Annotated in this window: 104 protein-coding genes and 2 tRNA genes (2 of these 106 running past the window's edge); 31 read left to right on the top strand and 75 right to left on the bottom strand. The window is 59.3% G+C overall.

Going from position 1 to position 115,343, the window contains the following annotated elements:
• The 6 genes from ACRAWE_RS02705 to ttrB all read right to left on the bottom strand — a co-directional run.
• On the bottom strand, positions 1-1,695 hold the 5' portion of the coding sequence (locus tag ACRAWE_RS02705) for a peptidase domain-containing ABC transporter (protein WP_432524693.1). It extends 405 nt beyond the left edge of the window; only the first 1,695 of its 2,100 coding nucleotides appear in the window; its start codon is at positions 1,693-1,695; its stop codon lies beyond the left edge, outside the window.
• The gene (locus ACRAWE_RS02700) at positions 1,688-2,962 is read right to left on the bottom strand and encodes an HlyD family secretion protein (RefSeq protein ID WP_432524691.1); all 1,275 of its coding nucleotides are present in this window, start codon (positions 2,960-2,962) and stop codon (positions 1,688-1,690) included. The genes ACRAWE_RS02705 and ACRAWE_RS02700 overlap by 8 nt, the downstream gene beginning before the upstream one ends.
• Positions 2,963-3,507: 545 nt before the next feature.
• Entirely contained in the window at positions 3,508-3,726 is a 219-nt protein-coding gene (locus ACRAWE_RS02695) for a hypothetical protein (protein ID WP_432524689.1), read from the bottom strand.
• 260 nt (positions 3,727-3,986) lie between these two features.
• Positions 3,987-7,058, bottom strand: coding sequence for a tetrathionate reductase subunit TtrA (gene ttrA, locus ACRAWE_RS02690; protein WP_432524687.1), 3,072 nt, complete (start codon positions 7,056-7,058; stop codon positions 3,987-3,989).
• Positions 7,051-8,076, bottom strand: a complete 1,026-nt coding sequence (ttrC, locus tag ACRAWE_RS02685) for a tetrathionate reductase subunit TtrC (RefSeq protein ID WP_432524685.1) — start codon at positions 8,074-8,076, stop codon at positions 7,051-7,053. The genes ttrA and ttrC overlap by 8 nt, the downstream gene beginning before the upstream one ends.
• On the bottom strand, positions 8,073-8,810 hold the full coding sequence (gene ttrB, locus ACRAWE_RS02680; RefSeq protein WP_432524683.1) for a tetrathionate reductase subunit TtrB: 738 nt from the start codon (positions 8,808-8,810) through the stop codon (positions 8,073-8,075). The genes ttrC and ttrB overlap by 4 nt, the downstream gene beginning before the upstream one ends.
• A gap of 194 nt (positions 8,811-9,004) precedes the next feature.
• On the opposite strand from ttrB, the gene ttrS reads away from it, so the two are divergent.
• From ttrS to ACRAWE_RS02660, 4 genes are all read left to right on the top strand, one after another.
• Positions 9,005-10,756 carry a tetrathionate respiration histidine kinase TtrS gene (gene ttrS / locus ACRAWE_RS02675; RefSeq protein WP_432525557.1) on the top strand — a complete coding sequence of 584 codons (1,752 nt, stop codon included), beginning with the start codon at positions 9,005-9,007 and terminating at the stop codon, positions 10,754-10,756.
• Positions 10,731-11,330: a tetrathionate respiration response regulator TtrR gene (gene ttrR / locus ACRAWE_RS02670; protein ID WP_432524681.1), complete on the top strand. Its 600-nt coding sequence runs from the start codon at positions 10,731-10,733 to the stop codon at positions 11,328-11,330. The genes ttrS and ttrR overlap by 26 nt, the downstream gene beginning before the upstream one ends.
• Positions 11,331-11,667: 337 nt before the next feature.
• Positions 11,668-12,330 (top strand): VUT family protein, encoded by a 663-nt coding sequence (locus ACRAWE_RS02665; RefSeq protein WP_063919755.1) that lies wholly within the window; start codon positions 11,668-11,670, stop codon positions 12,328-12,330.
• 17 nt (positions 12,331-12,347) lie between these two features.
• Entirely contained in the window at positions 12,348-13,079 is a 732-nt protein-coding gene (locus ACRAWE_RS02660) for a metallophosphoesterase family protein (protein ID WP_432524678.1), read from the top strand.
• Here ACRAWE_RS02660 and ACRAWE_RS02655 read toward each other — a convergent pair.
• Positions 13,072-13,560 (bottom strand): hypothetical protein, encoded by a 489-nt coding sequence (locus ACRAWE_RS02655; RefSeq protein ID WP_063919757.1) that lies wholly within the window; start codon positions 13,558-13,560, stop codon positions 13,072-13,074. The two genes, ACRAWE_RS02660 and ACRAWE_RS02655, sit on opposite strands and share 8 nt — an antisense overlap.
• Positions 13,561-14,214: a helix-turn-helix domain-containing protein gene (locus ACRAWE_RS02650; protein ID WP_432524676.1), complete on the bottom strand. Its 654-nt coding sequence runs from the start codon at positions 14,212-14,214 to the stop codon at positions 13,561-13,563.
• A gap of 653 nt (positions 14,215-14,867) precedes the next feature.
• Here ACRAWE_RS02650 and ACRAWE_RS02645 point away from each other — a divergent pair.
• The gene (locus ACRAWE_RS02645) at positions 14,868-15,110 is read left to right on the top strand and encodes a DinI family protein (RefSeq protein ID WP_047574299.1); all 243 of its coding nucleotides are present in this window, start codon (positions 14,868-14,870) and stop codon (positions 15,108-15,110) included.
• Positions 15,111-15,345: 235 nt separating this feature from the next.
• On the opposite strand, the gene ACRAWE_RS02640 is transcribed toward ACRAWE_RS02645, so the two are convergent.
• The 4 genes from ACRAWE_RS02640 to ACRAWE_RS02625 form a co-directional block, all read right to left on the bottom strand.
• Positions 15,346-15,421 (bottom strand) — tRNA-Thr (locus ACRAWE_RS02640).
• Positions 15,422-15,427: 6 nt separating this feature from the next.
• Positions 15,428-15,515 (bottom strand) — tRNA-Ser (locus tag ACRAWE_RS02635).
• A gap of 157 nt (positions 15,516-15,672) precedes the next feature.
• The gene (gene osmE / locus ACRAWE_RS02630; RefSeq protein WP_019453681.1) at positions 15,673-16,002 is read right to left on the bottom strand and encodes an osmotically-inducible lipoprotein OsmE; all 330 of its coding nucleotides are present in this window, start codon (positions 16,000-16,002) and stop codon (positions 15,673-15,675) included.
• 127 nt (positions 16,003-16,129) lie between these two features.
• The gene (locus ACRAWE_RS02625) at positions 16,130-16,597 is read right to left on the bottom strand and encodes a nuclear transport factor 2 family protein (protein WP_309530519.1); all 468 of its coding nucleotides are present in this window, start codon (positions 16,595-16,597) and stop codon (positions 16,130-16,132) included.
• Between the two features lie 107 nt (positions 16,598-16,704).
• Between ACRAWE_RS02625 and ACRAWE_RS02620 the strand changes: the two genes are divergently transcribed.
• Positions 16,705-17,283 carry a TetR/AcrR family transcriptional regulator gene (locus tag ACRAWE_RS02620; protein WP_432525556.1) on the top strand — a complete coding sequence of 193 codons (579 nt, stop codon included), beginning with the start codon at positions 16,705-16,707 and terminating at the stop codon, positions 17,281-17,283.
• Here ACRAWE_RS02620 and ACRAWE_RS02615 read toward each other — a convergent pair.
• Entirely contained in the window at positions 17,277-17,693 is a 417-nt protein-coding gene (locus ACRAWE_RS02615; RefSeq protein WP_432524673.1) for a VOC family protein, read from the bottom strand. The genes ACRAWE_RS02620 and ACRAWE_RS02615 overlap by 7 nt on opposite strands.
• A gap of 153 nt (positions 17,694-17,846) precedes the next feature.
• Positions 17,847-18,977, bottom strand: coding sequence for a porin OmpC (ompC, locus tag ACRAWE_RS02610; RefSeq protein ID WP_025160179.1), 1,131 nt, complete (start codon positions 18,975-18,977; stop codon positions 17,847-17,849).
• A gap of 697 nt (positions 18,978-19,674) precedes the next feature.
• Here ompC and ACRAWE_RS02605 point away from each other — a divergent pair.
• The 4 genes from ACRAWE_RS02605 to rcsB are packed head-to-tail and all read left to right on the top strand — an operon-like array spanning position 19,675 to position 24,657.
• Entirely contained in the window at positions 19,675-20,082 is a 408-nt protein-coding gene (locus ACRAWE_RS02605) for a DUF4186 domain-containing protein (protein WP_432524671.1), read from the top strand.
• Between the two features lie 54 nt (positions 20,083-20,136).
• Complete coding sequence (locus ACRAWE_RS02600; RefSeq protein ID WP_063919770.1) at positions 20,137-21,291, top strand: MFS transporter; 1,155 nt, start codon at positions 20,137-20,139, stop codon at positions 21,289-21,291.
• A 20-nt stretch (positions 21,292-21,311) separates the two neighbouring features.
• Positions 21,312-24,014 carry a phosphotransferase RcsD gene (rcsD, locus tag ACRAWE_RS02595; RefSeq protein ID WP_019453688.1) on the top strand — a complete coding sequence of 901 codons (2,703 nt, stop codon included), beginning with the start codon at positions 21,312-21,314 and terminating at the stop codon, positions 24,012-24,014.
• Entirely contained in the window at positions 24,007-24,657 is a 651-nt protein-coding gene (rcsB, locus tag ACRAWE_RS02590) for a response regulator transcription factor RcsB (RefSeq protein ID WP_019453689.1), read from the top strand. The genes rcsD and rcsB overlap by 8 nt, the downstream gene beginning before the upstream one ends.
• Before the next feature lie 61 nt (positions 24,658-24,718).
• On the opposite strand, the gene rcsC is transcribed toward rcsB, so the two are convergent.
• Both rcsC and gyrA read right to left on the bottom strand, forming a co-directional pair.
• Entirely contained in the window at positions 24,719-27,580 is a 2,862-nt protein-coding gene (gene rcsC / locus ACRAWE_RS02585; RefSeq protein WP_211130443.1) for a two-component system sensor histidine kinase RcsC, read from the bottom strand.
• Positions 27,581-27,745: 165 nt separating this feature from the next.
• Entirely contained in the window at positions 27,746-30,388 is a 2,643-nt protein-coding gene (gyrA, locus tag ACRAWE_RS02580) for a DNA topoisomerase (ATP-hydrolyzing) subunit A (RefSeq protein WP_019453691.1), read from the bottom strand.
• A 212-nt stretch (positions 30,389-30,600) separates the two neighbouring features.
• Between gyrA and ubiG the strand changes: the two genes are divergently transcribed.
• From ubiG to yfaE, 4 genes are all read left to right on the top strand, one after another.
• On the top strand, positions 30,601-31,326 hold the full coding sequence (ubiG, locus tag ACRAWE_RS02575; protein WP_432524667.1) for a bifunctional 2-polyprenyl-6-hydroxyphenol methylase/3-demethylubiquinol 3-O-methyltransferase UbiG: 726 nt from the start codon (positions 30,601-30,603) through the stop codon (positions 31,324-31,326).
• A 438-nt stretch (positions 31,327-31,764) separates the two neighbouring features.
• The gene (gene nrdA, locus ACRAWE_RS02570) at positions 31,765-34,053 is read left to right on the top strand and encodes a class 1a ribonucleoside-diphosphate reductase subunit alpha (protein WP_432524665.1); all 2,289 of its coding nucleotides are present in this window, start codon (positions 31,765-31,767) and stop codon (positions 34,051-34,053) included.
• A 67-nt stretch (positions 34,054-34,120) separates the two neighbouring features.
• The gene (nrdB, locus tag ACRAWE_RS02565; protein ID WP_019453694.1) at positions 34,121-35,251 is read left to right on the top strand and encodes a class Ia ribonucleoside-diphosphate reductase subunit beta; all 1,131 of its coding nucleotides are present in this window, start codon (positions 34,121-34,123) and stop codon (positions 35,249-35,251) included.
• A 3-nt stretch (positions 35,252-35,254) separates the two neighbouring features.
• The gene (gene yfaE, locus ACRAWE_RS02560; protein ID WP_019453695.1) at positions 35,255-35,515 is read left to right on the top strand and encodes a class I ribonucleotide reductase maintenance protein YfaE; all 261 of its coding nucleotides are present in this window, start codon (positions 35,255-35,257) and stop codon (positions 35,513-35,515) included.
• Positions 35,516-35,574: 59 nt separating this feature from the next.
• Here yfaE and ACRAWE_RS02555 read toward each other — a convergent pair whose 3' ends face one another.
• Positions 35,575-35,727: a Hok/Gef family protein gene (locus ACRAWE_RS02555; protein WP_004935921.1), complete on the bottom strand. Its 153-nt coding sequence runs from the start codon at positions 35,725-35,727 to the stop codon at positions 35,575-35,577.
• A gap of 247 nt (positions 35,728-35,974) precedes the next feature.
• On the bottom strand, positions 35,975-36,796 hold the full coding sequence (locus ACRAWE_RS02550; protein ID WP_019453696.1) for an AraC family transcriptional regulator: 822 nt from the start codon (positions 36,794-36,796) through the stop codon (positions 35,975-35,977).
• Positions 36,797-36,915: 119 nt separating this feature from the next.
• Here ACRAWE_RS02550 and ACRAWE_RS02545 point away from each other — a divergent pair, with 119 nt between their 5' ends.
• Positions 36,916-38,118: an FAD-dependent oxidoreductase gene (locus ACRAWE_RS02545; protein WP_432524662.1), complete on the top strand. Its 1,203-nt coding sequence runs from the start codon at positions 36,916-36,918 to the stop codon at positions 38,116-38,118.
• A gap of 3 nt (positions 38,119-38,121) precedes the next feature.
• Here ACRAWE_RS02545 and ACRAWE_RS02540 read toward each other — a convergent pair whose 3' ends face one another.
• On the bottom strand, positions 38,122-39,318 hold the full coding sequence (locus tag ACRAWE_RS02540; RefSeq protein WP_025160177.1) for a nicotinamide mononucleotide deamidase-related protein YfaY: 1,197 nt from the start codon (positions 39,316-39,318) through the stop codon (positions 38,122-38,124).
• A gap of 245 nt (positions 39,319-39,563) precedes the next feature.
• Here ACRAWE_RS02540 and tyrP point away from each other — a divergent pair, with 245 nt between their 5' ends.
• Positions 39,564-40,772 (top strand): tyrosine transporter TyrP, encoded by a 1,209-nt coding sequence (gene tyrP / locus ACRAWE_RS02535; protein ID WP_063919773.1) that lies wholly within the window; start codon positions 39,564-39,566, stop codon positions 40,770-40,772.
• Positions 40,773-40,806: 34 nt separating this feature from the next.
• Here the strand turns inward: tyrP and ACRAWE_RS02530 are convergent, their stop codons facing one another.
• The 3 genes from ACRAWE_RS02530 to ACRAWE_RS02520 all read right to left on the bottom strand — a co-directional run bounded on the left by ACRAWE_RS02530 (position 40,807) and on the right by ACRAWE_RS02520 (position 44,731).
• A complete protein-coding gene (locus ACRAWE_RS02530) occupies positions 40,807-41,802 on the bottom strand; it encodes an ABC transporter substrate-binding protein (RefSeq protein ID WP_177342841.1) in 996 nt (331 codons plus the stop codon).
• A 7-nt stretch (positions 41,803-41,809) separates the two neighbouring features.
• Positions 41,810-43,990, bottom strand: coding sequence for a TonB-dependent receptor (locus ACRAWE_RS02525; RefSeq protein WP_432524659.1), 2,181 nt, complete (start codon positions 43,988-43,990; stop codon positions 41,810-41,812).
• A 201-nt stretch (positions 43,991-44,191) separates the two neighbouring features.
• A complete protein-coding gene (locus ACRAWE_RS02520; protein ID WP_019453702.1) occupies positions 44,192-44,731 on the bottom strand; it encodes a YfaZ family outer membrane protein in 540 nt (179 codons plus the stop codon).
• 338 nt (positions 44,732-45,069) lie between these two features.
• On the opposite strand from ACRAWE_RS02520, the gene katA reads away from it, so the two are divergent.
• Positions 45,070-46,506 (top strand): catalase KatA, encoded by a 1,437-nt coding sequence (gene katA / locus ACRAWE_RS02515; RefSeq protein ID WP_019453703.1) that lies wholly within the window; start codon positions 45,070-45,072, stop codon positions 46,504-46,506.
• Positions 46,507-46,549: 43 nt separating this feature from the next.
• Here katA and menE read toward each other — a convergent pair whose 3' ends face one another.
• From menE to ACRAWE_RS02465, 10 genes are all read right to left on the bottom strand, one after another.
• The gene (menE, locus tag ACRAWE_RS02510) at positions 46,550-47,935 is read right to left on the bottom strand and encodes an o-succinylbenzoate--CoA ligase (RefSeq protein WP_432524656.1); all 1,386 of its coding nucleotides are present in this window, start codon (positions 47,933-47,935) and stop codon (positions 46,550-46,552) included.
• Positions 47,923-48,906 (bottom strand): o-succinylbenzoate synthase, encoded by a 984-nt coding sequence (menC, locus tag ACRAWE_RS02505; protein ID WP_211129979.1) that lies wholly within the window; start codon positions 48,904-48,906, stop codon positions 47,923-47,925. The genes menE and menC overlap by 13 nt, the downstream gene beginning before the upstream one ends.
• Positions 48,906-49,763, bottom strand: coding sequence for a 1,4-dihydroxy-2-naphthoyl-CoA synthase (gene menB, locus ACRAWE_RS02500; RefSeq protein ID WP_019453706.1), 858 nt, complete (start codon positions 49,761-49,763; stop codon positions 48,906-48,908). The genes menC and menB overlap by 1 nt, the downstream gene beginning before the upstream one ends.
• 11 nt (positions 49,764-49,774) lie before the next feature.
• Positions 49,775-50,545, bottom strand: a complete 771-nt coding sequence (gene menH, locus ACRAWE_RS02495) for a 2-succinyl-6-hydroxy-2,4-cyclohexadiene-1-carboxylate synthase (RefSeq protein WP_063919778.1) — start codon at positions 50,543-50,545, stop codon at positions 49,775-49,777.
• Positions 50,542-52,218: a 2-succinyl-5-enolpyruvyl-6-hydroxy-3-cyclohexene-1-carboxylic-acid synthase gene (gene menD / locus ACRAWE_RS02490; RefSeq protein ID WP_025160173.1), complete on the bottom strand. Its 1,677-nt coding sequence runs from the start codon at positions 52,216-52,218 to the stop codon at positions 50,542-50,544. Before menD ends, menH begins: the two co-directional genes overlap by 4 nt.
• A gap of 388 nt (positions 52,219-52,606) precedes the next feature.
• Positions 52,607-52,918: a stress response protein ElaB gene (gene elaB / locus ACRAWE_RS02485; RefSeq protein ID WP_025160172.1), complete on the bottom strand. Its 312-nt coding sequence runs from the start codon at positions 52,916-52,918 to the stop codon at positions 52,607-52,609.
• A gap of 81 nt (positions 52,919-52,999) precedes the next feature.
• On the bottom strand, positions 53,000-54,031 hold the full coding sequence (gene idnD, locus ACRAWE_RS02480; RefSeq protein WP_063919779.1) for an L-idonate 5-dehydrogenase: 1,032 nt from the start codon (positions 54,029-54,031) through the stop codon (positions 53,000-53,002).
• A gap of 22 nt (positions 54,032-54,053) precedes the next feature.
• Complete coding sequence (gene idnO / locus ACRAWE_RS02475; protein ID WP_019453711.1) at positions 54,054-54,818, bottom strand: gluconate 5-dehydrogenase; 765 nt, start codon at positions 54,816-54,818, stop codon at positions 54,054-54,056.
• Positions 54,819-55,057: 239 nt separating this feature from the next.
• Positions 55,058-55,567 (bottom strand): DUF1097 domain-containing protein, encoded by a 510-nt coding sequence (locus ACRAWE_RS02470; protein WP_019453712.1) that lies wholly within the window; start codon positions 55,565-55,567, stop codon positions 55,058-55,060.
• Between the two features lie 130 nt (positions 55,568-55,697).
• Positions 55,698-56,933, bottom strand: coding sequence for an MFS transporter (locus ACRAWE_RS02465; RefSeq protein ID WP_432524652.1), 1,236 nt, complete (start codon positions 56,931-56,933; stop codon positions 55,698-55,700).
• A gap of 271 nt (positions 56,934-57,204) precedes the next feature.
• Between ACRAWE_RS02465 and ACRAWE_RS02460 the strand changes: the two genes are divergently transcribed.
• On the top strand, positions 57,205-58,080 hold the full coding sequence (locus ACRAWE_RS02460) for a LysR family transcriptional regulator (protein ID WP_432524650.1): 876 nt from the start codon (positions 57,205-57,207) through the stop codon (positions 58,078-58,080).
• 59 nt (positions 58,081-58,139) lie between these two features.
• On the opposite strand, the gene nuoN is transcribed toward ACRAWE_RS02460, so the two are convergent.
• The 14 genes from nuoN to lrhA all read right to left on the bottom strand — a co-directional run bounded on the left by nuoN (position 58,140) and on the right by lrhA (position 74,859).
• Positions 58,140-59,597, bottom strand: coding sequence for an NADH-quinone oxidoreductase subunit NuoN (gene nuoN, locus ACRAWE_RS02455; RefSeq protein ID WP_004936000.1), 1,458 nt, complete (start codon positions 59,595-59,597; stop codon positions 58,140-58,142).
• A gap of 6 nt (positions 59,598-59,603) precedes the next feature.
• Complete coding sequence (nuoM, locus tag ACRAWE_RS02450; protein WP_025160171.1) at positions 59,604-61,133, bottom strand: NADH-quinone oxidoreductase subunit M; 1,530 nt, start codon at positions 61,131-61,133, stop codon at positions 59,604-59,606.
• A 95-nt stretch (positions 61,134-61,228) separates the two neighbouring features.
• Positions 61,229-63,076 (bottom strand): NADH-quinone oxidoreductase subunit L, encoded by a 1,848-nt coding sequence (gene nuoL / locus ACRAWE_RS02445; protein ID WP_019453716.1) that lies wholly within the window; start codon positions 63,074-63,076, stop codon positions 61,229-61,231.
• Positions 63,073-63,375 carry an NADH-quinone oxidoreductase subunit NuoK gene (gene nuoK, locus ACRAWE_RS02440; protein ID WP_004936014.1) on the bottom strand — a complete coding sequence of 101 codons (303 nt, stop codon included), beginning with the start codon at positions 63,373-63,375 and terminating at the stop codon, positions 63,073-63,075. Before nuoK ends, nuoL begins: the two co-directional genes overlap by 4 nt.
• Positions 63,372-63,929 (bottom strand): NADH-quinone oxidoreductase subunit J, encoded by a 558-nt coding sequence (nuoJ, locus tag ACRAWE_RS02435; protein ID WP_019453717.1) that lies wholly within the window; start codon positions 63,927-63,929, stop codon positions 63,372-63,374. The genes nuoK and nuoJ overlap by 4 nt, the downstream gene beginning before the upstream one ends.
• 13 nt (positions 63,930-63,942) lie before the next feature.
• Positions 63,943-64,485, bottom strand: a complete 543-nt coding sequence (gene nuoI, locus ACRAWE_RS02430) for an NADH-quinone oxidoreductase subunit NuoI (RefSeq protein ID WP_025160170.1) — start codon at positions 64,483-64,485, stop codon at positions 63,943-63,945.
• Positions 64,486-64,499: 14 nt separating this feature from the next.
• Positions 64,500-65,477, bottom strand: a complete 978-nt coding sequence (gene nuoH, locus ACRAWE_RS02425) for an NADH-quinone oxidoreductase subunit NuoH (RefSeq protein ID WP_004936022.1) — start codon at positions 65,475-65,477, stop codon at positions 64,500-64,502.
• On the bottom strand, positions 65,474-68,212 hold the full coding sequence (nuoG, locus tag ACRAWE_RS02420; RefSeq protein ID WP_025921001.1) for an NADH-quinone oxidoreductase subunit NuoG: 2,739 nt from the start codon (positions 68,210-68,212) through the stop codon (positions 65,474-65,476). Before nuoG ends, nuoH begins: the two co-directional genes overlap by 4 nt.
• A gap of 76 nt (positions 68,213-68,288) precedes the next feature.
• Positions 68,289-69,635, bottom strand: coding sequence for an NADH-quinone oxidoreductase subunit NuoF (gene nuoF / locus ACRAWE_RS02415; protein WP_004936030.1), 1,347 nt, complete (start codon positions 69,633-69,635; stop codon positions 68,289-68,291).
• Positions 69,632-70,183 carry an NADH-quinone oxidoreductase subunit NuoE gene (gene nuoE / locus ACRAWE_RS02410; protein WP_004936034.1) on the bottom strand — a complete coding sequence of 184 codons (552 nt, stop codon included), beginning with the start codon at positions 70,181-70,183 and terminating at the stop codon, positions 69,632-69,634. The genes nuoF and nuoE overlap by 4 nt, the downstream gene beginning before the upstream one ends.
• A gap of 2 nt (positions 70,184-70,185) precedes the next feature.
• The gene (nuoC, locus tag ACRAWE_RS02405; RefSeq protein WP_004936036.1) at positions 70,186-71,982 is read right to left on the bottom strand and encodes an NADH-quinone oxidoreductase subunit C/D; all 1,797 of its coding nucleotides are present in this window, start codon (positions 71,980-71,982) and stop codon (positions 70,186-70,188) included.
• Between the two features lie 96 nt (positions 71,983-72,078).
• A complete protein-coding gene (locus ACRAWE_RS02400; protein ID WP_004936039.1) occupies positions 72,079-72,753 on the bottom strand; it encodes a NuoB/complex I 20 kDa subunit family protein in 675 nt (224 codons plus the stop codon).
• 15 nt (positions 72,754-72,768) lie between these two features.
• On the bottom strand, positions 72,769-73,206 hold the full coding sequence (nuoA, locus tag ACRAWE_RS02395; RefSeq protein WP_004936040.1) for an NADH-quinone oxidoreductase subunit NuoA: 438 nt from the start codon (positions 73,204-73,206) through the stop codon (positions 72,769-72,771).
• Positions 73,207-73,914: 708 nt separating this feature from the next.
• The gene (gene lrhA / locus ACRAWE_RS02390; RefSeq protein ID WP_025160168.1) at positions 73,915-74,859 is read right to left on the bottom strand and encodes a transcriptional regulator LrhA; all 945 of its coding nucleotides are present in this window, start codon (positions 74,857-74,859) and stop codon (positions 73,915-73,917) included.
• 856 nt (positions 74,860-75,715) lie between these two features.
• On the opposite strand from lrhA, the gene ACRAWE_RS02385 reads away from it, so the two are divergent.
• Both ACRAWE_RS02385 and yfbR read left to right on the top strand, forming a co-directional pair.
• The gene (locus ACRAWE_RS02385; protein ID WP_019453720.1) at positions 75,716-76,930 is read left to right on the top strand and encodes a pyridoxal phosphate-dependent aminotransferase; all 1,215 of its coding nucleotides are present in this window, start codon (positions 75,716-75,718) and stop codon (positions 76,928-76,930) included.
• A gap of 107 nt (positions 76,931-77,037) precedes the next feature.
• Positions 77,038-77,637 (top strand): 5'-deoxynucleotidase, encoded by a 600-nt coding sequence (gene yfbR / locus ACRAWE_RS02380; RefSeq protein WP_015378582.1) that lies wholly within the window; start codon positions 77,038-77,040, stop codon positions 77,635-77,637.
• Positions 77,638-77,664: 27 nt separating this feature from the next.
• Here the strand turns inward: yfbR and ACRAWE_RS02375 are convergent, their stop codons facing one another.
• The 4 genes from ACRAWE_RS02375 to yfbV form a co-directional block, all read right to left on the bottom strand.
• Positions 77,665-79,515, bottom strand: coding sequence for an SLC13 family permease (locus ACRAWE_RS02375; protein WP_071532826.1), 1,851 nt, complete (start codon positions 79,513-79,515; stop codon positions 77,665-77,667).
• 79 nt (positions 79,516-79,594) lie between these two features.
• Positions 79,595-80,251: a sugar phosphatase gene (locus tag ACRAWE_RS02370; RefSeq protein WP_063919782.1), complete on the bottom strand. Its 657-nt coding sequence runs from the start codon at positions 80,249-80,251 to the stop codon at positions 79,595-79,597.
• Positions 80,252-80,268: 17 nt separating this feature from the next.
• Positions 80,269-80,763 carry a YfbU family protein gene (locus ACRAWE_RS02365; RefSeq protein ID WP_197668076.1) on the bottom strand — a complete coding sequence of 165 codons (495 nt, stop codon included), beginning with the start codon at positions 80,761-80,763 and terminating at the stop codon, positions 80,269-80,271.
• Positions 80,764-80,906: 143 nt separating this feature from the next.
• Positions 80,907-81,362 (bottom strand): terminus macrodomain insulation protein YfbV, encoded by a 456-nt coding sequence (yfbV, locus tag ACRAWE_RS02360; protein WP_004936061.1) that lies wholly within the window; start codon positions 81,360-81,362, stop codon positions 80,907-80,909.
• Between the two features lie 358 nt (positions 81,363-81,720).
• Between yfbV and ackA the strand changes: the two genes are divergently transcribed.
• From ackA to ACRAWE_RS02345, 3 genes are all read left to right on the top strand, one after another.
• Positions 81,721-82,923, top strand: coding sequence for an acetate kinase (ackA, locus tag ACRAWE_RS02355; protein ID WP_004936063.1), 1,203 nt, complete (start codon positions 81,721-81,723; stop codon positions 82,921-82,923).
• 74 nt (positions 82,924-82,997) lie between these two features.
• Entirely contained in the window at positions 82,998-85,160 is a 2,163-nt protein-coding gene (gene pta / locus ACRAWE_RS02350) for a phosphate acetyltransferase (RefSeq protein ID WP_025160167.1), read from the top strand.
• A gap of 329 nt (positions 85,161-85,489) precedes the next feature.
• Entirely contained in the window at positions 85,490-86,008 is a 519-nt protein-coding gene (locus ACRAWE_RS02345; protein ID WP_019453725.1) for a hypothetical protein, read from the top strand.
• An 80-nt stretch (positions 86,009-86,088) separates the two neighbouring features.
• Here the strand turns inward: ACRAWE_RS02345 and ACRAWE_RS02340 are convergent, their stop codons facing one another.
• From ACRAWE_RS02340 to ACRAWE_RS02320, 5 genes are all read right to left on the bottom strand, one after another.
• On the bottom strand, positions 86,089-87,051 hold the full coding sequence (locus ACRAWE_RS02340; protein WP_432524642.1) for a transketolase family protein: 963 nt from the start codon (positions 87,049-87,051) through the stop codon (positions 86,089-86,091).
• Positions 87,044-87,895, bottom strand: a complete 852-nt coding sequence (locus ACRAWE_RS02335) for a transketolase (protein WP_198636296.1) — start codon at positions 87,893-87,895, stop codon at positions 87,044-87,046. Before ACRAWE_RS02335 ends, ACRAWE_RS02340 begins: the two co-directional genes overlap by 8 nt.
• 13 nt (positions 87,896-87,908) lie before the next feature.
• Positions 87,909-89,288, bottom strand: coding sequence for a PTS ascorbate transporter subunit IIC (locus tag ACRAWE_RS02330; protein WP_019453728.1), 1,380 nt, complete (start codon positions 89,286-89,288; stop codon positions 87,909-87,911).
• A gap of 23 nt (positions 89,289-89,311) precedes the next feature.
• Positions 89,312-89,593, bottom strand: a complete 282-nt coding sequence (locus ACRAWE_RS02325; protein WP_019453729.1) for a PTS sugar transporter subunit IIB — start codon at positions 89,591-89,593, stop codon at positions 89,312-89,314.
• A 92-nt stretch (positions 89,594-89,685) separates the two neighbouring features.
• Positions 89,686-90,129: a PTS sugar transporter subunit IIA gene (locus ACRAWE_RS02320; protein ID WP_019453730.1), complete on the bottom strand. Its 444-nt coding sequence runs from the start codon at positions 90,127-90,129 to the stop codon at positions 89,686-89,688.
• A 310-nt stretch (positions 90,130-90,439) separates the two neighbouring features.
• On the opposite strand from ACRAWE_RS02320, the gene ACRAWE_RS02315 reads away from it, so the two are divergent.
• Complete coding sequence (locus tag ACRAWE_RS02315) at positions 90,440-91,459, top strand: LacI family DNA-binding transcriptional regulator (protein WP_025160165.1); 1,020 nt, start codon at positions 90,440-90,442, stop codon at positions 91,457-91,459.
• 54 nt (positions 91,460-91,513) lie between these two features.
• On the opposite strand, the gene yfcD is transcribed toward ACRAWE_RS02315, so the two are convergent.
• Positions 91,514-92,059, bottom strand: coding sequence for an NUDIX hydrolase YfcD (gene yfcD / locus ACRAWE_RS02310; protein ID WP_019453732.1), 546 nt, complete (start codon positions 92,057-92,059; stop codon positions 91,514-91,516).
• A 99-nt stretch (positions 92,060-92,158) separates the two neighbouring features.
• The gene (gene yfcE / locus ACRAWE_RS02305; RefSeq protein ID WP_154746569.1) at positions 92,159-92,710 is read right to left on the bottom strand and encodes a phosphodiesterase; all 552 of its coding nucleotides are present in this window, start codon (positions 92,708-92,710) and stop codon (positions 92,159-92,161) included.
• A gap of 233 nt (positions 92,711-92,943) precedes the next feature.
• Here yfcE and yfcG point away from each other — a divergent pair, with 233 nt between their 5' ends.
• The 3 genes from yfcG to ACRAWE_RS02290 all read left to right on the top strand — a co-directional run bounded on the left by yfcG (position 92,944) and on the right by ACRAWE_RS02290 (position 94,987).
• Positions 92,944-93,573, top strand: a complete 630-nt coding sequence (gene yfcG, locus ACRAWE_RS02300; RefSeq protein WP_063919785.1) for a GSH-dependent disulfide bond oxidoreductase — start codon at positions 92,944-92,946, stop codon at positions 93,571-93,573.
• Between the two features lie 111 nt (positions 93,574-93,684).
• Positions 93,685-94,056 (top strand): dihydroneopterin triphosphate 2'-epimerase, encoded by a 372-nt coding sequence (folX, locus tag ACRAWE_RS02295; protein ID WP_019453735.1) that lies wholly within the window; start codon positions 93,685-93,687, stop codon positions 94,054-94,056.
• Positions 94,057-94,072: 16 nt separating this feature from the next.
• Complete coding sequence (locus ACRAWE_RS02290) at positions 94,073-94,987, top strand: TIGR01777 family oxidoreductase (protein WP_019453736.1); 915 nt, start codon at positions 94,073-94,075, stop codon at positions 94,985-94,987.
• Between the two features lie 7 nt (positions 94,988-94,994).
• Here ACRAWE_RS02290 and hisP read toward each other — a convergent pair whose 3' ends face one another.
• The 15 genes from hisP to ACRAWE_RS02215 form a co-directional block, all read right to left on the bottom strand.
• A complete protein-coding gene (gene hisP / locus ACRAWE_RS02285) occupies positions 94,995-95,768 on the bottom strand; it encodes a histidine ABC transporter ATP-binding protein HisP (protein ID WP_019453737.1) in 774 nt (257 codons plus the stop codon).
• Between the two features lie 21 nt (positions 95,769-95,789).
• Positions 95,790-96,494 (bottom strand): ABC transporter permease, encoded by a 705-nt coding sequence (locus tag ACRAWE_RS02280; RefSeq protein WP_019453738.1) that lies wholly within the window; start codon positions 96,492-96,494, stop codon positions 95,790-95,792.
• Positions 96,491-97,177 (bottom strand): histidine ABC transporter permease HisQ, encoded by a 687-nt coding sequence (locus ACRAWE_RS02275; protein WP_019453739.1) that lies wholly within the window; start codon positions 97,175-97,177, stop codon positions 96,491-96,493. Before ACRAWE_RS02275 ends, ACRAWE_RS02280 begins: the two co-directional genes overlap by 4 nt.
• An 82-nt stretch (positions 97,178-97,259) precedes the next feature.
• Positions 97,260-98,042, bottom strand: a complete 783-nt coding sequence (hisJ, locus tag ACRAWE_RS02270) for a histidine ABC transporter substrate-binding protein HisJ (RefSeq protein WP_019453740.1) — start codon at positions 98,040-98,042, stop codon at positions 97,260-97,262.
• 303 nt (positions 98,043-98,345) lie between these two features.
• Complete coding sequence (locus ACRAWE_RS02265; RefSeq protein WP_019453741.1) at positions 98,346-98,918, bottom strand: UbiX family flavin prenyltransferase; 573 nt, start codon at positions 98,916-98,918, stop codon at positions 98,346-98,348.
• 131 nt (positions 98,919-99,049) lie between these two features.
• Entirely contained in the window at positions 99,050-100,567 is a 1,518-nt protein-coding gene (gene purF / locus ACRAWE_RS02260; RefSeq protein ID WP_019453742.1) for an amidophosphoribosyltransferase, read from the bottom strand.
• 21 nt (positions 100,568-100,588) lie between these two features.
• Positions 100,589-101,089 carry a colicin V production protein gene (gene cvpA, locus ACRAWE_RS02255; RefSeq protein ID WP_004936119.1) on the bottom strand — a complete coding sequence of 167 codons (501 nt, stop codon included), beginning with the start codon at positions 101,087-101,089 and terminating at the stop codon, positions 100,589-100,591.
• A 234-nt stretch (positions 101,090-101,323) separates the two neighbouring features.
• The gene (gene dedD / locus ACRAWE_RS02250) at positions 101,324-102,067 is read right to left on the bottom strand and encodes a cell division protein DedD (RefSeq protein ID WP_432524635.1); all 744 of its coding nucleotides are present in this window, start codon (positions 102,065-102,067) and stop codon (positions 101,324-101,326) included.
• The gene (gene folC, locus ACRAWE_RS02245; RefSeq protein WP_063919786.1) at positions 102,068-103,333 is read right to left on the bottom strand and encodes a bifunctional tetrahydrofolate synthase/dihydrofolate synthase; all 1,266 of its coding nucleotides are present in this window, start codon (positions 103,331-103,333) and stop codon (positions 102,068-102,070) included.
• Positions 103,334-103,524: 191 nt separating this feature from the next.
• Positions 103,525-104,433: an acetyl-CoA carboxylase, carboxyltransferase subunit beta gene (gene accD, locus ACRAWE_RS02240; protein ID WP_004936126.1), complete on the bottom strand. Its 909-nt coding sequence runs from the start codon at positions 104,431-104,433 to the stop codon at positions 103,525-103,527.
• Positions 104,434-104,665: 232 nt separating this feature from the next.
• Positions 104,666-105,328: a DedA family protein gene (locus ACRAWE_RS02235; protein WP_019453745.1), complete on the bottom strand. Its 663-nt coding sequence runs from the start codon at positions 105,326-105,328 to the stop codon at positions 104,666-104,668.
• Between the two features lie 78 nt (positions 105,329-105,406).
• Positions 105,407-106,228 (bottom strand): tRNA pseudouridine(38-40) synthase TruA, encoded by an 822-nt coding sequence (gene truA, locus ACRAWE_RS02230; RefSeq protein ID WP_432524632.1) that lies wholly within the window; start codon positions 106,226-106,228, stop codon positions 105,407-105,409.
• On the bottom strand, positions 106,228-107,238 hold the full coding sequence (locus ACRAWE_RS02225; RefSeq protein ID WP_063919787.1) for an aspartate-semialdehyde dehydrogenase: 1,011 nt from the start codon (positions 107,236-107,238) through the stop codon (positions 106,228-106,230). Before ACRAWE_RS02225 ends, truA begins: the two co-directional genes overlap by 1 nt.
• 124 nt (positions 107,239-107,362) lie before the next feature.
• The gene (gene pdxB / locus ACRAWE_RS02220) at positions 107,363-108,484 is read right to left on the bottom strand and encodes a 4-phosphoerythronate dehydrogenase PdxB (protein WP_019453748.1); all 1,122 of its coding nucleotides are present in this window, start codon (positions 108,482-108,484) and stop codon (positions 107,363-107,365) included.
• Between the two features lie 53 nt (positions 108,485-108,537).
• Entirely contained in the window at positions 108,538-109,311 is a 774-nt protein-coding gene (locus ACRAWE_RS02215; protein ID WP_019453749.1) for an AraC family transcriptional regulator, read from the bottom strand.
• Positions 109,312-109,428: 117 nt separating this feature from the next.
• On the opposite strand from ACRAWE_RS02215, the gene ACRAWE_RS02210 reads away from it, so the two are divergent.
• On the top strand, positions 109,429-110,349 hold the full coding sequence (locus ACRAWE_RS02210) for a DMT family transporter (protein WP_019453750.1): 921 nt from the start codon (positions 109,429-109,431) through the stop codon (positions 110,347-110,349).
• Here the strand turns inward: ACRAWE_RS02210 and ACRAWE_RS02205 are convergent.
• The 3 genes from ACRAWE_RS02205 to ACRAWE_RS02195 all read right to left on the bottom strand — a co-directional run bounded on the left by ACRAWE_RS02205 (position 110,346) and on the right by ACRAWE_RS02195 (position 112,922).
• Positions 110,346-111,764: a sensor histidine kinase gene (locus ACRAWE_RS02205; RefSeq protein ID WP_198636289.1), complete on the bottom strand. Its 1,419-nt coding sequence runs from the start codon at positions 111,762-111,764 to the stop codon at positions 110,346-110,348. The genes ACRAWE_RS02210 and ACRAWE_RS02205 overlap by 4 nt on opposite strands.
• Positions 111,751-112,425, bottom strand: coding sequence for a transcriptional regulator TctD (tctD, locus tag ACRAWE_RS02200; protein WP_019453752.1), 675 nt, complete (start codon positions 112,423-112,425; stop codon positions 111,751-111,753). Before tctD ends, ACRAWE_RS02205 begins: the two co-directional genes overlap by 14 nt.
• Positions 112,426-112,592: 167 nt before the next feature.
• On the bottom strand, positions 112,593-112,922 hold the full coding sequence (locus tag ACRAWE_RS02195; protein WP_432524628.1) for a hypothetical protein: 330 nt from the start codon (positions 112,920-112,922) through the stop codon (positions 112,593-112,595).
• 275 nt (positions 112,923-113,197) lie between these two features.
• Here ACRAWE_RS02195 and ACRAWE_RS02190 point away from each other — a divergent pair, with 275 nt between their 5' ends.
• The 3 genes in view from ACRAWE_RS02190 to ACRAWE_RS02180 are tightly spaced (at most 15 nt apart) and all read left to right on the top strand, a layout consistent with a single transcriptional unit that may run on beyond the window.
• Positions 113,198-114,178 carry a Bug family tripartite tricarboxylate transporter substrate binding protein gene (locus tag ACRAWE_RS02190; protein WP_025160161.1) on the top strand — a complete coding sequence of 327 codons (981 nt, stop codon included), beginning with the start codon at positions 113,198-113,200 and terminating at the stop codon, positions 114,176-114,178.
• A gap of 15 nt (positions 114,179-114,193) precedes the next feature.
• Positions 114,194-114,625 (top strand): tripartite tricarboxylate transporter TctB family protein, encoded by a 432-nt coding sequence (locus tag ACRAWE_RS02185; RefSeq protein ID WP_019453755.1) that lies wholly within the window; start codon positions 114,194-114,196, stop codon positions 114,623-114,625.
• 11 nt (positions 114,626-114,636) lie between these two features.
• On the top strand, positions 114,637-115,343 hold the 5' portion of the coding sequence (locus ACRAWE_RS02180; RefSeq protein ID WP_432524625.1) for a tripartite tricarboxylate transporter permease. It continues 811 nt past the right edge of the window; only the first 707 of its 1,518 coding nucleotides appear in the window; it begins with the start codon at positions 114,637-114,639; the stop codon falls past the right edge of the window.

The raw sequence follows: 115,343 nt of genomic DNA, 5'->3' as shown, positions 1-115,343 counted from the left end.
GTAGTTGTTGATGCCGAGCTGCCGGATATCGACGCCGTTCACCTCAACCCGCCCTGAATCCGGGGGAAACAGCCCGCACAGCACCTTCATCAGCGTGGTCTTGCCAGCCCCGGACGGGCCCACGATGGCCACGCTTTCTCCCGGTGCAACGTTGATATCCAAGGCATCAAAGACCGCCGGTGACTGGCTGTCGTATCGGTAGCTCAGGGCATGGGTGGATAACCCCATTGGTTGCATTTTCGAGATATATGGGAGGTCGGGCTTGCGATCTTCCCGTGGATGCAGGGCGATATCGGCAATGCGTTCGTTATGCAGGCTCATCATGCGCAGCTGCAGCAAAAATTCCGTCAGAGACTTTATGCGGTCGGAGAACTGCCCCCGAAAGGCGCCGAACGCGACGAACATACCGAGGGTCATCTGATTATCGATCACCAGACGGGTCCCCAGCCACAGTATGACGACCTGGTCACAGGCCGCCACGAAGGTGTTGATCCCGCCAAACAGCATGTCCATTTTGGTGATCCGGATACCGGTATTGATGGTGTCGATTTCAAGATTGAGCCAGTGGGCGATACGGCGCTCCGCCATGCCCTGCATCTTGACGGTGGCGATACCGTATAGCGTCTCCATAAAATAGGAACCGGCGCGGGCATTTCTCACCAGCGCTTCTTCGGACAGCTGGCGATAATACCCGTAGGTCAACAGGCGCATCAGCACATAGAGCGCGGTGAACGCGATCACCACCCAGGTCAACCAGCCCCCATACAGCACCATCATCACCAGCACGCCAATCACCATGATGCCGTCCATGATGGCGCCGACAATACTGGTGGTGAAGGTGCTGCGCAGCGTATCCAGTGAGCCGAAGCGCGACTGAATGTCACCCAGCTTACGCCGTTCAAAGTAGCCGAGCGGCAGGCGCAACAGGTGAGTAAACAGGCCGGATTGCCACTGCACGTTGATGAGCGTCGACATGACCAGTCCGGCCCAGGCGCGCACCATGCCAATGGCGGCCCGCAACAGGATGAACAGCATCAGCCCAACGCAGATGAGCGTCAGCAACCCGCGGTCCCCGGCGGGAATAGCGTGATCCATCACCAGCTGCGTGCCGATGGGCATCACCAGGTTGATGGTTTCGAACACCAGAGACAGGCAAAAGATTTTGCCGAGCGCCCCCTTGAGACCGTGTACGCTGCCAATCAGCGTACGCAGGTGAATGCGGTGGCGAACGCTGTCGGCGGTAAAGGCGCTGCCGGGCCAGGCCTCAAGCGCTACGCCGGTAAAACTGTGCGACAGCTCCGCCAGGCTGACCGCCCGCCGCCCGCGCGCCGGATCGTGCAGCACCGCGCGGTGGCCTTTGACGCTAACCAGCACCACGAAATGGTTGAACTCCCAGTGCAGAATGCAAGGCAGTTTCAGCGCGCCAAGTTCGTCCAGATCCAGCGACAAGGGGCGAGTGCTCAACCCCAGCTGTTCGGCGATACCGGTCATCCCAACCAGCGTTGCACCGCGGGTTGACAGGTTGAACTGCCGGCGCAGCGCGATCAGGTCGATGTTTTTGCCGTAATAACCGCAGATCATCGCCAAACAGGCCAGCCCGCATTCCGACGACTCGGTCTGGTGCACCATCGGAACCCGGTGGCGCAGCCGCAGATCCAGCTGGCTGACCCGTTGTTTGAATGTTGGCTTATTCATTGACCGGCCCCGTTGCGCTGTGTTTCATGTCGTAGAACGGCGACAGCATCCATTGATAAACCGGCCTTTTCTCCAGAAACAGAGTGCTTTGCGCTTTCATGCCGTTTTCCAGGCTCAGACGCTTGCCGTCATAGGCAATGGCCTGTTTTTCCGGAATGACGATCACCTTGTAGTAAGGCACAGCGGCGGTCAGCGCCGCTTTGGGCGCCCCCTGATAGGTCAGCATTTCCTGCGGTGAGGCCGGGGCTTTGGAGATGACGGATACCGTACCGGCAAACTGGCCGAACTTCTCCGCCGGAAAGGCGTCATAACGCACATTGACCCGATCACCGGCAGCAATGTAAGGGATGGCGTCGTTAGGTACCCACAGCACCAGAGCATAGCGATCGATGTCGTGGGGGAGTACCTGCAGCAGACTGTCGCCGACGTTCACCATCTGGCCAACCGTGACGCTCAGCGAATCGATGCGGCCGCCGGCCAGCGCGCGAACGATAATATCGCCAGTGGCATCGATGTTTTGCCGCTCCTTTTGCAGCTCGTAGCGCTGCAGCTCCATCTGGTAGATCTGGTTGTCAAATTCAGCGGCCTGGGTCTGGATCTGGCTTTCCAGCGCGGTGATCTGCAGCGCATTCTGTTCGTTCTGGCCGGAAAGCCCCAGCAGGTTGTTCTGCTGCTGGTAATACAGCGCCACCTGGTTGGTGAGCTGATCCTTGTTGATCAGCCCCTTGGTCTGATAGTGCCGATAGTTCTCCATGTTCTCCTTCATGATGCGTATCCCTTCCTGGGCGCGCTGGAGGATATCGGTGGAGCGGGTAAATGCGGCGGTATATTGCGCCTTCTGTTTTTCCAACATAGTCAGCGTGGCCTGCTTGCTGCTTTCCAGCCGGCTGATGATTTGCGCAATGCGCGCCAGCTGGCCATCGATATCCCGCTGCTGGTTATCGCTGACCACTCCGCTGCGGGTGCTTTTGCTGACGTCAATCTGGTAAATGGGCGCCCCGGCGGCGATCCGTTGCCCTTCGGTGACAAATTGTTTGATCACTACCCCTTGAACCGTGGAGTAAACGTTCGCGGCACGGGGATAGGTGCTGATCTCACCGGTCACGTTGACCCGCCGGGTATAGGTACCGGCGATCACGAAGGTGAGAAAAGCAATGAGAAAAAACAGGCACAACCCCGCAGTGAACCAAACGGGAATACCAGGCAACAGCAATGCCCGGCCGCGCCATTTCAATTTCTGGTTACCGATCGCTTCCTGGCGAAACACCGTTTTTCTTCCTTAAAGAAATAAGGGGCGTTGGCTTTTGCCCTATTATGTCGTTAACAATTCGCTAAATATCAGGCTTGCTGTTAATCAGCGCTCGATACATAGTTGAATGTGATATCGCAAATAACCCCGTCAGTTTACTGAGCGAATTTTGCCCATTTTTATGTACAGGGGCTAACTGTTTTTATTTTTTCCAGATATTTCTTGCTCTTTCTCAAATTGTCTCGACGTCCAAACTCCCGTTACCGTGCCTTCGTGGGCATGCAGTTTCATTCAGTAAAACACATCCTCTGCAAAGGCTTACTCCTATTTTTGATGGCAAATCCCAAAGCAAACCATGGCGCCGGAGAACTAAGATTTCATCGAAAGAGTTAATTCATTGAACAACTTTATACTTAACTGAATAATACTTCGTGATAGTTATTCATCATTATTTTAAACTTGACCCATCCAATAAAAAGCGTTAATCGTAACAAACTCTAAACATGACTGCACAAGATAACATCAACAAGTAAAAGGAGTTATTTATGAAAACCATTGATTCTTCAATGCTGGGTTACATTGCTGGTGGCCGTGGCAATAATGGCGGCGGCCGTGTTGACAACGACAGGTAGAATAGTCATTCTGGCAGTAAAAAACTGCAAGAACTCAATGGGCGGTTCTTGTAAGGTTTGATTCCACCATCGATAAAATAACATTACAAAATCAGACAGGACTAAAACGGTGACAAGGATTATCAGTTCGTTAATTGTCTTTTTATCCATCCTGGCCGGATCTTTTTTTCTGAGTGGCGCCGGGGTAATAGGTTACCAACCGTGGTTTTCTGCACCCGCGAATTTGTCAAAACTTGTGATTATCGCTGTCACCTACTGCTCTTTTGTTTACGCCGCATTAAGTATTTATAGAAAACTTAAAAAATAAACCCCATAAAAAAGCCATAACACAGGCATGACGTTCAGTTTTGGGTTAAAGAATAGAATTAACTATAAATTAACCCTCGCTAATTCAGTTTTTCGCCTGCCGTTTACGCGGGCAGTTTAACGATCGCCGCCGGGATGCCCTGCCGCACCGCCGCACCGGTCACCCAATCCAGCCAGGTGTTCGGCACTTCGCGCGTCGGATCGGCAAACCCCAGATCGTTGAGGTTGATACCGGCGGCGATGCGCTCATCCATCGCCAGCGGTTCACCGTCCAGATAGTGCTGGCTGGCCCCCATCTCACGGTGGCCGTAGCCGTGTTCCACCGCAATCACGCCGGGCATCACGCCCGCCAGTAAACTGATCTGCGCCTCCCGGCTGCCGCCCGGCGTGCTGATGCGCACCCGGTCGCCGTGTTGAATGCCGAAATGCGCCCCATCCGCCGGGTTTAACGCCACCAGGTTCACCGGTTTCACGTCGTGCAGGCGCCGGATCACCGCAGTGGAGCTGCTCATCACATTGGATTTGAAGGACATCAGGCGCAGCGGCCACTGCCGTTGCGGGTAGAGTTCTTCCACCGCGCGGCCATCCGACAAACGCGCCGGATAGCAGGTTGGGCAACCGCTGAAACGCTCGCCGGTGATCGCATGCCGGTGCTTCGCCACTTCCGCGTTCCAGATCTGCAGCGGTTTCTCCCAGCGATTGCCCACGCTGCCGTCGCGGCGGCCGCTGTCATGAGCGGCGAACCGGCCGCCGCGGCTGTAGATAAACGCTACGCGGTCGATTTCATCGGGGCGCAGCGTCTGCGCCAGCTGCGGCAACAAGCGATCGACGCCGCTTAGCGCCAGCTCTTCCGCCCTCGCAGCCGGCACCGGCGCCTTGCCGGCAAACGCGACGTTGGCGGCAGCGCGCAGATAATATTCCTCGGCGCAGTTGAGCGGCAGCAGCCCACCCTGGCCATCGCCGATCGCCCGATCGCCGAAGCCCGGCAACGCCAGGCGTTTGGCGACGGCGATGCAAAACGCCTCCATGGAGATCGGTTGCCCTTGCGCCGTTTTAGCGGTCGCCGGCGTCACTATCGGCCAGCGCGCGGTGGTGGCCTTGCTGGCGACGCCGCCCCAGGGAGCGCTAAATCCCCAACTCTCAAAGTTATGGGTATCCGGGATGATATAGTCGGCCAACGCCGTCGTTTCATTGATAAACGCATCGATAGCGATAAACAGCGGCAAACGCGCCGGATCTTTGAGCCGTTCCTCCGCCACGCCGCGCAAACCGGCGATACCGTACAAGGGATTGGTCATGTTCGAGATCCAGGCTTTCAGCCCGTAGGGATACCCCGCCAACGCCGAGGTCAGCAGCTCGGTCAACTGCCCGGCGACGAACGGATACCAGGGCGCTTTGGCCGGCCAGGGCGAAATGCCCGCCGCCACTTTTTCGCGGTATTCGTCCGAGGCTTCATAGGCAGCCTTGCTGCGCGCGATATTCAGCCCCTTTGGTTTCACCAGACCGGGAAACTCAGCCAGGTTATAGCGTGGCCCTTCGGCGAAGGCGTTAAATTTACCGCCGCCGACGAACACCCCGCCCGCCAGGCTCAGATTGCCGATCAGCACATTGAGCATCATCACCGACCAGGTATTATAAAACCCGTTTGCCGCCATCATCCCGCCATGAGCGATCACCGCCGCCTTGCGCCCATGGGCGGTAAAAGCCTCGGCCAGCGCCGCAATGCGCGCCACCGGCACGCCGCATTCTCGGCTGTACGCCTCTGGCGAAAGCTTGTCGGCAGCCTCTTTCAAACACTGAAAGCCGCTCTTCACCGCCACCTGCGCACCGTCGTGCAGCGTCACCCTGCGCGTTACCCACAGCTCGGCGCTGTCGCACGTCTCGGCCGCCACCAGCTCGCCCGCACCGTTGACCACCAGCGGCGATGCCGACCCTGCGCAGTTCAGATGGGCGAGCGTCAGATGTTGGCCCGCCAACGGGTGCTCGCTCTCGGCGATCACCAGATGCGTGGCGTTGGTCCAGCTCTTCTCGCCGGCGCGTTGCATGGCAGCCTCTGACGGGATGGCGAGATAGTCGGCTTGATAGCGCCGGTTGTCGAGGATCCAACGGATCATCGCCATCGCCAGCGCCGAGTCGGTGCCCGGCAACACCGGGATCCAATGACCATGATCGTCCGCCAACGTAGTGGTCAGCGGCAGCGCCGGCGCCACCACCGCATAGCGGAACTCGCTGCGCAGCCTGGCGCTAGCCAGTTGCCGGGCCTGGCGCTTGAAAGGGTTGCCGGACTGCGCCGGTGAGGTGCCCATAAACAACGCGAATTCGACCTGTTCCCAGTCTGGTTTCACGTGCGGGTTCTTATCCAGATCGTTCATCAACGCACCGGAGCCGGCGCGGTAGGCCAGCCCGCAGTAAGCGCCGTGCGCGCCGAAATTCTTGCTGCCGAAACTGTTCAGGGCGAAGCGCCGCAGGAAGCTGTCGCGCCCGTCGTCACCGGCGTTGGTCACCAGCAGCTGATTGGCTTTCGGCCCCAGCCCCGGCTGCCGGGCGTCGATCGGCGTTTCCAGATCGCGGATCGCCCGCAGACCGTCCACCGGTCCTTCGCCGAACAGATCGCCGCCCTCCACCACTTCCTCGATCAGCTGCTCGAAACTGATGCGCTGCCACTTGCCTTCGCCGCGTTTGCCGACGCGCTTCATCGGCTCCAGTACGCGCAGCGGGCTGTAAAGGCCCTCCAGCAGCGTGGCGCCGCGCGCACAGGCGGTGGAACGGGCATCGAGACCGCTTTCGCCACCCAGCTGCGCCAGCGCTTCTTGCAGCGGCAAGGCGGAATCGACGTGCCGCTCCTGAGACAGCGGATGATAAGGGTTGCCGGCAATGCGCAGCACCCGGTCGGTCTGCCGATCCACCCTCACCCGCACGCCGCACTGCGTCCAGCAGCCGAAACATTGGGTCATCGAGATGACCTGCTGCGGATTGCTTTGCCATTCCGGCGCCGCCCGCCCTTCGGGCGGCAGAGAGTTGCCGTAGATGCGATCCCGCGTCACGCGCCCAGAGGTGCCATGGATCAAGCCGTCGATCGCCCGTTTGGCGACCTCGCGATAGCTCAGGCCAAAGGCGGACAACCCGCCGAAGGCCAGGCCCACTTTCAACCACTGACGCCGGGTGAGTTTAGCCATGTTGTTTTCTCCGCAATAAAAACGCCTGTGCTTCACGCACCATGATCATTAACGCCAGCCACAACCCAAAGGTGCCGACGATCGCCAGCAAGCCATCGGTGCCGAGCGGCAGGCTGTAGGGGGAAGAAGACGCGTTGTATTTCGGGATGGTTTGCACCTCGATCAACAGCGTCCAGCGCATCAGCCAACTCAGCCCCAGAGCACCGGCCACCAGCAGCGGCACACCGCCGCGCGGCAAGCGCCGATAGGCGCCCCAGGCGGCGCACGCCAGCGTCAGCCCCCATAACGCGATCCATCCGGCGGCATAATGGCGCGCTATCGCCTGCGTCCGCAGCCAGTGGCGTACCGCCGCGCCGGATAACGTATCGCCGCACACCCACAACAGAATCGCCCCGCCGAGCAGCAACAGCATCAGCAGCATTCCGCGCGCCAGCGGCGCCTGCAGACCGGGCCGTTCGCGTATCGCCAGCAGCAACAAGGCCAAGAGCGCCTGCAGCGCACTGAGCAACATGACGATAGGAAATCCGTAGCTGAACCAGATCGGGCGGGCGCGCACGACGGAAACCTCTCGCCCGGTGTACAGCAGCAGGCCGATAGCCACCAGCGCACAGGCGGGCGCAATCCCGCGCAGCAGCGCAACCGGTCTGCCCGTCAGCCGCGTGAATTCGAGCGCGAGAAACCACAGACCGATCAGCAGGGTAAACAGCGGCAAAAACAGCGCGCCCCACGGCATCCACGACCAGGGCGTCGGATAGGCATAGAAATGCCAGAAGCGGGCGGTTTGATGCAGGTCTGCGGTCAGCGCCAACGGCGCGGTGATGGCGCACGTCAGCCCGATAAACAGCGCCACGCGCTCCAGGTGTGCGGCATTCTCTCCACCGCGCCAGCGCCATGCGCAGGCCAGCAGCGCGGCGCAGGCGGCGATGCCGATAAAGAAGAAATATTGCACGGCCCACGGCAGCCAGCTAACCGCCTGCGGTTGGCTCAACACTTCTGCGATCGTCAGTTGGCGACTCATCGTCTCTCTCCCCATAAGGCGACCTGCGCCCGCCCCGGCAGCGGCGTAACGAAGGCTTCATCCAGCCCCAGATAAAACACGTGGGGCGCGGTGTGGTTTTCCGGCTTGAGAACTTTGATCTCGGCCTCATGGCGCCGCAGCATCTTGCTCAACGTGCTGTGCGGATCGCGCATGTCGCCGATGATCCGCGCGCCCCCCACGCATGACTCCACGCACGCCGGCAACAATCCCGCCTCCAGCCGGTGCACGCAGAAGGTGCATTTGTCCGCCGTTTGGGTGGCGTGATTGATAAAGCGGGCGTCGTACGGACAGGCCTGCACGCAATAGGCGCATCCCACGCAGCGTGTGTTGTCGACAACCACGATCCCGTCCTCGCGCTGGAAGGTGGCCTGTACCGGGCATACCGGCACGCAGGGCGGGTTGTCGCAGTGGTTGCACAGCCTGGGCAGCAGCACGTTGGTTGCCACTTCTTCCCCTTCGAGGCTGACCTGGTACTGGTTTACCGTGGTGCGAAACTCGCCGTGCGGCGTCTGGTTTTCAATGGCGCAGCTGACGGTACAGGCCTGGCACCCGACGCAGCGCCGCAGATCGATCAGCATCGCGTAGCGGCGGCGAGCATCCCCCTCGCGCCGCGTCGGCGCCAACGTCAGCCCGGCCTCCGCTACGGGGACCAGCGAAGCCCCCGCCGTCAATACGCCCAGCCGTTGCAAAAACTGCCGTTTACTGAAGTCCATCCGTTTCTCCCACGCCCAGGGCATCACCCCGATCACGCTATTGACGCCCGTTAGATGAATAAACAATGTCGATGATTTACAGTGTAAAAATGGCATCGAAGGCGCTCTATTGTGGTTAACCACATACCGGACCCAACGTTGATCTAAAACAAGTGGCGGCAGATAAATCGCCATCAGGAGGGGCCGTGAGGGTCGTGTTATTACTGCTGTTTTGTCTCGGCTGGGGGGCAGCGGCGCAGGCGAAGGAATGGTCGGTCGGCGTGCTGGCGATGCGAGGCGATGCGGCGACCGTGCGCGACTGGCAACCGCTGATCGACCAGCTCAACGACAGCGTCAGCGGTGAGCGCTTCCGCCTGCAGCCGCTCGATCTGGCGCAGATGCGCGAGGCGGTCAATCAGGGCAGCGTGCAGTTCGTGGTCACCAATCCGGCGCAGTTCGTGCAATTGAACAGCCACTATCATCTGCGCTGGCTGGCGTCGTTGCGCGCCGCCAACGGCGATCGGGAAACGGGCAACATCATCGGCAGCGTGATTCTGGTGCGGCGCGACAGTGACGTCACGACGCCGCAGGCGCTGATGGGCAAAACGGTGGGCGCCATCGATCCGCAGGCCTTCGGCGGCTATCTGACCGGTTATAAGGCGCTCAGCGATGCCGGCATGCGGCCCGAGCGCGATTTCCACCTGCGTTTTACCGGCTTCCCTGCCGATGCCCTGCTCTATCTGCTGCGCGAACGCGCCATTCAGGCCGCCATCGCCCCGGTTTGCCTGCTGGAGAAAATGGATCGGGAAGGCCTGCTCAACCAGGCGGATTTTCGCCCGCTGCTGCAACAGGCCACGTCAGTTCACTGCGTCACCAGCACGCCGCTTTACCCCAACTGGTCGTTCGCCGCCCTGCCCGGCCTGGATAACCCGCTGGTGGATGCGGTGGCGAGAGCCTTGCTGACCGCGCCGCCGCAGTCTCCCTTCCTGTGGGGGGCGCCAGCCTCGACCAGCGAGGTGGAAGCCTTGTTGCGCGCCGTCAATCAACACCCGGAACAGCGGCGGCTGTGGCTGGATATCAAGAGCTGGCTGATCCAGCATCAGACGGCCGTCGGCCTGTCGCTCACGGTGCTGGCGCTGTTGATCGTCAACCATATCTGGATAGCGCTTCTGGTACGCCGCCGCGGGCGACAATTGCTTCATGCCGGAGAGCAACTGCGCCGACAGGAACAGGCGCTGGAACATGCCAGGCAGCTGAACGTGCTGGGGGAGATGGCCTCCGGCTTTGCGCATGAGCTCAACCAGCCGCTGGCGGCCATTCGCCACTATGCGCAGGGGTGCCTCATCCAACTGCGCAAAACGGACGCCGGCCATCCGCTGCTGGCACCGCTGGAAAATATCGACCGGCAGGCGCAGCGCGGTGGCGAAACGATCCATAACCTGCGCCAGTGGGTGCAGCCCCCCACCGAGACGGCAGACAAGGCGAACTGGCGCCCCATCGCGGTGAACGAAACCGCCGAGCGGCTGTGGGCGCTGCTGCGCCTGACGCAGCGCTATCCCGACCTGAAGTTGTTCATTAACGTGGCGCCTTCGCTAACGCTAACCCTGCCGCCGGCGCTACTGGAACAGCTGCTGGCGAACCTGCTGCTGAATGCGGCCCAGGCCGGCGCCAACGCCATCTGGCTTTCCGCCGACGAGAACGACCAGGCGCTTGATTTGCATGTGCAGGACAACGCGGGCGGGATGAGCGCAGCCGGGCTGGAGCAGGCTTTCCGCCCCTTCAACACCACCAAAGCCGGCGGCATGGGGCTGGGGCTGGCTATTTGCCGCCGCCTGGCCCGCTATGGCGGCGGCGAGATCCTGTTGGCTAACCGTCCCGCTCCCGACAGCCGCAATGGGCTGTGCGTCACCCTGCATTTCCTATTTAACGATGAGGAAAACCATGTCGCTAATTCATCTGGTAGATGATGACGTCGCCGTCACCGACGCCTGCCATTTTTTATTGACCAACCTCGGCCATTGCGTCCACTGCTGGAATGACAGCACCGATTTTTTGGCGCAGGCTGACCTGTTGCAGACCGGGATCGTCTTGCTGGATATGCGAATGCCGAAGCTCGACGGTCACCAGACCTACGTTGAACTGCGCCGCCGCGGCAGCACGCTGGCGGTGGTGTTCCTGTCCGGCCATGGCGACGTACCGATGGCGGTAGAACAGATGAAGTACGGCGCAGTGGACTTCCTGCAAAAACCGATCGCCGCAGAGCCGTTGATCGCCGCCCTAGCACGGGCGCAGCAGGTCTCCGCCGAAACCCAACAGCGCCATGAAACTTTTGGCCGCTACCGCACGCTCACGCCGAAAGAGCGTGAGATCGCGCATCTGGTGGTGCGCGGCATGATGAACCGGGAAATGGCGGAACGGCTGAATATCGCGCTGCGCACCGTGGAGGTCCATCGCGCAAAAGTGATGGAGAAAATGCAGGCCGCCAGCCTGGCAGAATTGGTGATTCAGCTGCAAACTTTACCGCTCACGATTCAAGAATAAACGCAGAAGCCTCGCATAAAACTAGCCCTGAGTCCCTCCGCACCTGATTGACACAGCGCGAACCAGGCAATATATTCATTAAGATAATTAATGAATTGTAGCCAGTTCGCCCCAGTCCGACAAACGGGCCATCAATGCCCCCGCACAACCCCCGCGTGGCACTTTTGCCTTCTGGGAACCTGAGAGGTAAAGAGGACGTTTTATATTTCGAATAAAGAGAAATGCGGGCATATGACATCGCCTGCACACGATGACGCCACTGTCGGGTCGGCTCGTTTACGCGGCAACCAGTATGGATAGTTAATAACAAAAAATATGGACTGAATAAGGAACAAAGATGCAAGGAAATCTCAAACTCTATGGTCTTTTTGTTGGCCTGACCGTAACCATAATGATCACCTGCGACACCCTGGTTTATAAAGTTTTTGATATCTATGGTTTTAAAATAACCGCTAGCGGTATTGTATTCTCCCTGTGTTTTCTGATATCTACGCTGCTTACCGAGGTTTACGGCTATAAATTATCGGTAAGAGCAATATGGATCATGGTGTTCTGCCAAAGTTTATATGTCATCATACTTAACCTCTCCGCTGTCATCCAGCCAGAAAATAACGCTATAGCGACTCACTATAACGCTTTATACCATGAGTTTTGGCGCGTCATGATAGGCACCTGGGTATCCGTCCCCGTCTCATATTTTGTTAATGGCTTCATCATTTCAAAGATGAAAATTATCTTCTCCGGCAAATACTTCTTCATTCGCTATATTGCAGGCTCCATGTCTACGCAGGCCGCGCTGTTGCTGACGGCCTATCCGATTAGCCTTTCGGGCAAATACACTTTTATGGAACTGGTTAATATCATAAGCACCACCTGGTCTTATAAGGTAGTCGTCTCCATTGTATTGCTGCCGCTCGCTATCATCCTGGTCGAATGGGTTAAGAAAATAGAAAACACCGATCATTATGATTGGGGCGCATCATACAACCCTTTTAAATAATTTCAGTAAGGTAGAGCATGAAAGTAATTCAGATTAGTGACATACACATTATGCCTAATGAAAGCGGGCTAGCCTCTAAGCACCTGGCTAATTTCGAAAAGGCCATTGATTTCATTAATGCCAATGCCGATAAAATAAATGCAGACTTGATCATTGTGACGGGTGATATCTCTCATGATGGTGACATTCCCTCATATGAGCGTTTCTTTAACGTAATGAGCCGCGTTTCATTACCTTTTTATTTATTCCCAGGCAACCACGACAGTAAAAAAAATCTGAGTGATGTAGCCCGCCAACAGGGCGGAAACTATGATATACATTCTTTTGAAAATGACGAGTGGCGCATGCTTAGCATCGACTCGGTTGTTGACAATGAAGATTTTGGCTGGGTGTCGAAACAAGCGCTAGAAACGCTTGAAGAAGCCATAATCTACAGTAAAAATAAAAAGATAGCTGTTTTCCTGCACCATCACCCGCTTCCTGTCGGCACCCCCATTGTCGATAGCTGTATGTTAAACAATGCCGGCGAACTTTTGAGCCTCTGTCAACGATTGAGCGTTAAATTTATTGGTTCAGGCCATGCGCATACGCTATTCCAACGGAAAATGGGAGACACCCTGGTCTCGGTTTCCCCTGCAATTTGCTCGCAATGGAAAAACGGCACAAGCGAAGTCAGCAGCATAGACAATACGGCTTTCAGCGTGATTACGTTCGATGAACATATTCACGTCGAGCCATGGTTCATTTAATCAACGTCAGTATCGTTTTTTTAGGCTTGTCACTTTGCTTTGCGTTTTGCAAGGAGGCGGAGATTTCTCTGCCTTCTTTCACTCCGGCATAGAATGCTATTTTTGTCGCATCTAAAGACTCGGTTTTATCGACCAGCTCACGATTTCTTAAAAAATCCTTTCCTGATATGGATATTGAATCAGCACCGTTTTTCAACGTCCACATACAGTTCCTTTTCTCTTCATGAATCGACAGTTTGGCTGAGGCAATTTTTATTTTAGACTCCGTTTCGGCGATAAAAGCAATGTCTTTAGGGTTAACATGCCTTAGAAAGTCGCCCTCAACGAGCTGCCCCCAGTTTTTTTTCACGAAGGTATGGGTGCCAAACTCTTTGAAAAGCCAATACCCCTCGGCGGTTCGCGTCACGCTGCGATCTAAAGTGTACAGATAACTGGGAGAGTATATCCTCCTTAACTTGCGGACGATTTTAAACAAATCCATTTATTTCAGCCTCTTTATCGTTTTCAATAAAACACCGACAATCGCGTAATCGCTGTAGGACTTCACGCTGCTGTCTGAATCTAATGAGATGTTTGTAAACTGCAAGTCGTCATGAGAAACAAAGACTCTTCTTAAGCATATTGGGTAGTTTTTTAGCTTAACCAGGACGATATCCCCATCACAAAAGGGTTCCTGGAGGGAGATGACACAATAGGTTCCACGATCCCATTCAGGTGACAACGAGTTATTCGTTATCTCCACCACAAACAGCGAATCGTCCGTAATGTCATCCACTTCTGTCGTGTAGGTATCTGATGTTGTCATCGCCTGATCCAGGAAACGCTCTATATCGCAGTAGCTAATGAGCGGTAGCGATCTAACGTTGTGATTGGCCTCTCCCGAGACTCGTAAGTCCTTGTCAGTCAGCTCCCCCACTTTCACGCTGAAAAATTCACCAATTGACGAGAGCGTAGAGATCGTTGGATTCCCGATGCCCTTCCTCAGGTTGTTGATAGTGGCAATACCGATCCCTGTTTCGATACTCAGTCTGCTGGCGTCAATCCCATGCATGCGCATGAGATAAGTCAGGTTTCCCCCTATCATTTTCAATGACATACCACTTTCTTCTGATATTTTAATGTTGTTTTGTTGCATTATAATGTTTTAAACCTATACTTTAGCGTCATTAAAGTTAATTTAAAATATTAAACCACTTTAAGGGACGTAATGACAATGACACAGGTCGAATTACATGCAAATTAAAAAATAATTATTTGTAATGTAAGTCATTTTTCAAATAAGCGTTCTTACAGAAGCAAGATAGGTCATCACCATAATAATTCAAATTTCTTATGTAACCGCTTTATCTAGTCTGCATCCCATACTGCGACGAGCGTTTTGCACGCATGACGCCAACGAACTCATATGCCAGCGCATAAAACATTAGCAGCGCTGTTAAACCTCTTCACCGTATTTACGCCACGGCAGACAAGGGAAACACCAAAAACGGCGACCAGAAAGGTGGCGTCGGGCCTCCAACACCAGGGAGCGCCAGCCCGGCGCCACCACCTTATGTATTGAATGAGAGAGAAACGCGCGCTGCGGGTAATGGCGACAATCTTCTGAAGACTTGATGGGTGATTACGGGTGGGGAAAAATGCGGACCATCGGCCTGGCCGGCTCAACGGCAAATTCTGCCGCCCGGCATGTAAAGATGAATGCCCATGCAAAATTCCGCATCCCCTCTTGCCAACTCGCACTCCTCAGGCCAAAATACTGTACATTAAATCAGTATTTACAGGTGGGTCATGTTTGTAGAATTGGTGTACGACAAACGCAACGTCGCTGGGCTGCCCAACGCCGCCGAGATTATTCGCAGCGAACTGGAGAAACGCGTGCATGCGCTGTTCCCGGAAGCGGAAGTGCGCGTGAAGCCGATGCAGGCCAACGGCCTGAACTCCGACGCCAGCAAAAGCGATCGCGAAAAGCTGAACCGGATGTTGGAAGAGATGTTCGAAGAAGCGGATCAGTGGCTGGTTATGGATATATAAACCCAATCTGATAGCCGGGCTCACCCACCGGCTATAATTTCCCCCGTTTACCGCACTGCTCATCCCCAGGTTCCACAGCAAATAACCCTCGGGTCAAAGAACTTGCTGCGGCGCATGCCCCCGATTATCGGTTAATACCGGCGCACTTCGAAGCGGGAATTCCTGCGGGGTACACGTCTTCCTCGTACCAGCCCCATAACAAAAAGCCCCAGCATCGCTGCTGGGGCTTCTGTCATGGTGCCGGCTACCGGAATCGAACTGGTGACCTACTGATTACAAGTCAGTTGCTCTACCTACTGAGCTAAGCCGGCTGAATTTGGCGGAAGGACAGAGATTCGAACTCTGGGAGCTGTTACACTCGACGGTTTTCAAGACCGTTGCCTTAAACCACTCGGCCATCCTTCCAATGGGCGCTGATATTAGCGATACCGTTATGAAATGTCTATCGTTTTCATGCAAAAAAATCGCATCGGCGGTACAGTTGCCTAAACTTCGGGCCTTAAACGCTTAAAAAATGAAAAGCCCCGTGAAAACGAGGCTTTTTTGTTCGGCCGAAACGCAGTTATTTCGGCTGCGAATCGTAGTCTGAACAGGTTTGATAGCCTTTGTTCATAACGTGGCCCGTATCGTTGTAGCTGACAAAATACGTCTGCACCTTGCCGTCACGCGGCGCCACCGCATAGGTGTCGCAGGTACCCTGCGCGTGAACCAGCGTGGCGGTTGTCGACGGCGGACCGGCAATCGCCCGCACCTGCTGCTTGGTCATCCCTACTTTGACATCGCTGACCACCGGCTCGTTGACATAACTGGTTGCCCGGTCATAGGCGGTACAGCCGGCAAGAATGGAAAATACCGCCGCAGTACCGACGGCCAATACCAACTTCTTCGTCATAGCTTGTCCTCTTGGAGTGCGTTTGTTGTCCCCTAAGTCTAGAAGCGGAAAGGCTTTTCTACAAATTCCCCTTTGTCGATCGGTGCGCTTTTTCTCACGAGCGGCCATCGCGGGCGCGACATCGGATTCAAAAACCGAAGTCGCTCAGCGCCGGGACATCGTCCGGGCGCCGGCCGAGCGGCCAGTGAAAACGCCGATCCTGTTCGCGGATCGGCATGTCGTTAATGCAGGCATGACGATTGATCATTAACCCATCCTGATTGAACTCCCAGTTTTCGTTACCGAAGCTGCGATACCAGTTGCCGGAATCGTCGCGCCATTCATAAGCGAACCGCACCGCAATGCGCGCGCCGTCAAACGCCCACAGTTCCTTAATCAGCCGATACTCCAGCTCTTTCGCCCACTTGCGTTGCAAAAAACCGACCACCGCCGCGCGGCCGTCGACAAATTCCGCGCGATTCCGCCAGTGAGTATCGAGCGAATACACCTGCGACACCCGCTCAGGCTCGCGGCTGTTCCACGCATCCTCCGCCAGCCGCACTTTTTCAATGGCCGAGTCGCGGGTAAAAGGCGGCAATGGGGGTTTAATGCTCATGTTCATCTCCTGGGTGAAGGCATGTAGACAACTCTGTCTACAACATTACGCTAGCGCATGTAGACAGAGTTGTCTACAATCACCCGAAAATAGCCCGGGAGAAAATGATGACCGCCGATCTCAACGCCTTGCCCGCTCGCCAGCGCATTTTGCTGACGGCGCACGATCTGTTTTATCAGGAGGGGATCCGCGCCACCGGCATCGATCGCATCATCAAGGAATCGGGGGTGACCAAGGTGACGTTCTACCGCCACTTTCCCAGCAAGAACGACCTGATTACGGCGTTTTTGGCCTATCGCCATCAGCAGTGGCTGGACTGGTTCAGCGCATCGTTGGCGCGCCATGTGGCGCAGGCCGGCGGGCTGCTGCCGGCGCTGGCCCCCTGCCTGACGGAATGGTTCGACGATCCGCGCTTTCGCGGCTGCGCATTTATCAATACGGCGGTGGAGATCGCCGACCTGCTGCCGGAAAGCCTGCAAATCGCCAGCCAGCATAAGCGGCAGATGACGGATGAGTTGGCGCGCCACCTGCCCGCCGGCCCACAGCGGGAACAGCACGCAGCGATGCTGGCGATGTTGATCGACGGCGCCATTGTCAGGGTGCAGATAGAGCGGCAACCACAGGCAGCGCTGCAGGTGCTGGATGCCACGCTGACAATACTGGCGCAAGGCGGCTTCGATCAGTAATTGGCCCAGATGCCCGGCGTCACCAGCTCCAACAGGTGGGCGTCGGGATCGCGAAAATAAATGCTCTCGCCGCCCTGCTCCCAACGCATTCGTCCCTCAATCTCCACGCCGTTGGCCATCAGATGCCGTTCCCAATGCAGCAGCTGTTCTTTCGCCACCGCCAGCCCGATATGCGCCGGCCCCACGCCATCGTGAGCGGGAATAAAGCCGGTCGGATACTGCGCCCCGCGCAGCGAGTCGCCCTCGACAAACAGCAGCAATACGCTCCGATCGCCGACGTTATAGGCGCAAAATCGCTCGTTGGCGACCATCACCGGCAGCTGCAGCACCTCTCGATAGAAAGCGTCCGCGCGCTCAATATCGCTAACGTACAACACCGTCTCGATCACTTTATCGATCTTGAGCTCCATATCACCTCCGCTCTGTTTGCTGTATTCACAGCGTAGGCCGAGTGGCGGAAACCCAAAGCGCTTCCCGTGCCGCTCACGGATCAATCCGTGCTTCTTCACAGGCAAAAAAAAGCGCGGCCCGAAGGCCGCGCGATGACATTCACATGCAGAGGCTTAGAACTGGTAAACCAGGCCCACGGCAACCACGTTGTCGGTGTTGATACCGGCAGCTTGGGTGAAGTCGTTGTTGTCCAACAGGTTGATTTTGTAGTCAACATAGGTGGACATGTTTTTGTTGAAGAAGTAGGTCGCGCCCAGGTCGACGAATTTGACCAGATCTTCATCACCGTAGTCCTTGCCGTTGCCGGCGCGGCCCAGGTCTTTACCTTTGGTCTGGTTATAGCCCACGAACGGACGCAGACCGAAGTCGAACTGGTAGTGTGCGTAGGCTTCGAAGCTCTGCGCCTTGTTGGCGTAACCGAAAGCATCGCTGGTAGAGCTACCGAAACGCGCCGCGTTGTAAGACTGGGTGAACATCACAGCCAGGTAGGTATCGTTGGCGTCATATTTCAGACCACCGGAATACCCTTCTGCTTTATCGCCGCGGCCCATAATGTTCTGGTAGCCGCCACCACCGTTCTGCTCGCTGGTACGACGAGAGTTGAAGAAGGCGCCTGCGGCGCTGATGCCGTAGCCCATGTCATAGCTCATGGACATGCCGTAGCCTTCGCCGTTCTGACCCAGAACGTCACGACCGTTGTTGGTCTCTTCAGCGCTGCCGTTTTTACCCTGGTACTGCAGGGCGAAGTTCAGGCCGTCAACCAAGCCGAAGAAGCCGTTGTTACGGTAGGTCGCCAGGCCGCTGGAGCGTTGGAACATGAACTGGTCGGCGCCGTAGGTCGAGCCGTCGAACTCAGGCTGCAAGTCGGTGTAAGCCGCCACGTCGTACAGCACGCCGGTGTTACGGCCGTAGTCGAAGGAGCCGTAGTCGCCGAATTTCAGACCGGCGAAGCCGTAACGGGTGAAGTTCTTGTTGTCCTGGTTTTCAGCGTGGTTCAGGTTGGCCTGATATTCCCACTGGCCGTAACCGGTCAGCTGATCGCTGATCTGCGTTTCGCCGCGCAAGCCAAAACGCATATAAGACTGATCGCCGTCCGCACCGTTGTTGCTGGAGAAATAGTGAAGACCGTCGACTTTACCGTACAAATCCAGTTTATTACCGTCTTTGTTGTAGATTTCCGCCGCGCCTGCTGTGCCTGCAACCAGCAGTGCGGGTACCATCAGAGAGAGTACTCGAAGTTTCATCGTTATTATCCTCGTTAATTATGTCGAGCTACGGCCACTGCCCTTTTCGAGCATTATTAGCACGACTGTGCATTACCATTCTGGTAACAAGGGTTATATTAATCCAGAAAGAAAATGATACCAAGTATCCGATAGTGTTTCATTGTAATTAATAAAGGTTTCAAAATGTAAATACGCGCGAACTTTCACAAAACCTTACAGACAAACAAAATAAAGCACTTAAAGACAAAGAATAGATTAATTGATAAAAAATCATGTAGTTATACATATCTTTAAGAAAAAAAAGCCAACCATACAATTGAACCGGGCAATAAGCACATTGTGCCAAAACGCCGTCCGCACGCAGCCGCTATAATCACCTCGCTATCATCATTATTTTCATTATTACCTTCATTACCCGAAGATAATTTCTGCATTCCTTTAACCGGCTTCTGGCCGGTTTTTTATTTTTCTTCACACTCTCCTCACAATTTCGATCCGCACAAATAGCAAGCAAATAAATAACCCCATGATATAGTTTCACTAATTTACTTCCGCACTAATTGCTAATCTTTTTCCTTATTTTAGTCTACAAATTGAGCTTGCTTTTCATTTCGTGCCTTATCCCGCCCATTATTTTCCGCCGCAGGCATAATTAGCCGCGGAGTTTCACTTCTGGTAGCCTGAAAAAACCGCCCTTGCTGCGAGCAAATAGATAATGAAGCCATTTCAACCCGACGCGCTGTGGCGACGGCTGCAAAGCTCGTCTTTCCGCGCCCGCTTCCGTTTAAATACCAAGGATCAAGCCTATCTCGATGACAAAGGCTTGCCGCTGCTCCTCAGCCATGCCCGTGATTTTATCGATCGCCGCCTGGCCACCGCTCACCCCAAAAACGATGGCAGGCAGACGCCGATGCGCGGCCATCCGGTGTTCGTCGCCCAACACGCCACCGCCACCTGCTGCCGCGGCTGTCTGGAAAAATGGCACGGCATACCGCAGGGCGTCGCACTGGACGATCGGCAAAAAGACTATATTGTCCAGGCGATCGCGCTGTGGCTGGTGCGCAGCGGCGGCGCCAGAGAGGAGCCAGGCGCGAATCTTTTCGACCCGGATCGCGGATTGTGATAAAAACTGTCAGTAACTTTCGCCACTCTTTTGATCCAAGATCCTGACGCTTACATGACAGCCACCTTGTGCAATGAACAGCAAACGCCCGGCGTTCCTCAACAGATCGCCACCCGCCTGGCCTTTTTCGTCGCCGGCCTCGGCATGGCCGCCTGGGCGCCGCTGGTGCCCTTCGCCAAAGCACGTATCGGCATCGATGACGGTTCGCTCGGCCTGTTGCTGTTGTGCATCGGCGCCGGCTCCATGCTGGCGATGCCGCTGACCGGCTTCCTGACCGGAAAATTGGGCTGCCGCGCGGTGATCCTGATGGCAGGGCTGGGGCTGTGCATCGATCTGCCGTTGCTGGCGCTGATGGATTCCCTCGGCGGCATGGCCGTGGCGCTGCTGCTGTTCGGTGCAGCGATCGGCATGATTGACGTGGCGATGAACGTACAGGCGGTGATCGTCGAGCGCGCCAGCGGTAAAGCGATGATGTCCGGCTTTCACGGCTTTTTCAGCATCGGCGGCATTGCCGGCGCCGGCGGCGTCAGCGCGCTGCTGTGGCTGGGGCTGACGCCGCTGCAATCCACCCTGCTCACGGTGCTGGCGGTGATAGTGCTGCTGGCGTTCGCCAGCCGCCATCTGCTGCGTGAGAGCGGCGCCGACGACGGCGGGCCGATGTTCGTCTTGCCGCGCGGCTGGGTGATGTTTATCGGCATTTTGTGCTTTATCATGTTTCTGGCGGAAGGGTCGATGCTCGACTGGAGCGCGCTGTTCCTCACCACCTTGCGCGGCGTCGAACACAGTCAGGCCGGCCTGGGCTATGCGCTGTTCTCCATCACCATGACGCTCGGCCGGCTCAATGGCGATCGGGTGGTGAACTCGCTAGGCCGCTACCGGGTGCTGCTGCTGGGCAGCCTGTGCGCCGCTCTCGGTCTGAGCCTGGCCATCGCCTTCAATCACGCCACCGTTTCGCTGGTCGGCTTCATGCTGGTCGGCCTCGGTGCCTCGAACGTCGTGCCGATCCTGTTCAGCGCCGCAGGCAACCAGCGCGACATGCCGGCCAATCTGGCGATCGCCTCCGTCACCACCGTCGGCTATGCCGGTATTCTGGCCGGCCCGGCGCTGATCGGCTTTATCGCTCAGTTTTCCAGCCTGACGGCGGCTTTCGCCTGCGTAGCCGTTCTGCTGTTGGCGGTCACCGCCAGCGCCAGGGCCGTCACTCGCTGATTCAGGAATGCGCAGCCACTATGCAAAATAAGCAACTGACCATTAGCTCCAGCAATATCACCCGCTGCTTCCTGCTGTTTATCGTGCTGCTGACGATCGGCATCGGTCTGTATGGCTACAACTACACCAACGCCTGGTTGGCGGAAAAGAAATACACGCTGAACAGCATCGCCGGTTCGCTGCAAAAACGCATCGACACCTACCGTTACATGACTTACCAGGTCTACGACAAATTCGGCAATGCGCCGGCGCAGAATGCCGATCCCGGCTTGCAGGAGACGCGCCTGCGGCCCGACGTTTATTATGTGGAAAAGCAGCATAAGAAAACCGATGCGGTGATCTTCGGCAGTCATGACGAGAACACGCTGGCGATGATCGCCAATATCTCGGACTACCTCGACACCCGCTGGGGCGCCAAGACCGAGAACTACGCCATGTATTATCTCAATGGCCAGGACAACAGCCTCAGTCTGATCACCACCCAGCCGCTCAAAGAGCTGGCTTCGCGCTTTCGGGAAAGCTACCTGACCACCTCTGCGGACGAACGCCGCGCCGAGATGCTGCAGCAGGCCAATATGCTCGACGAACGCGAGAGCTTTTCCGATCTGCGCAAGCAACGCTTCCAGAACGCCTATTCGTTCTCGATTCGCACCACGTTCAATCAGCCGGGACATCTGGCGACGGTGATCGCCTTCGATATGCCGATCAACGATATCATTCCTGCCAATCTGGCCCGCGCCAATTTCCTGTTGCTGCCAGACAATGCCGATCTTGACGACAACGCGATTCCGACGGAAACCGCACTCGGCTCCCATACGACGATGAGCGGTGGCTGGGTCGAGTTCAGCGCCGCCTTGCCCAATGCGCCGCTGAAGGTGGTGTATCGCGTTTCGGCCATCAATCTGGCCATCGATCTGCTGCGCAACAACATCTGGCTGATCGCGGTCAATCTGTTGCTGCTGGGGCTGTCGATGTTGAGCATCTACTTTATCCGCCGCCAGTACATTCGTCCGAGCGAAAATATGGCGGTGGAGCTTGAGGCCGAGCGCGCGCTGAATCAAGAGATCATCGCCAGCCTGCCCTCCGGCCTGCTGGTTTACAGCTTCGCCAACAATACGGTGATCGCCAGCAACAAAATCGCCGAACATCTGCTGCCGCACCTCAGCCTGCAAAAAATCGCCCACATGGCCGAACAGCATCACGGGGTGATCCAGGCTACGGTCAACAACGAGGTGTATGAAATTCGCATTTTCCGCAGCCAGCTATCGCCGGACACTTACCTGTTCCTGATGCACGATCAGGATAAAGAGGTGATGGTGAACAAGCGGCTGCAGCAGGCGCGGCGCGAATACGACAAGAACGTTCAGGCGCGTAAGCTGATGTTGCACAACCTGGGCATCGAGCTGAACCAGCCGGTGCGCCAGATGCACGATCTGGTCGATCGCCTGCGCATCTCGTCGGGTGAAGATCAACAGCAGGCGCTGTTGGGCCAGCTGGCGGCGGAGTCGGCTTCGGTGCTGGGATTGATCGATAACATCACCCTGCTGACCCGGCTGGAAACCCAGGACTGGCAACCCACGCGCGAACCGTTCTCCCCTGCGGCAATGGTCGATGAGCTGCTGCTGGAGGCCCTGCCCGCCCTCAACCAGAAGGGATTGGCGCTGTTCAAGCATTTCCAGCTGGACGTCGAACAAAACTACATCGGCGACGCCAACGCGTTGCGCAAAGTGATCTCGCTGCTGGTGCAATACGCCATTATCACCACCGCCTGCGGCAAGATTTCCCTGGTGGTCGACCATGAGCCCGAACACCCGGACCGCCTGATTTTTCAGATCAACGACACCGGCTCCGGCATCTCCAACGAAGAGATCAGCAACCTCAACTACCCGTTCCTCAGCCAGACGCTGGTGGACCGCTTCAATCACGGTTCCGGTCTCACCTTCTTCTTGTGCAATCAGCTGTGCAAGAAGCTTAACGGCCAGTTGGACATTCGCAGCAAAGTGGATATCGGCACCCGCTATACCATTCGCGTCGCTATGGAGATGGAGAAAAAAGAGCCGCAGGATCAGGAAAAGCTGCTCGACGGCGTCACCGCCCTGCTGGACGTCACGTCGGATGAAGTGCGCGGCATCGTGACCCGCTTGCTGCAAGCCTACGGCGCCGACTGTATCGTCGCCGAAGATCGGGCGGTCAATCGCGATTATGACGTATTACTGACCGATAACCCGCAGCGCGCCGATGATTACACGCTGTTGCTGGCGAGCGATGAACCGGGCTGGCAAGCATTGGACAAGCGCTACATTCGGGTGAACTACAACCTGAACGGCGCTTTAATCGACGCCGTGCTGATGCTGATCGAACAGCAAATGGCCGCGCTGGAGCAGGAAGAAAGCCCGCTGTCATTGAGCTCAGAAGATATCCAACTCTATGAAAAACAATTGAAATCAAGTGATTACTATGGGCTGTTTGTCGATACAGTACCCGACGATGTCAAAAAACTGTATACTGAGGCGGGCAGCAGTGATTTCAATGCGCTGTCACAAACCGCACACCGCCTGAAAGGCGTGTTTGCCATGTTAAATCTGCTTCCCGGCAAGCAGCTGTGCGAATCGTTAGAACAGCGCATCGCAGAAGGTGATGCGCCCGAGATCGAGAATAACATCAGTCAGATTGATTTTTTCGTCAGCAGACTGCTGAAGCAAGGTAGCCAACAACATGAATAACCTGAACGTAATTATTGCTGATGACCATCCTATCGTACTGTTTGGCATCCGGAAGTCGCTTGAGCAAATTGAATGGGTGAATGTCGTTGGGGAGTTCGAAGACTCAACCGCACTGATCAACAATCTGTCCAAGCTGGACGCCAACGTGCTGATCACCGATCTGTCGATGCCGGGTGACAAGTATGGCGACGGCATCACGCTGATTAAGTACATCAAGCGCCACTATCCGCAGTTGTCGATCATCGTGCTGACCATGAACAACAACCCGGCGATCCTGAGCGCGGTACTGGATCTGGATATCGAAGGCATCGTGCTGAAACAAGGCGCGCCGACCGATCTGCCGAAGGCGCTGGCCGCCCTGCAGAAAGGCAAGAAATTCACGCCGGAAAGCGTCTCTAAACTGCTGGAGAAAATCAGCGCCAGCGGCTATGGCGACAAACGTCTGTCGCCGAAAGAGAGTGAAGTGTTGCGTCTGTTCGCCGAAGGTTTCCTGGTGACCGAAATCGCCAAGAAACTCAACCGCAGCATCAAAACCATCAGCAGCCAGAAGAAATCGGCGATGATGAAGCTGGGCGTCGAAAACGACATCGCCCTGCTCAACTACCTCTCCTCCGTCAGCATGACGCCGCTGGACAAAGAGTAACCCTCGCCTCACGGCAGGTTAACGCCAAACAGGCACGGCATTCGCCGTGCCTGTTTGCTTTTCAGGCCTCGCTGCGGTTGTAGCGTACCTGTTGGCTGTAATACGCCAGCGTCTGCTCCAGCGTCTCCAGCGTGACCGGTTTCGACAGGCAATTATCCATGCCCGCCTCGAGGCAGCGCTGCCTCTCTTCCGCCAGCGCGTTCGCCGTCACGCCGATCACCGGCGCGCTGAACTGCATCTGCCGTAGCTCTTGCGTCAGGCGATAGCCATCCATATTCGGCATATTGACGTCGGTCAGCACAATATCGACGCGGTGCTGTTTCAGCACGCCGAGCGCATCCACGCCATCGTTGGCGGTCACCACCTGATATCCCAGCGATCCCAGCTGATCAGACAGCAGGCGACGGTTGATCGGATGATCATCGACCACCAGCAGATGAATATCGCCGTTGTCCGCCGCGCTGGCCTTGGCGGGCACCGGCAGTTGCACCAGCCCCTCTGCCGCGCCGCCGCCGACGCCGAACAACCGGTTGAGCAAGGTCAGCGTTTCGCGCGGCGTGGATGTACTGTGCATCCAATAGCCTGGCCGGGTTTCCAGCGATGGGCCGATATGCTCGGTGGAGAACTGGATCTGAGCCAGCAGCGGCGTATCCAGCATCAGCGGATGATCGCTGAGCATCACCTCGCCGGCGGCGGTCTCCTGACCGTCATAGCGCTGGATATCCGCGCCGTACCCGCCCAGGATGGCCATCAGGTAGCTTTCCAGCCGCTGATTGCGGATATCCAGCCACAGCCGACGGCCTTGCCAGGTATCACTGGCCTGCGGGATGGGGAACTGGGCGTTGAACAGCGGAATGCGGATGCTGAACAGACTGCCCAGCCCCGGTTCGGACTCGACGGCGATATCGCCGTCCATCAGGTTGATCAGTTTTTCACAGATCGCCAACCCCAGACCGGTTCCCTGGAAATGGCGCTGCACGCCGGTGCCGACCTGGAAGAACGGATCGAACAAGCGCGAGATCTCCTTCTCCGGGATGCCGACGCCGGTATCGCGCACGCTGAACTCCAGATAGCTGCCGCGAGTGCAGACCTGCAGCACGATGCAGCCGGTATCGGTGAACTTGATGGCGTTGTTCACCAGGTTGGACAGCACCTGCTGCAAGCGCACCGGATCGCCGAAGATGCGCTCCGGCACGTTCTGTTCGATAAAGCAGTACAGCCCCAGACGTTTTTTCACCACCAGCGGCAAGTAGTTGCCGGCGATATGGGTGATCACCTCCAGGCAGGAGAACTCGCGCGGCTCGATCTTCAGCTGTTCGGACTCGATCTTGGAGAAGTCGAGGATATCGCTGATGATCTTCAGCAGCAGGCCGGAAGAGTTGTTCATCGCATTGACCAGCCGGTCCACCCCTTGCGGCAACGCCTTGGTTTGCAACAGATCGAGGTTACCGATAATGCCGTACAGCGGCGTGCGCAGTTCATGGCTGACGGTGGCCAGGAACATCGATTTCGACTGGCTGGCCTGCTCCGCCGCCGCCGCCATCTCCTGCAGCGACTCTTCCATCTTCACGCGCGCGCTGACGTCCACCAGCACGCAGATCGCCACCTCTTCGTTACGGTAGCGCGAGTGAACAAAGCTAATCTGCAGGTTGTTGTTGTTGCTGGTCATCACATCGACGAAATTCGCCTGCTGTTCGCAAATGATGCGCGTAATGCGATCGCGATCTTCGTGGGTCAACAGATTGATGTAGTTGTGCGCCAGCTCGTTGCTCAGGATATTGGTGCCATCGCTGATGCGCAGGATACAGATGCCCACCGGCGCCGAGGCGACGATCTTGCGGTTGAACTGCTCGTGTTCTTCCAACCGGAAGGCGTTGTCCTCCGCCGGCAGGAACATCTTGCGCTCAAACAGCCACGCCAGCGTGAACAGCACGATGGCCGACAGCAGGTTCAGCAATAGCGCGTTGAGGATCAGCATCTTGAAGCGTTCCACCACGCTTTTCACCGGCAGCGCATAGACGATGCTCAGCGAAGAAGGCGGCAGCGCTTTCTTCAGGATCAGGTCGCGGTAATTGTCGACATAGCCAAAGTAGGCGTGCTCTGCGGGATAGCTGTTAAGCGAAGCGGCATAGCGATCGCCATCCGCCAGGCGCAGCACCGGCTCGTTGTTCTCATCCAGCAGCGTGACGCCGATCGGCAGGTTGCCGGCGGTGACGAAGTCCTCCAGCCGAACGGTTTGCTCGATGCCCAGCAGCGCTTCCAGCTTGTTGCCGATATAAATCGGCGTCAACACATACAGATAACCGACGTCCGGCCGCTGCGCGCTGGGGCTGATCCAATACAGGTTGTTGTCTTTATCCAGATTCTTGGCATTGCGGTATTTTAGAATGCGCTCATGCAGCGACTTGAGCACGTTTTCCCGGTTGGCGACCGCATTGCCGCCGCCGAACTCCGCCATGCACAGGCTGTCGCCGCCGATGAAGAACACCCGGTTAAGATCGTAGGCCGCCACGAAGTTCTCTTTCCAATACTGGATCAGGCCGCTTAGCGAATCGAGCGAACTGCGGTAGGTGGTGCTCAGCGCGCAGTTGGACTCCGGGTACAGCGGGAAGAATTGCGGCGGGCTGCCCTTGCCGGGAAACACCCCGCTGAACATGTCCAGGCTGCTGACCGAACCGTTGAGGCGGTTCTCCGCCATATACTTGATGTCGCGGATGATATCGGCGGAATGGCGGATGTAGCCCTGCGCCTGATCGAAATTGAGGTTGTATTCCTGCCGGATGTCCGACTCTTTCTGATGCAGAATATTCAGAATATAAAAGGTGGTGAGCAGCGCTCCCAACGACCACAGCAAAATCGCCAGCACCCGAAACAGATAGCGGGATATCTTCAGCGTAGTTCGAAAAGAGGCTAAGTATTTCAATCGGGTACCATACGAAAGTCAGTGACGGCGCGCGTTGTCGCCGGCGCGGCGGCCGGCGGCTCGGTGCCCAATTAAACCATATAACTGAAAAAGGGCCTAGCATCGCTGCCAGGCCCTTTTGTCTCGGTGCATTACGGTGTCGGCATGCCGACGCCTTCACCTTGCTTAAACGTTGTCGTCGTCCATCGGCTCAGCCGCGTCGTCACCATCGTCCAGCGGCGTGCTGTCTTCTTCCGCCGCTTCCGCGCCCGGCTCCAGGCTGTCCAGCTCTTCGTCTTCCACCGGCTCGGCCACGCGCTGCAGGCCGACGACGTTTTCGTCTTCCGCCGTGCGGATCAACGTCACGCCCTGGGTGTTACGGCCCACCACGCTGACTTCCGAAACGCGGGTACGCACCAGCGTGCCGGCATCGGTGATCATCATGATCTGGTCGCTGGTTTCCACCTGCACGGCGCCGACCACCTGACCGTTACGCTCGCTCACCTTGATGGAGATAACCCCCTGGGTGGCGCGTGACTTGGTCGGGTATTCGGTCACGGCGGTACGTTTACCGAAGCCGTTTTGCGTGACGGTCAGGATATCGCCTTCGCCGCGCGGCACGATCAGGGAGATCACGCTGTCGCCTTCGCCGAGGTTGATGCCGCGCACGCCGGTGGCGGTACGGCCCATCGAACGAACCTGCGTTTCCGGGAAGCGCACCACTTTACCGTTGGCGGAGAACAGCATCACTTCGTTGCTGCCGTCGGTCAGATCGACACCGATCAGCTCGTCGCCCTCGTTGAGGTTGACGGCGATGATGCCGGCGCTGCGCGGACGGCTGAACTCGGTCAGCGCGGTTTTCTTCACGGTACCACTGGCGGTAGCCATGAACACGTGACGCCCTTCTTCATACTCGCGCACCGGCAGGATGGCGGTGATACGCTCATCGGCTTCCAGCGGCAGCAGGTTGACGATTGGGCGACCGCGCGCGCCACGGCTGGCTTCAGGCAGTTGATACACCTTCATCCAGTACAGGCGGCCACGGCTGGAGAAGCACAGGATCGTATCGTGGGTGTTGGCCACCAGCAGGCGATCGATAAAGTCTTCTTCTTTAATACGCGCGGCGGACTTGCCTTTGCCGCCGCGGCGCTGAGCTTCATAGTCGGACAGCGGCTGATACTTCACGTACCCCTGGTGAGACAGGGTCACCACCACATCTTCCTGGTTGATCAGGTCTTCGATGTTGATGTCGGAAGTATTGGCGGTGATCTCGGTGCGACGGCCGTCGTTGTACAGCTCTTTGACCGCCACCAGCTCTTCGCGGATCACTTCCATCAGACGTTCTGGGCTTTCCAGAATGAAGATCAGCTCGGCGATAAAGTTGAGCAGCTCTTTGTATTCGTCCAGCAGCTTTTCATGCTCCAGACCGGTCAGTTTCTGCAGACGCAGATCCAGAATCGCCTGAGCCTGCTGCTCGGTCAGGTAGTACTTGCCGTCGCGGATACCGAACTCCGGCTCCAGCCACTCAGGGCGGGCGGCGTCGTCACCGGCGCGCTCCAGCATGGCGCTGACGTTGCCCAGATCCCACGGCTGCGCCACCAGCGCGACTTTTGCTTCCGCCGGCGTCGGCGCACGGCGAATCAACTCGATGATCGGATCGATGTTGGCCAACGCGATGGCCAGCGCTTCCAGGATATGGGCGCGGTCGCGGGCCTTACGCAGTTCGAAGATGGTGCGGCGGGTAACCACTTCGCGGCGATGGCGCACGAAGGCTTCGAGGATGTCTTTCAGGTTCAACAGCTTAGGCTGGCCCTGATGCAATGCCACCATGTTGATGCCGAAGGTAACCTGCAGTTGCGTCAGCGCATACAGGTTGTTCAGCACCACTTCGCCGACCGCGTCGCGTTTGACTTCGATCACGATACGCATGCCGTCTTTATCGGACTCGTCGCGCAGCGCGCTGATGCCTTCGACGCGTTTCTCTTTCACCAGCTCGGCGATCTTCTCGATCAGACGCGCCTTGTTCACCTGATACGGGATCTCATGAACGATGATGGTTTCGCGGCCGGTCTTGGCGTCGGCTTCCACTTCCGCGCGCGCGCGCAGGTAGACTTTGCCGCGCCCGGTGCGGTAGGCCTCTTCAATGCCGCGACGGCCGTTGATAATCGCCGCCGTCGGGAAGTCCGGCCCCGGAATGTGTTCCATCAGCCCTTCGATGCTGATGTTTTCATCATCGATATAGGCCAGGCAGCCGTTGACGACTTCAGCCAGGTTGTGCGGTGGAATATTGGTGGCCATACCCACGGCGATGCCCGACGAGCCGTTGACCAGCAGGTTCGGGATCTTGGTCGGCATGACGGCCGGGATCTGCTCGGTGCCATCATAGTTAGGCACGAAGTCGACGGTTTCTTTTTCCAGATCCGCCAACAGTTCGTGAGCAATCTTGGACATGCGCACTTCGGTATAACGCATCGCCGCGGCGGAGTCGCCGTCGACGGAACCGAAGTTACCCTGACCGTCCACCAGCATGTAGCGCAGTGAAAACGGCTGAGCCATACGCACGATAGTGTCGTAAACCGCGCTGTCACCGTGTGGGTGATATTTACCGATCACGTCCCCGACGACACGGGCCGATTTCTTGTATGGTTTATTCCAGTCGTTACCCAGTACGCTCATCGCGTACAGAACGCGGCGGTGAACCGGCTTCAGACCATCACGAACATCTGGCAGCGCGCGTCCGACAATAACGGACATCGCGTAGTCCAGATACGAGTTTTTCAACTCGTCTTCGATGTTTACCGGTGTGATTTCTCTGGCAAGGTCGCTCATGGAGCTGCTATCCCTCTACTAATGATTCATCTGCCCGCTGCCATAGTGGCAAAGGTGTAAAACTATATCACAAAGCGCGCTTTACGGGAAAATAACCGCCGCTGTTTCACGGAAATTGTGCAGATTCGTGCGCGAAAAACGCATCGGCGCAGACGATGCCGCGTCGGAACATGTATAATCCGCGCAACGAGAACAAGGAGCCAGACAAGCCCATGAACGCAGAATCATCCAGCCACGCGCAAAACGTTGACCACCAGGAAATCGCCAAGTTCGAGGCCGTCGCCTCCCGCTGGTGGGATCTGGAAGGCGAGTTCAAACCGCTGCACCGCATCAACCCGCTGCGCCTGAACTACATCATGCAGCGCGCCGGCGGCATTTTTGACAAGCAGGTGCTCGACGTGGGCTGCGGCGGCGGCATTCTGGCGGAAAGCATGGCGCGCGAAGGCGCGCAGGTGACCGGCCTGGACATGGGTGCGGAACCGCTGCAGGTCGCTCGTCTGCATGCGCTGGAAAGCGGCATAAACGTGACTTACGTGCAGGAGACGGTGGAAAGCCATGCTCAGGTCAACCCGCAGCGCTACGACGTGGTCACCTGCATGGAGATGCTGGAGCACGTGCCGGATCCGGCCTCGGTAGTGCGGGCCTGCGCCCAGTTGGTGAAACCGGGCGGCCATGTGTTCTTCTCCACCATCAACCGCAACACCAAAGCTTGGCTGATGGCGGTGATCGGCGCAGAGTACGTGCTGAAGATGGTGCCGCAGGGCACCCACGATCATAAGAAGTTCATTCGCCCCTCCGAACTGATCGGTTGGGTCGACGGCACGCCGCTGCGCGAAAAGCATATGATCGGCCTGCATTACAACCCGATCACCGATCATTTCAAGCTTGGCCGCAACGTTGACGTGAACTACATGGTGCACACCCAGCACGAAGGTTGAGCGCCGTATGCCGCGCCGGCCCTGCGTTACCGGGGTACGGCGCCAGCGGCGTATTAAGAAAAATACCTAATTTCCACGACTTCGATCAAAATCGCCGTTGTAAACAGGTTTTTAGAATATTAAATCAGATCAATATGCCGTTTTTTTCTAACGTTTAATAAAGCGTCAAACGATCGGCTTTTTCAGTTTTTAAGGAAAATCTGATCACGCTTATTGACAAGCTTGTCGCGCCAGTCACGGCGCGCGCTTCGCGCGGCAAGTTACATTTCACCCCCAAGTTATCCACAAATTAGGCCGATTTTGTTCACTTGCAAAGGCCGTTTTTTCTCACTATCTTGTTACCTCACCGACATACAACCCCTATATATAGTGTTTACATACTGAGCAGAGCGACTACACTTCTGCTTAGGGGCACCATACGGACAGGTAAAACACCACATGAACCAAAGTCTGCTTGTAACTAAACGCGATGGCCGTAAAGAGCGCATCAACCTCGACAAAATCCACCGGGTCATCGATTGGGCCGCAGAAGGATTGCACAACGTCTCGGTTTCTCAAGTAGAGTTGCGTTCGCACATTCAGTTTTATGACGGCATCAAAACCGCCGACATTCATGAAACCATCATCAAAGCCGCTGCCGACCTGATCTCCCGCGATGCGCCGGACTATCAGTACCTGGCCGCTCGCCTGGCGATATTCCACCTGCGTAAAAAGGCTTACGGCCAGTTCGAGCCGCCGAAGCTGCACGCTCACGTGATTCGCATGGTTGAGATGGGCAAATACGATAAACATCTGCTGGAAGACTACAGCGCTGAAGAGTTCGAGCAGATGGACTCCTTTATCGATCACTGGCGCGACATGAACTTCTCTTATGCCGCCGTCAAGCAGCTGGAAGGCAAGTATCTGGTGCAGAACCGCGTCAGCGGCGAGATCTACGAAAGCGCCCAGTTCCTGTACATGCTGGTGTCCGCCTGCCTGTTCTCCAACTACCCGCGTGAAACCCGTCTGGATTACGTCAAACGTTTCTACGACGCGATTTCCACCTTCAAGATTTCGCTGCCTACGCCGATCATGTCCGGCGTGCGCACCCCAACCCGCCAGTTCAGCTCCTGCGTGCTGATCGAGTGCGGCGACAGCCTGGATTCCATCAACGCCACCTCCAGCGCCATTGTGAAATACGTTTCGCAACGCGCCGGCATCGGCATCAACGCCGGCCGCATCCGCGCGCTGGGCAGCCCGATCCGTGGCGGTGAAGCCTTCCATACCGGCTGCATCCCGTTCTACAAACACTTCCAGACCGCCGTTAAATCCTGCTCGCAGGGCGGCGTACGCGGTGGCGCGGCAACGCTGTTCTACCCGATGTGGCACCTGGAAGTGGAAAGCCTGCTGGTGTTGAAAAACAACCGCGGCGTTGAAGGCAACCGCGTGCGTCACATGGACTACGGCGTGCAGCTGAACCGCCTGATGTACCAGCGTCTGATCAAGGGCGAAGACATCACCCTGTTCAGCCCGTCCGACGTGCCGGGGCTGTATGACGCGTTCTTCGCCGATCAGGACGAATTCGAGCGCCTGTATACCCAGTACGAGAAAGACGACAGCATTCGCCAGAAGCGCGTGAAAGCGGTTGAGCTGTTCTCGCTGATGATGCAAGAGCGCGCCTCTACCGGCCGCATCTACATTCAGAACGTCGACCACTGCAACACCCACAGCCCGTTCGATCCGCAGATCGCGCCGGTGCGTCAGTCCAACCTGTGCCTGGAAATCGCCCTGCCGACCAAGCCGCTGGAAGACGTCAACGACGAGAACGGCGAAATTGCGCTGTGCACCCTGTCCGCCTTCAACCTGGGCGCGGTCGACAGCCTGGACGATCTGGAAGAGCTGGCGACCCTGGCGGTGCGTTCACTCGACGCCCTGCTGGATTACCAGGATTATCCGATCAAGGCCGCGCACCGTGGCGCGATGGGTCGCCGCACCCTGGGCATCGGCGTGATCAACTTCGCCTATTATCTGGCGAAGAACGGCGTGCGTTACTCCGACGGCAGCGCCAACAACCTGACCCACAAAACGTTCGAAGCCATTCAGTACTACCTGCTGAAAGCCTCCAACCGTCTGGCTCAGGAACAAGGCGCTTGCCCGTGGTTCAAAGAGACCACCTATTCGCAGGGCATCCTGCCGATCGACACCTACAAGAAAGACCTGGATGCGGTCTGCAACGAGCCGCTGCATTACGACTGGGAAACCCTGCGTAAAGAGATCCAGGAAACCGGCCTGCGCAACTCGACGCTGTCCGCCCTGATGCCATCGGAAACCTCTTCGCAGATTTCCAACGCCACCAACGGCATCGAGCCGCCGCGCGGCCACATCAGCATCAAGGCCTCGAAAGACGGCATCCTGCGCCAGGTGGTGCCGGAGTATGAACGTCTGAAAGACAACTATGAGCTGCTGTGGGAAATGCCGAGCAACGACGGCTACCTGCAGCTGGTAGGTCTGATGCAGAAATTCATCGACCAGTCGATTTCGGCCAACACCAACTACGATCCGACCCGCTTCCCGGGCGGCAAGGTGCCGATGAAGCAGCTGTTGAAAGACCTGCTCACCACCTACAAGTTCGGTGTGAAAACGCTGTACTACCAGAACACCCGCGACGGTGCGGAAGACGCCCAGGAAGATTTGCAGCCTGCCAAGGCCGGCGATGACGACTGCGAAAGCGGCGCCTGCAAGATCTAAAGTTTGACCTAGCGGGCCGGAATTTTCCGGCCCCTTCATTTAGCCACGTTACGATGGATTCAGGCTTATGGCTTACACCACTTTTTCTCAGACCAAAAACGACCAGCTGCAAGAGCCGATGTTCTTCGGTCAGTCGGTAAACGTTGCGCGTTTCGACCAGCAAAAGCATGAAATCTTCGAAAAACTGATCGAAAAACAGCTCTCCTTCTTCTGGCGCCCGGAAGAGGTTGACGTCTCGCGCGATCGCATCGATTACCAGGCGCTGCCGGAGCACGAGAAGCACATCTTCATCAGCAACCTGAAGTATCAGACCCTGCTGGACTCCATTCAGGGCCGCAGCCCGAACGTCGCCCTGCTGCCGCTGATCTCGATCCCTGAGCTGGAAACCTGGGTGGAAACCTGGTCGTTCTCCGAGACCATCCACTCGCGTTCCTACACTCACATCATCCGCAACATCGTCAACGATCCGGCGCTGGTGTTCGACGACATCGTCACCAACGAAGAGATCAAAAAGCGCGCGAAAGACATTTCCGGCTACTACGACGATCTGATCGAGATGACCAGCTACTATCACCTGCTGGGTGAAGGCACCCATCAGGTGAACGGTAAAACCGTCACCGTCAATCTGCGCGCGCTGAAGAAGCAGCTGTACCTGTGCCTGATGAGCGTGAACGCGCTGGAAGCGATCCGCTTCTACGTCAGCTTCGCCTGCTCCTTCGCTTTCGCCGAGCGTGAACTGATGGAAGGCAACGCCAAAATCATCAAGCTGATCGCCCGCGACGAAGCGCTGCACCTGACCGGCACCCAGCACATGCTGAACCTGATGCGTTCCGGCGCCGACGATCCTGAAATGGCGGAGATCGCCGAGGAATGTCAGCAACAGTGCTACGATCTGTTCGTGCTGGCTGCCCAGCAGGAGAAAGAGTGGGCGGAATACCTGTTCCGCGACGGCTCGATGATCGGCCTGAACAAAGACATCCTGTGCCAGTATGTGGAATACATCACCAATATCCGCATGCAGGCGGTCGGCCTCGGCCTGCCGTTCGAAACCCGCTCCAACCCGATCCCGTGGATCAATGCCTGGTTGGTGTCCGATAACGTGCAGGTAGCGCCGCAGGAAGTGGAAGTGAGCTCCTACCTGGTTGGCCAGATCGACTCGGAGATCAACGCCGACGACCTGAGCGACTTCGAACTGTAAGCGATGGCGACGCCAACCGTAACGCTGCGCGCCGCCGGCACGCAGCTTTCCTGCCCCAACAGTGAAAACTGCCTGCTCGACGTGCTGGAACTGCACGACGTGCAGGTGGAGTACCAATGCCGCTCCGGTTATTGCGGCGCCTGCCGCCTGAAACTGGTGAAAGGCGAAGTGGCCTACCGCCAGCAGCCGTTGGCGTTTATCAACGCCGGCGAGATCCTGCCCTGCTGCTGCATGCCGCTGACGGATATCGAGCTGGAAATTTAAAGTCGGGTGCCGGAAACCGCGCCTGGAGACCAGAAGGCGGGGTTGCCCCCGCCCTATGATTACCGCTTCACCTCACACGCCAACCTGATCAGGATAGTGATATTTTCCTGGTAGATTTTCAGCTCGCACAGCGAGTCTCTTATCATCCAGATAAATAACAAAACCGTAATACATACAACGGTTAGCGAGTGAAACACATGCCTTAAGCGCATGCTTGCCTCCTTGCTGCGAAGGGGCTACCATACCGGTGTCTAGGCGGTATGTGCAGCCCCATTCTGATTGAGAGTCAGTCTGGGGCTTTCATCTATCCGCCTTGTCACACAATGCCCAAGACGAACAGTCTCAAGCACCCGCCAAGAGAGTAACAGCATTCCCTCACCGCGAATATCCCCTATAAGATTATGATTAATCAGGGATATATAACCATCCTCAAGGTATTCTTGTTCTTGCAGCGTCCGCTTAGCGCCTCTTTCCTGCCGATACGGAAAAATAACGCGCCGGAGAGTCGCCGAAGGCTTTGCGAAACATGGCGATAAAGTTGCTCGGCGAGGCATACCCCAGCGCTTCAGCGATCTGCAACACCGTTTCGCCTTCGGCCAGCTTCGCCAATGCATGTGACAACCGGGCCTGCTGACGCCACTGGGCAAAACTCAATCCCGTTTCGCCGATCATCAGCCGCCGCAGGGTGCGCGGCGACATCGCGCCCCATTCGGCCCATGCCTCCAGCGTGCGCTCGCTCCCCGGCTGCGCCAGCAAGGCCTGCAGAACGCCGGCCAGGCGCGGATGAGACGACATCGGCAAATGCAGCGGCTCCGTCGGCGCCAGACGTATCTCGTCCCGCATCACCTGCGCCATGCGATCCTGCTCCTGGGTCAGCAGGCTGCGCTTGTCCCAGCCTTCCGCACGCTGAGCCAGCGCCTGCAGCACGGCGCTGATGCCGATAACGCAGGGTTTATTCGCCAAATCGGTGCAGGCCTCCGGCGCCAGCAACAGGCTCCAGCCGCTCAGCGCACCGCAGACCTGCACCCGGTGCTCCGTCGCCGGCGGGATCCAACCCGCCCGCCCCGGCGGCAGCACCCAATCGCCTTGCGCCGTTCGCACATGCAGCAAACCGCTTTCAACGCACAGCAGCTGACCGCGGACATGCTGATGCCAGTCGTATTCACGCGTGCCCAACCGATACTCCCGGCCCGCCGCATCGCGGCCGCCAAGGGCGATCAGCCAGGGGCCCGCCGGCCATTCGCTGCAGTCCGCGTCGGTAAAATGAGGGTTATCGTTCATATTGGCCACTCATCACTATTTTTAGTCCAGATACCGTTATATCAACCTTTTCCCGCACCGACATAATGAAATGCTTCCGGCCGCTACCGTCTACGGCCACTGACTCACGAGGGAACAGGATGACTACACTCAACATTGGCATTATCGGCGCCGGGCCCGGCGGGCTGTGTCTGGCTCAGGGGCTGCGCCGCTACGGCATCCACGCCACGGTGTTTGAACGCGACACCACACCGCAGGCGCGCGATCAGGGTTACCGGCTGCGTCTCGATCCTTCGGGCCAGCAGGCGCTGGCCGCCTGCCTGCCGCCGGCGCACTATCGGTTGCTCTGCGCCAGCAGCGCGCAAAACAGCGGCGAGAGCAATCTGTGGGATCCGCAGCTTGCTCCGCTTAACGATCGCCGCCCCAAACACTGGCTGCCTTCCAGCCAGCAGCCCATGCAAGAACCAAACGGCGATCTCGGCGTTCATCGGCAAACGCTGCGCGAAATCCTACTCGCCGGTCTGCAAGATCGGGTGCGCTTCGGCTATACCCTGCGTGAGTTTGCACAAACGTCACAGGGTGTGGAACTTCAATTCGCCAACGGCGAGCAAGTGCGGGTCGATGTGCTGATCGCCGCCGACGGCGTCAACTCGCTGGTGCGGCGGCGCTGCCTGCCCGAGGCGGGGCCCGAAGATAGCGGCGTGGTCACCCTCTATGGCAAAACGCCGCTCAACGCGGCGACCCGGGCCCAATTGGCCCTCGAATTGCTGCGCGGCGTGTCGGTTGTCTTCGCCGACGGCTTGTCGCTGGTGATTGAACCGATGCGCTTTCAGGCGCCCATGGCGCAGCTGGCGGCCGACTACGCGCCCGATTGCCGCCTCACGCCGGTCGACGACTATCTTTATTGGGCCTGTATCGGATCGGCTGAACGGCTCGGCGGGCCGGCACGGGCGGAGGGGGCCGCAGCGCTGCAGGCGCGCGTACGGCATATTTCGCAGGGATGGGCGCCCGCCTTGCAAACGGCGTTAGCGCTGACGGAGCCCCAGTCGCTCAGCGTGCGGGCGGTGCAGGTCACGAAGGCGATACCGGTGTGGCACAGCGAACGCATCGCCTTTCTCGGCGACGCCGTGCACGCCATGAGCCCGGCGGGTGGGCTCGGCGCCAACAGCGCGCTGGCGGACGCCGCCAGCCTGGCGATGCATCTGGCGCAGGCCGACAGCGCCGCGCAGGCGCTCAGGGACTATAGCCAGGGGCTGCAAGTGCGGGGCGCGGCGGCGATACGCCTGTCACGCCTGGCGTCCGAGCGGCTGCTGCAAAGCAGCGAAATCGGCAACTCGCCGTGACCGTCACTCGATAATTTCCACGACCTCCAGCCAGGCGTTTTGGCCGCACGCCTGGCCTCCGTTCAGCCAACGACGCAGCATATCCAACGCCAACATCGCCACCGACTCCTGACGCAGCCGCAGGCCGTGGCGCGACGCGCGATAACGCACGGTCTGGCCAATGCCGCCGCGTGGCGTGTGCAGCGCAATGCTGACCTGCTCATCGCGCATGGCGCTGACCGCCAACGCCAACGGCGCGCCGGTCAACTCCGCCAGCGAGCGGGCGCGCGCCAGCGTTGTTTCCAACGTTTCGATGCAATGCGCCGGCAACAGCTCTCCCCCCGCCAGCGGCGCACCTTCGCTCTGCAGCTGCAGATTGATCAACCCGCCGCTGAATTGCTCGCTCAACGCCAGCGTCAATCCTTGCTGATTCAGGCGCTGCGTCAGCGTCGCCGGCAAACCGGCGGTGCCTTCAAAGATGCAGTTGTCCCCCGCCACCTCGCGCACGCGTCGCCAGGCTTGTTCCATTTCCGCACGCCGGCTTTCAGGCCCGGTCAACTTCAACTCGATGATCGGGCTGGATGAACGATAACCCAACACCACGTCCGGCGGCAGCGGCATGCCGTCCAGCTCGGCGGCCAGATCGCTTTCGGAGGTGCCGAAGGTGGTCAGGCGCAGGCACAGCGGCGCCGCCGGCAAGGTAAAGCGCTGACGCAGGCGCGGCACGATCTGCTGTTCAACCATCACTTTGAATTCCGACGGCACGCCAGGCGTGAAGAACATCAGACATTGGTTGAGCTGCAGCGCAAAGCCGCAGGCGGTACCCACCGGATTGTCCAGCATTTCCGCATTGGCCGGGATCTGCGCCTGCTTGCGGTTGGAAGGGGCCATTGGCCGCCCGCGCCCGGCGAAATAGGCCTCCATGCGCGCCACCCAGTCGGCCCGTTCAACCAGTTCTACGCCACAGGCTTTAGCGGCGGCCAACGCGCTGAGATCGTCGCTGGTCGGCCCCAGGCCACCATTGACGATCAGCACATCGGCGATATGACTCCGTTCCTGCAGGATCTCGATCAAAGCAGAGAGGCTGTCCCCTACCGTTTCACGCCCGCTCATCGGCACGCCCTGCTGGAACAGGTAGTCCGCCAGCCAGGCGGCGTTGGTATCAATAATTTGCCCGTGCAGCACCTCATCGCCGGTGCTGAGCATCTCCACCCTTAACATTGATCTCTCCCACATTTTTTGGTCATTCCACTATAGAAGCCCGTAAATAACTTTTCACTAACCGTCGGCGGATAATTTCAGCCATCGTTCTGTTCTTCATGCGCCGTGCCGCCCTCCTTGATGTAAATATTAATTTACATCACGCGTAACGCCGGTTTGACACAAATTAGGGCTTCCACTATCCTGCCATCCTCATAAATCGTTACCTATAATTTTCAAAATCTTTCGGCTGGTAGAGAAAAAACGTGAAGAATCGCACTCTTGGCAGTGTTTTTATCGTGGCGGGCACCACCATTGGCGCCGGGATGCTGGCGATGCCGCTGGCGGCGGCCGGCGTCGGCTTTGGCGTCACGCTGGCCTTACTGGTCGGGCTGTGGCTGTTGATGTGTTACACCGCGCTGCTGCTGGTGGAGGTTTACCAGCATGAGCAAGCAGATACCGGTCTCGGCACGCTCGCCAAACGTTATCTCGGCGGCGGCGGCCAGTGGCTGACCAGCTTCAGCATGATGTTCCTGATGTACGCGCTCACCGCCGCCTATATCAGCGGCGCCGGCGAACTGCTCGCCACCAGCATCAGTCAATGGACGTCGCAGGACTTCCCGGTGTCGCTCGGCGTCCTGCTGTTCACCCTGGTGGCTGGCGGTGTGGTGTGCATCGGCACCCACTCGGTCGATTTGTTCAACCGCATCCTGTTCAGCGCCAAGGTGGTGTTCCTGGTGGTGATGCTCGGCCTGATGTTGCCGAATATCCACCAGACCAACCTGCTGACGTTGCCGCTGGAGCAAGGCCTGGCGCTGTCGGCCATTCCGGTGATCTTCACCTCATTCGGCTTCCACGGCAGCGTGCCGAGCATCGTCAACTACATGGGCGGCAACATTCGCAAACTGCGCTGGGTGTTCATCATCGGCAGCGCCATTCCGCTGATCGCCTATATCTTCTGGCAGTTGGCGACGCTGGGCAGCATCAGCTCCGACACTTTCGTCGGCATTCTGGCGCAGCAAGCCGGGTTGAACGGTCTGTTACAGGCGGTGCGCGATGCGGTCGCTTCGCCGCACGTTGAACTGGCGGTGCACCTGTTCGCCGATCTGGCGTTGGCGACCTCGTTCCTCGGTGTGGCGCTCGGGCTGTTCGATTTCCTGGCCGACCTGTTCAAACGTCAAGACAACGTGCGCGGCCGTCTGCAAACCGGCGCCATCACCTTCCTGCCGCCGCTGGCCTTCGCGCTGTTCTATCCGCGAGGCTTCGTGCTGGCGCTGGGGTTCGCCGCCATCGCCCTGTCGGTACTGGCGTTGCTGCTGCCTTCGCTGCTGGTGTGGAAAACGCGGCAGAAACATCAGGCGCAGTATCGCGTCTGGGGCGGCACTCCGGCCTTGGCGTTGGTGTTTATCTGCGGGATTACGGTGATCGCCATCCAATTGGGCATCGCCAGCGGCATGCTGCCGGCGGTAGGGTAACGTATTCGGGGGCCGTTTCGGCCCCCGAATACGTTCAAGCGGGTGGATTAAGAATAGCGTCAATCTGCGCCGCGCTGAGCGACAGACCGAAAAAGGCCCGATAAAAATCTCTCGTCTCTTCCCGCATGTCAATGTCGGCGAAACGCGCCGGGTACAGCGTTTTCGCCAACCATAAAAACTGCAGCGCCTCTTCGCTGGTCTCGCGGCACCACCAGAACATCCCCTTGGGATTGACCACGACCCGATGTTGTAAAACGGCATCGATGCCCCGCCATTGCGCAGAGGCGCGTATCTCTTCGGCGTCGCGCTTGTTCATCGCCACGATCACCTGCGGATTGGCGGCCACGATCTGCTCCAACGCCACCTCACCCGCCCCCTCTTTTTTCAGGCCAAACCACGTTTCCGCCACGTTGACGGCGCCGGCCAGATCCATCCAATCCTGATTAAGCGACGGTCGACCTGAGGTGGTCAACGGATTGCCCATGCTGTGATAAACGCGAATGCGCTGCCCAGGCGGTAAATCTTTCAGTCGCTCGGCAACGCGCGCCACATTGCGAGAAAAATAGCGATCGTAGGCCAGCGCTTTTACCTGCGCATCCGGCCCCAGCGCGGCGCCCGTTTTTAACACTCGTGCGCGCAGCGCCGCCATCGAATTGGCTTTAAACGCCAATACGCGTACGCCGGCCCGTTCGAGCACATCCAATTGCGGCACTTTCATGCTGTCAGGCACGAACAGCAGCCGGGTGCCAAGCGCGATGATTTGTTCCGGATTCAACTCTTGTCCGCTATTCACACTCACCGCCGGGACGGCGTCAATGCGCGGCAGGCTTTGGCGAAACAGCGGGATCTGTTTCGCGACATTCGATGTGCCGACGATATTGTCGCCATAGCCCAGCATCGCGATGATGGCGTTTTGCGCAGGCCACGGCGAGGCAATGCGCACTTCGCCAGCAGGCGGCGCAGCCCACAAACCGCCATGAAACAACACGCCAACCAACAGCACCCATGCAGGCAACGATACGATTCTCATGGCGCCCTCAGAAGTCAAAGGTGACGGATGCGCGTACTTCACGGCCGCTGCCGAGAAACGCGCTCGATGCCCCGCCGTTCCCGTCCGTGCCCGACGGGAAAATAGAGGCCCAGTAATGTTCGTTCGTGACGTTATTGACCGTCAGCCGCAAAGTCGCAGGCACGGAATGAATGCGGGTAGCATAGCGGGTCCCCAGGTCCAGCGTGGTGTAACTGTCAGCCCAGGCGCTGTTGGTGTCGTTCGCCGCTCGCTTGCCGGTATAGTGCACGTTGGCGCTATAGACCCATTGCGGCATCGACGGCAGGCTGTACTCCACCAGCATATTGGCCTGCACCTTCGGCACGCCGACCACGCGCTTGCCGCGCGTGCTGTCGGAAACCGTCTCTTTCAGTTGCGGATCGAGCAGCGTGACGCCGCCAAACAGGCTCAGCCCTTCATGCACGCGCCCGGCGGCCGTCAACTCCAGGCCATTGTTCACCTGTTCGCCCTGCTCCTTGTACACCCGGTCTTCGGCGTCAACATAAGCGAACGGCCGCTTGAGGCGGAACAGCGCGGCGCCGAGGTTCATCTCCCCGACGTCGGCTTTCAGGCCAATCTCATATTGCCGGCTGCGATAGGGCTTGAGCGTCTGCCCTTCGTTCTTCACGCCTTCTCCCAGCGGGGCCGTACCACCTTGCTCCAGCGAGTCGGCATAGCTGAGATAAGCCATCAGCGTCGGGGTGATTTTGTACATCAACGCCGCGTTCGGGCTCAAACCCTGCTGATTGTCTTCTTCGATTTTCTTGCCGTCGGCGCCGTAATTACGCGTTTGCAACCAGCTTTCGCTTACATAGAGCATCGCCGACCACTGCGGATTGAAGGTCATCGTATCGCCGAAAGTCACGCTCTGCTGGCTGTTCTCGCTGGATTTATAGCGCGCGCCGTTCTTGGGGATCTTTCCGTCGCCCGGCTCATGCATCGCCGACGGATGATACATATTGTCGATACCCAAATCGTAGCGCCGGCTGGCGCCTTTGCCGCTGTAGATAGACCAGACATAGCCCGTCGTGGCGAGCGCCAACTCATGCCCCACCGAGCCGGTATCGATATGGCCGTTCAACGTCAGCGTATTGCTCAATACCCGAAATCGCCCCGAGGCGCTGGAGTCGCTCATCGACCGCTTGATGTCGCCGTCGCCGTTGAGCAGGGTGCTGGATACCGAACGCATGGCGCGATCCGCCTGTTGCCAACCTACGCCGCCCGTTACTGACCAATCGTCATTGAAATAATGAATCAGCCGCGTGCTGAGGGTGTCAGTGGTTAAATCGTTACCTGCCGTTGCGAGCGCCAGATGTTTATTCTGCGGATTGGGGGCGGAAGGCAGCGGGACATTCGGCCCATAGCTGAAGCCACCGGGGTAACCCTTTTGCAGGAATTCGTAATGGCTGGCGTCCAGTTGCAGCTGCGTGCCCGGCTTTATATTCCAGTCGAACGCCACGGCCAACAGCCGACGACGCAATGTACTGTCGTCAACGTTGCCTTCGCCCTCTTCGTTGAGCGCATTGATGCGATAGCCGAATCTGTTGTCATCGTCGAGGTGGCCGCCGAGATCGACATGGCCGCTGAAGGCGCTGCGGCTCTGATACCCGAGCGTCACCTCGCGTAGCGGTTGCGGCGTCGGGCGTTTCGCCACAAAGTTGAACTGCCCCGCCGGGCTCGCAGGGCCATACAAGGCGCCGGTCAGGCTGTTGAGAACATCCAGCCGCTCCAGCATTTCAACGGGAAAGGCCGTGGTGGAGACGATGTTCAGCCCATTCAGCCGACTGTTCGCCACTACGCTGCCCTGCATGCCTCGGCTCTGAGGGCGCCCAACGTCCATGCCGCCGCGTGCCTGCATTTGCGTGCTCGGTGAATATTTCAGTAACTCGGCGACGCTTTTCGCCTGCTGATTTTTAATCATCGGTTGGGTTACGGTGGTGGAGGAATAAGGCGTATCGAGCCACGCCCTGGCGCCCAACGGCCCCAGTTCAATATCCGTCGTTTTAAAACCGGCGCCAGACGCGCTTTGCGTCGCGGGGGATAACGCACTGCCCGTGACGGTCAACACCTCTTCACGATCGGCTTGCGCCGCGGCGGCTTCATAAGGAAAGAGTGAGACAAGCAGCGGCATCAGCGCCGCCAGAGGATTTCGGTAAGCCATGACGTCCATATCGCTATATAATAATTTATATTACGCATTTTACGGCATGTGCTCTCCCGTGGCGATGCCGATCGCCGAATCTTTAAATAATTTAATCTATTATCGTTACGCTCCCACAGGAACGCCCCCACGGAGGGCGCAAAAAAAAATCCCCCGGCCAATGACCGAGGGATTCGCTGAACGCGACGGACCGCAGTCCGTCCGTCAGAGTTAGAAGCTCAGACCAACACCGACATAAGGGCCATCGGCCAGGGTGTTGTCACGACGCCCGTCTTTGCCTTCCATCTTCATGTAGCGGTAGCCTACGTCCACGCTCAACGGACGGAACTTCCAGCGCAGGCCGCCGCTGGCTTCGTTATAGGCCTTCACGCCGCTGGTGAAGGATTCAGGAGCAAAGTAACCTTCGCCGTGCAGGCTGAAGTAACGGTTGATTTCCCACTCCAGGCCGCCGCCCAGCGCCAACGCGCCGCCGCTCTTGCCGTCTTTCGGGCTGAGGTACAGCGCTTTGCCGCCCACGGTCGCCGTCAACGGCCCCAGCGGCACGCCGAAGTTCAAGCCCAGGCTGCCGACGTTGCCGTCGTGGTCGCTGCGCGCCCAGTTGCCGGTCAGGCCCAGACCTGAAGAGCCGGTGCTCATGCCGAAGCCCAGGTTGGTATAGTGCTGCCCGGCCTCACCCGACACGCTGATGGCGTTCGCTGCGCCGGTCACAAACAGCAATCCTGCCGCGCACGCGACCCAAGTCTTTTTCATCATCTTTCCCTCTGGTTTGTCATCCGTACCGAATGATCGAATCAACGCATAATAATAACGTCACGAGTCTATACCAAAGCACAATGAGGATTTAAGGGATAAAAGCGAAAAAATTCTTCATTAATCAAATAAATGTAAATATTTGCAAACAACACTCTATATTCGTCAAGGCGATGCCAACGATAACCGAGACCTATTTGCCGCCGCTCGGCAATAGGGCTACAACTAGTAGTGGCTTTGACCAAGGTCAGGGGAAAAAGCCCCGCCAAAGGACTATGCTGATGAACGCTTAAACCGCCCGAGTCTTTACTTAAATGCACTACGATAAGGAGCAAGTGATGAGCAAGAAAGGACTGACCACCGCAGCCGGCGCCCCGGTTGTCGATAACAATAACGTGATCACCGCAGGCAAACGCGGCCCGATGTTGTTGCAGGACGTGTGGTTCCTGGAAAAACTGGCCCACTTCGACCGCGAGGTCATCCCCGAGCGCCGCATGCACGCCAAGGGATCGGGCGCCTACGGCACCTTTACCGTCACCCACGACATTACCCGCTACACCCGCGCCAAGATCTTCTCCGAGGTCGGCAAACAGACCGACATGTTTATCCGCTTCTCCACCGTCGCCGGTGAACGCGGCGCCGCCGACGCCGAGCGCGATATTCGCGGCTTCGCCATGAAGTTTTATACCGAAGAAGGCAACTGGGATTTGGTGGGCAACGATACGCCGGTGTTCTATCTGCGCGATCCGCTGAAATTCCCCGATCTCAACCACGTGGTGAAACGCGATCCGCATACCAACCTGCGCAACCCGGTGTACAAATGGGACTTCTTCTCTCACCTGCCTGAATCGCTGCATCAGCTGACCATCGACTTCAGCGATCGCGGCATTCCGAAGTCCTACCGCCACATGCACGGCTTCGGCAGCCACACCTTCAGTTTTATCAATGCCGCCAACGAGCGCTTCTGGGTGAAATTCCACTTCCGCTGCGAACAAGGCATTGAAAACCTGATGGATGAAGAGGCGGAAGCGATCATCGCCAAGGATCGCGAAAGCTCACAGCGCGATCTGTTCGAAGCGATCAAGCGCGGCGACTTCCCGCGCTGGAAGCTGCAAATTCAGATCATGCCGGAACATGAAGCCTCGCAGACTCCCTATAACCCGTTCGATCTGACCAAGGTATGGCCGCACGGCGACTATCCGCTGATCGACGTCGGCTATTTCGAGCTCAACCGCAACCCCGACAACTACTTCTCCGAGGTCGAGCAGGTGGCGATGAACCCCGCCAACGTGGTGCCGGGCATCAGCTTCTCGCCGGATAAAATGCTGCAGGGCCGCCTGTTCTCGTATGGGGATGCACACCGCTATCGCCTGGGCGTCAACCACCACCAGATCCCGGTGAACGGTGCCAAATGCCCGTTCCACAACTATCATCGCGACGGTGCGATGCGCGTGGACGGCAACAGCGGCAACGGCGCCACCTACGAGCCGAACAGCTTCGGTCTGTTCCAGGAGCAGCCGGACTTCAGCGAACCGCCGTTGAGCATTGAGGGGGCGGCCGACCACTGGAATCATCGTGAAGACGACGATTACTACAGCCAGCCGCGCGCGCTGTTCAACCTGCTGAGCGCCGAAGAGCACCAGCGCATGTTCACCCGCATCGCCGGCGAGCTGTCGCAGGTGCCGGAACAGATTCAGCGCCGGCAGGTCGAGCTGTTCAGCAAGGTGCACCCGGACTACGGCGCCGGCGTCGCCAAGGCGTTGGGGCTGAAGTAACCCCCTGCCGTCATCAACTCAGCCGCCCTGTCGGGCGGCTTTTTTATGCCTGAGAGAAACGCTGCGCTACCCACTGCTGCAGCTGACGGCGCGAAATCTTGATGCCGCCGCTTTTCAGCTCGTCGGGCAAGGCAAACAGCGCCATCGGACGCTGGAAATTAGCCAGCTTATCCTGCGACCAGGCGAGCAATGCCGCCAGCGACAACGACGGGTCGCCGTCGATCACCGCCACCGGCCGCTGGCCGAATTCGGCATCCGCCGCCGGCACCACAAACGCCTGCATGATCTGCGGATGCGCCGCCAGCACGCGTTCGATATCTTCCGGTTGCACCCCTTCGCCGCCGCTGAAAAACAGGTTGTCCAGCCGGCCGAGAATGCGCAGCTCCCCTTCGGCCATCACGCCGCGATCGCGGGTCGCGAACCAGCCCTGCTCATCGGCCAGCGGCCGCACATGGCCATGACACCAGTAGCCGAGCGCCAGGCTGTCGGCGCGGATCCAGACCTCCTCGTCCACCAGTTTGATCTCGCGGCCGCTCAGCGGCAGACCGACGCCCGGCCGCGCATCGGCGCGCTTGGCGCACACCGTGGAGGCGAGTTCGGTCAACCCATAACCGCACCAGCAGCGTATCCCTGCCGCTTCCGCCCGTTCGGTCAGTTCGACCGGGATCATCGCGCCACCGAGCAGCACTGCCTTCAGCGTCACGCCCGTCAGCGGTTGCGCCAGCAGCCGCCAAAGCTGCGTCGGTACCAGCGAAGCATACGTGCATCCCGCCAGCGCCTCGGCCAGCGGGTGCATCTCGCGCACTGCCAACCGGGCACCCGCTGCCAGCCAGCGCCAGACGATGCCCTGGCCGGAAACGTGATACAGCGGCAATGACAACAGCCAGCAATCCTCACGCTGGAAATCCATCAGCCGCAACACCCCGTCGGCGCTGGCCAGATGGTTGGCGTAACTGTGCGCGGCCGCCTTCGGCATACCGCTGGAGCCGGAGGTCAACGTCAGCGTCGCCAGACGCTGCGCATCCCACGCCGGCAGGTTCGGCCAGCGCGGCTCGGTCGAGGGCGGCGTCAACCGAATCAGCGCCTCCGGCAGCGCCGGCAAAGGATCCGGGCCGAAGGCAAAGGTTATATCCAATTCAGGCAGTAGCTGCGCCAACAGCGGCGTCGGCAAGGCGGGATTGAGCGGCAGTAGACGGGCGCCGCATTGCAGCAGCGCCAGATAGGCCAGCAGCAGCGGATAGCTGTTTTTGCCGCTCAGCGCCACGCCGCACCCCGGCTCCACGCCCTGGTGCTGAAAATCCGCCGCCAGCTCATCCACCTGGCTTTGCAACGCCAGCCAGCTCAGTGGCCGTTCGCCGAGCAGCAGCGCCGTCGCCTGCGGCTGAAGGCGCGCCCAGTGCCGCCACGGCCAATCGCTTAACGGCGCCATAGGCACTCCAGCGCCGAAACCTCCAGCAGCGGCAACGCACTGTCCGGCCACGGACGCAGCACCTGCGCCTGCATTAACCCCAGCGTGTCCAACCCCGGCACGATGTCCGGCGTCAGCCAGCGGGCGATGCGCGCCAGCTGGGTCAACCCCAGACTGGATTCGATGCTGGAGCTGATCACCGCCGTCAGCCCCGCCGCGTGCGCCTGCGCCACCAGTGTCTGGCAGCGCGTCAGGCTGCCGACCAGCGTCGGCTTGATCACGATGGCCGCCACGCCCGGCTCGGCCTGCACCACAAAGTCCGCCTCACGCACGCTCTCATCCCAGGCGATGGCGATGCCGGTCGCCCGGGCGAAATCGCGCGATTCATCACGGGTCTTGCAGGGCTCCTCCAGGAAGGCGATGCGATCGCGCCACGCCGGGTTGACGTACCTGGCGAAGCCGTCGGCTTTGGCGCGGCTCCAACTGCGGTTGGCGTCCAGCCGCAGCCGCAGATCCGGCAGCGCCTCCAGCAGCACGTTGACGATCATGCCGTCGCGTACCGCCTCATACAGCCCCACTTTCACCTTGGCGACTTTCTCGCCCGGCAAGGCATTCAAGGTTTCGAACAGCTCGTCCGGATCGCCGGTGCACAGCGGCGCCTTGCGGAAATCCGCCTGCGTCGGCAAGCGCTGCTCCAGCTCGGCCATCGCGCAGCTGAGCCCAAAGGCCACCGAGGGCAGCGCGCTATCATCCGGTTCGTTGCCCGCTAACCACGCCTGCAGCCACTCCAATGCGGCCTGCTCGGCCTGCGCCAGCGTTTCCCGGCTGAACTCCGGCAGCGGCGCGATCTCTCCCCAGCCTTCACGATCGCCCTGGCACAGCTGCACCACCAATCCGTCACGCGTTTTCAACCGCTGATTGCGCAGCACCACGCCCGCCTCCATCGGCAGGCTGTAACGGTAAAGCGCCGCGCTGCGGTTCGCGCCGTTCATTACGGGTTACGCTTGAATTTGCTGAAGTCCGGCTGACGCTTCTCGTTGAATGCGTTGCGCCCTTCCTGCCCTTCGTCGGTCATGTAGAACAGCATGGTGGCGTTGCCCGCCAGCTCTTGCAAACCGGCCTGGCCGTCGCAGTCGGCGTTCAGCGCCGCCTTCAGGCAGCGCAGCGCCATCGGGCTATTCTGCAGCATTTCGCGGCACCAGCGCACCGTCTCTTTCTCCAGTTCGGCCAGCGGCACCACGGTGTTGACCAGCCCCATGTCCAGCGCGGCGGCGGCGTCGTACTGGCGGCACAGGAACCAGATTTCGCGCGCCTTCTTCTGGCCGACGATGCGCGCCATATAAGACGCGCCCCAGCCGCCGTCGAACGAGCCGACTTTCGGGCCGGTCTGGCCGAAAATGGCGTTATCCGCCGCAATGGTCAGATCGCACATCATGTGCAGCACATGGCCGCCGCCGATCGAGTAGCCGGCCACCATCGCCACCACCGGTTTCGGGCAGGTGCGGATCTGGCGCTGGAAGTCCAGCACGTTGAGGTGATGTACGCCGCTGTCGTCGCGATAGCCGCCGTAGTCGCCGCGCACTTTCTGATCGCCGCCGGAGCAGAAGGCCTTATCGCCGGCGCCGGTGAGAATAATCACGCCGATGCCGTCGTCGTAACGGGCGTTGGCCAGCGCGTCGATCATCTCTTTGACCGTTTGCGGGCGAAACGCATTGCGCACCTGCGGCCGGTTGATGGTGATTTTGGCGATGCCGTCGGCGGACTTGTGATACAGGATGTCTTCGAAATCGCCGGTGCAATCCTGCCAGGCGATGGCGGCGTACAGCTGTTCTTCATTCGGATAAAGCATGTTCGGTTCCTTTAACCAGGGTTAACGAGAAAGGTCTGCAGCTCGGCGACGAAATCTTGCGGATTAGCCAGATGCGCGTTGTGGCCGGCCTGCGGCACGATGCGCAACGGCAACCCGGCGTCGCGCGCCAGCCGTTGAAATTTGGGATCGTTTTCACCGCACAGCACCCGCAGCGGTACGGTCAGTTGGCTCAGCTGCGGCGCCAGGTAAGGTTGCCGCCCGAGCGACGTCGCTTCGAGCATATCGGCGATCGCCGGGCCGCTGTTGACCGAGCGCGCGCCGATCAGCGCCTGACGATGCACATGGCTAAGCTCTTTGAACACCGGCTGTTGATACCAGTCCGCCAGAACTTCGGCGATCGGCTCACTGCGAAAGCGCGCCGCCCACAGCGCATCCTGCTCGCAGCGATGGCGGCGCTGTTCTGCGTCCTCCAGCCCCGGATTGCCGCCCTCAACCAGCACGCCTTGCAGACCGTCGTGGCGGCCATGGCAGGCGTGATACATGGCGATGCGCCCGCCGAGCGAGTAGCCCACCAGCCAATAGCGTTCGATATTGCGTAGCTGCAGCGTGGCGGCGATCTGAGCGCTGATGTCGTCGAAGCCGCGGCAGCTCACCGCCACGGAATCGCCGTGACCGGGCAGATCGATAGCCAGCGATGGCCATTCCGGGCAGCGCGCGGCGATCACCCGCCACTCATTGCTGTTGCCTAGCAGGCCGTGCAGCCACACCAGCCAAGGCCGGCCCGCTTCGCCCTGTTGTAAAACCCGCGTCGCCAGCATCATTGCACCGCCATCTGTTGCACCAGATATTGCAGGCTTTCGGCTCCTTCGCTCGGCGGCACCTGCAGTTCGATAATCGTTGCGCCGCCGCGCCGCCAGCCTTGTTCAACCGCCTGTTGCAGTTGGCTCCAGTTCTCCGGCCGCGCGTACCCCAGTTGGAACATCGCCGCCGCGTGGCTGAACTCGACATTTTGCGGCATGCAGTAAAAGCGCTGCCGTTCCTCTTCCGGCGTCGGCAGCAGCGAGAAAATTTGGCCACCGTTATTGTTGACGACGATCAACACCGTCGGCGCTGAGCACTGACGCAGCAGCGCCAGCGCATTGAGGTCATACAAGGCGGAAAGATCGCCCACCACCGCCAGCGTCGGCTTGGCGGTGGCGCGCTGTACGCCGGCGGCGGTGGAGATCAGACCATCGATGCCGCTGGCGCCGCGGTTGCTGAACACCGGATAGGCGGCGGGCAATGGCGTTAGCGCGTCGATCAGCCGGACCACCAGGCTGTTGCCGAGGAACAGCTGGCCATTCTCTGGCAGCAGCTCCGGTAGCCGGTGCGCCAGTTGCGCCTCGCCAAAGCTATCGTGCAAACGCGCGGACGCGGCCGCCAGCGCCTGGCTCGCCAACGCGGTCAGCCCGGCGGCCCACGGTGTGCGCGGCTGCGCCGGATGTTGCGCCAACCATTGCGCCACGCTGGCGCGCAGGCGACGGCCGCGATGCTGGGCCGGATCGAGCCGCCCAGGCAACTCGTCGATCACCCAATACTCTTCCGGCCGGCACTGTGCCTGCCACTGCAGCACGCGCTTGCCGGTCAGGCTGCCGCCGAACTGCACCACCAGCTGCGCGTCTTTCAGCATGCGTTGGGCCTGTGGATGAGCGAGCCACAAGTCGGCGCAGGGCAGCGGTTGCCCAGTCTGCGACAACGCGTCGCCGATCAGCGGCCAGCCCAGCGTCTCGGCCCAGTCGGCCAATCGCGCGCCCTCTTCCGCGCTCATGCGCCCGGCCAACACCACGCCGCGCTTTTGCCGCCAGAAGAACCAGTCCGGCTGCGGTGCCGGCGCCGCATGCGCCTCGCTTTCCCGCAGCCATGGCCGATCGCTCTGCCACCAGTCGCCCAATGCGGCGGACCAGTCAGCGTGGTTAAGCTCATCGCCGCCGTACAGCGGCTCGGCGAACGGACAGTTGATATGCAAAGCGCCGTGCTGCAAGCGCGCCATCGCGCTGTCGACGCTGGAGGCCAGCCAGGCGGCCGGAATATCCGGCGTAGGACGCGGCAAATCAATCGCCAGCGTCGGATGGCTGCTGTAGAGGCCGTTCTGACGGATCGCCTGATTGGCGCCGCAATCGATCAGTTCCGGCGGCCGATCGGCGGTGAGAAACACCAGCCGCTCACCGGTCAGGCCGGCTTCGATCAAAGCCGGATAAAGGTTAGCCGCCGCGGTGCCGGACGTGACGATCACCGCCACCGGTTCACGCGCGGCCTTCGCCAGCCCGAGCGCCAGATGGCCGAGCCCGCGCTCATCAAAATGGGTGTGGCAAACAAAAGAGGGGTTAGCCGCAGCGGCCAGCGTCAGCGGCGTGGAGCGCGATCCCGGAGCGATACAAACATGCCGCACCCCATGGCGGGCCAACGCCTCGAGCAGCACAGCCGCCCACCGGCGATTAAAAACACTTGTCGACATAGTTCGCTCACAAGTCAGTTAGCAGAGATCGTCTCCGGCGCAGCCGACGGGTGCCGCGCCTGTAGTTACGCTCTGTATTATATGAGGTGTTATTTTCACGGCTTTTGCGCCAGCGCAAGAACGCCGTATATCCCTGGGTGTTTACATCAGATAATTATTTGATTAAGAACAAAAAACAAACAATAAAGACACAGACACTTTACACTTGCAGCGACAATGCCTCAATCCATCCATACAAAAACCAGGGGAATAGCCTCTCTTTGGCGGCTAGCGGGAAGTATAGGCGGGATAAGGAAAAGCTATTGGAGAAACAGCGGGATGAAGCGTGTGAAAGAACACAGTCTGAAGAAAAAAACGAAGCGGCTTACCGCCGCCCCGCACACAGGATTTATTTTCGCGCCAGCAGCAACCCCAGCACCAACCCGACGGTGGCGCCGATGCCCACGCTGTGCCAGGGTTTATCCCGCACGTAGTCGTCGGTGCGGTGTACCGCCTCTTTGGCCCGCGCATAGTAGGATTCGCCGGTGTTCGCCCAGCGCGCCTTGACCTCACTCAGCGCCTGCTCGGCGTGCGACTTGATGTCGACGTAAGCCTGATCCGCGCGATCGCCGGTGTATTGCAGCACTTCTTCCAGCGTCTCGGTCAGCATTCTCAGATCGTCATCCAGCGTAGTTTGCTCAGCATCCGTATGTCTTGCCATAGTGAGATCTCCGTGGTTGAAAAATTAAGCGTTCCTACACTATAGACAAGGATCGCCGGACGCGGCCATCGGACTTTTACCCTAAAACACCAATTGCACCTTGGCGGCCTGGCGTTTATCGCCGGCAAACTCCAGCGCCTGCGCCAACTGCCCGCTGGCGAATTCGGCCGACAGCAGCGGCAGCGGATCGACCACGCCGTCGGCCAGCCACTCCACCGCCTGCGCGAACTCCGCCACGAAACGGAACGAACCGAGCAGGTTCAACTCCTTGGCGATCAACAACATCAATGGAAAATCGGGGAAGCTGCCACCCATGCCCACCTGCACCACGGTGCCTTTAGCGCGCGTGATCTCCAGGCAGCGCTGCAGCGACTGCGGATGCCCCGCCACTTCGAAGGCGAAGTCGAAATAGCCTTTGTCTCGCAGATAATCGCTGAAATCGTCATCCGCGGCATGCAGGCACCGATCCGCGCCCATTTGAGCGGCAATCGCCAAGCAACGCGGGCTGAGATCGGCGCAGACTATCTCGGCGGCGCCCAGCGCCTTCAGCGCCGTCACCAGCAGACAGCCGATCGGGCCGACGCCGGACACAAAGACCTTTTTCCCGGCCACGCCGCCAGGCTGTTGCGCTGCGTGGATCGCCACCGCCAACGGTTCGGCGAACACCATCACCCTGTCATCGCGATCGGCGCCGTAGGGAATGCACTGCGCGCTGCTCACCACTTTATATTGGGTAAAAGCGCCGTCGACGTGCGGAAAATACATCGCGCTGCCGAAAAAACGCATCCCGACGCATTGATTGCTCTGCTCCGCCAGACAATATCTGCACTGCCCGCAGGGCTTACTGGGATTGAGCGCCACCTTCTGACCGACCGGCAGCTGCGGTGAATCGCTGGCGATCACCTCGCCGATCGCCTCATGGCCCAGCACCATTGGCTGACGCACCTGAAAATTGCCGACCTTACCTTCCTGGAAGTAATGCAGATCCGAACCGCAGATGCCGCCGCGACGGATTTTCACCAGCGTCCCCACCCCCTGGTACTCCACCTCTTGCGCAATCACCGCCACGTCGCGTTTGCCGTTCACCACGCAGGACTGGGTTTGAATTTTCATCTCATGCTCCACGGAAACAAGGTTACACCGCGGCGGACATGCCGCCATCGACAAACAGCAACTGCCCATTGACGAAGGCGGAAGCGTCAGCGGCCAGGAACACCGCCGCGCCGATCAGCTCCTGCGGATCGCCCCAGCGCGCGGCGGGCGTACGTTGGGTCAGCCAGGCGGTAAAGGCCGGATCGTCGGCCAGCGCCTGCGTCATCTCGGTTTTGAAATAGCCGGGGGCGATACCGTTGACCTGAATATTGTAACGCGCCAGTTCCACGCACATGCCGCGCGTCAGCATTTTCACCGCGCCCTTGGACGCCGCATAAGGCGTAATGGTGTCCCGCCCCAGTTCGCTCTGCATCGAGCCAATGTTGATTATTTTGCCGCGTCGACGCGGCACCATGTAGCGCGCTACGGTCTGCGACACGATAAACACCGCTTTCTGGTTGACGGCGATGATGTCGTCCCAGTCTTGCTCCGGGAACTCGGTGAATGGGTGGCGGCGCTGGATGCCGGCGTTGTTGATCAATACGTCTATCGCGCCGATGTCCGCTTCGATACGGTCGATAGCGGCATGCACCGCCTGAGAATCGGTGACGTCGAACGCCGCCGCATCAGCGCGCAGCCCTTCGTCTCGCAGGCGTTCGGCCGCGTGGCGGGCATGCGCTTCGGTGGTGGCGTTGATCAGAATATGCGCGCCTTGCTGCGCCAGGCCACGCGCCAACAGAAAACCGATGCCGCGTGAAGCGCCGGTGATCAAAACGGTCTTGGTATCCAGTGAAAACAAATTGTTCATGATGATTCCCGGCCATCAGGCCTCCAATCGGACAGGCCTCTATCTCAGCCGATTGTTACCGGTAAAAACGTGATGGGAATCACTGAAAACCATGTTACGAAATCCTGTTACCCTTAACGTGATCTCACGCAATCCGCGAGGGAGGAATCAACACCTGTGCAATTTAAAATGGATAATTTTCAACAACATTACCGCTCTTGTTATCAGGGGATACGGTTGCACAGCGGCGCGGCTGCCGCTCACTCGGCGACGCCGTTTGAGCCGGCATTTGCGCTGATTGACGGCTTGGCGCGGGCTTTTTCGCTGCGCGCCGCCCACCACAGGCCGCTGTTTTTCATCGCATAGCCGAACAGCAGACCCACCAGCAGGGACAGCGTCACCAGCGGCCAATCGCCGCCGCCGGCGAAGGTCGCACAGGCGCCGATAAAGGTACCGGGCACGAACCCCAGCCACTGCTGTTTGGCCTGAATGCACATCAGGAACGCCACGACGCCGGTCAGCAGATACCCCAGCAGACTCCACTGCGGCGCCAGTTCGCTGCCGTGGATGATCATCATCGCCCAAAAGACGCCGCTGCAACAGGTCAACGCGCCGATCAACAGCCCTTTCAGACCGCCCTGCGGGCAGGCGAAATACGCCGTGCAGCCGAGAAAACCGGCCCAGCTGATCAAGCCCAGACTGACGGCAACCCATCCCCACACGCCGGAAAGGATCCCGGTGGTGACGGCAATGGCGAAAAGAACGTTCATAAAGTGACCCGCGGCAAAAAGAAAGCGCGCAGTTTACCCGAAAACAGGCCAATTTATGCGACATAAATCACATCATAAATGTAATTAAAGAGTCGTTAATTATTAAAAATAGACATTCATCACAAAACAATTAACAAGGGAACCCGACACGAGTCGTCTTCCATGCCAGCAACAGGCACACCACAGAGCTCCCCAGGAACAGTAAATGGGTTGCCTGACGCAGATCGACGCGATCGACCACCACGCCCAACAAGATCGGTACCCAGTTGGCGATATAAGCGATAACGTAAAACAGAGAAAGCAAACGCGCATGGTTGGCCGGCGGCGAAATCAGGTTCACCAGCGTCGCGCTGCCGACGAAAATGGCGCCGTAAGCATAGCCGGCCACCACCAGCCCCGCCGCCGCCAGCCCCAGAGAGTGCCACTGAATCGCCATAGCGAACACCGCTGCCGCCAGCACCTGCGCCAGGCAACCGAACAGCAGCGAATGACGAGCGTTAACGCGGCGGCTCAGGATCTGGCTAATGCCGGCAATCAGCAGATAAACCGCAATCGCATAGCCAAAGACGCCCCGTTGGTGCATCCCCAGCAGCGTTTCCGCCACGCCAGGGCCGATCGCTAAAATACTGGCTGCCAGAGCCCAACAGATAAACAGCGCCCCGGCACAAACAAAGAATTTAGCGCCGGTGGCGCGCAGCCCCGCGAGCAATGCGCCTTTTTCTGCCGCCGCCGACGCAGAACGAACCGGCGCCGCGACCACACCGCGCGGCCACCACAGCATTACGCCCAGCGCAGCAATGGCGGCAATGGCCATGATAAGAACGAACGGCAGCGTCGTGGGATGAAAACCGGTTTGCAAGGCGATGCCGCTGAAGATAGGCCCCAGCGCCAACCCGGTAGTGAACGACAGCGTGGCGATCAGAGCCGCGTTTTTGCCGCCGTCGCGCGGCCCAAACCGCACCAGCGCGATGTTCGCCGCGCCGGTCAGCGCCCCGGTGCCTACCCCGGCCAGCAGCCGCGCCATGAGCATCATGGCGAAGGTATCGGCCCAGGCGAACAGCAACGCACCGCTCAACACCACCAGCAATGCCGGCACGATCATGCTGCGCAAGTCCTTCACCTTGCCGGCCAGATTGCCGACGCCGAACAGCGAGATCAACACGCCGGCGGCATAGGCGCCGTAAACGACCGTCAGACTGACGGAACTCAGCGCAAGCTGCTGCTGATACAACGGGTAAAGCGGCGTTGGCGCGCTGCTGTTCAGCAGTGCCGACATCAACGCCAGCGCCAGGAACAGTAAAATGGCCGTGTGCGACGTCTGCATATTTTTCGGCGCCGCATCCTGAAGGGCGGTATTTTCTGACATGCTTCAACTCCCAAAATCGGCAGGCGGCGGCCTGCCATCGCCCGGTCAGCCCGGGAACGGCGCTTATCATAGCGTTACAGCAGCAGCCGAAGTATCGTCAAGAATGCATCAGGGTGATTCATTCTTGCATCACTGGAGAAATAACCGCCGATGGGCAAGCCGTTAACGTCTTTCTCTCCCTACAGGCTGGACAACGCTTTATGATGGAAACCGCTATCGTTCGCCCGGCCTGTGCTTTACAGCGCCGACCAACCCGCAAAAAGGAAATGGCATGATGAATTGGGACGACGCACGCTTCTTTTTGGCCGTCGCGCGCTGTGGCACGCTTCGCAAAGCCGCCAATCAGCTGCAGGTGGATCAGGCGACCGTAGGCCGCCGCATCTCCGCGCTGGAAAGTTCGCTGGGTTCGAAGCTGTTTATCCGCACGCCGAAATCCTTCTCCCTCAGCCCGCTGGGCGAATCCATGCTGGCGGACGTGATGAAGATGGAAAATGCGGTGCAGGCGATCGGCCGCAAAGCCACCAGCGGCGACGAAAGCCTGTGCGGCAACGTGCGCATCGCCACCACCGATACCCTGGCCGAAGCCTTCGTGATGCCGGCGCTGCAAGATCTGCGGCAACGCTATCCGGCCATCACCATCACGCTGTTGACGGCGCTGAACATCGCCGACATCTCTTATCACGGCGCGGACCTGGCGATCCGCGGTGCCCGCCCCGATGACGATGAGCTGATCATCAAGCGGCTGGCCACCATCGAGATGGGGCTGTACGCCAGCCGGCGCTACCTGGCGCAGCGCGGCATGCCGGTCAAAGGTGAGCAGCTGCGCGGGCACGATCTGCTGATGTTCCCGCGTGAACTGGTGCCGCGCCACTGGAACAATTTCTGCGGCGAGGCCCTGCATGAGCCCAACGTCGTGCTGCAATGCAATTCACAGCTGCTGCTGCGTTCCGCCACCCGCAGCGGGCTGGGCATCGGCCTGCTCTCCGCTTTTTTGGCGGACAAAGACCCGGAGCTGGTGCGCCTGTTCCCGGAGAACAAAGACTGGGTGGATATCTGGCTGGTGCTGCATCCCGACATACAGCGCGCCGCCCGCGTGCGCGCGGTAGTGCAGGCGCTGGAAGCATCGTTTAGTGCTCATTACAGCTGAGTGCCGTTTCCCCATAAAAAAAGGTCGCCGAAGCGACCTTTTTACCGTCTGAAGCGTTATCAGAACGTCGGCTGCGCCATCTGCACCAGCGAAATCAGCGGCTGCGGGTAGACGCCCAGCAGCAGCACCAGCGCGGCGGAGATCAGCACCACGACGCCGCCAGCGGTCAACGCCCAGTTGTTCGGGGTATCACGCTGCAGTGATTCCGGCGCGCTGAGGAACAGGCTGACGGTCACGCGCAGGTAGTAATACAGGCCGATGGCGCTGCCTACCACAACTGCGCCGGTCAGCCACCACAGGTGCGCGCTGACGCCCATCGCGATCACGAAGAACTTACCGATAAAGCCCAGCGTCATCGGGATACCGGCCAGCGACAGCATCATCACCGTCATCACCGCAGACAAGATTGGCTTATGCCAGAACAGGCCACGGTAAGAGAACAGCGAATCCGCATCCGGGCCGCGGTACGGGCTGGACATCAGGCTGACTACTCCGAAGGCGCCCAGGCTGCTGAACAGATAACCGGCCAGGTAAACGCCGGCGGTTTCCAGCGACAGCTGGTGGGTTTGCACCGCAATCAGCGCCACCAGCAGGTAGCCCAGGTGAGCGATGGACGAGTAGCCCAGCAGACGCTTGATGTTGGTCTGGCTGATAGCCATCAGGTTACCGAACAAGATAGAGCAGAACGCGATGATCGACAGCACCATGCGCAGCGCTTCGTTGTCGGCGGCCGGGGCATACAGGAACAGACGCATCACGACCGCGAAGATCGCGATCTTGCTGGCGGTCGCCAGGAAGGTCGAGACCGGCGCAGGCGCGCCCTGATACACGTCCGGCGTCCACAGTTGGAACGGCACCAGCGACAGCTTGAAGCCCAGACCGACGATCATCATGCCCATGCCGGCCAGGATCAGCGGCTGGTGCATCATGTTTTCCTGCAGGCTCTTGCCGAGGCCGGCCAGCGACAGATCGCCGGACTCGGCATACAGCAGCGCCATGCCGAACAGCAGGAACGACGAAGCGGCGGCGGACAGCAGCATGTATTTGATGGCGGCTTCCAACGGGCGCTTCTGGCGATAGGCGTAGCCCACCAGGCCGAACAGCGGCAGTGAGATAAGCTCAATGCCGATGAACAGCGAAGCCAGGTGGTTGGCGCTCGCCAGCAGGATGCCGCCCAGGGCAGCGATCAGCACCAGCAGGTAGAACTCTTCGCGGTTATCCGGATAGCCGACCAGCCACGGATAGGCGAAGGTGCAGGTCGCCAGACTCGCCAGCAGCACCAGCCCGGTGTAGAACATCGAGTAACCGTCAACCCGCAGCAGCGGGGTGACGTCCATTGGGCCTGCCTGGCCGACAAAGTACAGCGAAAGCAGCGCCAGGTTGAGACCGATCACGGTCAGGGTGGCGTTGATAAAGTGGTCGCGTCGCCACGCAATGCCTAGCATCACAACCACCACCGTCAATCCGACGATCAACAGCGGCAGCAGTGCGATCAGTTGTTGAGGAGTTATTGTCATGGCGAATTACGGCCTTGTTGTTGAAATTGCTGAAACTGACGAACCAAACCAGTGTTGCACGTTGCTCATCGCCGCGTTGGAAGTATCCAGAATCGGCTGCGGGTAAACCCCCAGCAGAACCAGCAACACCACCAGCAGCAGAATGATGAACAGCTCGCGCGCGGTCATGCCCTGCAGCGGCTGGTCAGATTTAGGCGCACCGTAATAAGCGCGCTGCATCATGATCAGCGAGTAAACCGAAGCGAACACCAGACCGAAGGTGGAGATCACGGTGATCACCGGCACCACCTGGTAGCTGCCGAACAGAATCATGAATTCGCCGACGAAGTTACCGGTGCCCGGCATCCCCAGCGTAGCCACGGCGAAGAACAGCGACAGCGCAGGGATGAACTTGATACGCCCCCACAGGCCGCCCATCTGACGCATGTCACGGGTATGCAGGCGCTCATACAGCTGGCCGCAGATGATAAACATACCGGCGGCAGACAGACCGTGCGCGATCATCTGGATCACGGCGCCCTGGTAAGCCAGCTGGCTGCCGGTGTAGATGGCGATCAGCACGAAGCCCATGTGCGAAACCGAGGTGTAGGCGATAAGACGCTTGATGTCGGTCTGCGCGAACGCCATCCAGGCACCGTAGAAGATGCCGACCACGCCCAGCCACATGGCGATTGGCGCGAACTCGTGCGAAGCCTCAGGGAACAGAGGCAGGCTGAAACGCAGCAGGCCGTAGGCCGCGGTTTTCAGCAAGATGCCCGCCAGGTCGACGGAACCTGCGGTCGGTGCCTGGCTGTGCGCGTCCGGCAACCAGCCGTGCAGTGGCACCACCGGCATTTTCACCGCGAAGGCGATGAAGAAGCCCAGCATCAACACATACTGCACATTGTGGGACATCGGCGTTTGCAGCAGGTCTTCGTAATCGAAGGTCCACACGCCGGTGGCGTTGTAGTGCACGAACACCAGGCCCAGGATCGCAATCAGCATCACCAGACCGCTGGCCTGGGTGTAGATGAAGAACTTGGTCGCCGCGGTGATACGGGTTTTACCGTCCGACGCCTTGTGGCCCCACAGTGCGATCAGGAAGTACATCGGCACCAACATCATTTCCCAGAAGAAGAAGAACAGGAACATGTCGATGGCGAGGAACACGCCGATAACGCCGCCCAGGATCCACAGCAGGTTGAGGTGGAAGAAGCCCTGATACTTCTGGATTTCACGCCAGGAACAGAGGATCGCCAGCACGCCCAGCAGACCGGTCAACACCACCATCAGCAGCGACAGACCGTCCAGCGCCAGGTGGATGGAGATGCCGAAGCGCGGGATCCACGGCAGCAGGAATTCGCTCTGCCACTGCGGAATGCCTTTCGGCGTGGTCAATGTATAGCCGCCCTGCATCCACAGCTGCAGAGAGAGCGCCAACGTCAGCCCCATTGCGATCAGCGCTATCCAGCGCGGCACCTTAGTACCGAAGCGCTCAAGCTGCCAGCACAGCAGACCGCCGATAAAGGGGATAAGAATTAGCCAAGGTAATAGCATGGCGTTTTGTGTCCCTTATACGAATAATTTCAAACTTTGTACGTAGCGCCTGCCCGGCGCTACGCCCGAAAAATGCGTCTGTTTAAATTATTCAATTAAACCAAAATCAACAGAGCCAATACGACCACTGCACCCACACCCATAGACGCTATATACCAACGCACCTGGCCGTTCTCGCTCACCGTCAGACCGCGGTTCCCCCAACGGGAGAAGACGGCCGGCAGGTTCATCAGCGAGTTCAGCGGATCGCGCTGCAGCAGCTTCGCAATGCCCAGGTACGGCTTGACGAACACTTTGTCATACAGCCAGTCGAAGCCCCAGGCATGGAACCACCAGGTCGAGAAGAAACGACCCGGCGCGCTGTTGGCGATGCTGTTGACCAGGCTGCGTTTGCCCAGCCACAGCGCGGCCGCCAGCAGAATGCCGACGATAGCCACCACGCCGGAGGTGATTTCCAGCGTCAGCACGCTGCCGTGCGCCAGTTCGGTCGTATCCGGCAGCACGCCCTGCAACGGCGGCACGATCATCGCGCCGACGAAGGTGGACAGCACCAGCAGAACCAACAGCGGCAGGTGGTGAGTGATGCCTTTACCGGCATGCGCTTTGATTTTCTCTTCGCCATGGAACACGATGAAAATCATACGGAAGGTGTACAGCGAAGTCATGAACGCACCGACCAGGCCGGCAACCATCAGGTTGATGTGGCCGTTGGCCATCGCGCCCGCCAGGATCTCGTCCTTACTGAAGAAGCCGGCCGTGACCAGCGGCAACGCAGACAGCGCCGCGCCACCCACCAGGAAGCAGACGTACACCAGCGGGATGCTCTTGCGCAGGCCGCCCATCTTGAAGATGTTTTGCTCGTGGTGGCAGGCCAGGATCACCGAACCGGACGACAGGAACAGCAGCGCCTTGAAGAACGCGTGGGTCATCAGGTGGAAGATCGCCGCGTCCCATGCCTGCACGCCCAGCGCCAGGAACATGTAACCGATTTGGCTCATGGTGGAGTAAGCGAGCACGCGCTTGATGTCGGTCTGCACCAGCGCGGCGAAGCCGGCCAGCAGCAGAGTGACCGCACCGACGATGCCCACCAGGTGCAGCACTTCCGGCGCCATCAGGAACAGGCCGTGCGTGCGGGCAATCAGGTAGACGCCCGCGGTCACCATGGTCGCCGCGTGGATCAGTGCGGAAACCGGGGTTGGGCCCGCCATCGCGTCCGCCAGCCAGGTTTGCAACGGCAGCTGCGCCGATTTACCGACCGCGCCGCCCAGCAGCATCAGCGTCGCCCAGGTGATGGCGGTATCGCCCACCGCCAGTTTCTGCGGCGCCAGGATCATCAGCTCGCGGATGTTCAGCGTGCCCAGCTCGTTGTAGAGGATGAACAGCGCGAACGCCAGGAACACGTCGCCCACGCGGGTGACGATGAAGGCTTTCATCGCCGCCGCGCCGTTGGCCGGATCTTTATAGTAGAAACCGATCAACAGGTAGCTGCACAGGCCCACACCTTCCCAACCCAGATACATCAGCAACAGGTTGTCCGCCAGCACCAGGACCACCATGCTGGCGATAAACAGGTTGGTGTAGGCGAAGAAGCGCGAATAGCCCTCTTCACCGCGCATGTACCAGGAAGCGAACATGTGGATGAAGAAGCCGACGCCGGTAACCACCGACAGCATGGTCAGCGACAGGCCGTCCAGCACCAGGGTCACGCCGATATTGAAGTTGCCGACGGCCATCCAGGTCCACAGGCTTTGTTCGAACAGCTGCACGCCGGCGGCTTTTTGGGCGAAGAAATCCATCGCCACATACACCGTGACCAGCGCAGCCAGGCCGATAGAGCCCACGCCGACGGTGGCCGCCGTGTTCTCAGACCAACGACCGCGGGAAAATGCCAACAGCAGGAACCCGATCAGCGGTAGCAGAATTGTTAAATATAATAGGTTCATCCGCGCATCTCACTGACAGTATCAATATTCAGGGTATGACGACGACGGTAGAGCTGCAGCAGCAGCGCCAGGCCGATACTGGCCTCGGCTGCCGCCAGGCTGATCGCCAGGATGTACATCACCTGCCCGTCCGCCTGGCCCCAGTAGCTTCCCGCCACGATAAACGCCAACGCCGCAGCGTTGATCATCACTTCCAGGCTGATCAGCATAAACAGCAGGTTGCGGCGCACCAGCAGCCCGGTCAGCCCGAGCACGAACAGGATAGCCGCCAGGATCAGGCCGTGTTGAAGAGGGATCATGCTTGCTCCTCCGATTTTCTTCTCGCCATTTCGCCACTCGCCGGCGCGTTGCTCAGCACCTCGCCAGGCTTGTGTTCACGGCCGATATGGAAGGCGACAACCAGACCCGCCAACAGCAGCATTGAAGCCAGCTCAACCGCCAATACGTAAGGACCGAACAGGCTGATGCCCACCGCCTTCGCGTCGACCATCTCACCGCTGATACCCTGATCGGATACGCTGCGAATAGCGACAATCAGCACCACCAGCAACGCCAGCGACAACAGGCCAGGCCCGATCCACACCGTCGGCTTCATCCAGTCGCGCTCTTGCTGCTGCACGTTGCCGAGGTTCAGCATCATCACCACGAATACGAACAGCACCATGATGGCGCCCGCATAAACGATGATTTCCAACGCGGCGGCAAAGTAGGCGCCGAGCGAGAAGAAGACTGCCGAGATCGCCAATAACGAGACGATCAGATACAGCAGCGCATGCACAGGGTTGGTATGGGTGATCACGCGAATCGTCGCGGCCACCGCAATCAAACCTGCCAGGTAAAATGCAATTTCCATGCTTGCTGGCTCCTTAGGGCAACAGACCTTTGACGTCGATCGGTTTGGCTTCGTTTTCGGCTTCGCCTTTGGCTTTGCCGTCAATCGCCATACCGGCCATCCGGTAGAAGTTATATTCCGGATATTTACCCGGCCCCGAGATCAACAGATCTTCTTTTTCGTACACCAGATCCTGACGCTTGTACTCACCCAATTCGAAATCCGGCGTCAGCTGGATAGCGGTGGTCGGGCAAGCCTCTTCGCACAGGCCGCAGAAGATGCAGCGCGAGAAGTTGATGCGGAAGAACTCCGGATACCAACGGCCGTCTTTCTGTTCTGCTTTTTGCAGCGAGATACAGCCGACCGGGCAGGCAACCGCACACAGGTTACAGGCAACGCAGCGCTCTTCGCCGTCCGGATCGCGCGTCAGCACGATGCGGCCGCGGTAGCGTGGCGGCAGGTAAACCGGTTCTTCCGGATACATCTGGGTTTCGCGCTTGGCGAAGGCATGCATGCCAATCATCCAAATGCTGCGCACCTGGGTGCCGAAACCAACCACTAACTCTTTCAATGTCATGGTTTATTCACCCCTTATTGAGCGTTGTACAAAATGACCGCGGCGGTCGCCAGCAGGTTCAGCAGCGTCAGCGGCAGACATACTTTCCAGCCGAAGGACATCACCTGGTCATAACGCGGACGCGGCAGCGCGGCGCGGATCAAGATGAACATCATCATGAAGAAGGCCGTTTTCAACGCGAACCAGATGAATGGCGGCAGGAACGGACCCTGCCAACCGCCGAAGAACAACGTCACAATCAGGGCGGACACCGTAACGATACCGATGTATTCCCCCACGAAGAACAGACCGAACTTCATGCCGGAATATTCGATGTGGTAACCGTCGGCCAGTTCCTGCTCGGCTTCCGGCTGGTCAAACGGGTGACGGTGACACACCGCCACGCCGGCGATCGCGAAGGTCACGAAGCCGAAGAACTGCGGAATGACGTTCCAGACGTGCGCCTGGGATTCAACGATGGCCTGCATGTTGAACGAATCCGCCTGCATTACCACGCCCATCAGCGACAGGCCGATAAATACTTCGTAGCTCAGGGTTTGCGCGGAGGCGCGCATCGCGCCCAACAGCGAGTATTTGTTGTTGCTCGACCATCCGGCGAACAGCACGGCGTACACCGCCAGGCCGGCCATCATCAGGAAGAACAGAATACCGATGTTGAGATCGGACACCGCCCAGGTCGGGCTGACCGGAACGATGGCAAATGCCAGCAACAGGGAAGTAAAGGCGATCATCGGCGCCAGGGTGAAGATCACCCGGTCGGAGAATCTCGGCACCCAGTCTTCCTTGAAGAACATTTTGATCATGTCGGCGACCAGCTGCAGCGAGCCGCCCCAGCCTACGCGGTTCGGTCCGTAGCGGTTCTGGAACAGGCCGAGCAGACGGCGTTCGCCGAAGCTCATGAATGCCCCGCACGCCACGACCACCAACAGGATCACGACCGCTTTAAGAATGGCGATCAGAATGTCGATCACCTCAGGGGTAAACCAGCTCATCGTGCCGCCTCCCGCAGATTGTCTACCTTAGCACCCACCAAGATCGGCGGGATCCCTGGCAAGCCGAGCGGCAAACCAACCTGGCCCTGGGTCAGGGTTTCACTCAGACGCACCGGCAGACGCAGAGTCTGGCCCGCGCAGCTGAACTCCACCAGGCTGCCCGCGTTGACGCCAAGCGTCGCCGCATCGGCCGGGTTGACCATCACGTAGGCTTCCGGCATGCGCTGCTGGATCACGTGAGAGCGCTGCGACATTTCGTCGCTGCCGAACAGGTGGTAGTAAGGCGCGACACGCCAGCCGTCGACTGGATTGAACGCGGCAGGCACGCGGTCGAAGTAACCGAGGCTGCCCTCCCCCGCTTCGATCAGGCGCACGCCCGGATCGCCGTGGCGCAGTTTGCCGCCCACTTCGGCCTGGAATTTGTTCCATGCCTGCGGTGAGTTCCAGCCTGGCGCCCAGGCGAACGGGATCTGCTGACGATCGGCCAGCGGGCTGTTGTTCCCTTCCATCGAGAAGGCGAACATGGTGTCTTTATCCTGCGGCTGACGCGGCTCGTGCACGCTGATGTTGGCGCGCATGGCGGTACGGCCGCTGGAACGGTGCGGCGAACGCGCCAGCTTCTGACCGCGAATGCGGAAAGTCGCGTCTGGCGCGGCGTCGACGATGCCCTGCAGCTGCGGCAACGCGGCGACGCAAGCGGCGATCACGTCATCGAGCTGAGTCCAGTCCACGTGGCGGCTGGTGTAGGTGGAGTGCAGCGAGTGCATCCAGCGCCAGCTTTCCAGCATCACGGTGAACTGATTCTTCTTGGCGTCGTCGTAGTAAGCCGGATCGTATACCTGGAAGAAGCGCTGCGCGCGGCCTTCCTGGTTGATCAGCGTGCCGTCGCTCTCGGCGAAGCTGGCCGAAGAGAGGATCAGGTTGGCTTTGTCCATGATCGCGGTGCGCTGATGGTCGGCGACGATCAGGTTATTGACCTTGGCCAACGCTGCGTCCACCTGCGCCGCCGGCGCATGGCGATAGAGATCGTTTTCCATCACGATGGCGGTGTCGGCTGCGCCGCTCGCCAGCTGTTCCAGCGCCTGATCGAGCGAACCGCCGCCGATCATCGCCAGGCCCATGCTGTTGGCTGCGCCCGCCACGAAGGTGATGCCGACATCTGAACCGCGGCCCTTCAACGCTTTGGCGATGTTGGCCGCCGCTTCGATGATGGCTTCGCTGCCGGCGTTGCTGCCGGTCACGATCAGCGGTTTGCGTGCGCCGGTCAGCGCCTGCACGATGATATCGACTTTCTTGTTCAGGCCTTCAGCCAGATCGTTCACCGCCGGCGCGGCGTTATCCAGCGCGTGAGCGATGGCGAAGCCGAAGCGCGCCTGCTCGTCTACCGGCGCGCGGTAGTTCCAGGCGGCGATGTCATCCAGACGGGTGTTATCGACGTTGGTGGTGAACAACGGATACTTGGCGTGTTGGCCGATATTCTGCACCGCCGCGATCTGCCAGTCGGCCACGCGTTGCGCCGCTGCCATCGCTCGGGCTTTACCCTTGACGGCCTGACGCACGGACAGCGCGATACGCGCGCCGGTTTGCGTCAGGTCTTCGCCCAACACCAGCACCGCGTCGTAATCTTCGATCTCACGCAGCGCCGGCGTATGAACGCCGCCGTTCTTCAGCACGTTCAGCATCAGCGCCAGACGTGATTGCTCCGCCTGAGCGATACCGGTGTAGTAGTTCTCTGCGCCAACCAGCTCGCGCAGTGCGAAGTTGCTTTCCAGGCTGGCGCGCGGGGAGCCGATGCCGATGGTTTTCTTCGCCTGGCGCAGGATGTCCGCCGCACCCTGCATCGCCTGCTCGGCGTTCAGGGTGATCCAGTCGTCGCCGCGCAGCTGCTGCGGTTGACGCGGACGATCTTTCTGGTTGACGTAGCCGTAGCCGAAACGGCCGCGGTCGCACAGGAAGTAGTGGTTCACGCTGCCGTTGTAACGGTTTTCGATACGACGCAGCTCGCCATAGCGCTCGCCCGGGCTGGTGTTACAGCCGATGCTGCACTGCTGGCAAATGCTCGGCGCGAACTGCATGTCCCATTTACGGTTGTAGCGCTCGGAGTGCGTTTTGTCGGTGAATACGCCGGTCGGGCACACTTCCACCAGGTTGCCGGAGAACTCGCTTTCCAGCGTGCCGCTTTCCGGGCGACCGAAGTAGACGTTGTCGTGTGCGCCGTACACGCCGAAGTCGGTGCCGTCCGCATAGTCTTTGTAGTAACGCACGCAGCGGTAGCAGGCGATGCAGCGGTTCATCTCGTGCGAGATAAACGGCCCCAGCTCCTGGTTGTTGTGGGTGCGCTTGGTGAAGCGGTAGCGACGGAAGCTGTGGCCGGTCATTACCGTCATATCCTGCAGGTGACAGTTACCGCCTTCTTCACACACCGGGCAATCGTGCGGGTGGTTGGTCATCAACCACTCGACCACGCTTTCACGGAACTGCTTCGCTTCGCCGTCATCGATAGAGATGAAGGTGCCATCGGATGCCGGGGTCATACAGGACATCACCAAACGGCCGCGCGTATCTTCCGCGTTTTGGTATTGCTTTACCGCACATTGGCGGCAAGCGCCGACGCTTCCCAGCGCCGGATGCCAGCAAAAGTAAGGAATATCGAGGCCAAGGGAGAGACAAGCCTGCAGCAGGTTGTCCGCTCCGTCTACCTCATACTCTTTGCCGTCTACATGAATCGTAGCCATAGTCAGCATGCTTCCAAGTGGCCTGCCTTGCGGCAGGCGTTAATCAAAAATTCTGGCCGTGTTCGGGCGAGTCGGCTTACCAGCGCTGCTTCAGCAGGTTGTTCGGCTGAATGCCGCCAATCGCATGAGCGTTGCCGAAGTGCTGCACGGCGATACCCGCCTCGAACTCTTCACGGAAATATTTAATCGCGCTTTGCAGTGGCTCTACGGCACCTGGCGCGTGGGCGCAGAAGGTTTTGCCCGGGCCGAGGGAACGGCACAGCTGTTCGAGGGTTTCGATATCCCCCGGCTGCCCTTCGCCGTTTTCCAACGCACGCAGGATCTTCACGCTCCACGGCAGGCCGTCGCGGCATGGCGTACACCAGCCGCAGGACTCGCGGGCGAAGAACTCTTCCAGGTTGCGCACCAGCGGCACCATGCCGATTTCGTGGTCTACCGCCATCGCCAGCGCGGTGCCGAGACGGCTGCCGGCTTTGCCGATTGCGCCGTATTCCATCGGCAGATCGAGGTGATCGGCGGTCAGGAAGTCGGTGCCCGCACCGCCCGGCTGCCAGGCTTTGAAGCGCAGACCGTCGCGCATGCCGCCGGCGTAGTCTTCCAGGATTTCACGCGCTGTGGTGCCGAACGGCAGCTCCCAGACGCCCGGATTTTTCACCCGACCGGAGAAACCCATCAGCTTGGTGCCTTTGTCTTCACTGCCGGAGATGCCGGTGTACCACTCCACGCCGTTCGCCAGAATGGCCGGCACGTTGCACAGCGTTTCGACGTTGTTGACGCAGGTCGGCTTGCCCCATACGCCGGCGCTGGCCGGGAATGGCGGCTTGGAGCGCGGGTTGGCGCGGCGGCCTTCCAGCGAGTTGATCAGCGCGGTTTCTTCACCGCAGATGTAACGGCCGGCGCCGGTGTGCACGATCAGCTCGAAATCAAACCCGGTGCCGAGAATGTTCTTGCCCAGATAGCCGGCTTCGGTGGCTTCCGCGATGGCGCGACGCAAGTGTGCCGCCGCTTCGATGTACTCACCGCGCAGGAAGATGTACCCACGGTAGGCTTTCAGCGCGAACGCGGAGATCAGCATGCCTTCCACCAGCAGGTGCGGCAGCTGCTCCATCAGCAGGCGGTCTTTATAGGTGCCCGGCTCCATCTCATCGGCGTTACACAGCAGGTAACGGATGTTCATGGATTCGTCCTTCGGCATCAGGCTCCACTTCAAACCGGTGGAGAAGCCCGCGCCGCCGCGGCCCTTCAGCCCGGAATCTTTTACCAGGCTGACGATCTCGTCGGGCGCCAGGCCCTTCAGGGCCTTTTCCGCACCGGCATAGCCGTTTTTGCTGCGGTATTCGTCCAGCCACAGCGGCTGCTTGTCATCGCGCAGACGCCAGGTCAGCGGATGCGTTTCGGGAGTGCGTACAATGTGCTTGGTCATTGATACTGCTCCAGTAGCGTCTCGATATCTTCAGGCTTCAGCTGACTGTGAGTGTCCTCATCAATCATCATGGTCGGCCCTTTATCGCAGTTGCCCAGACAGCAGGTCGGCAACAGCGTGAAGCGGCCATCAAAGGTGGTTTGACCCGGTTTGATGTTCAGCTTCTTCTCGATAGCGGCCTGAATGCCCTGGTAACCGGTGATGTGACAAACAACGCTGTCACAATAACGGATCACGTGACGTCCTACTGGCTGACGGAAAATCTGGCTGTAGAACGTGGCCACGCCTTCTACGTCGCTGGCGGGGATGCCCAGCACTTCCGCGATGGCGTAAATCGCACCGTCCGGAACCCAGCCGCGCTGCTTCTGCACAATTTTCAGTGCTTCGATGGAAGCGGCGCGCGGATCCTCGTAATGGTGCTTTTCGTGCTCGATCGCATCACGTTCTTCCGCGCTCAGTACAAATGCATCAACGCCGCTCTGAGGAGCGGCTGCGTTGATGGGCTCGAGCGCATCATTGACTGCGTGATTGTCTTTTTGATCATGCATAGTTAGCGGTCCACATCTGACATTACAAAATCGATACTACCCAGATAGACGATCAGGTCGGAAACCAGGCTGCCTCGGATGACCGATGGGATCTGCTGCAGGTGCGCAAAGCTTGGCGTACGTACCCGGGTGCGGTAGCTCATGGTGCTGCCGTCGCTGGTCAGGTAGTAGCTGTTGATCCCTTTGGTGGCTTCAATCATCTGGAATGATTCGTTGGCTGGCATCACCGGGCCCCAGGAAACCTGCAGGAAGTGGGTGATCAGCGTTTCAATGTGCTGCAGCGTGCGCTCTTTCGGCGGCGGCGTGGTCAGCGGGTGATCGGCCTTGAACGGGCCTTCCGGCATGTTGTTCAGGCACTGTTCGAGGATGCGCAGGCTCTGGCGCAGCTCTTCCACCTTCAGCATCACGCGGGTGTAGCAGTCGCTGGTGCCGTCGCCGACCGGCACTTCGAAGTCGAAGTTCTCGTAGCCGGAATACGGACGCCATTTACGCACGTCGAACTCGACGCCGGTCGCGCGCAGACCGGCACCGGTCACGCCCCACTCCAGCGCTTCTTTGGCGTTATAGGACGCCACGCCGATGGAACGGCCTTTCAGGATGCTGTTCTTCAGCGCCGCTTTCACGTAAGAATCCAGACGCTTCGGCATCCAGTCGAGGAATTCGCGCAGCAGGCGATCCCAACCGCGCGGCAGATCGTGCGCGACGCCGCCGATGCGGAACCAGGCCGGGTGCATGCGGAAACCGGTAATCGCTTCCACCAGATCGTAGATCTTCTGACGGTCGGTAAAGGCGAAGAACACCGGGGTCATCGCGCCGACGTCCTGAATGAAGGTGGAGATGTACAGCAGGTGGCTGTTGATGCGGAACAGTTCGGACAGCATCACGCGAATGGTGTCTACGCGCTCCGGCACCTTGATGCCGGCCAGCTTTTCAACCGCCAGCACGTAAGGCATTTCGTTCACGCAGCCGCCGAGGTACTCGATGCGGTCGGTGTACGGAATGTAGCTGTGCCAGGATTGACGCTCGCCCATCTTCTCGGCGCCGCGGTGGTGATAGCCGATATCCGGCACGCAGTCGACGATCTCTTCGCCGTCCAGCTGCAGAATGATGCGGAACGCACCGTGCGCGGACGGGTGGTTCGGGCCGAGGTTGAGGAACATGAAGTCTTCGTTCTCGGTGCCGCGCTTCATGCCCCAGTCTTCCGGCTTGAAGGTCAGCGCTTCCATCTCCAGATCTTCTTTCTGTTTGGTCAACACGAAAGGATCGAATTCGGTGGCGCGCGCCGGGTAGTCCTTACGCAGCGGGTGCCCTTCCCAGGTCTGCGGCATCATGATGCGCGACAGGTGCGGGTGGCCGTCGAAGGTGATGCCGAACATTTCCCAGGTCTCGCGCTCATACCAGTTGGCGTTCGGGAACACCTTGGTCGCCGTCGGCACGTGCAGGTCTTTTTCAGACAGCGCTACCTTCAGCATGATGTCGCGGTTGCGTTCGATGGAAATCAGATGGTAGAAAACGGAGAAATCCGCAGCGGGCAGGCCGTCGCGGTGGGTGCGAAGACGTTCGTCTACGCCATGCAGATCGAACAGCATGACATACGGCTTCGGCTGTTTTCTCAGGAACGTCATTACTTCCAGTAACTGGTCAGGTTTAACCCATACCACGGGCATGCCGGTGCGGGTGGCCTGAACAGTAAAGGCTTCCGGCCCAAAACGGTTGCGCAGTTCGCCGATCACCGGGTCGTCAAGGTGATCTCGGGTCTGCCAGGCAGGCAAGGCGTCGTGCGTCGTCAAATCTGTCATAATTTTTTTTCACCACACTAAAGGGTTATTCGCCGCAAGTTTCACTTTTCGCTGTGTTAACCAATAGCGCACTAAGATGGACGTTAAATGAACGTCTTAAATCTCGTCAGGCGTCCGGAGGTTGGTCACCGCGATGCGCTCGCCGTGTTTACGCTCTCTTTCAGACTGCATATTGGCGCGGTAAACGCCCTGATCGCCGACAACCCACGACAGCGGGCGACGTTCTTTGCCGATGGATTCCTGCAGCAGCATCAGCGCTTGCATGTAGGCTTCCGGACGCGGCGGGCAGCCGGGAATGTACACGTCGACCGGCAGGAACTTGTCCACACCCTGCACCACGGAATAGATGTCGTACATGCCGCCGGAGTTGGCGCAGGCGCCCATCGAAATCACCCACTTCGGTTCCAGCATCTGCTCGTACAGGCGCTGGATGACCGGAGCCATCTTGGTGAAGCAGGTGCCGGCCACCACCATCAGGTCAGCCTGACGCGGGGAGGCGCGCAACACTTCCGCACCGAAACGCGCCACGTCGTGAACGGCGGTAAACGACGTCACCATCTCCACGTAACAGCACGAAAGGCCGAAGTTATACGGCCAAATAGAGTTTTTACGCCCCCAGTTCACCATGTCATGCAGCGCATGTTCGAGTTTACCCATGTAAACCGTGCGGTGGACCTGTTGTTCCAGGGGATCGGCGACGATCTCCTGTTTTTGCAGGGGATAACGGTCGTTCTCACCGTTCGGGTCTATGCGGGTGAGCGTATAGTCCATCTTAATGCCTCGCTGTTACTGCGGATGACTGTTGGTGTTAGTGATCGTGCTCGGTTTGCTGCGGCGTTGGGAACGCGCCGGAGTCCAATCCAACGCGCCGATGCGCACCAGATAAACCAGACCGGCCAATAGCACCAAAATGAAAATGGCGGCTTCGATAAAGCCTACCCAGCCGCTCTCGCGAATCGAGACCGACCAGGCATACAGGTATAAGGCTTCAACGTCGAAAATAACGAAGAACATGGCCACCAGGTAAAACTTGGCGGACAGACGCATGCGCGCCGTGCCGACGGAGTCGATACCTGATTCAAACGGGGTGTGTTTGGCGCGCGCCCGGGCTCTCCCGCCCAAGAAGAACGCACCCAGCAGCATTAAGCCGCAGAGCCCGATAGCCACAACGAGAAATACGGCGAGCGCCCAGTGATGAGCGATAACTTCAGTGGTTGTTGACATACTCTATGCTTACTCATCAAAAGTGGCGTCGATCGCACTGCTCTTGTCACCGGCAGTTAGTGCGCCACATCGATTTAAGGGAAGGATAAATAACCACACAAACAAACTGCTTTTACAGCGAGTTAGGCAGCGTTTTTCTGTGGGCTTTTTACTCCTTTCTATAACCTTTTGTCAACTTTGACAAAAGTATCTACACACTAGTTTACATACGTATCATTTGATTAACATTTGATGCGCCAGGGACAGGCTAAATCGTGTCAGTTAATTTTTGTGTAGAAACAGATAGATATAAACCAACATGCACATTTCAGTTTTACTATACCATTGTCTCAGGAATTCCCTGTTCTTCCACTCACTACCTAGGGGTATTTTTTTGATCCAGGACACGTTTTCAGCATAAATCCTCAAAAAAAGTGTGGGCCTTTAACAATTTTCCTCAAATTAAGCCGCAAAAACGGCCGCTATAAGCTAACAAAATAACCTTACCATTACCATGCCTTTAACCCATTCAATCTTATTGCTCAAAAAACAAACTCACCGTCTTAAACCCGGCCAAACTCTGTTTTCATTGACGCTTAAAATGCAACAAAATAGCCATCTCATAACAAAATTGCACTTAACCGCCTATAACAGTCACTTTCATCAAAATTAAGGCAAAAAAAACCTCCGCCGAAGCAGAGGTTTTTCATCCGATTTCACGCCGCAGCGTTACTCTTCTTCGTCCACCAGGCTGGCGTCATCCTGATCGCCCTGGAGACCGGTTTCCGTTCCGTTGAAACCATAGCTGTCGTTGCCGCCCTGCATCGCGCTGAAGATGGCCATCGCCAGCTCGCTGCTGCACTGCGCATTTTTGCACAGCGCATACTGGGTATCCGGCAACGGCGGCAAACCTTCCGCCGCGCCCAGCACCCGCAGGTCGGGGCTCATCATCTCGATAGGCCGCGCGGTGACGCCCAGACCGGCCTTGCAGGCCGCCCGCACTGCGGACAGCGTAGAGGCGACGTAGGCGATGCGCCACGGAATACCGGCTTCGTCCAACTGTTTGATCGCCAGCGCGCGGAACGGGCTTGGCTCGTCCATCACCACCAACGGGATCGGCTCGCCGGCCTGGTAGTGGTAATCAGCGGCGCAGTACCACAGCGTCGGCGACGTGCGCAGCACAATGTGCGGATGCCCTTCGGGATCGGCCGTGGTCACTGCCAGATCGATCTGCCCTTCTTCCAGCAGATCGACCATCGTCGTGCTGCGCTTCACGCGCACGTCAATAGCCAGCTTGGGATAGATGGCGGTCACGCGGTTCAACAGGAAAGGCAGAATGGTATCGGCGGTGTCGTCGGAAGCGCCGATGGTCAGAACACCTTTAATATTGTTGTACATCAGAGAGGTACAGGCTTCATCGTTAAAGCGCAGGATCTTCCTGGCATAACCGAGAAGCTGAATACCGTGCTCAGTCAGGAGTTTGTTACGCCCATGGCGGGCAAACAGTTCTTTGCCGACCAGTTGCTCTAATCGCTGCATTTGCTGGCTGACGGCTGATTGAGTACGGCAAACGGCGACGGCCGCCGCCGCGAAGGTATTCAAATCAGCAACAGCAACAAAAGTTCTTAGCAGATCGAGGTCGAGATTAAGTATCGGACGATTTGCAGTTGTCATAGTGTATTCTTCACTTTTTTAAATTCTAATTTACGAACTACTACCCTGGTGTGTTTCTCAGACGCCGTTGAAAAAGGGCGGCGCCTGTTATGACAGTACCCCACTCATAAGTGGAGGGCAAAAAAATTACTTATGTTTCGTTACCTCTATCGCTTTTTAAAATGCAACCTATCGATAATGCTTATAGGACGCAGGGAGTTAAATACCGATGGAAAGGGCTTATTCCCACCGAACCTAAGATTTTACTCATTCATACTGCCTGATTTCCACTCCATTCGTGCTACTGAGAACCCTTATCAACGGGGGCTTAGACAGCATTTCAGAGCAAAAAAGATAAATAATTAACAGCGCCGGCTTCGTACCCCTACTCAATGAATTTAATAAATTCAATCAGTAAGATTTCTACTTTAAATAATAATCTCATACCCACATTAACAATGCTTAAGACAAAATATAAAGTAAAGCTAATGTAAATATGCCTTTTTCTTAGTGTGGTGCGCCATCCGACAACCGGCTATCAGACAAGTCCGGTATTATCGTTCCTTTACAGTTTATTGACACCCATCCTTCCTTCCCGCTTATCAGTTCTCTGCCGCCGGCCGCGCTCGCCGGCGCATCGCGTTTCCCGGCTCACATTTTTTCAGAACAAAACCCTACTAAAATTATAGTTCATGACATTATGAACCACAAAATAACTTTACCTTTACTTATCATAACTAAAATCCCCCGTTACGACATGCGTTTGCACCAAAGGCGTGCAAAACCCTTCAAAAGCAACTACGCCAGGAGTACATTGGGCGGGTTGCGGCGTTCCACGGTAGGAGCGCCCCTATCCCAGCAAAAGGCTCAACTTTTTATGTCCCCCATTGAGAAATCCAGCAAACTGGACAACGTCTGCTATGACATTCGCGGCCCGGTGCTTAAAGAAGCTAAACGTCTTGAAGAAGAAGGCAACAAAGTCCTGAAACTGAACATCGGCAACCCCGCCCCGTTCGGCTTCGACGCCCCGGACGAAATCCTGGTCGACGTGATCCGCAATCTGCCCACGGCGCAAGGTTACTCCGATTCCAAAGGCCTCTTCTCGGCGCGTAAAGCGATCATGCAGCACTATCAGGCGCGCAACATGCGTGACGTGACCGTTGAGGATATCTACATTGGCAACGGCGTCTCGGAGCTGATCGTCCAATCCATGCAGGCGCTGCTCAACAGCGGCGACGAAATGCTGGTGCCGGCGCCGGACTACCCGCTGTGGACCGCCGCGGTCTCGCTGTCCGGCGGCAAGGCCGTGCACTACCTGTGCGATGAGCAGGCCGGCTGGTTCCCGGATCTGGACGACATCATCAGCAAGATCACTCCGCGCACCCGCGGCATCGTGATCATCAACCCGAACAACCCGACCGGTGCGGTTTACAGCAAAGCGCTGCTGGAGCAGATCGTCGAGATCGCCCGTCAACACAACCTGATCATCTTCGCCGACGAGATCTACGACAAGATCCTGTATGACGAAGCCGAGCACCACTCGATCGCCGCACTGGCGCCGGATCTGCTGACAGTGACCTTCAACGGCCTGTCGAAGACCTACCGCGTGGCCGGCTTCCGCCAGGGCTGGATGGTGCTGAACGGGCCGAAAAAGCACGCCAAAGGCTATATCGAAGGGCTGGAGATGCTGGCTTCGATGCGCCTGTGCGCCAACGTGCCGATGCAGCACGCGATTCAGACCGCGCTGGGCGGTTATCAGAGCATCAGCGAATTCATTCAGCCCGGCGGGCGTCTGTATGAGCAGCGCAACCGCACCTGGGAACTGCTCAACGATATCCCGGGCGTCTCTTGCGTGAAACCGCAGGGCGCGCTGTACATGTTCCCGCGCATCGACGCCAAGCGCTTCAACATCCATGACGACCAGAAGCTGGTGCTGGATCTGTTGCTGCAGGAAAAAGTGCTGCTGGTGCAGGGTTCCGCATTCAACTGGCCTTACCCGGATCACGTGCGCATCGTCACCCTGCCGCGCGTAGACGAGCTGGAAATGGCGGTCGGCAAGCTGGGCCGCTTCCTGGAAGGCTACCACCAGTAATCGCCTGGGGCGCAGCGGCTTGCTGCGCCCTTCCCTCACAGGCCGGTTGCAAAATTCGCCGTCACTGCTTCACAATGGGGCCCTCACTTGCCGTTAAAGAGAGCACCATGAGCCAGAGCCATTTCTTCGCCCATCTGTCCCGCCTGAAACTGATCAACCGCTGGCCGCTGATGCGCAACGTGCGTACCGAGAACGTCTCCGAACACAGCCTGCAGGTGGCTTTTGTCGCCCACGCGTTGGCGGTGATCAAGAACCGCAAATTCAACGGCAACCTCAACGCTGACCGCGTTGCGCTGCTGGCGATGTACCACGACGCCAGCGAAGTGATCACCGGCGACATGCCGACGCCGATCAAGTACTACAACCCGCAGATCGCCCACGAGTACAAGAAGATCGAAAAGATCGCCCAACAAAAGCTGCTGGACATGATCCCGGCGGAGCTGCGCAACGACTTCCGCACCATTCTCGATGAGCATTACTACAGCGAAGATGAAAAGCAGGTGGTGAAGCAGGCGGACGCACTGTGCGCTTACCTGAAATGCCTGGAGGAGCTGTCCGCCGGCAACAACGAATTCACTCTGGCCAAGGCGCGGCTGGATAAAACGCTGGAGCAGCGCCGCAGCCCGGAAATGGACTACTTCATGGAGGTGTTCATTCCCAGCTTCAGCCTGTCGCTGGACGAAATCAGCCTCGACAGCTCGCTGTAACCCGCCGGCGCAGCCTTCGCTGCGCCGTTAAAATCCGTAAAGCCACGGCACCACCAACACGCTGACCGCCATCACCAACAGAGTGAACGGCACGCCAAGACGCACGAAATCGCCGAACTTGTAATTACCCGGCCCCAGCACCAGCGTGTTGACTGGCGAAGAGACCGGCGTCATAAAGGCAGCGGACGCGGCGATGGCGATAATCATCGCGAACGGGTACGGCGAGACGCCCATTTCGCGCGCGGCGGCGATGGCGATCGGTGCCATCAGCACCGCCGTCGCGGTATTGGAAATAAACAGGCCGATGGTGGCGCACAGCACGAACAGGCACAACAGCATCACGCGCGGCCCCGCGCCGCCCGCGACGTCCATCAGCCCGCGGACGATCAGATCGACCCCGCCGGTCTTTTGCAGCGCCTGCGCGAACGGCATCATGCCGACGATCAAAATGATGCTCGGCCAGTGGATCGATTTATAGGCGCTCTCCATGTCGATGCAACGGAACTTGCCCATCAGCAGGCAGGCGATCAGCGCCGCGATCGGGTTGGGGATTTCGTCGGTCAGCATCATCGCCACCATCAACGCCAGACAAAACAGCGCGTGCGGCGCCTGGGTGATGGCCGGTGCCACTTCATCCACTTCGGCCGGCAGATTGAGCACGATAAAGTCGTGGGTTTTGGCCTGCAGCTGACGAATGGCCTTCCAGTCGCCGATCACCAGCAAAATGTCGCCCAACTCCAGCGGTTCGTCCACCAGCTTGCCGCTCAGCGTCTCGCCGTGGCGCCGGATGCCCACCACGTTCAGATCATAGCGGCTGCGGAACGCCGCTTCGCGCAGGCTTTTGCCCAGCAGCGCCGAGTCCGGGATCAGCGAGACCTCCGCCATGCCGACGTTGCGCGACTGTTCAGAGAAATAATCACCACGCAGCACCATTGGCTCCAGCTGCTGCTCGCCGCAGAATTCACGCAGATCGACCTGGCTGTCCGACATGTCGATCAGCAGGACATCGCCCTCGCGCAGTTCGGTGCTGCCGGAAGCGCTGACCATCACTCGCCGGAAGCGTTTCCAACGCTCGATGCCCACCACGTTGGCGCCATAGCGCGCGCGCAGGTGCAGCTCATCCAGAGAACGCCCGATCAGCGGCGAAGCGCTACGGACAGCCAGCCGCCGCGCGCGGCCGGTCAGTTTGTAATCGCGGATCAGATCGCGGAAGGTGCGCCGCCGCCAGTCGTCGCCGGCTTTGCCCGTTTCACCGCTGCCCAGCCAACGGCGGGCGATCAGCATGTAGCCGACGCCCAGCGCCAGCACCGCCAGGCCGATGGGCGTCACGCTGAAGAAGCCGAAACCATGAATGCCTTCGCGCACCAGTTCGCTGTTGACCACCATGTTGGGCGGCGTGGCCACCAGCGTCATCATACCGCTGATTAGCCCGGCGAAGCTGAGCGGCATCATCAGCCGCCCCGGTGCGATCTTCATTCTCGCCGTCACGCTGAGCACCACCGGGATAAAGATCGCCACCACGCCGGTCGAGCTCATGAACGCTCCCAGCCCGGCGACCGTCACCATCAGCAGCATCAACATTTTGGTTTCGCTGCTGCCGGCCACTTTCACCAGCCAGTCGCCGACCTGATAGGCCACACCGGTGCGCACCAGCCCTTCGCCGATCACGAACAGCGCGGCGATCAAAATCACGTTGGGATCGCTGAAACCGACCGTCGCCTCCTGCAGGCTGAGCGTGCCACTCAACACGAAAGCGATGATCACCAACAGCGCCACCACGTCCATGCGCAGCTTGTTGGTGGTAAACAGCACAATGGCAATCAGCAGTAAACTCAGCACCCACAGTAATTCGCTGTTCAAAACGGCCTCATCCGGCAAATGTCCAAGGGGTTAAAAAATAGCATAAAAAAACCCCGCCGAGGCGGGGTCTAATCAATTAGGGTGAAGATAATGCCGCTCAGGCCAGCCGGCGAACGATCGCCCCGTGCGCCGTTTTCTCGACGGCAATCTGTTCCAGCGACCCCAGCCGCAGGTCGACCTGATCCAGCTTCGGCGCATCCGCCGGCGCGTTGACCGCGATCACCTGGCAGCCCGCAGCCAGACCGGAAAGAATGCCGGCCGGTGCGTCTTCGACCACCACGCACTCGTGCGGCGCCAGGCCCAGACGCTCGGCGCCCAGCAGATAGGCGTCGGGCTGCGGTTTACCGTGTTTAACCTGCTCGGCGGTAATGAACACCGCCGGCTGCGGCAAGCCACCGGCCTGGCGACGGGCGCCCGCCACCGGCACCGAACCGGAGGTGACGATCGCCCAGGGAATGTCGAGCGCGTTCAGGCGATCCAGCAATGCAATGGCGCCAGGCAGTGCGCGAACGCCGTCGGTATCCTGCGCTTCCCTCTGCTCCAGCAGTTGGAACTCGCGCTGAATTTCCGCTTCGCTTTCGCCCGGCATAAAGTGGCGCAGAGAAGTAATGGCCTGTTTACCGTGAATGAAGTCCAGCACGGCTTGCGGGTTGACGCCGCGGCGCTCGGCCCAGTGCGTCCAGGCGCGCTCTACCGCCGGCAGCGAATCCACCAGGGTGCCATCAAGATCGAACAGAAAACCCTTACACTCCACAGAAAACCTCTTTTTAATCAAGCATTGATGATTTGCGCTATCTCAACGGCGCTCAAGTGATACTGGCGCGGGCAGGCCAGCCAGATCGCCAGCATACGCTGGTATTTCTCCCACATTTTGGTCTGGGCGTTGAAACCGTGGCTGCCGGAATCGAAGTGAGTATAACGCCCCTCGGTGCTGACCAGGAAACGCACGTAGCTCAGGTAGCGCGCCTCGGTGGCGGCATCGAAACCGAGAAACGCCAGGCGGCGTTCGTCCAGATCCTGCTTCTCTTTCAGGTTGCTCCAGGAAACCTGCAGCGCATGATGCATCTCCATCACGTTGATGATGGTGCGACACACCTCTTCGCTCAGTTCGCCGAAGTCGCGATCCAGCTCGCGCATTTGCAAACCGAAGCCGCGTTCGACGATGGTTTGCAACCGGCGATAACGATCGCTGTTGTCCGGATCGAGCAGGGTCATCATCTTGTACTGATTCGACAGGATCAGCCGCTGGGCGTTGGTCATTTCCATCAGGATTTCCTCATTTCTGTGTGATGGCGGGAGCATCGCACAGCGCAAGAACGCAGGAAATCACAACTCGACCGTTCTTTGATTTAAACCGGGGTTATTGGCGCTTAGACGAAAAAGGCCGCATCAACGCGGCCTTTTTTCAGTTACAGATCGTCAAGGAAGGTTTTGTCCAGCTGCTTGAACGCGCGCTTGAGCAGATCGGCCAACGTCTGATAAGTCGGCGTCCCTTCGAGCGGCGCCACCGCCTGCCCCGCTTCCGTCAGCTTGTTGCGCACCTCGTGGAACCATTGCAGCAGCGTCGGCGGCAGCGGCGTGACCGAACGGCGCCCCAGCCACCACAGCCCCTGCATCGGCAGGCTGCAGGCGAACAGCGCGGTGGCGATCGCCGGGCCGAGCTGGCCGCCGAGCGCGATCTGCCAGGTCAGCGTGAAAATCGCCAACGGCGGCATGAAGCGGATGGCGAAACGGGTAGCACGCGCAACGCGGTTCTCCGGAAAGACCGGTGCCAGACGTTTGTCTGACGGCCAGGTTTTCATATAATGCTGCCCGCGCTGGAAGACCTGAAACCAGCTTACGGAACCGGACGGTTTGCTCGTCATTGCGTACCTCAACGTCACGTAAAGAAACTCACAGCGTGCTGCCAGAGACAATACTAAAAAATTTGAAGCTTTAAATTTATTTTGTGTTTGCACCGGGCTATCGGTATCCTAAGCCGGCCTTGTGGCCGGTAGAAGATGACGTAAATTTTGTCAACTTTTAGCCCTATAAAAATCAAGATTATTTAAACCGCAGAGAAATCATCGGTTTTTCCATCATCCTGTGATTTGTGCACTTCACATGATGTTAATCATAAATGTCATCGGCACTATGCGCTACGCTTGTTGTCTGATTGACGATTAATTCACCACGTGTGTTCGATTTTCTTTTAACAACACGACTATTTAAGTAGGTACTTCCATGTCGAGTAAGCTAGTACTGGTTCTTAACTGCGGCAGTTCTTCTCTGAAATTCGCCATCATCGATGCCGTTAACGGCGACGAATTCCTCTCCGGTTTGGCCGAGTGTTTCCACCTGCCTGAAGCTCGCATCAAGTGGAAAATGGACGGCGCCAAACACGAAGCTGCCCTGGGGGCCGGCGCTGCACACAGCGAAGCGCTGAACTTCATTGTTAATACTATTCTGGCACAAAAACCAGAGCTTTCCGCGCAGTTGACCGCTATCGGCCACCGCATCGTGCACGGCGGCGAGAAGTTCACCGCCTCCGCCGTGATCAACGACGAAGTTCTGCAGGGTATCAAAGATTCCGTACCGTTTGCACCACTGCACAACCCGGCTCACCTGATCGGCATCGCGGAAGCGCTGAAATCCTTCCCTCACCTGGCTGACAAGAACGTTGCCGTGTTCGACACCGCGTTCCACCAGACCATGCCGGAAGAATCCTACCTGTACGCCCTGCCGTACAGCCTGTACCGCGACCACGGCGTTCGCCGCTACGGCGCGCACGGCACCAGCCACTTCTACGTGACTCAAGAAGCCGCGAAGATGCTGAACAAGCCGGTGGAAGAAGTGAACGTGATCACCTGCCACCTGGGCAACGGCGGTTCCGTTACCGCAGTGCGCAACGGCCAGTGCGTTGACACCTCCATGGGTCTGACCCCGCTGGAAGGCCTGGTGATGGGCACCCGCAGCGGCGACATCGATCCGGCTATCATCTTCCACCTGCACGATTCTCTGGGCATGAGCGTTGACCAGATCAACAAAATGCTGACCAAAGAATCCGGCCTGCTGGGCCTGACCGAAGTCACCAGCGACTGCCGTTACGTTGAAGACAACTACGACAGCAAAGCCGACGCCAAACGCGCAATGGACGTGTTCTGCCACCGTCTGGCCAAATACGTCGGTGCCTACAGCGCGCTGATGGAAGGCCGTCTGGACGCGGTGATCTTCACCGGCGGCATCGGCGAGAACGCCGGCATGGTGCGCGAGCTGACCCTGAACAAACTGGGCCTGCTGGGCTTCGAAATCGACCACGACCGCAACATGGCCGCTCGCTTCGGCAAATCCGGCGCCATCACCAAAGACGGCAGCCGCCTGGCGCTGGTGATCCCGACCAACGAAGAGTTGGTCATCGCGCAGGACGCATCCCGCCTGACCGCGTAATGCTCTCAAAACACCGTCAGCCCAGGCTGACGGTGTTGTTTTAGCCTCATGTTAATCGTGAAGAGGACTATTCTGTGTCACGTACTATTATGTTGATCCCCACCGGCACCAGCGTCGGCCTGACCAGCGTCAGCCTGGGTGTCATCCGCTCCATGGAGCAAAAAGGCGTTCGTCTGAGCGTATTCAAGCCTATCGCTCAACCGCGCTCCGGCGACAATGCGCTCGACCAGACCACCACCATCATCCGCAGCAGCAACTCCACCATTACGGCGGCCGAACCGCTGCGCATGGACTACGTTGAGGGCCTGCTGAGCTCCAACCAGCAAGACGTGCTGATGGAAGAGATCGTGGCGCGCTACCACGAGAACACCAAAGACGCGGAAGTGGTGCTGATCGAAGGCCTGGTGCCGACCCGCAAGCACCAGTTCGCCAACGCGCTGAACTACGAGATCGCCAAAACCCTGAACGCCGAGATCGTCTTCGTGCTGGCGCTGGGCAACGACTCCCCGGCGCAGCTGAAAGAGCGCATCGAACTGGCGCGCACCAGCTTCGGCGGCAGCAAGAACAAGAACATCACCGGCGTTATCATCAACAAGCTGAACGCACCGGTCGACGATCAGGGCCGCACCCGTCCTGACCTGTCCGAAATCTTCGACGACTCCACCAAAGCCAGCATCGCCCACGTCGATCCTGCGCAGCTGTTCGCCAACAGCCCGCTGCCGGTTCTGGGCTGCGTGCCGTGGAGCTTCGATCTGATCGCCACCCGCGCCATCGACATGGCTCGCCACCTGAAGGCCCGCGTGGTCAACGAAGGCGACATCATGACCCGCCGCGTGAAGTCCGTGACCTTCTGTGCGCGCAGCATTCCGCACATGCTGGAACACTTCCGCCCTGGCTCCCTGCTGGTGACCTCCGCAGACCGCCCTGACGTGCTGGTCTCCGCCTGCCTGGCGGCGATGAACGGCGTGGAAATCGGCGCCATTCTGCTGACCGGCGGCTACGCCATCGACGAGCCGATCAAGAAGCTGTGCGAACGCGCCTTCCAGACCGGCCTGCCGGTGTTCATGGTCGACACCAATACCTGGCAGACCTCGCTGAGCCTGCAGAGCTTCAACCTCGAAGTGCCGGCGGACGACCACCAGCGCATCGAGAAAGTGCAGAACTACGTGGCCAGCCACATCAACACCGAGTGGATCGACTCGCTGACCGCCACCTCCGAGCGTTCACGCCGCCTGTCTCCACCGGCGTTCCGTTACGAGCTGACCGAGCTGGCGCGTAAAGCCGGCAAGCGCATCGTGCTGCCGGAAGGCGACGAGCCGCGCACCGTGAAAGCAGCGGCCATCTGCGCCGAACGCGGTATTGCGGAATGCGTGCTGCTCGGCAACCCGGACGAGATCCAGCGCGTAGCGGCAGCGCAAGGCGTTGAGCTGGGCAAAGGCATCGAAATCGTCGATCCGGTCGCCGTGCGTGAAAACTACGTGCCGCGTCTGGTTGAGCTGCGCAAGAGCAAGGGCATGACCGAAGTGGTCGCGCGCGAGCAGTTGGAAGACAACGTGGTACTCGGCACCCTGATGCTGGAACAAGGCGAAGTCGACGGTCTGGTTTCCGGTGCGGTTCACACCACCGCCAACACCATCCGTCCGCCGTTGCAGCTGATCAAAACCGCGCCGGGCAGCTCGCTGGTGTCCTCCGTGTTCTTCATGCTGCTGCCTGACCAGGTTCTGGTCTACGGCGACTGCGCGATCAACCCGGATCCGACCGCCGAGCAGCTGTCTGAGATCGCCATCCAGTCTGCAGATTCCGCCGCCGCCTTCGGTATCGAGCCGCGCGTAGCGATGATCTCCTACTCCACCGGCAACTCCGGTGCGGGCAGCGACGTAGAGAAAGTGCGCGAAGCGACCCGTCTGGCGCAGGAAAAACGCCCGGACCTGATCATCGATGGCCCGCTGCAGTACGACGCCGCCATCATGGCCGACGTTGCCAAGTCCAAGGCGCCGAACTCACCGGTAGCCGGCCAGGCGACCGTGTTCATCTTCCCGGATCTGAACACCGGCAACACCACTTACAAAGCGGTGCAGCGTTCCGCTGACCTGGTCTCCATCGGGCCGATGCTGCAAGGCATGCGCAAGCCGGTGAACGACCTGTCGCGCGGCGCGCTGGTAGACGATATCGTCTACACCGTCGCACTGACGGCGATCCAGTCTTCCCAGGCTGACGCTGCCGCCGCCAAGGCCTGATAGCCCATTAACGCCCCGTCCCGGACGGGGTGGTGGATAATGAGTATTGGCGTAAACAATAAAGCACCGCTCAAGCATATTGAGCGGTGCTTTTTTATTCTCAAGAGAAGGTCATGTCTCTCTCAAGCGGGCGAAGCTCGCTGCCTTCCCCACGCTGAATGCGCACCAATTTCCGTAGAAACAAACAAATAGCCGCAATATCGCCAGCGAGACACTCCTGTTCCGCCGCAAGATAAGAATACTCTTAATTAAAGGCCCGCCTTATTCTGATGACTGGGTTTTGTGCTAGACACTATGCACACTCATAAAAAAACCTGAAGGTTTACCCTATGGCACACACTGGTCAGTCCGTTGAGAAAATAGCCAAAACGCTCATTAACAATGCCATTAATTACGATTCCTACCTCTGGAAGATCGACCGGCTCGGCCCCACAACGAACAGAATGCTGGCGCTGGCTTTCTCTCTGACGAGGGGAAAAAGAGAGGTATCGGGATTAACCCGCTTCGTGGGCCACAGCGCAGGCATCACGCATGACGCCTCCCTATTTGACCGATATATTGCAGAACTGCAGGCGAAAGAGAAAAAAAGCCAGCGGCTGATTCTGCCGTGGAGCGGTAAAAAGGAAGTTGAAGCGCGGCCTTTTACCGCATGTGCCGAAGCCCATGTATGGCTTGAGCTTTATGCTCGCAACCTGCATCCGCGCCATTACTACTGCGTTGCTTTCAACGGGGATGGGAGGATCGCGCCGTGTTGCAATAACTGCAAGATGTGGGTCCACAACGCGTTTTTCGGCGTTGTCACGCCCAATACCGAATATAACAACCGACACACCTATTCTCCGCGTTAAGGCGCGTGCGTTGCCTTGGCGACGTTTCATGGCCTTATCCATCAGGCAACGCCGGTCATTGACCGGCGTCTTGACCTTTTCTAATGCTGCGCCAGCAGCTGCTTGGTGGCCTCCAGAATATGCTCCGCGGTCAGGCCATACTCCTGCTGTAAAAACGCCTGGGTGCCCACCTGGCCGTAACGCTCCTTCACCCCCACGCGCCGCATCGGCGTCGGGCACTCCTCCGCCAGCACCTCCGCCACCGCCGACCCCAGCCCGTTATGAATGCTGTGGTTTTCACAGGTAACGATGCGTCCGGTCTTGGCCGCGTAGGTTTTGATCAGTTCACGGTCGATAGGCTTGAGGGTGAACATATCGATTACCGCCGCGCTGACGCCCTGCTGCGCCAGCATCTGCGCCGCCTTCAGCGCTTCGGCCACCATGATGCCGTTGGCGATCAGCGTGACGTCGTCGCCGTCGCGCAGCAGGTTGCCCTTGCCGATGGTAAAGCGCGAGCCCTCCTGATAGATGCGCGTCGCCTGCTTGCGGATGGTGCGCACCCAGTAGAAACCGCGCAAGTCCATCAGCTGACGCAGTATGTCGGCGAACATGGTGGCGTCAGTCACCTCCAGCACCACCGAATGCGCTAGCCCGCGCACGATGCCCATGTCTTCGAACGACATGTGGGTGCCGCCGTTGTGGCAGGCGCTCACCCCGGCGTCGGAGGCGATCACCTTAACGTTGTTGCGCTGGTAATCCAGCGACATGAACAGCTGATCGAAGCAGCGGCGGCTGGCGAAGGCGGTAAAGGTATGCACGAACGGCACCCGGCCGGTGAGCGACAGCCCGGCGGCGACGCCGATCACATTGGCCTCCATGATGCCGCAGTTAATCACGTGCTGCGGGTGATCCTTGTGCACGCCGTCCATCGCCATCGAACTCATCAGGTCCGCCTCCAGCGCGATGATCGGCGCGCCCGCTTCAATCTGCCGCCGCACCGCGCCGGCGTAGACTTTGCGCATTTCGACGGCGTCGTTTTCCAACTGCGTCACTACGTTAAACATGGGCGGCCTCCAGTTCGGCGATGGCTTTTTCGATCTCCAGCTGCACGTCCGGCGTCAGGCGCAGATGGTGTGAGTTGGACAGGTTTTCCAGATAGCTCACGCCCTGTCCCTTGATGCTGTCGAGCACGATCGCCAGCGGCCGCTGTTCGCCGCCGCGCGCCGGCGCCACCGCCGCCAGCAGCGCTGCGATGTCGTCGCCCTTGATGGTCTGCACCTCAAAACCAAAGGCGCGGAACTTGGCGGCCAGATCGAACGGTTGGATCACCTCGTCCAGCGCGCCGTCCAGCTGCTGCTTGTTGTAATCGATAAACAGCGTCAGGTTGTTCAGATTGTGGTGGGCGATAAACTGGAACGCCTCCCAGCACTGCCCTTCGTTCAACTCCCCGTCGCCGAGGATGCTGAACACCCGGTTGCGCCGCCCCGCCAGCCGGTGGGACAACGCCATGCCGGCGGCAATCGACACGCCCTGCCCCAGCGAACCTGTGGTCGCGTCCACGCCGCGCGTACGCAGCCGGTCCGGGTGGCTCGGCAGACGCGTGCCGTTCTGGTTGAGGGTCTTCAGCTCCGCCAGCGGGAAGTAGCCCTTGATCGCCAGCGTGCTGTACAGCGCCGGGCCGGCGTGCCCTTTCGACAGCACGAAGTCATCGCGCTCCGGCCAGTCCGGATCCGCCGGATCGATGCGCATCACGCCGCCGTACAGCACCGCCAGCGTCTCCACCACCGACATGCAGCCGCCGTAGTGGCCGAAGCCCAGCCCGGTCAGCGCTTTCAAGGTTTCCAGACGGATCGCACGCGCCAGGGCGCGCAGCTCTCTCATTTCCGTTTCGCTCGTTGTGTCATTCATCAGTCTGCCCTCGTTATTTCTCGACGCGGTCAGCGGCCGGTGCGCCTTTGCGTTTTCCCAGGAAGTTATGCGCCACCAGCAGCGCGAACACGGCGACGATCGCCAGCATGATCATCTCTTTCGACATAAAGCGCGCCATATTGCCCAGCAGGATGCCGACTACGCCGAAGTCGGCGTCGGAGAAGGTGGTGTTGGCGAAGCCCAGCGCCCCCAGCACCGGCAACAGCAGCACCGGCAGGAAAGTGATCAGCAGGCCGTTGGCGAAAGCGCCCAGCATCGCGCCGCGCCGCCCGCCGGTGGCATTGCCGAACACCCCGGCGGTGGCGCCGGTGAAGAAGTGCGGCACCACGCCAGGCAGGATCAGCACCATCTTCAGCTGTCCCAACAGGAACAGCCCGGCCAACCCGCCGAGGAAACTGAACAGGAAGCCGATCAGCACCGCGTTGGGGGCATAGGGATACACCACCGGGCAATCCAGCGCCGGCCGCGCGTTAGGCACCAGCTTTTCCGAGAAGCCGGTGAACGCTGGCACGATTTCCGCCAGAATCAAGCGCACGCCCTGCAGGATGATGAACACCCCGGCGGCGAAGGTAATGGCCTGGATTATCGAATACACCAGGTAGTTCTGGCCGCCGCTGAGTTCGCTTTCCACATAGGCCCGCCCGGCACAGATCGCCAGGATCAGGTAGATGACGATCATGGTCATCGAGATCGAAATGGAGCTGTCGCGCAGGAAGCTGAGGTTTTTCGGCAGGTTCATCTCTTCGGTCGAGCGCGAGTGTTTCCCCACCTTCGAACCGATCCAGCCGGACAGCACGTAGCCCAGGGTGCCGAAGTGGCCGAAGGCGATGTCGTCGTTGCCGGTGATACGCCGCATATAGCGCTGGGCGATCGCCGGGAAGAACGCCATCACCAGCCCCAGGGTCAGCGCGCCGGTGAACACCAGCTGCACGCCCTCAAAGCCCGCCACCGTCAGGATGATGCCGATCATGCAGGCCATGTAGAACGTGTGGTGGCCGGTGAGGAAGATGTATTTCAGCCGGGTGAAGCGCGCCACCACGATGTTCGCCACCATGCCGAACGCCATGATCAACGCGGTGGAGGCACCGTATTTCTCCAGCGCGATAGAGACGATCGCTTCGTTGTTCGGAATGATGCCCTGAATATTAAACGCGTGCTCGAACATGCCGCCCAGCGGATTGAGCGATCCGACCAATACCGTGGCGCCGCCGCCCAAAACGATAAAGCCGAGAATGGTTTTTACCGTGCCTTTCACCACATCGGAAAAGGATTTCTTTTGCGCCAGCAAACCGATCAGCGCAATAAGCCCGACCAGCACCGAAGGCACCTTTAATATATCCACCACAAACTTGAGCGTTTCCTGGATAAACATATCCACCTCGCCAATCGTTTTATTCAGAGGATTGAGTGGGCTTCGAAGTAAGCGCGCAGCTTGGCTTCCAGCTCATTGATGTCGATGATGTTACTGATCACCACCAGCTGATCGGCCGGCACGCTGGCGCTGTCGGCGATGTCTTTCGCCATCACGAACACGTCGGCCGCGCCGGGAGTGGCCGACGACAGATCGGAGTGTTCGACCTCGGCCTCCACGCCCATCTTTTTCAGCACCTTTTTAATGTTCATTTCCACCATAAAACTGCTGCCGAGACCGGAACCGCAAATCGCCATGATTTTCATGATATCCACCTGTTGAATTTAGCGTGTAGGGTAGCGCCGCCGGTCATATTCCCGGCGTTGTTAGCATTAATAGTGTTCCTGGTGATTAAGCGTTAATAGCGGGCGATAATATCCTCAATTTGCCGTTTATCTTTGGCGTGAAATAACGCCTCCATCGCCTGATTGTCTGAAAATAATTCCGCCAGCTGCGAAATCAATTCGATGTGGCTGTCGCCGTCGGGCGCAGAAAGCATCACCACCACCTGAACCGGATCGTTATCCGCAGAGTGGAAATTCACCCCCTGATGGATCTTCAACAGCGATAACCCCAGCGCGTTGGCGCCTTCCTCCGGCCGGGCGTGCGGCATGGCAATGCCCGGCGCCAGGACGAAGTAAGGGCCGAGCTTCTCCTGCTGATGAAAGATGGCCGTCAGGTAATTCGGCGTAATCACGCCGCCTTGCAGCAGCGGCTGTGCGCTCAGCGTTACCGCCTGGCGCCAGTCCTCCACCCGTTCGCACAGCTGTATATGATCGGCGGTCAGCCACTCTTTCAGCACATTACCCTCCCAAGCGTTGATGGTTTCGGCCGGTGATTAATTCACCGACGACGGTAAAACTTTAATCAACCCCTCTCGGCTGCACAGTGACTGGCATCACAAAGATAGCGCTACCAAAGCGCTATCATGCAGATCTGTGATAGCGCTATCAAAACACCGCGCCGCGGCATGGCGTTAACCACAATTTTTTCTCGCTCTTTCAGCTAACGGGGTAGAATGTGCCGCATACGGGGATCGTCGAAGCCACCTCGTCGGCTTCCCACCCCTACCATTTTTATGCGCCGCGCGCGCATTTCAGTCGGGATTACGCATGTCGATCGGTAAAAAACGACGCAGCACAGGCAGGGTGACGTTGGCTGACGTGGCGCAGCTGGCGGGCGTCGGCACCATGACGGTTTCGCGCGCGCTGCGCACACCGGAGCAGGTTTCGGACAAACTGCGCGAGAAGATCGATGCGGCGGTGAGCGAACTGGGCTATCTGCCCAATCTGGCCGCCAGTTCGCTGGCGTCGGCCTCGTCCTACACCATCGCCATGGTGGTGCCCAGCCTGTCCGAGTCCGGCTGCGCCGAGATGTTCGCCGGCCTGCAGAAAGTGCTGCAGCCGGCCGGCTATCACATCATGCTGGCGGAGTCGCAGCATCACCTCGAACGCGAAGAGAAGCTACTGGAGACCCTGCTCTCTTACAACCTGGCAGCGGCGGTGCTGCTCAGCGTCGAGCATTCGCAGAACGCCCGCAACGCGTTGATCGCTGCCAACATCCCGGTGGTGGAGATTGGCGCCGTGCGCGCCGATCCGATCGACATGAGCATCGGCATCGATTACGTGGCGGCCATGTATCAGCTGACGCAAACGGTGATCGCCAGCGGCTATCAGAATATCGGGCTGTTGTGTGCCAACCAGGAGCAGTGGATTTTCCAGCAGCACCTGCAGGGCTGGCACAAGGCGCTGCTGCGCAACCATATGTCGCCGCATCGGGTGATCAACGCCGCACAGCCCGCCAGCTTCAGCACCGGCGCACAGCAGCTGCCGGAATTTTTGCTGGCCTGGCCGGAGCTGGACGCGCTGGTGTGCGCGTCGGACGAACTGGCGGGCGGCGCGCTGTATGAATGCCAGCGGCGGCGCATCAAGGTGCCGGACAATCTGGCGGTGGTGGGGTTCGGCAACAGCGAGTTCAGCCGGGTGTGTCAGCCGCCGCTGACCACCATGACCATTCCGCATCGCGACATCGGCATTCAGGCCGGCCAGGCGCTGCTGGCGCGGCTGAACCAGCAACCCTGGCTGCCGGAAGGCTCCCTGCCCGCCACGCTGTGCCGCCGCGACAGCTGCTGAATCCGCGCCATAAAAAAAGCCGGTCGATGACCGGCTTTTTCATGCGTTGGCGTCTCAGTGGTTATCGATCGGTTTGCCGTAATCCTGCTCGTTGTTGCGCGTCAGCCACAGCGACAGCGCCTTCAGCGAATCCGGGGTAAACTCGTCGCAGCGCGCGGTGATCTCTTCCGGCGTCAACCAGCACACTTCGGCCACTTCTTCTTCCTGCAGCGCGAACGGGCCGTGCGACACGCAGCTGAACAGCGCGCCCCACACCCGGCACTGCTCTTCTTCAAAGTAGAACAGACCGTGCTCGGCGAAAGGCACGCCGGCGATGCCCAGCTCCTCTTCCGCCTCGCGGCGCGCCGAATCCAGCACGTTTTCACCGCTTTGCACTACGCCGCCCGCCGTCGCGTCCAGCCAGCCCGGGTAGAAGTCCTTGATCTCGGTGCGACGCTGCACCAGAATTTTTCCCATCCCATCATGCACCACAATATAGGTAGCACGATGGCGCAGCCGCTCCGCCCGCATCTGTTGACGACTGGATTGAGCAATCACCTCGTTTTGTTCGTCGACGATATCAACCCATTCGGTATCTGCAGCCTGACCCTGTTCCGCCATCCTCTAAAACCTTCTATTTTGGCGCGATGCATCCCGCGCGCTGGTTAATCAATGAGTGTTTTTCAAAGATTTTTATTGTGTGTGTATAAATTAGTGCGTTTAGCGTGTTAACGCCACCTCCGCGACGACCTTGCCGTCGTCGAGCGTCAGCACGCTCAAAGTGCCGCTATCCAACATGCCGTAGCTGGCGGGAAAGCCCCCTTTCGGGATGCTGACCGAGCCTGGATTGAAGCAGTAGATCTCCCCCTGCCGCTCCGCCTGCGGCAGATGCGTATGGCCGTAGGCCAGGACGTCTCCGCGGGATAACGGCGGCAGTGCCGAGGGATGATAAAGGTGACCGTGGGTCAAAAACAATCGTCTTTTTTGCAGTAAAACCTGTTGCCAGGGCGCTTCGATGGGGAACGTCAGCAGCATCTGATCGACCTCGCTGTCGCAATTGCCGCGAACGGCGATGATCTTGTCGCTATAGCGGTTCAATCGTTCGGCAACCTGAGCGGGCTGATACCCGGCCGGCAGCGCGTTGCGCGGGCCGTGATTCAGCAAATCACCCAGAAGAATCAGCCAGTCGGCGCGGTTTTGTTCGAACAATTCCAGCACGCGTTCGGCAGCAGGCAGCGAACCGTGAATATCCGAGGCGAACATCAGCTTCATAACCTTGTCCTATAGAGGGAAATAAGCGTCATTTTACCGCGCCGGCACCGTGCGGCAAACCGCCGCCCGCCCCGGTGGAGAATTGTGATCCAACCGCGCAGATAGCATCGGACGAATCCCACATAGCCTGCTATCCTTAGCTGCTATTGTTGGATCTCTGATATACCTTTGTGCGCGGCGAAGACCGCAGCAACGTGTAATGAATTACAGATCACCTTACCGCAGGAGGCAACATGATTGACCTGTATTACGCGCCTACTCCCAATGGTCACAAGATCACCTTGTTTTTGGAAGAGGTCGGCTTACCCTACCGTATCCATCGCGTAAACATCAGCGCCGGCGAGCAGTTCAAACCGGACTTTCTGAGCATTTCTCCCAACAACAAAATCCCGGCGATCGTCGATCAGCAACCGGTGGACGGCGGCGCGCCAATCAGCCTGTTCGAGTCCGGGGAAATTCTGCTGTATCTGGCGGAGAAAACCGGCAAGCTGCTGAGCAAAGGCCTGCGCGAACGCGCCGCCACTCTGCAGTGGCTGTTCTGGCAAGTGGCCGGATTCGGGCCGATGCTCGGGCAGAATCACCATTTCAATCACTACGCGCCGCAGCCGGTGCCTTACGCCATCGAGCGTTACCAGTTGGAAACCAAACGGCTGTATGGCGTGCTGGAAGCCGAACTGCAAAAACACCCGTATCTGGGCGGCGACAACTACAGCATTGCCGATATCGCCACCTATCCATGGGTGGTGTCGCATCCGCGCCAACGCATCGATCTGGCGGATTACCCGGCGGTACGCAACTGGTTCGAGCGCATCAGCAACCGTCCGGCGACCGAACGCGCCTACAAGCTGGCCGAACAGGCCTAAGCGGCTCTTCCGACTCCCCGCCGAACGGGGAGTCGCATCGTCCCTGCGTTATCATTTCCCTACTTTCCGTGTATTCTGAACGCCAATAATCAGACCTATGGAGAATCTCTGATGTCTTTCAGTCAACCCGACGCCGTTATTCGCATCAAAAACCTGCGGCTGCGCACGTTCATCGGTATCAAGGAAGAAGAAATCAACAACCGACAGGACGTGCTGATCAACGTGGTGATCCACTACCCGGCGGACAAAGCGCGCAACAGCGAAGACATCGCCGATGCGCTCAACTACCGCACCATCACCAAAGCGATCATCCGCCATGTGGAAGATAACCGTTTCGCGCTGCTGGAAAAATTAACGCAGGATGTGCTCGATATCGTAAAAGATCACGCCTGGGTGACCTATGCTGAAGTGGAGATAGATAAACTTCTGGCCCTGCGCTATGCCGATTCGGTTTCCATGACCATGAGCTACCGCCGGGACTAACTCAGGGAGGTCGACCATGCGGATCCTGATCACCGGCGCAACGGGATTGATAGGCAGCAGCCTGACGGCCAGGCTGCTGGCGCTTTCTCACCACATTACGGTGCTGACGCGAGACGAACAGCGGGCCCGGGCCCGGCTCGGCGACCAGCCGAGCTATTGGCAAACGCTGGACGACGTGCAGTCGCTGGATGGCTTCGACGCGGTGATCAACCTGGCCGGCGAACCGATTGCCGACAAGCGCTGGAGCGCGCAGCAAAAGGAGCGGCTGTGCCATAGCCGCTGGGATCTGACCGAACGCCTGGCGCAGCTTATCAAGGCAAGCAGCACGCCGCCCGGCGTACTGATTTCCGGTTCCGCCGTCGGCTACTACGGCGATCAGGGGCAGGCGGTGGTGACCGAAGAGGAACCGCCGCACGACGAATTCACCCACCGATTGTGCCAACGCTGGGAAGCGCTGGCGCTGCAGGCGCAAAGCGACGCCACTCGCGTCTGCCTGCTGCGCACCGGCGTAGTGCTGGCGCCGCAGGGCGGTGCGCTGGCCAAAATGCTGCCGCCGTTCCGCTTCGGACTGGGCGGCCCGATCGGCGACGGCCGCCAATACCTGCCGTGGATCCATCTCGAAGACATGGTCAACGGCATTATTTATCTGCTGGATCACGCGACCCTGACCGGCCCGTTCAACATGGTCGCGCCCTACCCGGTGCATAATGAACAGTTCGCCGCCCAATTGGCCAACGTGCTCGATCGCCCGGCGTTTCTGCGGGTGCCGGCGTTCGTCATGCGGCTGTTGATGGGGGAAGCGGCGGTGCTAGTGCTCGGCGGCCAACGGGCGGTGCCGAAGCGCCTGGAAGAGGCCGGTTTTCACTTCCGCTATCTGGAGCTGGAACAGGCATTGGATGACGTGATCAATCAGCGGGCCGAAGCCCGCTGATCTGAGGTTACTTCAACGCGCCGGACAGGAACTGCTGCAGGCGCGGGCTTTTGGGGTTGCCGAACAGCTCGGCCGGCGGCCCCTGCTCTTCAATCAACCCTTTGTGCAGAAAGATCACGTGGTTGGAGACGTGGCGCGCAAACTCCATTTCGTGCGTCACCACCACCATGGTTTTCCCCTCCTCCGCCAGCTTCTGCATGATGCGCAGCACCTCGCCCACCAGTTCGGGATCCAGCGCCGAGGTCGGCTCGTCAAACAGCAGCACTTCCGGCTCCATCGCCAAGGCGCGGGCGATAGAGACGCGCTGCTGCTGACCGCCCGACAGGTGTACCGGGTATTTGCCGCGCGCCCGCTCATCGATGCCCACTTTGTCCAGGTAGCGCACCGCACGATCGTGCGCTTCGGCCTTGCTCAGCCCCAGCACCTGCACCGGCGCCTCCATCACGTTCTCAAGCACCGTCATGTGGCTCCACAGGTTAAAGTGCTGGAACACCATGGTCAGGCGGGTGCGCAGCAGCTGCAGCTGCTTCTTGTCGAACACCTTCAGCTGGCCGTCCTTGTCGCGCACCATGCGAATGTCCTGGTTGTTCAGGCTGATCGAGCCTTCGCTCGGCTTTTCAAGGAAGTTAATGCAGCGCAGAAAGGTGCTTTTGCCGGAGCCGGAGGAGCCGATGATGCTGATCACATCCCCGGCGTTGGCCGCCAGCGAAACGCCCTTCAGCACTTCGTGATCGCCATAGCGTTTGTGCAGTTCCGTGACGGCTAATTTATTCTCAGACATGGTTTTTCTTCCCGTCATTTATCAGTGACTAACGTGGGCCATCCAGCGTTTTTCAGCTTTGCGGAACAGGCTGATTAACACGTAGGAGATGATCAGGTACAGCACCGCCGCAATGCCGAAAGCGTAAAACGGCTGATAGGTCGCGGCGTTGATGTCGCGCGCGATCTTCAGCAGATCCGGCACGGTGGCGGTAAACGCCAGCGCGGTGGAGTGCAGCATCAGGATCACTTCGTTGCTGTAGGCCGGCAACGCGGTGCGCAGCGCCGAAGGCAAGATGATGCAGCGATACATTTTGAAGCGCGAGAAACCGTAGGCGTTGGCGGCCTCAATTTCACCGTGCGGCACCGAGCGGATCGCCCCGGCGAAGATCTCGGTGGTATAGGCGCAGGTATTGAGCGTCAGCGCCAGAATGGTGCAATTGAGCCCGCTGCGGAAAAACGCATTGAGAAACTCGCTGCCGCGCACGATCTCAAGGCTGTACATACCGGAGTAGAACACCAGCAGCTGCACGTACAGCGGCGTGCCGCGAAACACGTAGGTATAGAGCCACACCGGAAAACGCACCCAGCGAATGGGAGACACGCGCGCCACCGCCATCGGGATCGCCAGCAGCCCGCCCATCACCACCGAAGCGATCAGCAACCACAGCGTGACCGCCACGCCGGTAAAGCGGTAGCCGTCGCTCCACAGCAGCGACTGCCAGTACTGTTGCAGGATATCGATCATAGTTCGGCCCTCTTGACGCCCAGTGAGTAACGCCGTTCAAGCCACAGCAGCACGCCGTTGGAAACGGTAGTGAAAACCAGGTACACCACGCCGGCCACGATGGCGAAGAAGAACGGCTGATAGGTGCCTTTCCCCGCCAGCTGCGTGGCTTTCACCACGTCGTTCAGGCCAAGGATCGACACCAACGCCGTCGCCTTCAGGATCACCTGCCAGTTGTTGCCGATGCCCGGTAAGGCGAAACGCATCATCGCCGGGAACAGAATGCGCCGAAAGATCTGCGCGCCGCTGAAGCCGTAGGCCGTCGCCGCTTCGATCTGCCCTTTCGGCACCGCCAGATAGGCGCCGCGGAAGGTCTCGGTAAAATAAGCGCCGTAGATAAAGCCGAGAGTTATGATGCCGGCACCGAGCGGATCGATATCGATCTGCGCGAAGCCCAGCAGCGTGGTGATATTGTTCAGCGCGATTTGCAGACCGTAAAAGATCAGCAGCATCAGCACCAGATCGGGCACGCCGCGGATCAGCGTGGTATAAGCGCCGAACAAACCGGAGATAAAGGGGTTATGAGACAATTTGCCGCCGGCGCCGATCAGACCGATCACCACCGCCAGCACTACGGAACTGAGGGCCAGCTCCAGCGTCACCAGAGCCCCCTCTAAAATCAGTTGGGAATAGCCTTGCAGCATCTACTTCACCCTGTGGTCTAGGATCCGAACCATCGGGGCCGGCGCACCGGCCCCGCAGTCACAGCATGGAACGGGAAGCGGATTACCCGCCGTAGACGTCAAAGTCGAAGTACTTTTTCGCGTATTTATCGTAGGTGCCGTCTTTACGCATCTCGGCGAAGGCTTTGTCCAGCGCCGCTTTCAGCTCGGTATCGGTCTTGCGCAGCCCCATGCCGGTGCCGACGCCGAAGAACTTGTCATCTTTCACCGATTCACCGGCAAAGGCATAGTCTTTGCCCGGCGGCTGTTTCAGGAAGCCGTCGCTGCCCGCCACTTCATCCTGGAAGGCGGCGTCGATGCGGCCGGAGGCCAAGTCGGCATAGGCCAGATCCTGGTTCTGGTAAGGCACCACGGTGACGCCCTTCGGCTGCCACATGGCGTTGGCGTAGGCTTCCTGGGTGGTGCCCTGCAGCACGCCCACGCTCTTGCCTTTCAGCGCTTCAGCGGTCGGCAACAGCTTGGACCCTTTCGGCGCGATCAGACGCGCGTTGGCGGCATACAGCTTGTCGGTAAAGGCGATTTCCTGCTGGCGTTTTTCAGTGATGGACAGCGAAGAGATGATGGCGTCGATCTTCTTCGCCTTGAGGGATGGGATCAGCGCGTCAAAGTCGCTCTCCACGAAGGTGCATTGGGTATTGATGCGTTTGCACAGCTCTTTGGCCAAATCGATGTCAAAGCCGACCAATTCGCCTTTGGCGTTTTTGGATTCAAACGGTGCGTAAGTCGGATCGGTGCCAATCTTCAGCGTTGAAGGAATGGCGGCAAAGGCGCTGCTGGCGGCGCTCAAAGCCAGAACTAACGGCAGAATCAAAACCCGCTTTTTCATAAATTACCCTCAAATTGATTTTTTTGATGCCACTACGGGCATTACTTTCCCCACCAAATCAATTTGCAGTAATCGTGCCACATTAGGTGCTACGGCAGGAGGGAACGGCTCCGGCCTTCACAATACTGTTTCCTGGGACGATAACCGCAAAATTAAATCGGCCGGTCAGGGCCGCGTCACTGGCAGCCGCGACAAGACGGCGCCATGAAACAGTGAGCGTGATGAAGTAGGATCATTATGGTGCATGCGCCGCCCCAATTCAGTGCGGTGTTGCACAAATGTACCAATTTAGGGATAAAACTGTTAATTAGCACCCTGCCAGCGGGTGAACAGATCGGTCGGCAGTTCGATATCAAACTGGTCGATCACCCGATTGACGGTCTGATCGATGATGTCTTCCACGCTTTTCGGCTGGTGGTAAAACGCCGGCACCGGCGGCATGATCACCGCGCCCATCTCCGCCGCCTGGGTCATCAACCGCAGGTGCCCCAGATGCAGCGGCGTTTCGCGCACGCACAAGACCAAACGGCGGCGCTCTTTGAGCACCACGTCGGCGGCGCGGGTCAGCAGCCCGTCGCTGTAGCTGTTGACGATGCCGGACAGCGTTTTGATCGAGCAAGGCAGGATGGCCATGCCCAGGGTTTTGAAGGATCCGGAGGAGATGCCGGCGGCGATATCGCGCGCATCATGCACCACATCGGCCAACGCCTGCACTTCACGCAGGCTGTACGGCGTTTCCAGCGCCAGCGTCTGCCTTGCCGCGTTGCTCATCACCAGATGGGTTTCCACCTCTGCGACGTCGCGCAAAACCTGTAACAGGCGCACGCCGTAGATCGCGCCGCTGGCGCCGGAAATGCCGATGATGAGTCGTTTCATGGAAAATGGCCTCTGCCGTAAAAAGTAAGATCAGGCAGACTTTGCCGCAATGGCGAGGGATAAGCAAGTCACAGGAGCAAGGTGCAGCGCCGCAAACGCGGCGCTGCACCTTGGGGGATCAACGCGGGCGATTAGCCTTCGTTGTGCAGTTCCAGATTTTCCGCTTCGGTTTGCACCCGCAGCGCCTTGGCGTCGTCGCTGCGCAGCGACTCCAGGTATTCCAGATAGCTTTGGTCGACGTCTTTGGTCACGTAGATGCCGTTGAACACCGAGCATTCGAACTGGGTGATATCCGGGTTCTCTTCGCGCACCGCTTCGATCAGATCGTCCAGGTCCTGGAAGATCAGCCCGTCGGCGCCGATGATCTGGCGGATTTCATCCACTTCACGCCCGTGGGCGATCAGTTCGTTGGCGCTCGGCATGTCGATGCCGTAGACGTTAGGGAAACGCACTTCCGGCGCGGCGGAAGCCAGATAGACGCGCTTGGCGCCCGCTTCGCGCGCCATTTCGACGATCTGCTCCGAGGTGGTGCCGCGCACGATGGAGTCATCCACCAGCAGCACGTTCTTGTCGCGGAATTCGGCGCGGTTGGCGTTCAGCTTGCGGCGCACAGACTGACGACGCGCCTGTTGGCCCGGCATGATGAAGGTGCGGCCAACATAGCGGTTCTTCACAAAGCCCTGGCGGTATGGCTTCTCGAGAATGCGCGCGATCTCCAGTGCGATATCGCAGGAGGTTTCCGGGATCGGGATCACCACGTCGATATCCAGATCTTCCCATTCGCGGGCGATCTTCTCACCCAGCTTCTGGCCCATGCGCACGCGGGCGCTGTAGACCGAGATCTTGTCCATAAAGGAATCCGGGCGCGCGAAATAGACGTATTCGAACAGGCACGGGTTGGTTTTCGGGTTCTCTGCACACTGGCGAGTGAACAGCTGGCCTTTGGTGGTGATGTACACCGCTTCGCCCGGCGCCACATCGCGCAGGAACTCAAAGCCCAGGGTATCCAACGCCACGCTCTCGGAAGCCACCATGTACTCGCTGCGGCCATCCTCCAGCGTACGCTTGCCGATCACCAGCGGGCGAATGCCGTTCGGATCGCGGAACGCCAGCAGGCCGTGGCCGATGATCATCGCCACACAGGCGTAAGCGCCGCGCAGTTGCTGATGCATCGCGGCGACTGCGGTAAAGATGTTGTCGGCCTCCAGCGGATAGTGCGGGAAGCGATCCAGCTCGCTGGCCAGCACGTTCAGCAGGATTTCCGAGTCGGAGGTGGTATTGACATGGCGACGGCCGCTTTCGAACAGCTTTTGGCGCAGCTCATGGGCGTTGGTCAGATTACCGTTATGGGCCAGCGTAATGCCGAACGGCGAGTTGACGTAGAAAGGCTGGGCCTCAGAGGCGCTCGAGCTGCCGGCCGTCGGGTAACGCACATGGCCAATGCCCATGTTGCCCTGCAAGCGTTGCATATGGCGCGCCTCAAACACATCCTTCACCAGGCCGTTGGCTTTACGCAAACGGAACCCGTTGTGGGCGTCAATGGTGACGATGCCTGCGGCATCCTGGCCACGGTGCTGGAGCACCGTCAGCGCATCATAAATCGACTGGTTTACCGGCATGAAACCGGCGATACCGACAATACCGCACATGTTGTCTTTTCCTCATCAGCGCTACCGCCCCGGCAATTGGGTCGGCAAGAAACTCGACGTGCTCTGCAGGTAGTCAAAGAACCACCTGATGACGTAACTGAACTGGGGAATGAGCTGCGACTGTTTCCAGTCGGCACTTTGTGAGAAGCCGGTAAAGGTATCCAGGAAGAACAGGATCGCCGCGACGATCAACACTCCGCGCAGCGCGCCGAAGCAGATGCCCAACACGCGGTCGGTGCCCGACAACCCGGTTTTCTCTACCAGTGAGCTAATCACATAGTTAACAATAGCCCCTACGATCAAGGTCGCGATGAACAAAATCGCGATCGCGATGCCGTTTCGCACCAGTTCATCTTCAAAACGAGTGAAATAGACCGCAAGGTAAGAGTAGAAATGGCTGGCAACAAAAAACGCACATCCCCATGTCACAAGTGACAATGCTTCGCGAACAAACCCTCGGATCAGGCTCACCAGAGCCGAAAATCCAATCACCGCTATAATGACGTAATCAATCCAGACCATGAACTATTCCAATAATGAATCGCCCCTGCATCCAATTCGCGGCGAATTCTAACAGAAAAAGAAAACGTTTGCGTAGGGGATTTCCTACCACGTTACAAATAAAAAGCGGCGATCAAAAAATTCCTAATCGCCGCGCCTACATAGGTGATTTCGCCTGCAAAAGGCGCGGTTTTTCTCGCTTTCTCTCCACCACTCCTTAATTCAGGGGCGCATCGTGCTGCGCCCCTGCGAGGTTTAACGGCCGTACGGCTTCACCTGCCCGCTCAGCCCGCTGATCGAATTCAGCGACGGCAGCGCCGCCTGCAGCTTCTGCTTAGAGGCATCTGGCCCGACGTAGATACGGGTGATCTGCCCCTGCACCGGCGTCGACGGCACGGTAAAGGCGCGATAGCCCGAAAGGCGCAGCGAGGCGACAATCTCGTTCGCCTTGGCGGCGTTTTTCAACGCGCCGAGCTGCACGACATAAGCTTGCCCGGCCGGCGCTTTTTCTTCCGCCGGTTTCGGCTGCGGCGTCGGTTCAGGTTTCGGCTCCGGCTTAGGCTCCGGTTTCGGTACCGGCTTCACTTCCACCGGCTTCGGCTGCGGCGCCGGTTTCGGTTTCACTTCCACCGGTTTGGTTTCTACCGGTTTCGGCTTAGGCTGCGGCGCCGGCTGAGGACGCGTCTCGACCGGCGGTGGCGCCACCAGCGTCGATTGCTGAGCATTCTGCCGCGCCGCCTGTTGCGCCGCCGCTTCGTTGGCCGCCTGCTGCTCAACCAACGCGCCCGCCCCTTCCGGCGGCTGCGCCGGCAACGGCTGCGTCACCGGCGGCAGCACGTCGTTCTCTTCGACGTCGCCCGGCTTCGGCACCAAAGGAATGGCCGCGAATTCGTCCTCGTAATGCTTCTTCTTGCCGTCCAGCAACCCTGGCAGGATGATTACCCCCAGCGCCACCAGAATCACGGTTCCGACCAGTCGGTTCTGAAATTTACTCGCCACTCACACTCCCCGCATCTCGTCTAACGCCGCCATCACCTGCGCAACGGTGTGGAACGATCCACAGACGATCACAATATCCTGTTTATCAGCATCCTGCATAGCCTGCCGCCAGGCAGTTTCGACATCGGCAAAACGGCGCGGTTCCGTCAGATGTTGCGCCAGCTGTTCGACGCTGGCACCGCGCGGCCCGTCGAGCGGCGCGCAGTACCATTCATCCACCTGCTCGCTCAGGCAGGCCAACGTGCCGGCGATGTCCTTGTCCGACAGCATGCCCACCACCGCGCGCACCTTGCCGCCTTCGCGCGGCAGGCTGGCCAGGCGCCCGGCCAGATAACCGGCGGCGTGCGGATTGTGCGCCACATCGAGGATCAGCGTCGGCTCCCGCCGCACGATCTGGAAGCGCCCCGGCAGCGTCGCCTGCTGCAGCCCGGTGAAGATCGCCCGTTCGTCGATTTCCAGCGGGGAGCAGTTCAGCGCCGCCAGTGCGGTAGCGGCATTGGCCAGCGGCACGTTCGGCGTCGGCAGATCGGTCAGCAGCGTATCGCCGCCCTGCCACTGCCAGCGATCGCCCTGCTCGCTGAAGCGCCAGGCTTCACCGCGGCGATACAGCGGCGCGCCCAGCGTTTCGGCGACCTGGCGAATGCTGTCCGGCATGTCGGGTTCGCCCACTACCGCCGGCTTGCCGCTGCGGAAAATACCGGCCTTTTCACGGCCAATGCTTTCACGATCGTCGCCCAGCCAATCGGTGTGATCGAGCGCGATGCTGGTGATCACCGCCACGCTCGGATCGACGATGTTGGTGGCGTCGAGACGCCCGCCCAGGCCCACTTCCAGGATCACCACGTCGAGCCGCGCCTGTTTGAACAGCTGCAACGCCGACAGGGTGCCGAATTCGAAATAGGTCAGCGACGTTTCGCCGCGGCCGGCTTCAATGGCAGCGAACGAGCGGCTGTGCTCCGCTTCGCTCAGCTCTTCCCCTTGAATGCGCACGCGCTCGGTATAGCGCACCAGATGTGGCGAACTGTAGACGCCGACGCGCAGGCCGGCGGCCAGCAAAATAGCTTCGAGAGTGCGACAGGTGGTGCCTTTGCCGTTGGTGCCGGCAACGGTGAACACCGTAGGAGCGGGAGTCAGTAAATCCAGATGCGCCGCGACGCGCTGTACGCGCTCAAGGCCGAGTTCGATCGCCTGGCTGTGCAGACGCTCCAGATAGTAAAGCCACGAGCTCAATGGCGACGTGGCTTGGGGAATTTGGTGGTTTTGCATGAGTCCCGTCACTGAACTTGGGTTCATTAATCCATCAGGGCACCACCCTCACCGCGGTAAAGGCGATGCGCTTCGTTACCGCCGCCAACCGGCCTGCCGCGGCGTAATGAACCGCGGCCGGCAGGAAACGGGCTTCAGCCGTCACTTAGCCACAAAGTGGCGGCTGAACCCGGGCGGGATCTGTCTTTGCCTCAGGCGTCGGCCTGCTGCTCCGGTTCAATCACCGGCGCGGCCTCATCGAAATGCGGCTGCGGCTGGTTAGTCAGCTTCGACAGAATGCTCGCCAACGTTTGGCGCATTTCCGGACGGCGAACGATCATGTCGATCGCGCCTTTTTCGATCAGGAATTCGCTGCGCTGGAAACCCGGCGGCAGTTTCTCGCGCACGGTCTGCTCGATCACGCGCGGGCCGGCGAAGCCGATCAGCGCTTTCGGCTCGGCGATGTTGATATCGCCCAGCATCGCCAGACTGGCGGAAACGCCGCCCATGGTCGGGTCGGTCAGCACGGAGATGTACGGCAAGCCGCGCTCCTGCATTTTGGCCAACGCCGCGCTGGTTTTCGCCATCTGCATCAGCGACATCAGCGCTTCCTGCATACGCGCGCCGCCGCTGGCGGAGAAGCACACCAGCGGACAGTTGTCCTCCAGCGCCTGCTCAACCGCGCGCACGAAACGTGCGCCGACCACGGAAGACATCGAACCGCCGATAAAGGCGAACTCGAAGGACGCCGCGACGATCGGCATGCCGTACAACGTGCCCTTCATCACCACCAGCGCGTCTTTCTCGCCGGTCGCTTTCTGTGCGGCGACCAGGCGATCTTTATAGCGTTTGGAATCCTTGAATTTCAGAACGTCTTTCGGCTCCAGATCGCTGCCCAGCTCCACTTCGCTGCCTTCGTCCAGCAGGGTATGCAAACGCGCGCGCGCGCCCATACGCATGTGGTGGTCGCACTTCGGACACACTTCCAGATTACGCTCCAGCTCGGCGCGGTAGAGAACCTGGCCGCAGCTGTCGCATTTGGTCCAGACCCCTTCAGGAATGCTCGCCTTACGGGTTTGTGTGATATTGCTCTTGTTAAGAATTCGTTCAATCCAGCTCATCGATGACCTTTCTGTTTGAACCTGGCACACGCCAGTCCGCTGTTCATGCTTTAACAATCCCCCCGAAAACACCCCAATGAAAAAATGCCCGTTCGCGGCGCGGCAAGCGCGGCGACTGAGGCATCGGCTTCAGGGTTGTTCGCAGGAACAGACCATAATGTCGCTCATTAAACCATATCGGCCCGACGCTGTGGACAAAAAACTGGTCGAACCGACAGGTTGAGCGATGTTTTTACTGTTTTTGCTGGCGGGCGGCCGCGCGCTTGTGGCGCCAAATTTCAATCACGCCCGGCAGAATCGAAACGATGATGATCCCGACGATCAGCAGTTTCAGGTTCTCCTGCACCACCGGCAGATCGCCGAACAGGTAGCCAGCATAAGTGAAGAGCAGCACCCAAACCAGTGCGCCAATCACGTTGTAGGCGGCGAAGTGGCGATAGGACATATGCCCCATACCGGCGACGAACGGCGCAAAAGTGCGCACGATCGGCACGAATCGCGCCAGAATAATCGTTTTCCCGCCGTGCTTCTCATAGAACTGATGCGTCTTGTCCAGATAGCTGCGGCGGAAGATTTTCGAATTCGGATTGCTGAACAGCTTCTCGCCGAACAGCCGCCCGATCGTATAGTTCACCGCATCGCCGAGGATCGCCGCCACCACCATCAACGCCACCATGGTGTGCACGTTCAGATCGTTGGTCGGCAACGCCGCCAGCGCGCCGGCGACGAACAGTAAAGAATCCCCCGGCAGGAACGGCGTCACCACCAGACCGGTTTCGCAAAACAGGATCAGGAACAGAATAGCGTAGACCCACATGCCGTATTGTGCGACCAGTTCGGCCAGATGCACATCAATATGCAGAATGAAATCAATAATAAACTTGATGATATCCATAAATTCTCTCATTGATGCCGAGTGTTTCAATCACCCGGCAGAAGCACAAGGGAGCGACGCTTTCAGGCGTGCCGGCGTTTAATCGTCGGGTAAAAACAGCGGCCCCATCGGCGGCCGCGGTATGCCAAAGTGGTCGGGATAGTCCACGGAAACCAGATACAGTCCCTCGGCTCGTGCCGTCGCCGCCGCCAGATTACGATCCTTCAGCGCCAGCAATTCGGCCATCCAGTTCTCATCCCGATTGCCGCAGCCGATCTCCATCAGGCTGCCGACGATATTGCGAACCATGTGATGCACAAAGGCATTCGCCTTGATATCTACCACAATATATTCGCCGTAGCGCGTAACCTTAACGTGTTTTACGAAGCGCCACGGGGTACGCGACTGGCATTGCACCGCACGGAACGAGGTGAAATCGTTCTCGCCCAGCAGCGCCTGCGCCGCCCGGTGCATGCGATCGGCGTCCAGCGGGTGATAAAAATGCGTCACCCCCTGCTGCAGCACCGCCGGCCGGTAGCGATGGTTGAAAATAATATAGCGGTAACGGCGCGCGGTGGCGCTGAAACGCGCGTGAAAATCGTCGGCGACCGGGCTCACCCAGCGCACCGCGATGTCCGGCGGCAGATGGGTGTTCACCCCCATCGTCCAGGCGGCGTCCTTGCGGCGCGCGGTAGTTTCGAAATGCACCACCTGCCCGGTGGCGTGCACGCCGGCGTCGGTGCGCCCGGCGCACAGCACGTTGATCGGCGCATCCGCCACCTTGCTCAACGCCTGCTCCAGCCGCTCCTGCACGCTGGCCACTTCTTGCTGCCGCTGCCAGCCGTAATAACGGCTGCCGTCATATTCGATGCCCAGCGCGATCTTCAGCGTCGGCTGAGCGGACGAGACCACCTCAGACATCAGTACATCTGCTCCTGCACCAGACGCTCGGCGGTTTCGACAGCCATCAACGCGCCGCCGAAGCGCACGTTGTCCGCCACCGTCCAGAATTGCAGCAGCTCGGGGATGCCGTAATCGTTACGCAGGCAGCCGATGCTGAGCGCATCGCTGCCGGAAGCATCGGTGACCTGCGTCGGGTAATCGTCTTCTTCGCTCAGCTGAATGTCCTCGACCTCTTCGAGCTCGCTGCGCGCCTCCTCGGCGGACAACGGACGCAGCGCTTCCAGGTGCACCACCTGCGCGTGGCCATAAAACACCGGCGACTGCACGCAGCTCACCGAGATCGGCAAACCTTCATCCTGCAGCACCTTGCGCACCTGATCGACGATCAGGCGCTCTTCACGCACGCTGCCCTGTTCGTCGGCAATCAGCGGCAGCAGGTTGAACGCCAGCTGTTTGCCGAAGACGCCCTCCTCGGCCGGGATGCCATTCAGCAGACGCGCGCTTTGGCCGGCCAGATCGTCTACCGCCGCCTTGCCGCGCGACGATACCGACATCAGCGTGGTGACGTGCAGACGCGACAGCCCCGCCTGTTCGGTCAGCGGTTTGATCGCCGTCAGCAGTTGGCTGACCATGCTGTCGGCCACCGCGACGATATTACGGTTGCGGTAATCCGCCAGCACCTGCGGGTTAACGCCAGGCACCACCAGCGGCACGTCCGGCTCCATGGCGAACAGGCCGCTGGTGTCGATCACCAGACAGCCCATATTGCCGGCTTCTTCAGCATAGCGCGCGGAAGCTTCGCTGCCGGCGACGAAGAAGGCCAGCTGCGCCTGCGACCAGTCGAACTCTTCGGCGTTTTGCACCAGAATGGACTTGCCGTTGAAGCGCACATTGGCGCCCGCGCTGCGCTCGCTTGCCAGAGGATAGAGCTCACCCACCGGGAACTGGCGTTCCTGCAACAATTCCAGCAACGCTTCACCTACCGCGCCAGTGGCGCCGAGCAGCGCGATATTCCAGCCGTCAGACATTGGGGTTTTCTCCAGAGTATTTCATTCATAAAAGCAGACGGGCAGTGCAGCCACCGCCCGATAATCTTTGCCGCTCACTGTAGCGGCGTTGGCTTAAGACAACCTTACGCGTTGACGAGATGGCCTACGCCACGCTGAAGCCCAGCTTGCCGAGCAGCTCGGCGCTGGCGCTGTCATCGCATTGCACGACCAACGAAGACCACTCGCGGCGCTCCTGGTAGTGCTTGCGCAGGCGATCGAACTCGCCCGGTTGCCCGGCGACTTTGCGCAGCGGCGCATCATCGCGGCGCACATCATACACCAAGTGCATCAATCGTTTTAACCGCGCTTCATCCAGCGGCCCGTTGAGGCGGATCTGGCTGAACTCGGGCGGCGGTAGCAGCGAGGCCAGCGCTACCTGCTGCGGCTGCCCCAGATGACGGCTGAAAGCCTCGAACACCTGGGTGGTGCCGCGTGCCTTGCCTTCCAGCGTATACCCGGCGATGTGCGCAGTGCCGATATCCACCCGCGCCAGCAGCGGCAAGGAGAGGTCCGGCTCCGGTTCCCACACGTCCAGCACCGTGCTCAGTTTTTTGCCCTTTTCCAACGCCTGCAGCAGCGCGGCGTTATCCACCACCGGCCCGCGACAGGCGTTGATCAGAATGCGGTTGTCCGGCAGCGCCGCCAGCAGGTCGGCATCCGCCAGATGCAGCGAATGGTATGGGCCGGATTTATTCAGCGGCGTGTGGAAGGTCAGCACGTCGGCTTCGGCCACCAGTTTCTCCAGTGGCAAAAATTCCCCGGCGTCGCCGCGATCGGCGCGCGGCGGATCGCACAGCAGCGTGCGCACGCCCAGTGCTTTGAGGCGTGCGTCCAGGCGCGAACCGACGTTGCCCACGCCGACGATGCCGACGGTTTTATCCCGCAGGTGGAAACCGTCGCGTTCAGCCAGCAGCATCAAGGCGGAGAACACATACTCGACCACCGCGATGGCGTTGCAGCCCGGCGCGGCGGAAAAACCGATGCCCTGCCGCTGCAGCCAGGCGTCATCGACGTGATCGGTGCCGGCGGTGGCGGTGCCGACAAAGCCAATGCGGCTGCCGGCCAACAATTCTTCATTTACCTTGGTGACCGAACGCACCATCAGCGCGTCGGCACCCGCCAGCGCCTCGCGCGGGATCGGGCGGCCAGGCACCGCCTGCACATCGCCCAGGCGGCTGAACAGCTCGGCCGCATACGGCATATTTTCATCAACCAGAATCTTCACTGCGTTCTCCGACGGTTTACGGCTATTGGTCTGCGAAATAGTGTGCCACTGAATCAGGCACGGCGAAAGCGCTCAGGGGTGGTGCCGGCGATCTGCTGGAACATGACGATAAACGCCGAGGCGGAGCTGTAGCCGACGTCCAACGCCACTTCCTGCACGGTTTTTCCCTGTTCGAGCAGCGACACGGCGTGCAGGAAACGCAGGCGCTGGCGCCATTCGCTGAACGACATGCCCAGATCCTGCTGGCAGCGGCGCGACAGGGTGCGCTCGGTGGTGTAGACCCGAGCCGCCCAGGCCGCCAGCGAGGTGTTGTCCGCCGGGCAATGCTCCAGCGCTTCCAGCACCGGGGCCAAAAACTTGTCGTCCGACGACGGCAGATAGGTTTGTTGGCGCGGCGACAGGCGCAGCTGATCGATCAGCACCTGACAGAGGCGCAAATCCTCTTCCGCCTGTGGGATGTACTGCTTGCGCGCATAGAAATCCTCGGCGATGGCGCGGAATATCGGCGTCACGCTCACCAGACAAGGGTCGGCCGGCATGCCGACGCACAGCGCCGGCGTGATGTCCACCATGCGGCACTGCGCCAGCCGCTGGTTATAGCAGGAGTGTTCGATGCCGGCCGGCGCCCACAGCACGAATTCCGGCGGCGCCAGAAAGCGCTGCCCGCCGATGCGCAGCACCATCACCCCGGCTTTGACCCACATCAACTGGCCCCAGGTATGGCTGTGCGGCTGGAATTCGGTGCGTGCATTAAACTCCTCGCAGCGGAACTGCACCGGGTTGGGCGCCGGGATCAGCGACTCGGGGAAATGGCGGATTTCTGGCATGGTTTCGTCCCGTGATTTGTCTTGTTTACGCCGATTTTTGTCTGGATATCGCTATATATGATAAACCGGACACGCGTAGACTAGCCAGCATGTTGGACGTTATTGAGAATAATTATCATGAATATGCTCTTCCCGCTGTTGGCCGTGCTGATTTGGTCGATTAACGCCGTCGTCAGCAAACTCTCCGCCACCGCCATCGATCCGGCGGCCATTTCACTTTACCGCTGGTTGCTGGCGCTGATCGCGCTGACGCCGTTCGTGCTGCCGGGCGTGTTGCGCAACTGGGCGCAGGTGCGCGCCAACTGGTGGAAACTGATGATCCTCGGCTTGCTGGGCATGGTGCTGTATCAAAGCCTGGCCTATTACGCGGCGCACAGCGTCAGCGCGCTGTTTATGGGCATCATCGTGTCGCTGATCCCGCTGCTGACCATCCTCATCAGCATCGTACTGCTGCGCATTGCGCCGACCGTCGGCGTGTTGCTCGGCAGCATACTCTCCTTCTGCGGTTTGATCTGGCTGGTCAGCGGCGGCCAGCCCGGCGTGCTGTTGCAACATGGCATCGGCAAGGGGGAATTGATGATGCTGCTCGCCACCGCCTCTTACGCGCTGTATGGCGTGTTGACCAAACGCTGGGCCATCGCGCTGCCGAACTGGCAATCGCTGTACGTGCAGATCCTGTTCGGCGTGCTGCTGTTGCTGCCTAACTTCCTGATGGCTCAGGATGTTGGACTGAACGGCCATAACCTGCCGCTGGTGCTGTTCGCCGGCATTCCGGCTTCAATCATCGCCCCGTTCCTGTGGATCCAGGGCGTGATGCGACTGGGCGCCAATACCGCCTCGATCTTCATGAACCTGGCGCCGGTGTTCACCGCCGCCATCGCCGTGCTGTTCCTGCATGAGCAGCTGCACGGTTACCACCTGATCGGCGGCGGCATCACCCTGCTGGGCGTGATCCTGTCGCAGCGGCTGCGCACGCCGCTGACGCGTAAAGCCAAAGCCCCGGCGGCCAACGCCGAATCCTGCAAAGAACAGGCTTAAGGCAGCAACCTGAAACGCACCCGCACCAACAGGCCGCCCAGCGCGGCGGAGCTCAGCAGCTCCGGGCGGGTGCCGTGATACGCGGTGATGTCTTTCACCAACGCCAGCCCTAAACCGGCGCCCGGCTGATCGCCCACATTGTCCAGCCGGTGAAACGGCTGCAGCGCCAACGCCTTGTCCTGCAAGGCGATGCCGGGGCCGCTGTCTTCAATCTCCAGTACGCCTTCCCCCGCCGCCTTATCCTGAGTAAGACGAGCGGTCACCACGCCCTGACGCGGCGTGTATTTCAGCGCGTTGTCCAACAGGTTGGCGCACAGTTCGGCCAGCAGCAACGCCTCCCCCGCCACCTGACACGCCGCCTCGCCTTCGAAACCGAGATCGATCTGCTTACTGCGCGCCTGCGGCAGGCGAGAGAAGCAGGCGTCGCGCAGCACCTGCGCCAGATTGACCGGCTGCAGCTTACGCTCGGCCTGGTGCTCGCTGGCCTTCAGGCGTGAAAGGTGCAGCAGCCGGTCGGTCAGCGCCACGGTATTATCCAGCGTCGCGCTCATCGCCTGCAGGCTTTCACGCCACTGCTGCGGCCGATCGCTGGCCAGCGCCACCCCGACCTGGGTCTTCAATACCGTCAACGGCGTGCGCAGCTGGTGGGAAGCATCGGCGCTAAAGCGCTCCTGACGCGCCACCATCAGCCGCAGCCGTTCGATGTAACGATTGAACGCCACCAGCAGCGGCTGCATCTCCGACCACGGAAGAACCCGCGGCAAGGGCGTCAGCTCGCCCGGATCGCGCCGCAGCATGATGCCGGAGAGTTTGCGCATCGGCTTCAACACTCGCTTGAGCAGCGCGAACGCCAGGATCAGGGTCAACACCACCACCGTGCCCTGGCTCAACAACGCCGCGATCATCATCTGCCGCGCCAGGTAACGGCGCGACTCCAGGGTTTCCGCCACCAGAATGGTCGCCATGCCGCTCACGCCCGACTCGTTGACCGGTTGAAACAGCGCCGCCACGCGGATCGGCCGGCCGAGGTATTCCGCATCATAGAAATGCACCAGCGCCGGGTAGAGCGTGGAGCGCGGAATATGGGGCGGCAGCGACGGCAGATCGTCATAGCCCGAGATGCTTTGCCCCTGCGGCGAGATCACCTCGTAATAGAGCTGATCGTTCATGTTGCGCTCGAAGCTGTCGAGCACCACATAAGGCACATCGACCGCCAGCTTGCCTTCACGTACCACCAGCCGCTCCGCCACGGTGCGCGCCGACGCCAGCAGCGTGCGATCGTAAGCCAGGGTGGCGGCGCTCATGGCGCTGAAATAGTGGGTGTAGATAGAGATGCCGCCCAACGCCAGCAGCGGCAGGCCAAAAAACAGCAGCAGTTGATAGAACAGCGAACGCGGCGCGTTAAACCACCGCATTGCACAGTTCCAGGCTGTAGCCCAGACCGCGCAGCGTGACGATCGCCACGTCGCTGCCCTGCAGCTTTTTCCGCAAACGGTGTACGTAAAGCTCGATGCTCTCCGGGTTAGCCTCGTCGGACAACGTAAACACCTGCTCAAACAGCTGCTGCTTGGCCACCGGGCGGCCGCGCCGGTGCATCAATGCGGTCAACACCGACAGTTCGCGCGGCGTCAGCGCCAGCGGCCGGCTCTCCAGCAGGAAGTAGCCTTCGTCGTGGTAGGTCAGCGCGCCATACTGCAAAGCCGGCTGCGCGGCGCCGACGCTGCGGCGCAGCAATGCCCGAATGCGCGCCTCCAGCTCGTCCAGTTCGAACGGCTTGGTGAGATAATCATCCGCCCCCAGATTCAGGCCTTTCACCCGATCGGTTACGTCGGTGCGCGCCGTCAGCAACAGCACCGGCAGATCCTGCCCGCGCTTGCGCAGACGCGCCAGCAGCTCCAGCCCGTTCAAACGCGGTAGCGCTACATCCAGCACCGCCAGCGCATAGCGTTCATTGAGCAACAGGTGGTCGGCCGCCACGCCGTCCGGCGCGACGTCGACGGCAAACCCGGCGCCGGTCAGCGCTTTTTGCAACCAGTGAGACAGCTCGGGGTGATCTTCAACCAATAACAGTCGCATGTTCCCATTCCATTGATTTACCTGAACAACCCGGCGCCGATGCAGCGCCTGTTAACAGGCCGATAACAGAGAATGGCATGGAAAATAAGGGGATAAAAGAGCGCTGCGCCGCCAGTTTTGGGAGCTGGCACACAATTATGCGTACTGGCGCGCGATCGTAGGTGGGGTCAGATCAGCGTAATAGGGCTATCGGCAAGAGCAATATCCAACACCGGGCGCAGCTTGTCGGCGGTAAACGGCGAAGACACCAGCACGGAGCGGTTGTTGGCGGCAAACACCAGATCGATGCCGGTCACGCAGGCGCTCATCTGGCAGGCATATTTTTCCCCGTCAGCGTTGACAAAATGCAGTTCGAATACGCCTATATCGGCGCGCAGGCGCTTCAAACGACACTGCGCGTTTTCTCCGGCCATCTCGGCATAGACTTCAGGCAACCGTTTAATCGCGCACACTTTGGCACTGTCTCTGCCGCCAAACAATTTCCCTAACGAAAACATATCACTGCGTCTCTATTCATTTCAGTGCTCATGATTATATCGCGAAAGCAAAACGCCGAACCTGATATTACGCAGGGTTTTAGCCGGTTTTGCGCCCTGTTCTTCTCTTCCTTTCTATGGTAGCCCACCCACTATTCGCTCGCGGCAAGAGACCCCAATCACAGACTGGAAACTTTTCCGTCCGCTGAAAGGTAAATGAAAGGTTGTTGTTTTAACAATCCTGCAACCGCACCCGGCGGGATTCACAACCAGAACAATACCGAGGGCAAGTCACAATGAAAAAAATAATGACCCGTACCTTTACCGCCGCCGCCCTGCTGCTGGCGGCCAATCAGGCCTTTGCCGTGGAAGCGCCCAAACGCACCGAATGCATCGCGCCGGCCAAGCCCGGCGGCGGCTTCGATCTGACCTGCAAGCTGATTCAGGTATCGCTGCAGGACACCAAGGCCATCGATAAACCGATGCGCGTCACCTATATGCCCGGCGGCGTCGGCGCGGTGGCCTACAACGCTATCGTCGCGCAGCGCCCGGCGGAGTTCGGCACCGTGGTGGCGTTCTCCGGCGGCTCGTTGCTCAACCTTTCTCAGGGCAAGTTCGGTCGCTACAACGTGGACGACGTGAAATGGCTGGCGGCGGTCGGCACCGACTACGGCATGATTGCGGTGCGCGCCGACTCGCCCTACAAAACGCTGAAAGACCTGATGGACGCCTTCCAAAAAGATCCCAACAGCGTGGTGTTCGGCGCCGGCGCCTCCATCGGCAGCCAGGACTGGATGAAAACCGCGCTGCTGGCGCGCGAAGTCGGCGTAGATCCGCGCAAGATGCGCTACGTGGCGTTCGAAGGCGGCGGCGAGCCGGTGACCGCGCTGCTGGGCAACCACATTCAGGCGGTCTCCGGCGACCTGAGCGAAATGGTGCCTTATCTGCAGGGCGACAAGATCCGCGTGCTGGCGGTGTATGCCGAGCAACGCCTGCCGGGCCAGTTGGCCGACATTCCTACCGCCAAAGAGCAGGGATACAGCCTGGTGTGGCCGATCATTCGCGGCTTCTACGTCGGGCCGAAGGTCAGCGATGAGGAGTATCAGTGGTGGATCGACACCTTCCAGAAAATGATGGCGACCGACGAATTCAAGCAGCAGCGCGATCTGCGCGGCCTGTTCGAGTTCAACATGACCGGCAAAGAGCTGGACGCCTACGTGAAGAATCAGGTTGCCCAATACCGTGAGCAGGCGAAAGTGTTCGGCCTGGCCAAATAACCGCAGGGGAAAACCATGAGCGATCGTATTTTTGCCGGCTTTTGGCTGCTGCTGTGTATCGGCGGGCTGTTCATCGGTTGGGGCATCCAGAGCGAATACAGCTATGAACCGCTGGGGCCGCGCCCGTTCCCACTGGCGATCCTCAGCCTGATGGCGCTGTGCGCGGCCCTGCTGTTGCTGCGCCGCCCGCAGGCGGTGGAGTGGCCGCACAACAAGGTGCTGCAGCGGCTGCTGGTGCTGGTGATCACCCTGGTGCTGTATGCCTGGGGCTTTGAATGGCTGGGCTTCCCGCTGGCGACCGCGCTGCTGACGTTCAGCATCGGCCTGCTGTTTCAGGCCAGCCTGCCGGCGGCGGCCATCTCCGGCGTCGTCATGGGCGCCGCGCTGTATTACGCCTTTGACCAACTTCTCGATGTCACACTGCCGCTCGGCGCCTGGCTGAGCTAACGGGAGCGATGATGGATACCTGGATGTATTTGACCCAAGGGTTCGAAGTGGCGCTGGTGCCGCAGAACCTGATTATCGCCCTGATCGGCTGCTTTGTCGGCACCATCGTCGGCCTGCTGCCGGGGCTAGGGCCGATCAACGGCGTGGCGATCCTGCTGCCGCTGGCGTTCGCCCTCAAACTGCCGGCCGAATCGGCGCTGATCCTGCTGGCGACGGTGTATATCGGCTGCGAGTACGGCGGACGCATCTCGTCGATTCTGCTCAACGTGCCGGGCGACGCGGCGGCGATCATGACCGCGCTGGACGGCTACCCGATGGCCCAGCAGGGGCGCGCCGGCGTGGCGCTGTCCATCTCGGCGGTCAGCTCGTTCGTCGGCTCGATGATCGCCATCGGCGGTATCATCCTGTTCGCGCCGCTGCTGGCACGCTGGTCGCTGGCCTTCGGCCCGGCGGAGTATTTCGCTCTGATGGTGTTCGCCATCGCCTGCCTCGGCAGCATGATGAGCCAGAACCCGCTGAAATCGCTGCTGGCGGCGCTGATCGGCCTGGGGCTGGCGACGGTAGGCGTCGACGCCAACACCGGCGTTTACCGCTTTACCTTCGACAGCCTGCACCTTTCCGACGGCGTGCAGTTTATCGTGGTGGTGATCGGCCTGTTCTCGGTCAGTGAAATCCTGCTGATGCTGGAGAGCACCAGCGCCGGTCAGAAGCTGGTGCG

The organism is Serratia sp. BFP-2025, from assembly GCF_050880365.1.
GTDB classification, from domain to species: domain Bacteria; phylum Pseudomonadota; class Gammaproteobacteria; order Enterobacterales; family Enterobacteriaceae; genus Serratia; species Serratia surfactantfaciens.
Note: the sequence above shows the minus strand (reverse complement) of the source record. Positions and strands in the feature narration are given on the sequence as shown.

Coding starts and splice junctions, on each gene's coding strand:
- ACRAWE_RS02695 (WP_432524689.1), bottom strand. CDS start 3,726: ATGGATAAAAAGACAATTAACGAACTGATAATCCTTGTCACCGTTTTA.
- ttrA (WP_432524687.1), bottom strand. CDS start 7,058: ATGGCTAAACTCACCCGGCGTCAGTGGTTGAAAGTGGGCCTGGCCTTC.
- ttrC (WP_432524685.1), bottom strand. CDS start 8,076: ATGAGTCGCCAACTGACGATCGCAGAAGTGTTGAGCCAACCGCAGGCG.
- ttrB (WP_432524683.1), bottom strand. CDS start 8,810: ATGGACTTCAGTAAACGGCAGTTTTTGCAACGGCTGGGCGTATTGACG.
- ttrR (WP_432524681.1), top strand. CDS start 10,731: ATGTCGCTAATTCATCTGGTAGATGATGACGTCGCCGTCACCGACGCC.
- ACRAWE_RS02665 (WP_063919755.1), top strand. CDS start 11,668: ATGCAAGGAAATCTCAAACTCTATGGTCTTTTTGTTGGCCTGACCGTA.
- ACRAWE_RS02660 (WP_432524678.1), top strand. CDS start 12,348: ATGAAAGTAATTCAGATTAGTGACATACACATTATGCCTAATGAAAGC.
- ACRAWE_RS02655 (WP_063919757.1), bottom strand. CDS start 13,560: ATGGATTTGTTTAAAATCGTCCGCAAGTTAAGGAGGATATACTCTCCC.
- ACRAWE_RS02650 (WP_432524676.1), bottom strand. CDS start 14,214: ATGCAACAAAACAACATTAAAATATCAGAAGAAAGTGGTATGTCATTG.
- ACRAWE_RS02645 (WP_047574299.1), top strand. CDS start 14,868: ATGTTTGTAGAATTGGTGTACGACAAACGCAACGTCGCTGGGCTGCCC.
- osmE (WP_019453681.1), bottom strand. CDS start 16,002: ATGACGAAGAAGTTGGTATTGGCCGTCGGTACTGCGGCGGTATTTTCC.
- ACRAWE_RS02625 (WP_309530519.1), bottom strand. CDS start 16,597: ATGAGCATTAAACCCCCATTGCCGCCTTTTACCCGCGACTCGGCCATT.
- ACRAWE_RS02620 (WP_432525556.1), top strand. CDS start 16,705: ATGACCGCCGATCTCAACGCCTTGCCCGCTCGCCAGCGCATTTTGCTG.
- ACRAWE_RS02615 (WP_432524673.1), bottom strand. CDS start 17,693: ATGGAGCTCAAGATCGATAAAGTGATCGAGACGGTGTTGTACGTTAGC.
- ompC (WP_025160179.1), bottom strand. CDS start 18,977: ATGAAACTTCGAGTACTCTCTCTGATGGTACCCGCACTGCTGGTTGCA.
- ACRAWE_RS02605 (WP_432524671.1), top strand. CDS start 19,675: ATGAAGCCATTTCAACCCGACGCGCTGTGGCGACGGCTGCAAAGCTCG.
- ACRAWE_RS02600 (WP_063919770.1), top strand. CDS start 20,137: ATGACAGCCACCTTGTGCAATGAACAGCAAACGCCCGGCGTTCCTCAA.
- rcsD (WP_019453688.1), top strand. CDS start 21,312: ATGCAAAATAAGCAACTGACCATTAGCTCCAGCAATATCACCCGCTGC.
- rcsB (WP_019453689.1), top strand. CDS start 24,007: ATGAATAACCTGAACGTAATTATTGCTGATGACCATCCTATCGTACTG.
- gyrA (WP_019453691.1), bottom strand. CDS start 30,388: ATGAGCGACCTTGCCAGAGAAATCACACCGGTAAACATCGAAGACGAG.
- ubiG (WP_432524667.1), top strand. CDS start 30,601: ATGAACGCAGAATCATCCAGCCACGCGCAAAACGTTGACCACCAGGAA.
- nrdA (WP_432524665.1), top strand. CDS start 31,765: ATGAACCAAAGTCTGCTTGTAACTAAACGCGATGGCCGTAAAGAGCGC.
- nrdB (WP_019453694.1), top strand. CDS start 34,121: ATGGCTTACACCACTTTTTCTCAGACCAAAAACGACCAGCTGCAAGAG.
- yfaE (WP_019453695.1), top strand. CDS start 35,255: ATGGCGACGCCAACCGTAACGCTGCGCGCCGCCGGCACGCAGCTTTCC.
- ACRAWE_RS02555 (WP_004935921.1), bottom strand. CDS start 35,727: ATGCGCTTAAGGCATGTGTTTCACTCGCTAACCGTTGTATGTATTACG.
- ACRAWE_RS02550 (WP_019453696.1), bottom strand. CDS start 36,796: ATGAACGATAACCCTCATTTTACCGACGCGGACTGCAGCGAATGGCCG.
- ACRAWE_RS02545 (WP_432524662.1), top strand. CDS start 36,916: ATGACTACACTCAACATTGGCATTATCGGCGCCGGGCCCGGCGGGCTG.
- ACRAWE_RS02540 (WP_025160177.1), bottom strand. CDS start 39,318: ATGTTAAGGGTGGAGATGCTCAGCACCGGCGATGAGGTGCTGCACGGG.
- ACRAWE_RS02530 (WP_177342841.1), bottom strand. CDS start 41,802: ATGAGAATCGTATCGTTGCCTGCATGGGTGCTGTTGGTTGGCGTGTTG.
- ACRAWE_RS02525 (WP_432524659.1), bottom strand. CDS start 43,990: ATGGACGTCATGGCTTACCGAAATCCTCTGGCGGCGCTGATGCCGCTG.
- ACRAWE_RS02520 (WP_019453702.1), bottom strand. CDS start 44,731: ATGAAAAAGACTTGGGTCGCGTGCGCGGCAGGATTGCTGTTTGTGACC.
- katA (WP_019453703.1), top strand. CDS start 45,070: ATGAGCAAGAAAGGACTGACCACCGCAGCCGGCGCCCCGGTTGTCGAT.
- menE (WP_432524656.1), bottom strand. CDS start 47,935: ATGGCGCCGTTAAGCGATTGGCCGTGGCGGCACTGGGCGCGCCTTCAG.
- menC (WP_211129979.1), bottom strand. CDS start 48,906: ATGAACGGCGCGAACCGCAGCGCGGCGCTTTACCGTTACAGCCTGCCG.
- menB (WP_019453706.1), bottom strand. CDS start 49,763: ATGCTTTATCCGAATGAAGAACAGCTGTACGCCGCCATCGCCTGGCAG.
- menH (WP_063919778.1), bottom strand. CDS start 50,545: ATGATGCTGGCGACGCGGGTTTTACAACAGGGCGAAGCGGGCCGGCCT.
- menD (WP_025160173.1), bottom strand. CDS start 52,218: ATGTCGACAAGTGTTTTTAATCGCCGGTGGGCGGCTGTGCTGCTCGAG.
- elaB (WP_025160172.1), bottom strand. CDS start 52,918: ATGGCAAGACATACGGATGCTGAGCAAACTACGCTGGATGACGATCTG.
- idnD (WP_063919779.1), bottom strand. CDS start 54,031: ATGAAAATTCAAACCCAGTCCTGCGTGGTGAACGGCAAACGCGACGTG.
- idnO (WP_019453711.1), bottom strand. CDS start 54,818: ATGAACAATTTGTTTTCACTGGATACCAAGACCGTTTTGATCACCGGC.
- ACRAWE_RS02470 (WP_019453712.1), bottom strand. CDS start 55,567: ATGAACGTTCTTTTCGCCATTGCCGTCACCACCGGGATCCTTTCCGGC.
- ACRAWE_RS02465 (WP_432524652.1), bottom strand. CDS start 56,933: ATGTCAGAAAATACCGCCCTTCAGGATGCGGCGCCGAAAAATATGCAG.
- ACRAWE_RS02460 (WP_432524650.1), top strand. CDS start 57,205: ATGATGAATTGGGACGACGCACGCTTCTTTTTGGCCGTCGCGCGCTGT.
- nuoN (WP_004936000.1), bottom strand. CDS start 59,597: ATGACAATAACTCCTCAACAACTGATCGCACTGCTGCCGCTGTTGATC.
- nuoM (WP_025160171.1), bottom strand. CDS start 61,133: ATGCTATTACCTTGGCTAATTCTTATCCCCTTTATCGGCGGTCTGCTG.
- nuoL (WP_019453716.1), bottom strand. CDS start 63,076: ATGAACCTATTATATTTAACAATTCTGCTACCGCTGATCGGGTTCCTG.
- nuoK (WP_004936014.1), bottom strand. CDS start 63,375: ATGATCCCTCTTCAACACGGCCTGATCCTGGCGGCTATCCTGTTCGTG.
- nuoJ (WP_019453717.1), bottom strand. CDS start 63,929: ATGGAAATTGCATTTTACCTGGCAGGTTTGATTGCGGTGGCCGCGACG.
- nuoI (WP_025160170.1), bottom strand. CDS start 64,485: ATGACATTGAAAGAGTTAGTGGTTGGTTTCGGCACCCAGGTGCGCAGC.
- nuoH (WP_004936022.1), bottom strand. CDS start 65,477: ATGAGCTGGTTTACCCCTGAGGTGATCGACATTCTGATCGCCATTCTT.
- nuoG (WP_025921001.1), bottom strand. CDS start 68,212: ATGGCTACGATTCATGTAGACGGCAAAGAGTATGAGGTAGACGGAGCG.
- nuoF (WP_004936030.1), bottom strand. CDS start 69,635: ATGACCAAGCACATTGTACGCACTCCCGAAACGCATCCGCTGACCTGG.
- nuoE (WP_004936034.1), bottom strand. CDS start 70,183: ATGCATGATCAAAAAGACAATCACGCAGTCAATGATGCGCTCGAGCCC.
- nuoC (WP_004936036.1), bottom strand. CDS start 71,982: ATGACAGATTTGACGACGCACGACGCCTTGCCTGCCTGGCAGACCCGA.
- ACRAWE_RS02400 (WP_004936039.1), bottom strand. CDS start 72,753: ATGGACTATACGCTCACCCGCATAGACCCGAACGGTGAGAACGACCGT.
- nuoA (WP_004936040.1), bottom strand. CDS start 73,206: ATGTCAACAACCACTGAAGTTATCGCTCATCACTGGGCGCTCGCCGTA.
- lrhA (WP_025160168.1), bottom strand. CDS start 74,859: ATGACAACTGCAAATCGTCCGATACTTAATCTCGACCTCGATCTGCTA.
- ACRAWE_RS02385 (WP_019453720.1), top strand. CDS start 75,716: ATGTCCCCCATTGAGAAATCCAGCAAACTGGACAACGTCTGCTATGAC.
- yfbR (WP_015378582.1), top strand. CDS start 77,038: ATGAGCCAGAGCCATTTCTTCGCCCATCTGTCCCGCCTGAAACTGATC.
- ACRAWE_RS02365 (WP_197668076.1), bottom strand. CDS start 80,763: ATGGAAATGACCAACGCCCAGCGGCTGATCCTGTCGAATCAGTACAAG.
- yfbV (WP_004936061.1), bottom strand. CDS start 81,362: ATGACGAGCAAACCGTCCGGTTCCGTAAGCTGGTTTCAGGTCTTCCAG.
- ackA (WP_004936063.1), top strand. CDS start 81,721: ATGTCGAGTAAGCTAGTACTGGTTCTTAACTGCGGCAGTTCTTCTCTG.
- ACRAWE_RS02345 (WP_019453725.1), top strand. CDS start 85,490: ATGGCACACACTGGTCAGTCCGTTGAGAAAATAGCCAAAACGCTCATT.
- ACRAWE_RS02340 (WP_432524642.1), bottom strand. CDS start 87,051: ATGTTTAACGTAGTGACGCAGTTGGAAAACGACGCCGTCGAAATGCGC.
- ACRAWE_RS02335 (WP_198636296.1), bottom strand. CDS start 87,895: ATGAATGACACAACGAGCGAAACGGAAATGAGAGAGCTGCGCGCCCTG.
- ACRAWE_RS02330 (WP_019453728.1), bottom strand. CDS start 89,288: ATGTTTATCCAGGAAACGCTCAAGTTTGTGGTGGATATATTAAAGGTG.
- ACRAWE_RS02325 (WP_019453729.1), bottom strand. CDS start 89,593: ATGAAAATCATGGCGATTTGCGGTTCCGGTCTCGGCAGCAGTTTTATG.
- ACRAWE_RS02315 (WP_025160165.1), top strand. CDS start 90,440: ATGTCGATCGGTAAAAAACGACGCAGCACAGGCAGGGTGACGTTGGCT.
- yfcD (WP_019453732.1), bottom strand. CDS start 92,059: ATGGCGGAACAGGGTCAGGCTGCAGATACCGAATGGGTTGATATCGTC.
- yfcE (WP_154746569.1), bottom strand. CDS start 92,710: ATGAAGCTGATGTTCGCCTCGGATATTCACGGTTCGCTGCCTGCTGCC.
- yfcG (WP_063919785.1), top strand. CDS start 92,944: ATGATTGACCTGTATTACGCGCCTACTCCCAATGGTCACAAGATCACC.
- folX (WP_019453735.1), top strand. CDS start 93,685: ATGTCTTTCAGTCAACCCGACGCCGTTATTCGCATCAAAAACCTGCGG.
- ACRAWE_RS02290 (WP_019453736.1), top strand. CDS start 94,073: ATGCGGATCCTGATCACCGGCGCAACGGGATTGATAGGCAGCAGCCTG.
- hisP (WP_019453737.1), bottom strand. CDS start 95,768: ATGTCTGAGAATAAATTAGCCGTCACGGAACTGCACAAACGCTATGGC.
- ACRAWE_RS02280 (WP_019453738.1), bottom strand. CDS start 96,494: ATGATCGATATCCTGCAACAGTACTGGCAGTCGCTGCTGTGGAGCGAC.
- ACRAWE_RS02275 (WP_019453739.1), bottom strand. CDS start 97,177: ATGCTGCAAGGCTATTCCCAACTGATTTTAGAGGGGGCTCTGGTGACG.
- hisJ (WP_019453740.1), bottom strand. CDS start 98,042: ATGAAAAAGCGGGTTTTGATTCTGCCGTTAGTTCTGGCTTTGAGCGCC.
- ACRAWE_RS02265 (WP_019453741.1), bottom strand. CDS start 98,918: ATGAAACGACTCATCATCGGCATTTCCGGCGCCAGCGGCGCGATCTAC.
- purF (WP_019453742.1), bottom strand. CDS start 100,567: ATGTGCGGTATTGTCGGTATCGCCGGTTTCATGCCGGTAAACCAGTCG.
- cvpA (WP_004936119.1), bottom strand. CDS start 101,089: ATGGTCTGGATTGATTACGTCATTATAGCGGTGATTGGATTTTCGGCT.
- folC (WP_063919786.1), bottom strand. CDS start 103,333: ATGCAAAACCACCAAATTCCCCAAGCCACGTCGCCATTGAGCTCGTGG.
- accD (WP_004936126.1), bottom strand. CDS start 104,433: ATGAGCTGGATTGAACGAATTCTTAACAAGAGCAATATCACACAAACC.
- ACRAWE_RS02235 (WP_019453745.1), bottom strand. CDS start 105,328: ATGGATATCATCAAGTTTATTATTGATTTCATTCTGCATATTGATGTG.
- truA (WP_432524632.1), bottom strand. CDS start 106,228: ATGTCTGAGGTGGTCTCGTCCGCTCAGCCGACGCTGAAGATCGCGCTG.
- ACRAWE_RS02225 (WP_063919787.1), bottom strand. CDS start 107,238: ATGTCTGACGGCTGGAATATCGCGCTGCTCGGCGCCACTGGCGCGGTA.
- ACRAWE_RS02215 (WP_019453749.1), bottom strand. CDS start 109,311: ATGCCAGAAATCCGCCATTTCCCCGAGTCGCTGATCCCGGCGCCCAAC.
- ACRAWE_RS02210 (WP_019453750.1), top strand. CDS start 109,429: ATGAATATGCTCTTCCCGCTGTTGGCCGTGCTGATTTGGTCGATTAAC.
- ACRAWE_RS02205 (WP_198636289.1), bottom strand. CDS start 111,764: ATGCGGTGGTTTAACGCGCCGCGTTCGCTGTTCTATCAACTGCTGCTG.
- tctD (WP_019453752.1), bottom strand. CDS start 112,425: ATGCGACTGTTATTGGTTGAAGATCACCCCGAGCTGTCTCACTGGTTG.
- ACRAWE_RS02195 (WP_432524628.1), bottom strand. CDS start 112,922: ATGTTTTCGTTAGGGAAATTGTTTGGCGGCAGAGACAGTGCCAAAGTG.
- ACRAWE_RS02190 (WP_025160161.1), top strand. CDS start 113,198: ATGAAAAAAATAATGACCCGTACCTTTACCGCCGCCGCCCTGCTGCTG.
- ACRAWE_RS02185 (WP_019453755.1), top strand. CDS start 114,194: ATGAGCGATCGTATTTTTGCCGGCTTTTGGCTGCTGCTGTGTATCGGC.